102 protein-coding genes, 1 tRNA gene and 4 pseudogenes (1 of these 107 running past the window's edge) are annotated in these 113,348 nt (G+C 71.7%); 63 read left to right on the top strand and 44 right to left on the bottom strand.

Annotated elements, in window-relative coordinates; genetic code table 11:
• Window positions 1-903: pseudogene (locus tag ACH5AO_RS18740) on the bottom strand (Toxic cation resistance protein); the annotation flags it as partial.
• A 253-nt stretch (window positions 904-1,156) separates the two neighbouring features.
• Here ACH5AO_RS18740 and ACH5AO_RS18745 point away from each other — a divergent pair.
• Complete coding sequence (locus tag ACH5AO_RS18745; RefSeq protein ID WP_398925924.1) at window positions 1,157-3,244, top strand: PhoX family protein; 2,088 nt, start codon at window positions 1,157-1,159, stop codon at window positions 3,242-3,244.
• Window positions 3,245-3,267: 23 nt separating this feature from the next.
• On the opposite strand, the gene ACH5AO_RS18750 is transcribed toward ACH5AO_RS18745, so the two are convergent.
• The gene (locus ACH5AO_RS18750; protein ID WP_398925926.1) at window positions 3,268-4,194 is read right to left on the bottom strand and encodes a LysR substrate-binding domain-containing protein; all 927 of its coding nucleotides are present in this window, start codon (window positions 4,192-4,194) and stop codon (window positions 3,268-3,270) included.
• 217 nt (window positions 4,195-4,411) lie between these two features.
• Here ACH5AO_RS18750 and snpA point away from each other — a divergent pair, with 217 nt between their 5' ends.
• Window positions 4,412-5,089 (top strand): snapalysin, encoded by a 678-nt coding sequence (snpA, locus tag ACH5AO_RS18755; protein WP_398926325.1) that lies wholly within the window; start codon window positions 4,412-4,414, stop codon window positions 5,087-5,089.
• A gap of 131 nt (window positions 5,090-5,220) precedes the next feature.
• On the opposite strand, the gene ACH5AO_RS18760 is transcribed toward snpA, so the two are convergent.
• Together ACH5AO_RS18760 and ACH5AO_RS18765 are read right to left on the bottom strand one after the other, a co-directional pair.
• Window positions 5,221-6,207 carry an endonuclease/exonuclease/phosphatase family protein gene (locus ACH5AO_RS18760; RefSeq protein WP_398925927.1) on the bottom strand — a complete coding sequence of 329 codons (987 nt, stop codon included), beginning with the start codon at window positions 6,205-6,207 and terminating at the stop codon, window positions 5,221-5,223.
• A gap of 155 nt (window positions 6,208-6,362) precedes the next feature.
• Window positions 6,363-6,809, bottom strand: a complete 447-nt coding sequence (locus ACH5AO_RS18765) for a hypothetical protein (RefSeq protein WP_398925929.1) — start codon at window positions 6,807-6,809, stop codon at window positions 6,363-6,365.
• Between the two features lie 109 nt (window positions 6,810-6,918).
• Here ACH5AO_RS18765 and ACH5AO_RS18770 point away from each other — a divergent pair, with 109 nt between their 5' ends.
• Both ACH5AO_RS18770 and ACH5AO_RS18775 read left to right on the top strand, forming a co-directional pair.
• Window positions 6,919-8,187: a PP2C family protein-serine/threonine phosphatase gene (locus ACH5AO_RS18770; RefSeq protein ID WP_398925932.1), complete on the top strand. Its 1,269-nt coding sequence runs from the start codon at window positions 6,919-6,921 to the stop codon at window positions 8,185-8,187.
• 63 nt (window positions 8,188-8,250) lie between these two features.
• A complete protein-coding gene (locus ACH5AO_RS18775; RefSeq protein WP_398925934.1) occupies window positions 8,251-9,333 on the top strand; it encodes a hypothetical protein in 1,083 nt (360 codons plus the stop codon).
• Window positions 9,334-9,366: 33 nt separating this feature from the next.
• Here the strand turns inward: ACH5AO_RS18775 and ACH5AO_RS18780 are convergent, their stop codons facing one another.
• Window positions 9,367-9,531, bottom strand: a complete 165-nt coding sequence (locus tag ACH5AO_RS18780; RefSeq protein WP_398925936.1) for a hypothetical protein — start codon at window positions 9,529-9,531, stop codon at window positions 9,367-9,369.
• Window positions 9,532-9,628: 97 nt separating this feature from the next.
• Between ACH5AO_RS18780 and ACH5AO_RS18785 the strand changes: the two genes are divergently transcribed.
• The 3 genes from ACH5AO_RS18785 to ACH5AO_RS18795 all read left to right on the top strand — a co-directional run bounded on the left by ACH5AO_RS18785 (window position 9,629) and on the right by ACH5AO_RS18795 (window position 12,163).
• On the top strand, window positions 9,629-10,972 hold the full coding sequence (locus ACH5AO_RS18785; protein WP_398925938.1) for a helix-turn-helix domain-containing protein: 1,344 nt from the start codon (window positions 9,629-9,631) through the stop codon (window positions 10,970-10,972).
• A 66-nt stretch (window positions 10,973-11,038) separates the two neighbouring features.
• Window positions 11,039-11,788: a GAF and ANTAR domain-containing protein gene (locus ACH5AO_RS18790; RefSeq protein WP_398925940.1), complete on the top strand. Its 750-nt coding sequence runs from the start codon at window positions 11,039-11,041 to the stop codon at window positions 11,786-11,788.
• Between the two features lie 99 nt (window positions 11,789-11,887).
• A complete protein-coding gene (locus ACH5AO_RS18795) occupies window positions 11,888-12,163 on the top strand; it encodes a hypothetical protein (RefSeq protein WP_398925942.1) in 276 nt (91 codons plus the stop codon).
• A 58-nt stretch (window positions 12,164-12,221) separates the two neighbouring features.
• Here ACH5AO_RS18795 and ACH5AO_RS18800 read toward each other — a convergent pair whose 3' ends face one another.
• Window positions 12,222-13,028 carry a hypothetical protein gene (locus tag ACH5AO_RS18800; protein WP_398925944.1) on the bottom strand — a complete coding sequence of 269 codons (807 nt, stop codon included), beginning with the start codon at window positions 13,026-13,028 and terminating at the stop codon, window positions 12,222-12,224.
• Window positions 13,029-13,551: 523 nt separating this feature from the next.
• Here ACH5AO_RS18800 and ACH5AO_RS18805 point away from each other — a divergent pair.
• Complete coding sequence (locus ACH5AO_RS18805; RefSeq protein WP_398925946.1) at window positions 13,552-15,255, top strand: glycoside hydrolase family 13 protein; 1,704 nt, start codon at window positions 13,552-13,554, stop codon at window positions 15,253-15,255.
• Window positions 15,256-15,419: 164 nt separating this feature from the next.
• On the opposite strand, the gene ACH5AO_RS18810 is transcribed toward ACH5AO_RS18805, so the two are convergent.
• On the bottom strand, window positions 15,420-15,791 hold the full coding sequence (locus ACH5AO_RS18810; RefSeq protein WP_398925948.1) for a DUF6479 family protein: 372 nt from the start codon (window positions 15,789-15,791) through the stop codon (window positions 15,420-15,422).
• Window positions 15,792-16,293: 502 nt separating this feature from the next.
• Between ACH5AO_RS18810 and ACH5AO_RS18815 the strand changes: the two genes are divergently transcribed.
• On the top strand, window positions 16,294-16,674 hold the full coding sequence (locus ACH5AO_RS18815; RefSeq protein WP_398925950.1) for a MerR family transcriptional regulator: 381 nt from the start codon (window positions 16,294-16,296) through the stop codon (window positions 16,672-16,674).
• Between the two features lie 241 nt (window positions 16,675-16,915).
• The gene (locus ACH5AO_RS18820) at window positions 16,916-17,119 is read left to right on the top strand and encodes a cold-shock protein (RefSeq protein ID WP_003969786.1); all 204 of its coding nucleotides are present in this window, start codon (window positions 16,916-16,918) and stop codon (window positions 17,117-17,119) included.
• 128 nt (window positions 17,120-17,247) lie between these two features.
• On the opposite strand, the gene ACH5AO_RS18825 is transcribed toward ACH5AO_RS18820, so the two are convergent.
• Both ACH5AO_RS18825 and ACH5AO_RS18830 read right to left on the bottom strand, forming a co-directional pair.
• Window positions 17,248-18,135: a serine hydrolase gene (locus ACH5AO_RS18825; protein ID WP_398925952.1), complete on the bottom strand. Its 888-nt coding sequence runs from the start codon at window positions 18,133-18,135 to the stop codon at window positions 17,248-17,250.
• Window positions 18,132-19,100, bottom strand: coding sequence for a LysR family transcriptional regulator (locus ACH5AO_RS18830; RefSeq protein WP_398926327.1), 969 nt, complete (start codon window positions 19,098-19,100; stop codon window positions 18,132-18,134). The genes ACH5AO_RS18825 and ACH5AO_RS18830 overlap by 4 nt, the downstream gene beginning before the upstream one ends.
• A 253-nt stretch (window positions 19,101-19,353) precedes the next feature.
• Between ACH5AO_RS18830 and bla the strand changes: the two genes are divergently transcribed.
• Entirely contained in the window at window positions 19,354-20,247 is an 894-nt protein-coding gene (bla, locus tag ACH5AO_RS18835) for a class A beta-lactamase (protein WP_398926329.1), read from the top strand.
• Window positions 20,248-20,269: 22 nt separating this feature from the next.
• Here the strand turns inward: bla and ACH5AO_RS18840 are convergent, their stop codons facing one another.
• Together ACH5AO_RS18840 and ACH5AO_RS18845 are read right to left on the bottom strand one after the other, a co-directional pair.
• Window positions 20,270-20,590: an antibiotic biosynthesis monooxygenase family protein gene (locus ACH5AO_RS18840; RefSeq protein ID WP_398925954.1), complete on the bottom strand. Its 321-nt coding sequence runs from the start codon at window positions 20,588-20,590 to the stop codon at window positions 20,270-20,272.
• Window positions 20,591-20,685: 95 nt separating this feature from the next.
• Window positions 20,686-21,513 carry a hypothetical protein gene (locus tag ACH5AO_RS18845; RefSeq protein ID WP_398925956.1) on the bottom strand — a complete coding sequence of 276 codons (828 nt, stop codon included), beginning with the start codon at window positions 21,511-21,513 and terminating at the stop codon, window positions 20,686-20,688.
• Window positions 21,514-21,746: 233 nt separating this feature from the next.
• Here ACH5AO_RS18845 and ACH5AO_RS18850 point away from each other — a divergent pair, with 233 nt between their 5' ends.
• Complete coding sequence (locus ACH5AO_RS18850) at window positions 21,747-22,892, top strand: sugar ABC transporter substrate-binding protein (RefSeq protein ID WP_398925958.1); 1,146 nt, start codon at window positions 21,747-21,749, stop codon at window positions 22,890-22,892.
• A gap of 142 nt (window positions 22,893-23,034) precedes the next feature.
• Here the strand turns inward: ACH5AO_RS18850 and ACH5AO_RS18855 are convergent, their stop codons facing one another.
• Window positions 23,035-25,356: an esterase-like activity of phytase family protein gene (locus ACH5AO_RS18855; RefSeq protein ID WP_398925960.1), complete on the bottom strand. Its 2,322-nt coding sequence runs from the start codon at window positions 25,354-25,356 to the stop codon at window positions 23,035-23,037.
• A gap of 284 nt (window positions 25,357-25,640) precedes the next feature.
• Here ACH5AO_RS18855 and ACH5AO_RS18860 point away from each other — a divergent pair, with 284 nt between their 5' ends.
• Window positions 25,641-26,309: a DUF998 domain-containing protein gene (locus ACH5AO_RS18860; protein WP_398925962.1), complete on the top strand. Its 669-nt coding sequence runs from the start codon at window positions 25,641-25,643 to the stop codon at window positions 26,307-26,309.
• 93 nt (window positions 26,310-26,402) lie between these two features.
• A complete protein-coding gene (locus tag ACH5AO_RS18865) occupies window positions 26,403-26,615 on the top strand; it encodes a DUF4287 domain-containing protein (protein ID WP_366813000.1) in 213 nt (70 codons plus the stop codon).
• Window positions 26,616-26,637: 22 nt separating this feature from the next.
• Here ACH5AO_RS18865 and ACH5AO_RS18870 read toward each other — a convergent pair whose 3' ends face one another.
• A complete protein-coding gene (locus ACH5AO_RS18870) occupies window positions 26,638-27,600 on the bottom strand; it encodes a sigma-70 family RNA polymerase sigma factor (protein WP_398925964.1) in 963 nt (320 codons plus the stop codon).
• A 231-nt stretch (window positions 27,601-27,831) separates the two neighbouring features.
• Here ACH5AO_RS18870 and ACH5AO_RS18875 point away from each other — a divergent pair, with 231 nt between their 5' ends.
• Window positions 27,832-28,779: an RNA polymerase sigma-70 factor gene (locus ACH5AO_RS18875; protein WP_398925966.1), complete on the top strand. Its 948-nt coding sequence runs from the start codon at window positions 27,832-27,834 to the stop codon at window positions 28,777-28,779.
• A gap of 100 nt (window positions 28,780-28,879) precedes the next feature.
• Window positions 28,880-30,079, top strand: coding sequence for an NAD(P)/FAD-dependent oxidoreductase (locus tag ACH5AO_RS18880; RefSeq protein WP_398925968.1), 1,200 nt, complete (start codon window positions 28,880-28,882; stop codon window positions 30,077-30,079).
• 47 nt (window positions 30,080-30,126) lie between these two features.
• Here the strand turns inward: ACH5AO_RS18880 and ACH5AO_RS18885 are convergent, their stop codons facing one another.
• The 4 genes from ACH5AO_RS18885 to ACH5AO_RS18900 all read right to left on the bottom strand — a co-directional run bounded on the left by ACH5AO_RS18885 (window position 30,127) and on the right by ACH5AO_RS18900 (window position 33,393).
• On the bottom strand, window positions 30,127-30,477 hold the full coding sequence (locus tag ACH5AO_RS18885) for a helix-turn-helix domain-containing protein (RefSeq protein ID WP_398925970.1): 351 nt from the start codon (window positions 30,475-30,477) through the stop codon (window positions 30,127-30,129).
• Between the two features lie 553 nt (window positions 30,478-31,030).
• On the bottom strand, window positions 31,031-31,378 hold the full coding sequence (locus ACH5AO_RS18890; protein WP_398925972.1) for a CBS domain-containing protein: 348 nt from the start codon (window positions 31,376-31,378) through the stop codon (window positions 31,031-31,033).
• 43 nt (window positions 31,379-31,421) lie between these two features.
• Window positions 31,422-32,957: a DEAD/DEAH box helicase gene (locus tag ACH5AO_RS18895; protein WP_398925974.1), complete on the bottom strand. Its 1,536-nt coding sequence runs from the start codon at window positions 32,955-32,957 to the stop codon at window positions 31,422-31,424.
• Window positions 32,958-33,189: 232 nt separating this feature from the next.
• Window positions 33,190-33,393 carry a cold-shock protein gene (locus ACH5AO_RS18900; protein ID WP_123453305.1) on the bottom strand — a complete coding sequence of 68 codons (204 nt, stop codon included), beginning with the start codon at window positions 33,391-33,393 and terminating at the stop codon, window positions 33,190-33,192.
• Window positions 33,394-34,109: 716 nt separating this feature from the next.
• Between ACH5AO_RS18900 and ACH5AO_RS18905 the strand changes: the two genes are divergently transcribed.
• The 4 genes from ACH5AO_RS18905 (at window position 34,110) to ACH5AO_RS18920 (ending at window position 40,039) form a co-directional block, all read left to right on the top strand.
• Window positions 34,110-35,402, top strand: coding sequence for a glycosyltransferase family 2 protein (locus ACH5AO_RS18905; protein WP_398925976.1), 1,293 nt, complete (start codon window positions 34,110-34,112; stop codon window positions 35,400-35,402).
• On the top strand, window positions 35,399-37,333 hold the full coding sequence (locus ACH5AO_RS18910) for a right-handed parallel beta-helix repeat-containing protein (protein WP_398925978.1): 1,935 nt from the start codon (window positions 35,399-35,401) through the stop codon (window positions 37,331-37,333). The genes ACH5AO_RS18905 and ACH5AO_RS18910 overlap by 4 nt, the downstream gene beginning before the upstream one ends.
• Window positions 37,330-38,505, top strand: a complete 1,176-nt coding sequence (locus ACH5AO_RS18915; protein ID WP_398925980.1) for a nitrous oxide reductase family maturation protein NosD — start codon at window positions 37,330-37,332, stop codon at window positions 38,503-38,505. Before ACH5AO_RS18910 ends, ACH5AO_RS18915 begins: the two co-directional genes overlap by 4 nt.
• A 154-nt stretch (window positions 38,506-38,659) precedes the next feature.
• Window positions 38,660-40,039, top strand: a complete 1,380-nt coding sequence (locus ACH5AO_RS18920) for a UDP-glucose dehydrogenase family protein (protein WP_398925982.1) — start codon at window positions 38,660-38,662, stop codon at window positions 40,037-40,039.
• Window positions 40,040-40,090: 51 nt separating this feature from the next.
• On the opposite strand, the gene ACH5AO_RS18925 is transcribed toward ACH5AO_RS18920, so the two are convergent.
• Window positions 40,091-40,864 (bottom strand): polysaccharide deacetylase family protein, encoded by a 774-nt coding sequence (locus tag ACH5AO_RS18925; protein WP_398925984.1) that lies wholly within the window; start codon window positions 40,862-40,864, stop codon window positions 40,091-40,093.
• 929 nt (window positions 40,865-41,793) lie between these two features.
• On the opposite strand from ACH5AO_RS18925, the gene ACH5AO_RS18930 reads away from it, so the two are divergent.
• The 3 genes from ACH5AO_RS18930 to ACH5AO_RS18940 are packed head-to-tail and all read left to right on the top strand — an operon-like array spanning window position 41,794 to window position 46,261.
• The gene (locus ACH5AO_RS18930; RefSeq protein ID WP_398925986.1) at window positions 41,794-43,833 is read left to right on the top strand and encodes a flavin monoamine oxidase family protein; all 2,040 of its coding nucleotides are present in this window, start codon (window positions 41,794-41,796) and stop codon (window positions 43,831-43,833) included.
• Complete coding sequence (locus tag ACH5AO_RS18935; protein ID WP_398925988.1) at window positions 43,830-45,692, top strand: thiamine pyrophosphate-binding protein; 1,863 nt, start codon at window positions 43,830-43,832, stop codon at window positions 45,690-45,692. Before ACH5AO_RS18930 ends, ACH5AO_RS18935 begins: the two co-directional genes overlap by 4 nt.
• A gap of 59 nt (window positions 45,693-45,751) precedes the next feature.
• Window positions 45,752-46,261 (top strand): inclusion body family protein, encoded by a 510-nt coding sequence (locus tag ACH5AO_RS18940; RefSeq protein WP_398925990.1) that lies wholly within the window; start codon window positions 45,752-45,754, stop codon window positions 46,259-46,261.
• Between the two features lie 124 nt (window positions 46,262-46,385).
• On the opposite strand, the gene ACH5AO_RS18945 is transcribed toward ACH5AO_RS18940, so the two are convergent.
• The 6 genes from ACH5AO_RS18945 to ACH5AO_RS18970 all read right to left on the bottom strand — a co-directional run bounded on the left by ACH5AO_RS18945 (window position 46,386) and on the right by ACH5AO_RS18970 (window position 52,379).
• On the bottom strand, window positions 46,386-47,579 hold the full coding sequence (locus ACH5AO_RS18945) for an ABC transporter permease (protein WP_398925992.1): 1,194 nt from the start codon (window positions 47,577-47,579) through the stop codon (window positions 46,386-46,388).
• A gap of 131 nt (window positions 47,580-47,710) precedes the next feature.
• Entirely contained in the window at window positions 47,711-48,418 is a 708-nt protein-coding gene (locus ACH5AO_RS18950; RefSeq protein WP_398925994.1) for an ABC transporter ATP-binding protein, read from the bottom strand.
• An 11-nt stretch (window positions 48,419-48,429) separates the two neighbouring features.
• Window positions 48,430-49,962: a peptidoglycan-binding protein gene (locus ACH5AO_RS18955; protein WP_398925996.1), complete on the bottom strand. Its 1,533-nt coding sequence runs from the start codon at window positions 49,960-49,962 to the stop codon at window positions 48,430-48,432.
• Window positions 49,959-50,921: a hypothetical protein gene (locus ACH5AO_RS18960; protein WP_398925998.1), complete on the bottom strand. Its 963-nt coding sequence runs from the start codon at window positions 50,919-50,921 to the stop codon at window positions 49,959-49,961. Before ACH5AO_RS18960 ends, ACH5AO_RS18955 begins: the two co-directional genes overlap by 4 nt.
• An 89-nt stretch (window positions 50,922-51,010) precedes the next feature.
• Entirely contained in the window at window positions 51,011-51,277 is a 267-nt protein-coding gene (locus tag ACH5AO_RS18965; RefSeq protein ID WP_398926331.1) for a DUF3152 domain-containing protein, read from the bottom strand.
• 100 nt (window positions 51,278-51,377) lie between these two features.
• Entirely contained in the window at window positions 51,378-52,379 is a 1,002-nt protein-coding gene (locus ACH5AO_RS18970) for a TerC family protein (protein WP_398926000.1), read from the bottom strand.
• 226 nt (window positions 52,380-52,605) lie between these two features.
• On the opposite strand from ACH5AO_RS18970, the pseudogene ACH5AO_RS18975 reads away from it, so the two are divergent.
• Window positions 52,606-53,295: pseudogene (locus ACH5AO_RS18975) on the top strand (AMP-binding protein); the annotation flags it as partial.
• 86 nt (window positions 53,296-53,381) lie between these two features.
• Here the strand turns inward: ACH5AO_RS18975 and ACH5AO_RS18980 are convergent.
• The gene (locus tag ACH5AO_RS18980; protein ID WP_398926333.1) at window positions 53,382-53,552 is read right to left on the bottom strand and encodes a hydrophobic protein; all 171 of its coding nucleotides are present in this window, start codon (window positions 53,550-53,552) and stop codon (window positions 53,382-53,384) included.
• Window positions 53,553-53,689: 137 nt separating this feature from the next.
• Here ACH5AO_RS18980 and ACH5AO_RS18985 point away from each other — a divergent pair, with 137 nt between their 5' ends.
• Window positions 53,690-53,863, top strand: coding sequence for a CsbD family protein (locus tag ACH5AO_RS18985; RefSeq protein WP_398926002.1), 174 nt, complete (start codon window positions 53,690-53,692; stop codon window positions 53,861-53,863).
• A 108-nt stretch (window positions 53,864-53,971) separates the two neighbouring features.
• Here the strand turns inward: ACH5AO_RS18985 and ACH5AO_RS18990 are convergent, their stop codons facing one another.
• Window positions 53,972-54,889, bottom strand: a complete 918-nt coding sequence (locus tag ACH5AO_RS18990; RefSeq protein ID WP_398926004.1) for a DUF3152 domain-containing protein — start codon at window positions 54,887-54,889, stop codon at window positions 53,972-53,974.
• Window positions 54,890-55,052: 163 nt separating this feature from the next.
• Here ACH5AO_RS18990 and ACH5AO_RS18995 point away from each other — a divergent pair, with 163 nt between their 5' ends.
• The 8 genes from ACH5AO_RS18995 (at window position 55,053) to ACH5AO_RS19030 (ending at window position 65,278) form a co-directional block, all read left to right on the top strand.
• Window positions 55,053-55,751: a response regulator gene (locus tag ACH5AO_RS18995; protein WP_398926006.1), complete on the top strand. Its 699-nt coding sequence runs from the start codon at window positions 55,053-55,055 to the stop codon at window positions 55,749-55,751.
• Entirely contained in the window at window positions 55,748-57,373 is a 1,626-nt protein-coding gene (locus tag ACH5AO_RS19000; protein ID WP_398926008.1) for an ATP-binding protein, read from the top strand. The genes ACH5AO_RS18995 and ACH5AO_RS19000 overlap by 4 nt, the downstream gene beginning before the upstream one ends.
• Window positions 57,370-58,077: a hypothetical protein gene (locus ACH5AO_RS19005; RefSeq protein WP_398926011.1), complete on the top strand. Its 708-nt coding sequence runs from the start codon at window positions 57,370-57,372 to the stop codon at window positions 58,075-58,077. The genes ACH5AO_RS19000 and ACH5AO_RS19005 overlap by 4 nt, the downstream gene beginning before the upstream one ends.
• Window positions 58,078-58,203: 126 nt before the next feature.
• Window positions 58,204-59,853, top strand: coding sequence for a PucR family transcriptional regulator (locus tag ACH5AO_RS19010; RefSeq protein ID WP_398926013.1), 1,650 nt, complete (start codon window positions 58,204-58,206; stop codon window positions 59,851-59,853).
• Window positions 59,854-60,066: 213 nt separating this feature from the next.
• Window positions 60,067-61,368 carry a diaminopimelate decarboxylase gene (locus tag ACH5AO_RS19015; protein ID WP_398926015.1) on the top strand — a complete coding sequence of 434 codons (1,302 nt, stop codon included), beginning with the start codon at window positions 60,067-60,069 and terminating at the stop codon, window positions 61,366-61,368.
• Between the two features lie 126 nt (window positions 61,369-61,494).
• Complete coding sequence (locus ACH5AO_RS19020) at window positions 61,495-61,704, top strand: hypothetical protein (RefSeq protein ID WP_398926017.1); 210 nt, start codon at window positions 61,495-61,497, stop codon at window positions 61,702-61,704.
• Between the two features lie 396 nt (window positions 61,705-62,100).
• Window positions 62,101-64,071, top strand: a complete 1,971-nt coding sequence (locus ACH5AO_RS19025; protein WP_398926019.1) for a YncE family protein — start codon at window positions 62,101-62,103, stop codon at window positions 64,069-64,071.
• A gap of 544 nt (window positions 64,072-64,615) precedes the next feature.
• Window positions 64,616-65,278 (top strand): fascin domain-containing protein, encoded by a 663-nt coding sequence (locus tag ACH5AO_RS19030; RefSeq protein ID WP_398926021.1) that lies wholly within the window; start codon window positions 64,616-64,618, stop codon window positions 65,276-65,278.
• A gap of 137 nt (window positions 65,279-65,415) precedes the next feature.
• Here the strand turns inward: ACH5AO_RS19030 and ACH5AO_RS19035 are convergent, their stop codons facing one another.
• On the bottom strand, window positions 65,416-65,895 hold the full coding sequence (locus tag ACH5AO_RS19035; protein ID WP_398926023.1) for a MarR family winged helix-turn-helix transcriptional regulator: 480 nt from the start codon (window positions 65,893-65,895) through the stop codon (window positions 65,416-65,418).
• 39 nt (window positions 65,896-65,934) lie between these two features.
• Window positions 65,935-66,849, bottom strand: a complete 915-nt coding sequence (locus tag ACH5AO_RS19040) for an NADP-dependent oxidoreductase (protein WP_398926025.1) — start codon at window positions 66,847-66,849, stop codon at window positions 65,935-65,937.
• 321 nt (window positions 66,850-67,170) lie between these two features.
• Between ACH5AO_RS19040 and ACH5AO_RS19045 the strand changes: the two genes are divergently transcribed.
• A complete protein-coding gene (locus ACH5AO_RS19045) occupies window positions 67,171-69,750 on the top strand; it encodes a hypothetical protein (protein ID WP_398926027.1) in 2,580 nt (859 codons plus the stop codon).
• 228 nt (window positions 69,751-69,978) lie between these two features.
• Here ACH5AO_RS19045 and ACH5AO_RS19050 read toward each other — a convergent pair whose 3' ends face one another.
• Window positions 69,979-70,812, bottom strand: coding sequence for a PIG-L family deacetylase (locus tag ACH5AO_RS19050; protein ID WP_398926029.1), 834 nt, complete (start codon window positions 70,810-70,812; stop codon window positions 69,979-69,981).
• Between the two features lie 545 nt (window positions 70,813-71,357).
• Here ACH5AO_RS19050 and ACH5AO_RS19055 point away from each other — a divergent pair.
• Both ACH5AO_RS19055 and ACH5AO_RS19060 read left to right on the top strand, forming a co-directional pair.
• On the top strand, window positions 71,358-72,587 hold the full coding sequence (locus tag ACH5AO_RS19055; protein WP_398926031.1) for a Shedu anti-phage system protein SduA domain-containing protein: 1,230 nt from the start codon (window positions 71,358-71,360) through the stop codon (window positions 72,585-72,587).
• Window positions 72,584-72,904 (top strand): hypothetical protein, encoded by a 321-nt coding sequence (locus tag ACH5AO_RS19060; RefSeq protein ID WP_398926034.1) that lies wholly within the window; start codon window positions 72,584-72,586, stop codon window positions 72,902-72,904. Before ACH5AO_RS19055 ends, ACH5AO_RS19060 begins: the two co-directional genes overlap by 4 nt.
• 283 nt (window positions 72,905-73,187) lie before the next feature.
• Here ACH5AO_RS19060 and ACH5AO_RS19065 read toward each other — a convergent pair.
• A pseudogene (locus ACH5AO_RS19065) lies at window positions 73,188-73,280 on the bottom strand (DNA-binding protein); the annotation flags it as partial.
• 130 nt (window positions 73,281-73,410) lie between these two features.
• Between ACH5AO_RS19065 and ACH5AO_RS19070 the strand changes: the two are divergent.
• Window positions 73,411-74,166: a formylglycine-generating enzyme family protein gene (locus ACH5AO_RS19070; protein ID WP_398926036.1), complete on the top strand. Its 756-nt coding sequence runs from the start codon at window positions 73,411-73,413 to the stop codon at window positions 74,164-74,166.
• 196 nt (window positions 74,167-74,362) lie between these two features.
• Here ACH5AO_RS19070 and ACH5AO_RS19075 read toward each other — a convergent pair whose 3' ends face one another.
• From ACH5AO_RS19075 to ACH5AO_RS19085, 3 genes are all read right to left on the bottom strand, one after another.
• Window positions 74,363-75,604, bottom strand: coding sequence for an IS701 family transposase (locus ACH5AO_RS19075; protein ID WP_398926038.1), 1,242 nt, complete (start codon window positions 75,602-75,604; stop codon window positions 74,363-74,365).
• Window positions 75,605-75,766: 162 nt separating this feature from the next.
• Entirely contained in the window at window positions 75,767-76,255 is a 489-nt protein-coding gene (locus ACH5AO_RS19080; RefSeq protein ID WP_398926040.1) for a DUF6650 family protein, read from the bottom strand.
• 245 nt (window positions 76,256-76,500) lie between these two features.
• On the bottom strand, window positions 76,501-76,902 hold the full coding sequence (locus tag ACH5AO_RS19085; RefSeq protein ID WP_398926042.1) for a hypothetical protein: 402 nt from the start codon (window positions 76,900-76,902) through the stop codon (window positions 76,501-76,503).
• Between the two features lie 540 nt (window positions 76,903-77,442).
• On the opposite strand from ACH5AO_RS19085, the gene ACH5AO_RS19090 reads away from it, so the two are divergent.
• Window positions 77,443-77,829: a type II toxin-antitoxin system RelE/ParE family toxin gene (locus tag ACH5AO_RS19090; RefSeq protein ID WP_398926335.1), complete on the top strand. Its 387-nt coding sequence runs from the start codon at window positions 77,443-77,445 to the stop codon at window positions 77,827-77,829.
• Entirely contained in the window at window positions 77,826-78,164 is a 339-nt protein-coding gene (locus tag ACH5AO_RS19095) for an XRE family transcriptional regulator (RefSeq protein WP_225627202.1), read from the top strand. The genes ACH5AO_RS19090 and ACH5AO_RS19095 overlap by 4 nt, the downstream gene beginning before the upstream one ends.
• A gap of 269 nt (window positions 78,165-78,433) precedes the next feature.
• Here the strand turns inward: ACH5AO_RS19095 and ACH5AO_RS19100 are convergent.
• Window positions 78,434-78,507, bottom strand: a tRNA-Gly gene (locus ACH5AO_RS19100).
• Window positions 78,508-78,993: 486 nt separating this feature from the next.
• On the opposite strand from ACH5AO_RS19100, the gene dcd reads away from it, so the two are divergent.
• Together dcd and ACH5AO_RS19110 are read left to right on the top strand one after the other, a co-directional pair.
• Window positions 78,994-79,569 (top strand): dCTP deaminase, encoded by a 576-nt coding sequence (gene dcd, locus ACH5AO_RS19105; RefSeq protein WP_398926044.1) that lies wholly within the window; start codon window positions 78,994-78,996, stop codon window positions 79,567-79,569.
• Window positions 79,566-80,063, top strand: coding sequence for a phosphoribosyltransferase (locus tag ACH5AO_RS19110; RefSeq protein WP_381231614.1), 498 nt, complete (start codon window positions 79,566-79,568; stop codon window positions 80,061-80,063). The genes dcd and ACH5AO_RS19110 overlap by 4 nt, the downstream gene beginning before the upstream one ends.
• 81 nt (window positions 80,064-80,144) lie before the next feature.
• Here the strand turns inward: ACH5AO_RS19110 and ACH5AO_RS19115 are convergent, their stop codons facing one another.
• The 4 genes from ACH5AO_RS19115 to ACH5AO_RS19130 form a co-directional block, all read right to left on the bottom strand.
• On the bottom strand, window positions 80,145-81,191 hold the full coding sequence (locus tag ACH5AO_RS19115) for a Yip1 family protein (RefSeq protein WP_398926047.1): 1,047 nt from the start codon (window positions 81,189-81,191) through the stop codon (window positions 80,145-80,147).
• A 188-nt stretch (window positions 81,192-81,379) separates the two neighbouring features.
• Entirely contained in the window at window positions 81,380-82,855 is a 1,476-nt protein-coding gene (locus tag ACH5AO_RS19120) for a VCBS repeat-containing protein (protein WP_398926049.1), read from the bottom strand.
• A gap of 295 nt (window positions 82,856-83,150) precedes the next feature.
• Complete coding sequence (locus tag ACH5AO_RS19125) at window positions 83,151-84,554, bottom strand: FG-GAP and VCBS repeat-containing protein (protein WP_398926052.1); 1,404 nt, start codon at window positions 84,552-84,554, stop codon at window positions 83,151-83,153.
• 133 nt (window positions 84,555-84,687) lie between these two features.
• Window positions 84,688-86,994 carry a (Fe-S)-binding protein gene (locus tag ACH5AO_RS19130; RefSeq protein WP_398926054.1) on the bottom strand — a complete coding sequence of 769 codons (2,307 nt, stop codon included), beginning with the start codon at window positions 86,992-86,994 and terminating at the stop codon, window positions 84,688-84,690.
• A 270-nt stretch (window positions 86,995-87,264) separates the two neighbouring features.
• Between ACH5AO_RS19130 and ACH5AO_RS19135 the strand changes: the two genes are divergently transcribed.
• The 7 genes from ACH5AO_RS19135 to ACH5AO_RS19165 all read left to right on the top strand — a co-directional run bounded on the left by ACH5AO_RS19135 (window position 87,265) and on the right by ACH5AO_RS19165 (window position 95,129).
• Window positions 87,265-88,302, top strand: a complete 1,038-nt coding sequence (locus ACH5AO_RS19135; protein ID WP_398926056.1) for an MraY family glycosyltransferase — start codon at window positions 87,265-87,267, stop codon at window positions 88,300-88,302.
• A gap of 93 nt (window positions 88,303-88,395) precedes the next feature.
• The gene (dnaK, locus tag ACH5AO_RS19140; protein WP_398926059.1) at window positions 88,396-90,237 is read left to right on the top strand and encodes a molecular chaperone DnaK; all 1,842 of its coding nucleotides are present in this window, start codon (window positions 88,396-88,398) and stop codon (window positions 90,235-90,237) included.
• On the top strand, window positions 90,234-90,905 hold the full coding sequence (gene grpE, locus ACH5AO_RS19145; RefSeq protein WP_398926061.1) for a nucleotide exchange factor GrpE: 672 nt from the start codon (window positions 90,234-90,236) through the stop codon (window positions 90,903-90,905). Before dnaK ends, grpE begins: the two co-directional genes overlap by 4 nt.
• Before the next feature lie 36 nt (window positions 90,906-90,941).
• Window positions 90,942-92,120 (top strand): molecular chaperone DnaJ, encoded by a 1,179-nt coding sequence (gene dnaJ / locus ACH5AO_RS19150; RefSeq protein ID WP_398926063.1) that lies wholly within the window; start codon window positions 90,942-90,944, stop codon window positions 92,118-92,120.
• A gap of 5 nt (window positions 92,121-92,125) precedes the next feature.
• Window positions 92,126-92,575: a heat shock protein transcriptional repressor HspR gene (locus ACH5AO_RS19155; protein ID WP_398926065.1), complete on the top strand. Its 450-nt coding sequence runs from the start codon at window positions 92,126-92,128 to the stop codon at window positions 92,573-92,575.
• 277 nt (window positions 92,576-92,852) lie between these two features.
• Window positions 92,853-93,956 (top strand): sugar ABC transporter substrate-binding protein, encoded by a 1,104-nt coding sequence (locus ACH5AO_RS19160; RefSeq protein ID WP_398926067.1) that lies wholly within the window; start codon window positions 92,853-92,855, stop codon window positions 93,954-93,956.
• Window positions 93,957-94,097: 141 nt separating this feature from the next.
• Window positions 94,098-95,129: a LuxR C-terminal-related transcriptional regulator gene (locus ACH5AO_RS19165; protein WP_398926069.1), complete on the top strand. Its 1,032-nt coding sequence runs from the start codon at window positions 94,098-94,100 to the stop codon at window positions 95,127-95,129.
• Here ACH5AO_RS19165 and ACH5AO_RS19170 read toward each other — a convergent pair.
• Together ACH5AO_RS19170 and ACH5AO_RS19175 are read right to left on the bottom strand one after the other, a co-directional pair.
• Complete coding sequence (locus ACH5AO_RS19170; protein WP_398926071.1) at window positions 95,092-96,084, bottom strand: LuxR C-terminal-related transcriptional regulator; 993 nt, start codon at window positions 96,082-96,084, stop codon at window positions 95,092-95,094. The genes ACH5AO_RS19165 and ACH5AO_RS19170 overlap by 38 nt on opposite strands.
• Window positions 96,085-96,107: 23 nt before the next feature.
• Window positions 96,108-97,118 (bottom strand): helix-turn-helix transcriptional regulator, encoded by a 1,011-nt coding sequence (locus tag ACH5AO_RS19175; RefSeq protein WP_398926073.1) that lies wholly within the window; start codon window positions 97,116-97,118, stop codon window positions 96,108-96,110.
• Between the two features lie 154 nt (window positions 97,119-97,272).
• On the opposite strand from ACH5AO_RS19175, the gene ACH5AO_RS19180 reads away from it, so the two are divergent.
• The 5 genes from ACH5AO_RS19180 (at window position 97,273) to ACH5AO_RS19200 (ending at window position 101,859) form a co-directional block, all read left to right on the top strand.
• On the top strand, window positions 97,273-97,428 hold the full coding sequence (locus ACH5AO_RS19180; protein WP_398926075.1) for a hypothetical protein: 156 nt from the start codon (window positions 97,273-97,275) through the stop codon (window positions 97,426-97,428).
• Window positions 97,429-97,431: 3 nt separating this feature from the next.
• Window positions 97,432-97,767 (top strand): hypothetical protein, encoded by a 336-nt coding sequence (locus ACH5AO_RS19185; RefSeq protein ID WP_361741419.1) that lies wholly within the window; start codon window positions 97,432-97,434, stop codon window positions 97,765-97,767.
• Window positions 97,768-98,121: 354 nt separating this feature from the next.
• A complete protein-coding gene (locus tag ACH5AO_RS19190) occupies window positions 98,122-98,262 on the top strand; it encodes a hypothetical protein (RefSeq protein WP_398926078.1) in 141 nt (46 codons plus the stop codon).
• Window positions 98,263-98,546: 284 nt separating this feature from the next.
• Entirely contained in the window at window positions 98,547-101,144 is a 2,598-nt protein-coding gene (gene clpB / locus ACH5AO_RS19195) for an ATP-dependent chaperone ClpB (protein WP_398926080.1), read from the top strand.
• Window positions 101,145-101,328: 184 nt separating this feature from the next.
• Complete coding sequence (locus ACH5AO_RS19200; RefSeq protein ID WP_398926082.1) at window positions 101,329-101,859, top strand: YbjN domain-containing protein; 531 nt, start codon at window positions 101,329-101,331, stop codon at window positions 101,857-101,859.
• 158 nt (window positions 101,860-102,017) lie between these two features.
• On the opposite strand, the gene ACH5AO_RS19205 is transcribed toward ACH5AO_RS19200, so the two are convergent.
• The 3 genes from ACH5AO_RS19205 to ACH5AO_RS19215 all read right to left on the bottom strand — a co-directional run bounded on the left by ACH5AO_RS19205 (window position 102,018) and on the right by ACH5AO_RS19215 (window position 103,063).
• Window positions 102,018-102,278 carry a Txe/YoeB family addiction module toxin gene (locus tag ACH5AO_RS19205; RefSeq protein WP_398926084.1) on the bottom strand — a complete coding sequence of 87 codons (261 nt, stop codon included), beginning with the start codon at window positions 102,276-102,278 and terminating at the stop codon, window positions 102,018-102,020.
• Window positions 102,279-102,287: 9 nt separating this feature from the next.
• The gene (locus tag ACH5AO_RS19210) at window positions 102,288-102,545 is read right to left on the bottom strand and encodes a type II toxin-antitoxin system Phd/YefM family antitoxin (protein ID WP_030862985.1); all 258 of its coding nucleotides are present in this window, start codon (window positions 102,543-102,545) and stop codon (window positions 102,288-102,290) included.
• A gap of 80 nt (window positions 102,546-102,625) precedes the next feature.
• The gene (locus ACH5AO_RS19215; RefSeq protein WP_398926086.1) at window positions 102,626-103,063 is read right to left on the bottom strand and encodes an ATP-binding protein; all 438 of its coding nucleotides are present in this window, start codon (window positions 103,061-103,063) and stop codon (window positions 102,626-102,628) included.
• A 178-nt stretch (window positions 103,064-103,241) separates the two neighbouring features.
• Between ACH5AO_RS19215 and ACH5AO_RS19220 the strand changes: the two are divergent.
• From ACH5AO_RS19220 to ACH5AO_RS19245, 6 genes and pseudogenes are all read left to right on the top strand, one after another.
• Window positions 103,242-104,156 (top strand): annotated as a pseudogene (locus tag ACH5AO_RS19220) (helix-turn-helix domain-containing protein).
• A complete protein-coding gene (locus ACH5AO_RS19225; protein ID WP_398926337.1) occupies window positions 104,119-104,250 on the top strand; it encodes a DUF397 domain-containing protein in 132 nt (43 codons plus the stop codon). The pseudogene ACH5AO_RS19220 and the gene ACH5AO_RS19225 overlap by 38 nt, the downstream one beginning before the upstream one ends.
• 13 nt (window positions 104,251-104,263) lie before the next feature.
• Entirely contained in the window at window positions 104,264-104,482 is a 219-nt protein-coding gene (locus ACH5AO_RS19230; RefSeq protein ID WP_398926088.1) for a DUF397 domain-containing protein, read from the top strand.
• Between the two features lie 280 nt (window positions 104,483-104,762).
• Entirely contained in the window at window positions 104,763-105,635 is an 873-nt protein-coding gene (locus tag ACH5AO_RS19235) for a hypothetical protein (RefSeq protein ID WP_398926090.1), read from the top strand.
• A 96-nt stretch (window positions 105,636-105,731) separates the two neighbouring features.
• A complete protein-coding gene (locus ACH5AO_RS19240) occupies window positions 105,732-106,388 on the top strand; it encodes a DUF433 domain-containing protein (RefSeq protein ID WP_398926092.1) in 657 nt (218 codons plus the stop codon).
• Between the two features lie 221 nt (window positions 106,389-106,609).
• Window positions 106,610-107,164, top strand: coding sequence for a Uma2 family endonuclease (locus tag ACH5AO_RS19245; RefSeq protein WP_398926094.1), 555 nt, complete (start codon window positions 106,610-106,612; stop codon window positions 107,162-107,164).
• A gap of 23 nt (window positions 107,165-107,187) precedes the next feature.
• Here ACH5AO_RS19245 and ACH5AO_RS19250 read toward each other — a convergent pair whose 3' ends face one another.
• On the bottom strand, window positions 107,188-108,378 hold the full coding sequence (locus ACH5AO_RS19250; protein WP_398926096.1) for a pyridoxal phosphate-dependent aminotransferase: 1,191 nt from the start codon (window positions 108,376-108,378) through the stop codon (window positions 107,188-107,190).
• A gap of 760 nt (window positions 108,379-109,138) precedes the next feature.
• Here ACH5AO_RS19250 and ACH5AO_RS19255 point away from each other — a divergent pair.
• The 4 genes from ACH5AO_RS19255 to ACH5AO_RS19270 form a co-directional block, all read left to right on the top strand.
• Window positions 109,139-109,657, top strand: coding sequence for a DUF2617 family protein (locus ACH5AO_RS19255; RefSeq protein ID WP_398926098.1), 519 nt, complete (start codon window positions 109,139-109,141; stop codon window positions 109,655-109,657).
• Window positions 109,658-109,794: 137 nt separating this feature from the next.
• Window positions 109,795-111,468 (top strand): polyamine aminopropyltransferase, encoded by a 1,674-nt coding sequence (locus tag ACH5AO_RS19260; protein WP_398926100.1) that lies wholly within the window; start codon window positions 109,795-109,797, stop codon window positions 111,466-111,468.
• An 86-nt stretch (window positions 111,469-111,554) separates the two neighbouring features.
• A complete protein-coding gene (locus ACH5AO_RS19265) occupies window positions 111,555-112,409 on the top strand; it encodes an SRPBCC domain-containing protein (protein ID WP_398926102.1) in 855 nt (284 codons plus the stop codon).
• Window positions 112,410-112,696: 287 nt separating this feature from the next.
• Window positions 112,697-113,348: the 5' portion of an aldose 1-epimerase gene (locus ACH5AO_RS19270; RefSeq protein ID WP_398926104.1), read on the top strand. 137 nt of this gene lie beyond the right edge of the window; only the first 652 of its 789 coding nucleotides appear in the window; the start codon lies at window positions 112,697-112,699; its stop codon lies beyond the right edge, outside the window.

Consider the following 113,348-nt stretch of genomic DNA (forward strand, 5'->3'; position numbering starts at 1 on the left):
GTCGTCGGGTGCGGGTGGCCCCTGTGGGGTGTCCTCGCCGTCGGCGGCCGCGGGCTCGGTGACGGCCTCGGGCTTCTCTTCCGCCGTGGCCTCGGTCTCGGGCTCTGCCTTGGCTGTCGGCTCCGGCGCGGCTTCGGTGGTGGGCTCAGGCTCCGGCTCGGGGGTGGTTTCGGGCTCTGCCTCGGCCTTGGGCTCCGGTTCCGGCTCCGGTTCGGCCTCGGCTTCGCCTTCGGCCGGGGTTTCGTTCCCACCCGCACCGCCCGTGCTGCTTTCGTCGTCGGGTGCGGGTGGCCCCTGTGGGGTGTCCTCGCCGTCGGCGGCCGCGGGCTCGGTGACGGCCTCGGGCTTCTCTTCCGCCGTGGCCTCGGCCTCGGGCTCTGCCTTGACTGCCGGCTCCGGCTCAGCCTCAGTGGTGGCCTCCGGCTCGGGCTCCGCTTCTGGCTTGGGCTCGGCGGCGGCGTCGGGCTTCGCTTCGGTCTCGGGCTTCGGTTCGGGCTTCGGGTCGGTCTCTGCCTTCGGCGCGGCTTCCGGCTCGGGCTCAGGCTCGGTCTCGGCTGCCGGTTCCGGCTCGGGCTCCGCCTTGGCCGTCGGCTCCGGTTCGGGTTCCTGGGCGGGGGTCGGGGGGGCGTCCGAACGGGTGGGCTTGGGGACCGTGATGTTGTCGAAGGCCGCGGAGACCAGGTCGTGTTCCTCACGGGGTTCCGGGACGGAGGCCGTGCGGGGTTCGGGGGACGGGGACGGGATCTTCGGGGCCGCCGCGGGCTCCGGGGCCGACTCCGTCGGGGCGTGCGACGCCGGAGGCGTGCTCGCCGTCCCGGCGGTGTCCGACGCACCCCCCGCTTCGGCGGACCTCGCTTTGCGTGACCGGCCGAACGCGTTCCGCAGGAGAGTGAGAATGCCCATGTGCGCAACCCTTCGCGTGAGTTGATGCCCGTCAATCCCTGGCCAGGACGGACACGTAAGGTTAACGGCCCGCAAGGGCGATCTTGGGCAGGGTTGGGTTTGCGGAATCGTATATGTCAAGGGTGCGATTCGGCCCGGTGCGACGTCCCAGATGCTGCCGCAGGTTCACTCACCGTTCACCCGGCCGCCCGGCTACCGCACATATGTACTCCTACGGTCACGCTGACACCACGGGTACCCAAGGAGAGAAAACGTGCGAAAGCTGCTGCCGCTGATCGGAACGCCGTCCGATTCCCACCCCGGCGGCCGGTCCGCCATGACCTGCCGTTTCCGGTGTGGTGACGCCTGCTTCCACGAGGTGCCCAACACCAGCTCCAACGAGTACGTCGGTGACGTCATCGCCGGTGCCCTCAGCCGCCGCTCCATGATGCGCGCCGCCGCCGTCGTGACCGTCGCCGCCGCCGGCGCCGGGGCGGTCGGCGTCGCCGCCGCGCCCGAGGCGCAGGCGGCCCCCGCCGCCGGCAAGGGCCACGGCCACGGGCACCACCACGACAAGCCCAAGGGCGCCCGCGGTCTGCGGTTCACGCCCGTCGCGCCGAACACGAACGACGCCGTGACCGTGCCCGAGGGCTACCGGCAGAACGTCGTCATCCGCTGGGGCGAACCCATCCTGCGCGGCGCGCCCGCCTTCGACGGCGACAGGCAGAGCGCCAAGGCGCAGGCCGGGCAGTTCGGGTACAACTGTGACTTCCTCTCCCTGCTGCCCCTCAAGGGCGAGCACGGCCGGCAGCTCCTCGTCGCCAACCACGAGTACACCGACGAGATCCTCATGTTCCGGGACTACGACCCGGAGAACCCCACCCGTGAGCAGGTGGAGATCGCCTGGGCCGCGCACGGCCTCGCCGTCGTCGCCGTCGAGGAGGACCGGCGCAGCGGCAAGCTGACCGCCGTCAACCGGCACCGGCTCAACCGGCGGCTCACCGCCACCTCCGAGTTCCGGCTCACCGGCCCCGTCGCCGGGTCCGACCTGGTGAAGACCTCCGCCGACCCGCGCGGCACCAAGGTGCTCGGCACCCTCAACAACTGCTCCGGCGGTACCACCCCGTGGGGCACCACCCTGCACGGCGAGGAGAACTTCAACCAGTACTTCGCCAACGGCAGCAGCGCCACCGACAAGCGGTACGGCATCGGCACCGGCGCCACCGAGCGCAAGTGGGAGCGGTTCGACAAGCGGTTCGACCTCGCCCAGGAGCCCAACGAGGCGCACCGCTTCGGCTACGTCGTCGAGCTCGACCCGTACGACCCCGACTCCACCCCGCGCAAGCACACCGCGCTCGGCCGCTTCAAGCACGAGGCCGCGACCGTGCGGCTGACGCACGACGGGCGCCCGGTCGTCTACACCGGCGACGACGAGCGGTTCGACTACTTCTACAAGTTCGTCGGCAGCAAGAAGATGCGGCACGGCAACAGCCGTTCCGCCCGCGAGCACAACCTCTCCCTGCTCGACGAGGGCACGCTGTACGTCGCCAAGCTCACCGGCGACTCGCCCGCGATCGAGATCGACGGCACGGGCAAGCTGCCGAAGGACGGCGAGTTCGACGGCAGCGGTCAGTGGATCCCGCTGGCCACCGCCACCGCCGACGGCGCCGTCTCGCACGTCGAGGGCATGACCGCCGAGGAGGTCTTCGTCTTCACGCGCCTCGCCGGCGACAAGGTCGGCGCCACCAAGATGGACCGGCCCGAGGACATCGAGCCCAACCCGGTCACCGGCAAGGTGTACGTCGCGCTCACCAACAACTCCAACCGCGGCAAGACCGGTTACGCCGCCGCCGACGAGGCCAACCCGCGCAACTCCAACAAGCACGGCCACGTGCTCGAACTGACCGAGCGCTGGAACCGGCCGGAGAGCACCCGCTTCGCCTGGTCGCTGTTCCTGGTCGCGGGCGACCCGGAGGACCCGGCGACGTACTTCGCCGGGTTCCCGAAGGACTCCGTCAGCCCGATCTCCTGCCCGGACAACGTCGCCTTCGACGACCACGGCAACCTGTGGATCTCCACCGACGGCAGCGCCCTCGGCTCCCACGACGGCCTCTTCGGCGTCGCCACGCGCGGCGACCGGCGAGGTGAGCTGAAGCAGTTCCTCACCGTGCCCAACGGCGCCGAGACCTGCGGCCCGGTCATCCAGGACCGGCGGGTGCTGGTCGCCGTACAGCACCCGGGTGAGGTGGACGGGGCGACCGTCGACCAGCCGGCCAGTGCCTGGCCCGACGGGCCCGGCACGTACGTCCGCCCGGCCGTCGTCGCGGTGTGGCGCGCGGACGGCCGCGACATCGGCGTCTGACGCACCCCTCGGGAGTGGCTTGATCAGGGGCCCGGGACCAGGTCCTGATCCAGCCACTCCCGGTACGCCGGTGCCTGCCGCGCCACCTCCCGGTACGCCTCGGCCAGGTCGGGATAGACGCCCTCCAGCTCCGACTCCGTACGCGCCGCCAGCAGCAGCCGTACGCCCAGCGGGTCGCCGTGCAGCCGGCGGACCGCCGTCTCGGGGCGGGAGAGCGAGGTCGGCTGGCACACGGTGACGACCTCGCCGATGGCGACCAGGGACGCGGCCGTGTGATAGTCCCCGTGCAGCACGCGCGGGCTGATCCCGGCGGCGTGCAGGACCCGGCGTACGGCGTCCCACTCGCCGTCGACCGCCGGGTCGATCATCCAGCGGTCGCCGGCCAGGTCGGACAGGTGGACCACCGGGTGCGCGGCGGCCGGATGGTCGGCCGGGAGCGACACGCACTGCGGTTCGCGCTCGACGAGGACCCGGATGCGCAGGCCCTCGGGGATGCGCAGGGGCGAGCCCTCGACCTCGTGCACGAACGCCACGTCGAGCTGCCCCTCGGCGACCATGCGCAGCAGGGCGTTGGCGGAGACGTCCATGTGCAGGGTGGGCTCCTGCCAGTGCCGGCGCAGCCGTCGCAGCCAGCCGGCCAGGGCCCGGCTGGCGGTGGAGCCGATGCGCAGCTGCCGGCCGCCGACGGCGGCGGCACGGGCCTCGGTGACCAGGGACCGCAGCTCGGTGACGAGCGGGCGGGCGCGGCTGAGCACCAGCCGGCCCAGGGGGGTGGGACGGCATCCGGTACGCGCGCGCACGAACAGGGCACCGCCCAGCTCCTGTTCGATGCGCCGCAACTGCGTGCTCAACGAGGGCTGGGCCACGCCGAGTTGGCGTGCGGCGCGGTGCAGACTGCCGGTGTCGGCGATCGCGCACAGCGCCCTGAGGTGCCTGACCTCAAGCTCCATGCCCTGGGAGGGTAAGGCGGAAGTTCAGGTTTCACCAGACATACAAACCCCGTCCGTTCAGGCGGAGTCGGGCGTACGCGGCGGGGTGGCTGGGCGGCCGGAGTCGGTTGATAGGGCCGTCCTATCACCGGTTGCCATCATCACAGCCGCCGCACAGGCGCACACACTCCTCGGTGACATGTGACTCGACCCCCACCGCAAGGAGTCATCGATGCGTATGCGCATGCGTGTGCCCATGTCCGTGCTCACCGCCGCCGGCCTGAGCCTCACGGCTCTCGGCCTCGGCACGGCCCCGGCGACGGCGGCCTCCGCGCCCCTCGACGCCGGTTCGGCCGCCTCGTACGCCGCCTATGACGGGTCGTCGGAGGAAGCGGCCGCCAACCGGGCCTTCTTCGAGGCCGTGCTGAAGTCGGCGGCCGAGAAGCGGGCCGCGAACCCGACGAGAGCGGCGGCCGTCACCGTCGTCTACAACGCCTCCCGGGCACCGTCGTTCGCCTCGCAGATATCCCGCAGCGCGCAGATCTGGAACAGCTCGGTCTCGAACGTGAGACTCCAGGCCGGCACGTCGGGCGCGGACTTCTCGTACTACGAGGGGAACGACTCGCGCGGCTCGTACGCGTCCACCGACGGGCACGGGCGGGGGTACATCTTCCTCGACTACCGGCAGAACCAGACGTACGACTCGACGCGGGTGACCGCGCACGAGACGGGGCACGTGCTGGGGCTTCCGGACCACTACTCGGGGCCGTGCAGTGAGCTGATGTCCGGGGGCGGGCCGGGGCCGTCCTGCACCAACGCGTACCCCAACTCCGCGGAGCGGTCGCGGGTGAACCAGTTGTGGGCGAACGGGTTCGCCGCGGCGCTGGACAAGGCGTTGCAGAAGTCCTCGCGGTGACTGGTGACCGGTGACCGGTAGCCGCACGGTGTGAGGGCGGCCGGGGGGTGTTGCGCAGCCCGGCGTTTGCGGGGTGCCGTCGCGCCCACCCGTGCCGCCCTGCGGCACGACTGCCCGCGGCTACGCGGTGGCTACGCGTGCAGGGTCAGGTCGACCATCAAGGCTCGGTGGTCGGTGTTCGGGAGGGTGAGGAAGCGGGATCGGAGCGTGGCGAAGTCTTCCGAGACCAGGACGTGGTCGATCTGGGTGCCGAAGGCCGGGGCCGTGCGGGACGGCCAGGTCGGGGTCCGGTCGGCACCGTCCAGGCGGGCCGCGTCGCGCAGGCCGGTGTCGAGGATGCGGCGGAAGGCCGCGTGGTCCTGGGAGGCGTTGAAGTCCCCGGCGAGCACGGTCGGGGTGTCCCGGTCGGCGGCGGCCGCGTCCCGCAGCCGGCCGAGCTCCCGCTGCCACAGGTCCACCTGGCCGGGCAGCGGCGGCATGGGGTGCGCGAGCTGGAGCCGTACGGGGTGCCCGTCGACGTCGGCGACGGCGCCGGGCATGCCCATGGTGCCGGGGACCCCGTCGGTGGCGCGCAGCGGGAAACGGCTGAGGACGACCGAGCCCTCGGAGCCGCCGCCCTCCACCGCCTCCCGGTGCGGGTAGGCGTCGGTCAGCTCCCGCTTCAGCGCCGCGTCGCAGGTGTACTCGCACTCCTGGACGAACACGACGTCCGGTTCCTCACGGCGTACGGCGTCGATCAGCGCGTCGGTGGCCCGCCCGAACTCCACGTTCGAGGTCAGCACCCGCAGCTCGGCGACGGGCGGCCCGGCGGGATCGCCGGTCTTCCCGTACGGCTCGATGAACCAGGCCAGCAGCCCCAGCAGGGCCACGCCCCACACCGCGCCGGTCCACCAGCGGGCGACCAGGGTGAACAGCAGCCCGGCGGCCGTGGGCACCAGCAGCCAGGGCAGGAAGGCGAGGAGCTGGGGCACGGGGGTGACGCCGTCGGTGTCGGCGGTCCGGCAGCCGACGACCACGCTCACCCCGGCGAACAGCAGCCCCGCGCACCAGGCGCCGAACCGCCGCCGTCCCCCCGTCCCGTCCCGGACGGCTGTCGGATCGGCAGTCGCAGTGTCCAACGTTCCGGCCCTCCGCTCACGGGTGCGATGCCCGGATTCTCCCTCAAGAGGACGAGGGGGGCGTGGCGGGTGGTTGCCGGGGACGGGGGTGCGCACGGGTGCACGAGGCTGTCCGGACGGGGGCTCCCGTGCGGGTGGCGGCCGGGGAGGGTGTCTCACCTCACCCGGTGGCCCTGCGCGTCCTCGTGGGTGTAGAAGCGGTAGAACATCGTCAGGAACACTCCCGCCGCGACCGCCAGGCCCAGGATCGCGGAGCGCAGGACGCCGGGGCTGGGTGCCTGGATGATCAGGAAGCCGATCGCGCTGCCGATGAGGGCGGCCCAGAGCGCCGCGTGCAGTTCGCGCCGCATCCTCGGGGCCAGGGCGAGGAGCGCCATGAACAGCAGGGAGAACACGACGCCGGCGAAGAAGCCGTACAGGAAGTTCTCCACGGTGATCGGCCCGCCGTAGCGCCGGTTGGCCGCCACCCAGTAGCCGTACACGACGCCGAGCAGGACGGGTACGACGACCTTCGCCGCCTTGTGGGTCCGTGCGCTGAAGACGTCGGTCGTGCCGGCCCGCTGCTCGATCGCCGCCCGGGGCCGGGATGCCGTGTGCGCCATGGGAGCACTCCTCTCTCCTCGCCCCCGTCCCACCAATGCACACCTCACCGGGCCCGTCGGCAAGTGGAGACCGGATGCGGGCCGCCCGGCGTCGTGTTTCGCTGGGGCGGTGAGTCCGGGCAGTGGGGGACACGACCTGCGCGACCGGTCCCCCGCGACCGGCCGGCGCGACGCCGGGCACCGGCACGAGATGCTGCGGCTGAGGGGCCGCAGCGTCGCCTGGGTGCCGCCGTTGCTGCTGCTCGTCGCCATCCTGGTGGCCGACCGCGGGACCGGCGGAGAGTTCCGGACCGTCTCCTGGATCGTGCTGGTGCCGGGCATCGCCGCCGCGATCTGCGGGGTGTGGGGGACGGCCCTGTTCGCCGTGGTCTCGGTGGTCACGTACACCGCCGTGGACAACGCCTGGCCGCACCAGTTCCAGGCGGGGCTGCCCGACTTCATCCTGGTCGCCGCCGGTGGCGTCCTCGCCACGCTGGCCTGTGTGGTGCGGGTGCGCGGTGAGCGCCGCGCGCTGCACCTGCGGGACGTCACCGAGACCGTACGGCGCACCGTGCTGCGCCCCCTGCCGCCCGGCTGGGGCGGCCTGGAGCACGCCGGGGTCTACCTCACCGCCGACGCCCAGGCCCGCGTCGGCGGGGACTTCTACGACATCCAGCCGGGCCCGTACGGCACCCGCGTGTTCGTCGGTGACGTCCAGGGCAAGGGGCTGGGCGCGGTGGAGACGGCGGCGGTGCTGCTCGGGGCGTTCCGCGAGGCCGGCTACCACGAGGCGGAGCTGGCGGCCGTCGTCGACCGGCTGGAGAACCGGATGCTGCGGCACCGCGCGTACACCACGGCGCTCGGCCGGGACGACGGCGACCGGTTCGCCACCGCCGTACTGCTCGGCTTCCCGGCGGACCGCACCGACGTGGTGGACGCCGTCGTCCTCGGGCACGAACCCCCGCTGGCCGTCGGCCCCGGCGGGGTGCGGTCCCTGCCGGCCGGCGGGGGCCTCCCGCTCGGCTGCCGCGACCTCGCCCCGGACCCGCCCGCGGTGTGCCGGGTGCCGGTCGCCGCCGAGGAGACGCTGCTGCTGGTCACCGACGGGGTGACCGAGGCCCGGAACGGCGCCGGCGACTTCTACCGGCTCGCCGACGACCTGACGCGGGCGGTGTCGGCGGACCCGCGGGTCGTCGCACCGGGCCGGCTGGTCGCCGCCGTACGGGACGGGACGCTGAGGCACAGCCGGGGACACCTGGTCGACGACACCACCGCCTTCGCGGTACGGCGGATCCACGCGCCCGGCGCGGCCCGCGCGGGGCCGCCGTACCGCGTGTCCCCCGCGGTGTCCCCCACGACGGGGGGCGAAGGCCCCGAAGGGGGACGTTCATCCCACTGACACCGCCCTTCGCGGCCGCAGCGGTTACCGTGCTGCCGTAGGTGATCGAGAGGGGAGGGGACCATGCCCGGAACCGTGCTGCTGCTGGCGGCCTCGCCGCTGGGCCGCGGGCGGCTGGTGGACGCGGCGTCCGTGCTCCCGGTCCTCGCGGCGGTACCGCCCGCCGTGCTGTCCGGCGCGGACACCGCGAACGTCGTCGAACTCGCCGACCCGCTGGACCCGCAGGCCGTACTGACCCGGCTGCGCGCCGCCGCCGCGGCGCCCGGACCGCTGACCGTGTACGTCACCGGGCAGCTCCAGCTCGACCGCCGCCAGCGGCTGCCGCACCTGGCGCTGGCCCGCACGACCGCGCCCACCGTGCGGTACACCGGACTGCCGTGGCACTGGTTCCGGGAGGAACTGCGGCTGCGTCCGGCGGGCGCGACGACGCTCTTCCTCGATCTGCACGCCGACCCGGAGACCTGGCAGGCGCTGGTCACGGCGGCGCGCACGCCGGGCCCGCCCCCGCTCGACTGCGGCCCCGACAACGCCGTCTACGGCCGTGTCGCGCCCCCGCCGTCCCGTCGCGGGGTCGCGGCACCGGCGTACATGAAGGCGATCGCGACGATCCTGCGCAGCGGATGGCGTCCGCCGGACGAGGAACTGCACCAGCAGGCGCTGACGCGGATCGCGCCGGAGAGCGCGGGCACCGATCTGCCGCTGGCGCGGCGCGGGCCGGTGCCGGGCGATCCGCACGCGGCCGTCACCGCCGCCGTGCGCTCCGGCCGGCACGCGGACGCCGACGCGCTCGCCGCGCGGCTGGAGCAGGCGGCGCGCCTGGCGCACGGGCCCGCCGCCGAGGAGGCGCTGCACTGGACGGAGGTCCGGGCGGACCTGGCGATGCTGGCCGGGGACGCGGCGCGCAGCTGCCGCACCTGGCTGGCCGTCGCGAGCACCCGGCTGACCGCCGGACAGTCGGCGGACGCGCCCGCCGTCGAGGCGGCCGTGGACCGGGCGCACCACCAGTGGGGCCGGATCGGCGACCCGGCCCGGGCCCGTGAACTCGGCGCGGTGCTCGCGGAGTTGCGCGGCCGAGTGCCGGGGCGGCGCGAGGGGGCCCTGGATCACGTACGACGGCAGCTGCGGCAGCTGCAGACACAGGCCTGAGCACCGGGCCGGCCCGGCGGGCGAGGCCCGGTCCTACCGGACCGCCGCCTCCACCGGTTCCGTGGTCTGCCGGTGCGGCTCGGGGTCGGTGTTCTTGGCCGGGCCCGCGTTGGCCGCCAGGACCAGCGCCGCGACCGCGGCGACGGCCGCGGCGAAGCCACGGGCGTGACGCCCGGTGATGCGTGTGCGTTCCAGCACGGCGACCTCGCAACAGCGACGGGTTAAGCGCGTTTAATTCACGGTTTAACCTAGGGGCTGTGGGTCACGAACGGCAAGGGGCACTGGGGGAGTTGGCGTGGGGGAGCGGGACGAGCCGGCGGCCATCGGGCGACGGGTGCAGCAGTTGCGGACGGAGCGCGGGCTGACCCAGAGGCAGCTGGCGGAGCCGGTGTACACACCCGCCTACATCTCCACGCTGGAGGCGGGCCGGGTGCGCCCCTCCGACGACGCGCTGCGGCATCTCGCCGACCGTCTCGGAGTCGCGTTCGACGAACTGGCCACCGGACGTTCCGCCCGGCTCGTGACCGAGCTGCACCTGCGGCTGACCGAGGCGCAGCGCACGCTCGCCGTCGGCGAGACGGAGGCCGCGGTGGAGCAGTACGCCGGGCTGCTCGCCGAGGCGGAGGCACAGGGGCTGGCCGAGGAGCAGGCCGCCGCGCTGCTCGGGCTCGGGGAGTGCGCGCTGGAGACCGGCGAACTGACCGAGGGACGCGACTACTTCGAGCGGGCCGAGGCCCGACTCGCCGAGGCACCGCTGCCCGCCCGGGTGCCGGCGCTGCGCGGACGGGCCGTCGCCCACTACCTCGCGGGGGAACTCCGTTACGCGGTCTACCTCCTCGAGACCACGATCGACGAACTGAACCGGAGCGGCCTGCACGACCCGGACGCGCTGCTGCTGCTCTACGCCAGCGCGATCGGCCCGTACATGGACATGGGCGCGCACGCGCGGGCCGCGCAGGCGGCGGAGTTCGCGCTGGCGCTCGCGCCGCAGTCCGGCGACCCGGCGCTGGTGGCGCGCATGCACCGGTCGGTGGCCCGCACCCTGCTCGCCGAGGGCCGTCTCGCCGAGGCGGACGCCTCGCTGGCCAAGGCGGCGGAGCTCTACCGCGGACTGCAGCTCCGCACCGAGCTGGCCAACTGCCACTGGATGCGCGGCTACGTGTACGCGCAGAACGGGGACCTGGAACGCGCCGAGGAGGAGATGCGCGAGGCGCTGGCGATGCTGTCGGCCAAGCGGGCGTCCCTCTACAGCAGCCAGGTGACCGTCGAACTGGCCGACGTCCTGCACCGGCGCGGCAGCTCCGAGGAGGCGGCGGCCCTGCTGGAGGACGTGCTCGGCGGGCTCTCCCCCGAGCGGGGCGCGGTGCACGCGGCGGCGGCGCACCGGCTGCTCGGCATCATCGCCGAGGACTCCCGTGACGCCGAGCGGGCCGAGGAGCACTACGTCCGCGCGATGAGCCTGCTGGAACGCGCGGGCGCGGCCGGTGACCTGGCCGACCTGTGCCGCCTCCTCGGTGACCTGCTGCGCCGCACCGGCCGCGTCGAGGCGGCCCTGGACGCCTACCGCACCGGCCTGGGCCACCGCACGGCCCCGGGCACCACGACCCTGGGGCCGGCCCCGGCACAGCCCCCGGTCTGACCGTTTCGGGCCGGGCGGGCCGGGTAGTCGGGGCTCGTTTCCGGGGGTGAACGGCCGAAGGAGGCGGTGGGCGTGCGGCCCAGGGACGGTCCCGGGGGCGAGCCGGGCCGGGAGGACGAACGGGTGATCGGTGCGGTCGCCGCGATCTCCGCGGAGCTGCGTGACGCCGGGCCGGCCGCCGTGCCGGGGCGGCTGTGCGCGGTGGCCCTCGAACTGCTGCCGGTGGACGGCGCGAGCGTGTCGCTGCGCGGTGACGGAATGCCCGTACAACTCGCCGCCTCCGGACCGCGGGCCGCGCGTCTGGCCCAGCTCCAGGCCACCCTGGGCGACGGCCCCTGCCGCCACGTCCTGGAGGTCGGCGCGCCGGTCCTCGTCCGCGACCTCGCCGCCGTCGGCTGCGCCGACCGCTGGCCCGTCTTCGCCCAGCAGGCGATCGGCGCCGGCGTGCGCGCCGTGTACGCGCTCCCCCTCGGCAGCGACTCCGTCTGCGTCGGCACCCTCGACCTCTACCGCGGCACCCCCGGCGGACTCACCGAGGGTCAGCTGCGGGTGGCCCGGCTCGTCGCCGGTGTCATGACGGTGGCGCTGATGGATCTGCCGTACGACCTCCCGGGTGATGACGAACCCTGGCTCAGCGGACTGGCCGCCGACCACGACCGCGTCCACCAGGCCGTCGGCATGATCATGGCCCAGCTGGGCATCGGCGCCGACGAGGCCCTGGCCCGCCTGCGCGCCGACGCCTTCGCCCACGACCGCACGGCCCTGGAGGTCGCCCTGGACGTGGTCTCCCACCGCCGCCGCTTCGAGACGCCCTGAACAGCGGGTGCCGAGATGCCCTGGGCAGCGAGTGCCGAGGCGTTCTGGGCAAGCGTGTCGTCCCCGCCGGTCCGTCCCCGCTTCCTACGCTTGGCGGTCATGGACATAGCCATCCTCTTCCTGACCTGCGTCGTGATCCTCGGTGTCACGACGATCCGGAGCCACCTCTCCCGAGTCGACCGCCGCGCCGCCCGTGTCGAGCGCAAACTCGACACGGTGATGCGGCACTTGGGACTCCAGGAGGAGATCCCGGGGAGGGAGGAGATCCTCGACCTCGTACGCCGGGGGAAGAAGATCCAGGCGATCAAGCTGTACCGCGAGACCACGGGCGCGGACCTGGTCGAGGCCAAGCAGGCCGTGGACCGGCTGGGCTGATCACCCGCTGGCCCTAAGCCCTCAGCCCTCAGCTTTCGGCTTTCGGTGGGGCCCCGCCTCAGACCCGTACCCGCACCTGCCGGCCGACGTCCGCCAGGCGGTCCGCGCCGAGCCGGGTCATCGCCCGGGTGACCTCGGGGAGGACCGTGCCGAGGCCGCCGTTGGTGAGGATGAGCGTGTCCTCGCCGACGCGGACCGTCGCGAGGTTCACGGTGAGGCGCGTCGGCACCCCGTCGGCCGTCTCCCCGGTCATCGTCAGCAGCAGTCCCGCCCGCGCGTCGCCGACCTCCGGGAGCGGGAGTTCCGCCACCTCGACGAGCTGGACACCGGCTGCGGTGGTCGTCGCCTCGAACCGCCCGCACGTCTCCGGCAGCGTCTTCAGCCAGGTCAGGACGCGGTCCACGTCGGCGGGCGGGTGCGTGGCGACCTGGTGGCGCAGCTGGGAGTCGTTGGCGGTGTCGTCGAGCGTGACGGTGGCGCCGGGTTCGGCCGGCGGGCCGAACAGCTCCTCCGTGTAGAGGACGTCGAGCAGCCGGTGGCAGTCGGCGTTCTCCGCCTTCGCCTTGAGCAGCCCGTCCCGCCAGGTCGCCGTGGACCGGCTCGCCGTCCACGGCTCCCCCAGGTCGGTCTCCGTGATCAACGCCGCCCGCAGCTGTTCCTCGCTCAGCGCGGGCGGGCCGGGCGGGGGCTGCTCGGCGGCGGGTGAGGCGGAGGACGCCGAGGCGGCCGGGGGCTCGGCCACGCCCGCGGGCAGCGCGCGCGGCACCTCCCGGTCGCCGGCCACGCACGCCGCCACGGTCAGCAGGGACGTCACCGACAGCGCGGAGGCGAGGAGGGCGCGGGCGGCGGCCGGGGCATGGGTCATCGGGGTGCCTCCTGGGGGACCGGGCCGTCCACGGGCGGCCGTGTTCCTACGGCACCACCCCGCCGGACGCCCCACCAGCGCGGCGGGCCGTCCGGGTGAGCCGCCCGCACGGAAACCGGCCCGCACCCCGCGCGGGGCCGGCCGTCACGCACCGGGCGGAAGGGGGCCCGCCGCGACCGGCGGACGGCCCGTCCCGGTGATCGTCGACCGCGACACCGGTGTCGACGACGCCCCGGCCCTGCTGGACGTGGACGTGGAAGTGGCCCGCCGCGTGAAGCCGTACCCGGCGCGTATCCGGCGACGGCCGGGCGCGCCTCGAGGCAGCCGTTCACGAGGGCGCGACCGCTCCTCCCGCCGGCCGCCGTCCTCCACTCCGGGGCAGCCCGGAAAGGTTCCGTCAAATCATGGCAAAAGAGGTCATTCCCCATCTGTAGGGAATGGCTCCACGCTGCCGGTGTGTTCGCTTTTACGGTGAAGCGGACAGATTCTCTGCCGGTACCCGCACGCACCCAGAGGAGACCGCGTGACCGACCGCACCATCACGCCCGACCCCCGGCCGCCGCACCCCGCCCCCGACGCCACGCCCGACCTCTCCTCCAAGGACCCCGACTGGTGGCGGCAGGCCGTCGTCTACCAGGTCTACCCCCGCAGCTTCGCCGACGCCGACGGCGACGGACTCGGTGACCTGCGCGGCATCACCCGGCGCCTCACCCACCTCGCCGCCCTCGGCGTCGATGCCCTGTGGATGAGCCCCTTCTACCCCTCCGAGCTCGCCGACGGCGGCTACGACGTCGCCGACCCGCGCGGCGTCGACCCGCGCCTGGGCACCCTCGACGACTTCGACGCGCTCGTCGCCGAGGCCCACCGGCTCGGCCTGAAGGTGATCGTCGACATCGTCCCCAACCACACCTCCCACCAGCACGTCTGGTTCCAGGAGGCGCTGCGCGCCGGACCCGGCTCCCCGGCCCGCGACCGCTACGTCTTCCGCGACGGCAAGGGCGAGCGGGGCGAGCTGCCGCCCACCGACTGGCAGTCCGTGTTCGGCGGCAGCGCCTGGCAGCGGGTCCCGGACGGACAGTGGTACCTGCACCTGTTCGCCGCCGAGCAGCCCGACCTCAACTGGGGCCACCCGGACGTCCGCGCCGATGTCCGCACCACCCTGCGGTTCTGGTCCGACCGGGGCGTGGACGGCTTCCGCGTGGACGTCGCGCACGCCCTCGCCAAGGACCTCGACGAGCCGCTGCGCGACCTCGGCGCCCCCGAACTGAGCCGCGAGGGCGCCCTCGCCGGCTTCCCGCCCGGCACCCACCCCTTCTACGACCGGGACGAGGTGCACGAGATCTACCGCGACTGGCGCAAGATCCTCGACGCCTACTCCCCGCCCCGCATGGCCGTCGCCGAGGCCTGGGTCCCCGGCGCCCGGCGCGCCCTGTACGCCCGCCGGGACGAACTGGGCCAGGCCTTCAACTTCGAGTACCTGCAGGCCGCGTGGGACGCGGAGGAGCTGCGCCAGGTCATCACCGACTCGCTGCGGACCGCGCACGCCGCCGGCGCCTCGGCGACCTGGGTGCTCTCCAACCACGACGTCGTCCGGCACGCCTCCCGCCTGATGCTGCCGCCGGGCACGGACGAGAACGCCTGGCTGCTGTCCGGCGGCCACGCCCCCGCCGTCGACCCGGCCGCCGGTCTGCGCCGGGCCCGCGCCGCCACCCTGCTGATGCTGGCGCTCCCCGGCTCGGCCTACCTCTACCAGGGCGAGGAGCTGGGCCTGCCCGAGGTCGCCGACCTGCCCACCGAGGTCCTCCAGGACCCGATCTGGGAACAGACGGGGCACGTCCGCAAGGGCCGCGACGGGTGCCGGGTGCCGCTGCCGTGGACGACGACCGGTCCGTCGTACGGCTTCGGGGCGGCCGGTGCCTGGCTGCCGCAGCCGCCGTCCTTCGCCGCGTACGCCGTCGAGGCGCAGGACGGGGCCGAGGGCTCGACGCTGGAGCTGTACCGGGCGGCCCTGCGGACCCGCCGCAAGCTGCTCGACGGCGAGACGCTGAACTGGGCGGAGGAGACCCCGGCGGGGGTCCTGCAGTTCGACCGCGGCGACGGCTGGCGCTGTGTGGCCAACCTGTCCCCCGACCCGGTCTCCCTCCCGGCGGGCGAGGTCCTGCTGACCAGCGCCCCCCTGGAGGACGGCCGCCTCGGCCCGGACACCACCGCCTGGCTCGGCCGCTGACGCGCCCACCTCCCCGGCCCGGCCCGCCGGGGCCGGGGAGGCTCGGCCGGTCCACCCGTACGGCCGTCCAGCGCGGGCGGCCCGCGCGGGCGCACCGGCGGAATCGGCTCCGGGGGTGCCCGTGACCGCAGTACGGGGAGCCCGCCGCTGAACCGGCGGCCGGGTCACACGTGCCCGGGGCCTCCGCTGCCGAAGCCGCCGCTGGAGCCGGGCAGCCAGCGCTTGCGCTGCTGGTCCTTGCCCGTCCTGGTCGCGGAGTGGTGGAGCTCGTACGGCATGAGCCGTGAGCCGGTCCTCGACATGTCCGGCATCTCGTCCGGCTCCCGTATCTCCCGCATCTCGCGGACCGCGCCGCCGTCCGGCAGTCTCGGCTGGTCCTCCGGGGTGGGGCGGGGCTCCTCCCGGTCCATGTACCGCATGCCGACCCGTACGGCCCAGACCAGCGCGCCGGCCACGATCAACCCGCCGATGAAGGCCGCGAAGACGGCCCACCGGTGCGTGGTGGAGGCCAGAAGTACATACGTCGCCGTGTTCATGCTTTCGAGTATGGCCGAAGAAATGAGATAAATCGCCTGGAATGTCCGACCTCGTCACGCCCGTGGCCCGTCCCGGCGGGCGGCCTCCCCCGTGCCGTGACAGATTGCGGCCAGAGGAAGGCCGGGACGGGCCGTCGCGTCCCCACGTGTGCAGCTCGGGGCCCGGCCCCGGCCTTCCCGCCCCCGGGGTCCCGTCCGACGGTGACGGCGTCCCGTCGGGGGCGCGCCCCGTCCCGTACGCAGGGGGGCGAGGGGAGCGGACACCCGCCGGCGAACGGCCCGCCGCCCGGCCGTTCCCGGTGACGCCCCCAACGACAAGAACCCGTATCGCACCGCCCCCACCCGTTCGGGCGCGGTGGTCGCGTGGAATCCCGCCGAGGGGCGTCCGCAGGACATCTGTCGTCGCCACAGCAGTTTTTCCACCGGGCCCCGACTAGAGTTCCCCGTGGGGAATCCGTCCCCGTGGCGGACCGTGCCCACCGTGGTCCGCGGAAAGGTGCGTATGCCTTCGGGAAGTCAGCCGTACGCCGACGGCCGGCAGCCGGACCAGGACCGGCTCCCCGTCGCCGACCGGCTCGACGACGACCATTTCCCGGCCTACACCATGGGCAGGGCCGCCGAACTGGTCGGAGCCACACCCGCTTTCCTCCGCGCCCTCGGCGAGGCGCGGCTGATCACCCCGACGCGCTCGGGAGGCGGCCACCGCCGCTACTCGCGCCACCAGCTGAGGCTGGCCGTCCGGGCCCGCGAACTGGTCGACCAGGGCACACCGGTCGACGCCGCGTGCCGCATCATCACCCTCGAGGACCAGCTGGAACAGGCCGAACGCGCCAACGAGGAGCTGCGCCGGAGCGACGCGGGGGCGGTCCGCGGACGCCGTTGAAAATCTGTCCCCGCCGAAACAGTATTTCCGCTCCCGCCGGAGAAAATCTCTTTCCCTAAACATGTCGCCGGTGTTTTATTCCAGTGATTTTCCTCGCTTGCCGTCGACTTCTTCCGTGCTAGGCTGACGTCAGTTGCAGTTGTGGTTGCCAGTTTGCTACCGGGTCTCCGGGCAGGTGATCATCGCGACGATGAAGGGATTCGTAAAGTGCGAGTCCCAGCACTGTCTCAGGAGAATTGATATGGCCACCGGTACGGTGAAGTGGTTCAACTCGGAAAAGGGCTTCGGCTTCATCGAGCAGGACGGCGGCGGCGCTGACGTGTTCGCCCACTACTCGAACATCGCCACCTCGGGCTTCCGTGAGCTCCAGGAAGGCCAGAAGGTGAGCTTCGACGTCACGCAGGGCCAGAAGGGCCCGCAGGCGGAGAACATCGTCCCCGCCTGATCACCGGCGCAGGGATCGTAAGGGCAGGGGCCCGCACTTCGGTGCGGGCCCCTGCCCTTTGTTTTTCCGCCGTTCCCCGCCGTTCCCCGCCGCTTTCCCGCCGCTCTCCCCTCGTATTCCACGCGGGATCAACGCGACCGCAGCCCTTTCGCCCGCAGCGCGTCCACCGCGATCCGCGCGGCCGTGCCGATCACCGCGTCGGCCGCCGGAAGGGTGGCCGCGGTGTGCGCGGTCCGGGTGAACACGGCGACGGCGTAACGGCCCCCGTCCGGATACTCGACGACACCGACCTCGTTGCGCAGGGTCGGCAGACTGCCGGTCTTCCCGGCGACGTGCACGTCGTCGAACGGGAAGCCCGACGCCAGACGGTGCGGCCACACCTGCAGCCCCAGGATCCGCCGGACGGCCGCCCCGTGCTCCGGCGTACACGCCTCGTCCCGCCACACGGCGGCCAGCAGCCGGGTCATGTCGCGCGGTGTGCTGCGGTTGGTGCGGGCCGGGTCGAGCGCCCGCAACCGGGTGATGACCCGCGGGTCGGCGAGCGCCCGCGCCCCGTCGGGACCGGCGTCCTCCCTGACGGTGGCGAGCATCTCGCCGAAGGAGTGGACGGCGAGCGTCCGCGTGAGGCCGAGCCGGGCCGTCGTCGCGTTGACGGCGTCGAGACCCACCCGGCGCAGCAGCAGGTCGGCGGCGGCGTTGTCGCTGACCGCCATCATCAGGAACGCCAGGTCGCGCAGGGACATCCGGACCGCGTCCAGCATGGCGGCCACCCCGGTGGGACCCGTGGTGCGCCCGGCGGGCGGGCACTCCACCTGCTCGGTGAGGTCCAGCAGGCCCGCCGCCGCCTGTTCGTGCAGCGTGACCAGGACACACAGCTTGTGGACACTGGCCGTGGGGACCGGCTGGTCCGCCCCGGCGTCGAGCTGCGCCCCGGAGTCGATGTCGAGCGCGTGCAGCCGGCCGGTGACCCCGGCGTCGGCGAAGGCCGCGTGGATGCGGGCGAGGGCGTCGGTCACAGCCACCACTCCGATGCCGGGCGCAGGTGCAGCGGACGGGTCGGTACGTCGGGGGTCGCGCCGGCGGTGGTGCGCAGCGCGTGCGTGGCCGCCTCGGCGAAGGCGTGCACGGCGGCGTCCCCGCGCCCCCTGGACCAGGCGGCGGAGTGCCGCAGCGCCGGCGCCCCACCGGTCAGCGGACGCCACACGACGTCCGGTTCCCCGCCCTCCGGGGGCGGCGGCAGGGCGTCGCGCGGGCACAGGGCGACGGCCCCGGTGGAGAGCACCAGACCGCGTACGAAGCTGGCGCCCTGGCCGTGACGTACGGCCGCCGGGGTGAAACCGCCCCGGGCGCAGGTGGTCAGCAGGTCGTCGTAGAGGGCGGGGGCCGCGGCGCGCGGGAACAGGATCAGGTCGTGGCCGGCCAGCGCGACCAGCGGTACCGCGTCGAACCCGGCCGCCCCGGCCGAGCGCGGCAGCAGCACCCCGAGCTCGCGCCGCAGCACCGGGCCCAGCTCCAGACCGGAGACGTCACACGGGTGGTGGACGACACCGACGTCCAGTTCGTGGGCCGCGAGCCGGGCGAGCTGCTGCGCCGTGGACAGCTCGTGCAACTCCAGCTCCAGGCCGTCGTGACGGCGCCCGAAGTCGGCGAGCAGGGCGGCGACGGTCTCGCCGGAGAGGTCCGGGGGCAGCGCCGCCCGCAGCAGCCCCGTCTCGCCGTCGCGCACCCGGCGCGCGGTCGCCAGGAACGACTCGGAACGGGCGAGGAGCTCCCGGGCCTCGGCCAGCAGCAGCCGCCCCGCCTCGGTGATCGTCACCTGACGGCTGGTCCGCTCGAACAGCCGCACGCCCAGCTCCCGTTCCAGCCGCTGGATGCGCTGCGACAGCGGCGGCTGGGCCATTCCCAGACGGGTCGCGGCACGCCCGAAGTGTGACTCTTCTGCAACAGCCACGAAGCACTCCAGGTGCCGCACCAGGTCCACGATCAGCAACGATATCGAGTACTGATCGATCCGTGATCGATAGCGGTCTTGGACGTACGGCCTTTGTCGCTGCTGTTGTCGGCGCATGAGTCCTTACGCCGACTTCCCCTTACCGCCCCGGCACTCGCACCCGCCCCCGTCCCTGCTGTCCGCCGTACCCGCGTCCTGACCACACCGTCCTGACCTGATCCGACAGTCCTGACCGAACCGTCCGAAAGGGACCTCCGTGACCGCACACCTCTCCCGCCGCGCGATGCTCCTGGCCGCGGCCCTCACCCCCGTGGCGGGACACGCCACCGGCACCCCGGCGTACGGCCGCGACCTGGCGGGCCCGCCGGCACCGAGCCGCACCTCCACGCCCTCACCGGTGGACCCCCGGAGCCTCACCGACCTGGAGCGCGAGTACGGCACCCGGCTCGGGGTGTACGCCCTCGCGACCGGGACCGGCGCCACCGTGGTCCACCGCGCCGACGAGCGCTTCGCGCTCTGCTCCACCTTCAAGACGCTCGCGGCGGCCGCGGTCCTGGACCGGCACCCGGTCGCCCGTCTGGACCGGCGCGTCACCTACACCCGGGCCGACCTCGTCACCTACTCACCGGTGACCGAGAAGCACGTCGACACCGGCATGTCCCTCCGCGACCTCTGCGACGCGGCCGTACGGTACAGCGACAACACGGCCGCCAACCTGCTGCTGCGCGAGATCGGCGGCCCGTGCGCACTCACCGCCCACCTGCGCGGACTCGGCGACCGCGTGAGCCGCCTCGACCACTACGAACCCGAGCTGAACAGCAACCCGCCGGGAGACCCGCGCGACACCACCAGCCCCCGGGCCGTCGCCGCCGACTACCGTGCCCTCGTCCTCGGCCACGCCCTGCCGGCCCCGAAGCGGGAACTGCTGACGGACTGGCTGGTCCGCAACACCACCGGCGACCTGCGCATCCGGGCCGGTGTTCCCCGGGACTGGAAGGTCGGCGACAAGACCGGCACCGGCGACTGGGGCCGGGCCAACGACGTCGCCGTGCTCTGGCCGCCGCACGGCGCCCCGCTGGTGATCGCCGTCCTGACCGAACGGCCCGACCGCGAGGCCGCCGCCAGCGACGCCCTGGTCGCCGAGGCCACCCGCCGCGTGCTCGACGTCCTCGTCTGAGCCGCGGGAGCGGCCCGCGGCGTCAGTCCTGCCTGGGCGCGGCCTGCTGGACCACCTCGAACGACCACAGCGTGGCGTCCGTGGCCGCCGGCCGGGGCTTCTCGCCCTGCGCCCCGCCGTGGGCGGCCTGGGCGCGGCCGGCCATCCAGCGCTGGAAGTCCTCCTCGCTCCGCCAGCGGGTGTAGACGAGGTAGGTGTCGGTGCCTTCCACCGGACGCAGCAGCTCGAACCACTCGAACCCGTCCGAACCCTCCACCGCCCCCGCCCGCGCGGCGAACCGCTGCTCCAGCGTCTCGCGCTGCTCCGCCGGGACCGTGAGTACGTTGATCTTGACGACGCTCATGTCCCGATTGTTCCGCAGGGCCGGTCCGGGACACACGGAGGGGTCGTGAGCCGGTGCCGGGTGACAGCACACGGGTGCTGCGCCCCGGCGGGAGGTCAGCCGAGGCAGATCACCAGGAGGCAGAGCCGCTCGGAGTCCGGCTCGGCCGCCGGGGGCGTGGACGGGGCGGACGGGGTGGGCTGGGAGCCGTCCCCCTGGCCGGTGCCGCCGTCTCCGTCGCCGCTGCCGGTGGCCGGGGACGGCGTGACCGTACCGGAGCCGGAGCCGGAACCGGAACCCGAGACGGACTCCCGTTCCGGTTCCGTGTCCGAGCGCGAGCCGGAGCGGGAGACGGGGTCCGGGGAGGTCGTACGCGGCTGCGACGGCGCCGCCGTCTCCGGGGCGGCGGTGTCCGTGCGGGCGTCGGAGGGGGCGGCGGGTTCCGGTGCGGCCTCGGCGTCCGTCCGCCCGCGCCCGTCGTCGGCCGAGGGCGACCGCACCGTACGGTCCGGGGAGGCGGCCGGGGTGCCCGGGTCGTCGTACTGGTCCGCGGGGGCCTTCGCGCCGCCCATGCCCCTGAGGTCGGGTGCCGTGGCGGCCTGGGTGCGGTCCGTGCCGCTCCGGTCCAGGGAGGCGAGGGTCAGCCCGCCGCCGACGAGAGCCACGGCCGTCGCGACCAGGGCCCGCCGCTGGGTCTTCTTCCAGCGGACCAGCTGCCGCCGCCGCGCCGCCCGGCCCGTACCCGTGGACCCGGAGGCCCGCGGCGCGTCGCCGGGAGGCGGGGCCGGAGGAGTGGCGACGGCACCGGGCGCGGCGGCCGTCGCCGGTCCGGGGACGGTGCGGCCGCCGATGACGGCGGGCGCGATGTCGGGGGCGTAGGCACCGCAGCCCGGGCAGACCAGGGCGCCGTTCAGATGCCGGCGACACGTGGAGCAGTAGTCCATCCGCTGTCTTCCTGAGTTGGCGTACCGACTCCGACGCCCGCCGGGGCGAGGGGTCCGGAGCAGGGGACAGCCACGCTAACGACGCCCCCGGCCCACTGTGTGCAGCCTGTGTGCCGCTCCTGCGCACATTCTCCGTACGGCCCGCGAGGGTGCCGTGAGCACGCATGCCGCACCACCGCACAACGGACACAGTCACTGGGTCACCATGCTGCACCCGCCCGGAAGGCCCCCACGTGAACCCCCGCACCACCCCCCGCACCCGCGCCGCTTCCCCACGCCGTTCCGCCCTGCTCCTGACCGCCGGCCTGTCGGCCCTGTCGCTCACCGCGTGCGGTGTAGTCGACGCGGTGGGCGGCGACGGGGCCGCGTCGCCGGACCGGGACTACGACATCACCGTGGGCCTGCTGCTGCCCGACAAGGACACGGCGCGCTTCGAGAAGTTCGACCACCCCCTCATCGAGAGCCGCGTCGCGTCCCTGACCAACGAGCAGGGCAGGGTCGTCTACGCCAACGCCGAGGGCAGCGAGGACAAGCAGAGCGAACAGTTCCAGAGGATGATCGCCGACGAGGTCGACGTGATCGTGGTGGACGCGGTGGACTCCAAGGCCGTCGCGCCGGACGTGGAGAAGGCGAAGGAGGCGGACATACCCGTCATCGCCTACGACCGTCTCGCCGAGGGCCCGGTCGACGCGTACGTCTCCCACGACAACGAGCTCGTCGGCCAGGTGCAGGGCCGCGCCCTGGTGAACGCGCTCGGCGAGGGCGCCGAGAACAGCAAGGTCGTCATGTTGAACGGCGAGCCCGCCGACCCGAACACGGCGCTGTTCCGCAAGGGCGCGCTCGGCGAACTGGACGGCAAGGTGGACATCGTCAAGTCGTACGACACCGGCAAGTGGCTGCCCGAGGCCGCCGCGGAGCACATGCGCGAGGCGGTGAAGGAGGTCGGCGCCGGGAACATCGCCGCCGTCTACTCGGCGAACGACGGCATGGCGGGCGCCGTCATCGAGGTGCTCCAGGACGCGGGCGTCACCGACCTTCCGCCGGTGACCGGGCAGGACGCCGACCTGGCGGCGGTGCGGCGGATCGTGTCGGGCACGCAGTACATGACGGTGTACAAGTCGTTCCTGCTGGAGGCGACGGGGGCCGCGGACATGGCGGTGGCCAAGGTGCAGGAGAGGTCGATCCAGTTCGACGCCCTGGCGCGCGACGTGGTCGACAGCCCGACGCACAAGGACATCCCGGCGATGCTGGTCCCGGTGGTCGCCCTCACGAAGGAGAACATCGAGGCCACGGTGGTCCAGGACGGCGTCTACACCGTCGAGGACATCTGCACCGGGAAGTACGCGGCGGACTGCGCGGAGATCGGCCTGACGTCGTAGGAAGCGGTCGGCCACGCTGCTCATGACGTCACGACGTCGCCGTCGGAGGTGACGACCGGGCGGCCCCCGCACGCCGAGCGGCCACCGGCGTACGGGGGCCGGCGGCCGCTCGGGCGGTGTGACGGTGCGGGGGACGGGCCGGTCAGTCGTGGTCGAAGATCCGGCGGCTGCTGCCGAGGTCCAGGAAGACCGTCTCGCCGCTGGAGTCGCTCAGGCCGTCGTTGTCGGTGACGGCGTAGACGCGGCCGTTGCCGGCCACGGTGAGGCCCTCCAGCTTCTCCTGGGTCCAGCCCTTCGTGGCCCGCAGGTCGGGCAGTACGTCGTGGGCGAGCCGCTTCCTCAGGACGGGGAGCGTGTTCGCCGGGGCGGCGGATTTCGGCAGGTCGACCGTGTAGATCCGCTTGACCTTCGCGGCCGGGCCGTTCAGCTTGTCCCGCTCGACGACGGCGAGCCGGTCACCGACCACCGTGATCTCGGACAGGCCGATCCAGTCACCGGCCGTGGTGGTGGTGCCGAGCCGGTAGCCGTACCAGCTCCAGGTGCCGGCCCGGACGTCGTAGCGGCCGAGCCGGACGACACCCGCCGGGTCCGTCTTCGCCTCGCGCTGGAGCGCGGCCCAGACGATCTCGTGGCCGCGGGCGTCGGTGGTGGCGGTGACGCCCTCGAAGCCCTGCGAGCCGAGGTTCGCGGCGACGTCCGACGGCAGCGGGACGATCTGCCGGGTGACGCCGGAACGGTCCAGGCGGACCAGCTGGTTGCCGGCGCCCGTCTTCCCCTCCACGGCCAGCCAGAAGCCGCCCTGCGGACGGGCGAAGATCCCTTCGGCGTCGTAGCCGGCCGGCTTGCCGTCGGCGTCCTTGACGGTCAGCTCCCGCTCGATGACGGCCGGCTCGTGGCCGGCGTCGACGGTGAGGACACGGGTGGTGTCGTAGGCGGCGTCGGTGACCGTGTACAGCGCGTCGGGGCGGCCCGGCACCGCCGACAGGGCGCCGAGCGCGCCCCAGCCGATCGGCGTGCCCGCGGAGTCCGTGGCCGAGACGATCGACGGCTGGGCGGGGGTGCCCTTGCCCAGCCGGAACAGGCTCACCGTGGCCCGCACGCCCGCCTCGGCGTCGTCCACCTCGCTGGAGACCGCGAGCAGGCCGCGCGACGGGACCGGCAGCAGCCCCTCGGGGCCGTTGGTCGTCGGCAGCAGCTGCTTGAACACCGGCCGGGTGGGCCTGCTGATGTCGTAGACGGCGACGAAGTTGCCGCGCTCGGAGCCGACGAAGGCGTACCGCACGCCGTCGTAGGTGGCGATCGCCAGGCCCTCCGGCTCGGTGCCCTTGTTCTCGGCGCGGCCCTCGTCGAGCAGCCCGTGGCGGGCGGCGAGGTGCTCGAAGGTGTTGCCCGCGTCCCAGACGACCTTCCCGGTGCGGCTGTCGAAGACGCTCCAGCCGCGCGTGCCGCCCTTCCAGTCGCCCTCGTTGGCGGTGGCCAGGTAGCGGTCGTCGATCCAGCCGATCGCGTCCGGCTCGCGCGGCACGTCGGTGATCGAGCCGGTCTGGTCGATCACGCCGTCCTCGACGGTGTCGATCCCGTCGACGGAGGCGGTGCCCGCGGTGAACGCCTTGGTGATCCGCCCGGTGGGCAGGTCGACGAGGACGACGCCGTTGTTCTCCTGGAGGGTCACGGCGAGCTGTCCGCGGCCGTTGACGGAGACGTACTCCGGCTCCGGGTCGGTGGGTTCGGCGATCCCGGCGGCGGTCAGTACGGGCAGCGCGGACCCGTCGGCCTTCGTCAGCGCGACCTTGCGGATGGCCCACTTCGCGGGCGAGGACCCCTTCAGGTCGACGATCCGTACGAATCCGGCGGGCGCCTGCGGCAGGTCGCCCTCCTCGCCGCCCTCCGGGGCGGCTTCCTCGTCGCGTTCGTTCTCGATGGCGATGGCGGCGTACCGCTTGTCCTTGCTCAGCGCGATCGAGTCGGGCTGACCGCCGAGGTCATGGCTGGTCACCCGGGTGCGGGTGCGCAGCGAGATGACGTCGAGGCGGCCGGAGGGCTCGGTGTAGGAGGCGCTGGTGTTCACCACGACCAGCACGTACTCCCCGACGACCGTCACGGACGTCGGCTCGTCCTCGGCGTCGCCCAGCGAGGCCAGGGACAGCGTGCCCAGGCCCTCGGGCCGGCCGGGGTCGCTGATGTCGAGGAAGCCGATCCGCTTGGCGGCGGCGTCCGTGTACACGAGCGTGCGGCCGTCCTCGCTGGTCGCCGAGATCTCGGCGACGGTCTCGGCGGCGGCGTCCGCACCGGCCGGACGGTTCCGGAAGACCGGGTAGGTCGCGGTGCGTTCGAACGCCACCGGCCGGTGCCGGCCGTGGTCCGCGCCCTTCCCGTGACCCGCGTGCGCCACGCCCGCGCCCGCCAGGGCGCCCGCGGTCACGGCCAGGGCCGCGAGCGCGGCGTGGGTTCTCTTCGGGAGCATCGTTCCTCCGGTGTGGTCCACTGCGGAGCCGGATCGTCGCACCCGTCGGCCAGGGCCGTCGGACGCGCCGGTGAACAACGGGCGAAGATCGCGTACTCCGTCGGCGATCCGGCGGGTCTGCTGGTACTGCCTCGGTGCTTCCTCGGTACCTCTTCGGTGCCGCCTCGGTACCTCCTCGGCATCGTCCGAAGCATTGTGACGCAGCACACATGGTCCGGGGCGATGACTCCGTCCCTCGTCGTTGGTCGTACACACGACAACACCGACGTGAGGAAGGCCCGGCCATGACCCACACGCTCCGCGCACCCCACTCCGTCGTCCCCGCCTCACCCATGTCGCGTCCGGCGGCACGGTGGGCCGTGGCCGGCGGGGTGCTGGCGGGCCCGCTGTTCCTCACGGCCGGTCTCGCCCAGGGCTTCACGCGGGAGGGCTTCGACTTCACCCGGCACGCGATCAGCCAGCTCGCCCTCGGCGGGGCCGGCTGGATCCAGACCGTGAACTTCCTGCTCACTGGTGCCTTACTCGTCGCCGGGGCGGTCGGTCTGCGCCGGCTGCTGGACGGTGGCGCGGGCGCGACCTGGGCCCCCGTGCTGGTCGGCGTGTGCGGTGTCTCGTTCTGGGCCGCCGCGGCCTTCCCCGCCGACGCGGGCGCGGGCTTCCCCGCGGGCTCCCCCGACACGGCCACGCTGAGCGGACACGGAGCCGCCCACATGGCCGCCGGGATGGCCGGTTACCTCGCCCTGTGCGCCGCGTTCGTCGTCCTGGCCCGTCCGCTCGCCGGCCGCGGCCACCGCGGCTGGGCCGTCGCCTCCCGCGTCGTGCCCGTCGCCGTCCTCGCCGGATTCGCCGGTTCCGCCTCCTCCGTCCTGGTGTTCACCGCGGGCGCGGGCCTCGGTCTGCTCTGGCTGGCGGCCCTGACGGCCCGGCTGGCCACCACCCCGGCGGACCGCTAGCCGGCCGGCCGCCGCGACCGGTCCACCGCCGCACCACCGACCGGCCTCACCAAGACCTCTTCGACTCGAAAACCACAAGACAGGGAGCTCCCCATGACCGACGCCGTGAAGGGTCCTGCCAGCTACTTCCCCTCCATCGAGAAGAAGTACGGCCGGCCCGTCGCCGAGTGGAAGGAGCTCATCCGCTCCTCCCCGCTCACCAAGCACATGGAACTCGTCACCTGGCTCAAGACCGAGCACGGGCTGGGCCACGGTCACGCCAACGCCCTGGTCGCCCACACGCTGGCCGAGGACAGCGGCAGGTGACCACCGGGCGCGGGCGGGAGGGTCAGGCGCCGGCGTCCAGGCGGTCCGGCAGGCCGAAGAGCGGGAAGAGCCGCCCGGTGTCACGGAAGGCCGTGATGCCCGTGACGCGGTCGCCGGAGAACTCGACGACCTGCAGGGCCCAGGGCTCGTAGCCGCTCCGGTCCGCGCGGGGACGGTACTGGCCGAACGCGGGGGAGCCGTTGGCCACCACCGGGACCAGACGGGACCCGCGGCATCCGACCGCCGGCCCGGTCAGCCAGGCCTGGATGTCGGGAACGCCGCGCATCCAGTGGGTGTACGGCGGCAGGCACAGGGTGGCGTCGACGTGGAGGAGCATGCTCAGCTCCTCCATGTCGTAGCGGGAGAAGGCCGTGGCGTACCGCTCGGCCAGCAGCCGCACGGCGTCGGACGGCCGGGGGAGCGGCCCGTCGGCGCCCTCGCGGCGGGCGGCCAGCGTGGCGCGGGCCCGCTGCAGGGCGCTGTTGACCGAGGTGACGCTGGAGCCGTGCAGTTCGGCGACCTCGCGGGCGGAGAACCCCAGTACGTCCCGCAGGATGAGCGTGGCCCGCTGCTTGGGCGGCAGGTGCTGGAGCGAGGCGACGAACGCCAGCCGCACCGACTCGCCGACCGCCACCTCCGTGCCGGGGTCACCGCCCGGGCAGGGCTCGATCCACAGGACGGAGTCCGCCGGGGCGCCGGGCGGCACGGAGCCGTCGGCCGGACCGGAGAGGTCCATCGGCAGCGCCCGGCGCCTGCCCGAGGCGAGGGCGTTCAGGCACACGTTGGTGGCGATGCGGTACACCCACGACCGCAGGGCCGACCGCCCCTCGAAGCGCTCGTAGCCCCGCCAGGCCCGGACCAGCGTCTCCTGCACGGCGTCCTCGGCCTCGGTGAACGAGCCCAGCATCCGGTAGCAGTAGCCGGTCAGTTCGCCCCGGAACTCCTCGAGCTGCTCCACCGCCGTCTCCGGCCCGGCGACTCCCATGCGTGCCCCTCCCCCTGAAGAACCCCCGGTACGGCTCGACACCGCACGCCCCGGCCACCGGTCACCTTAAGCCGCGGGCCGCCGGGCCCGCTCCCCGTGCCGTGGACGGGGTCGTTTCCCGTCCGCCGACCGTACGGGACGGCCTGGTGCGCCTGTCCCGGCACCACGGACGGATGTCTCCGCGCGCCCGCCCGGAGGGCCCGGTCACCCCGCGGGGGCTACGATCCGGGCATGGCGCTGAGCGTTCGGGACGTGGACCGGTTCGAGGCCTTCCGGCCGCGGCTGGAGGCCATCGGCTACCGCCTCCTCGGCTCCGCGAGCGAGGCCGAGGACGCCGTGCAGGAGACGTTCCTGCGCTGGCAGGCCGCCGACACCGGCCGCATCGAGGTTCCCGAGGCCTGGCTGACGAAGGTGCTCACCAACCTGTGCCTCAACCAGCTCACCTCGGCCCGCGCCCGGCGCGAGACCTACGTGGGCGAGTGGCTCCCCGAGCCGCTGCTGGCCGGTGACCGGATGCTCGGCCCCGCCGACACCGCCGAACAGCGCGAGTCGGTCTCGTACGCCGTCCTCACCCTGCTGGAACGCCTCACCCCCAACGAGCGGGCGGTGTACGTGCTGCGGGAGGCCTTCGACTACCCGCACCGGGAGATCGCCGAGATCCTCGACCTCACCGAGGCCGCCAGCCAGCAGATCCTCCACCGGGCCAGGAGGCACGTCGCCGAGGGCAAGGCGCGCACCGAGATCGACGAGGCCGCCGCCCGGCGGGTCGTCGACGAGTTCCTCGCCGCCGCCACCAGCGGCCGGACCGAGCCGCTCGTCCGGCTGCTCACCCAGGACGCCGTCGCGGTCGGCGACGGCGGCGGGAAGGTCCCGGCCCGTGCCAAGGCGTTCGAGGGCGCGCTCGCGGTCGCCACGTTCATGCGGGGCCTGTTCAAGCCGGGCAAGGCCAAGCGCGCCCTCGTGGGCGGCTCGCCCGACGTCTACGCCACGACCGCCAACGGCGACCCCGCCCTGGTGGTGGTCCTCGACGGCCGGGTCGTCGGCATCATGTGCTTCGCGGTCACCGCCGAGGGCATCACCGCGATCCGCAACCAGGTGAACCCCGACAAGCTGGAGCGCGCGACCCGGCTCTGGGCGGCCGCCGGCGACCACGGAGAACCTCTGCTCACCGTCTTCTGACCGACATGTGACTCACGTCACATCCTGCTCCCGTCAGGAAACGGCGGGCCGCCCGGTTCAAGGGGCGACCCGCCGCAGATCCGACGACAGGAGCAGGGAAATGCAGCACCGCATCATCGTCCTCGGAGCCGGATACGCCGGAGCCGTCGCCGCCGGCCGCCTGGCCAGGCGGCTGCGCCGCGAGGACGTCGCCATCACCCTCGTCGACGCCGATCCCGACTTCGTCGAGCGCGTCCGGATGCACCAGCTCGCCGTGGGCCAGGAGCTCAGGCCCCGTCCCTTCAGCGAGATGTTCGCGGGCACCGGCGTGGAACCGGTGCGGGCGACGGTGACGGCTGTGGACGCCGACCGCGGGACGGTCACCGTCACCGACGGCACCGAGGGAACCCGGCGCCTGACCTACGACACCCTCGTGTACGCCCTCGGCAGCGGCTGGGACCCCCAGGGCGTCCCCGGCACCGCCGAACACGCCCATGAGATCGCCGGTCGTCCCGGCGCCCTCCGCCTGCGCGAGCGCCTGGCCGGTCTGGGCGCGGGGGAGTCCGTGGTGGTGGTCGGCGGCGGACTCACCGGTGTGGAGGCCGCGACCGAGATCGCCGAGTCCCGCCCGGACCTCGACGTCTCCCTCGCCGCCCGCGGCGAGCTCGGCGACTGGCTCTCCGCCAAGGGCCGCCTGCACCTGCGCAAGGTCTTCGGCGGGCTCGGCATCACGGTGCACGAGCGGACGTCCGTCACCGCCGTCGGGGCCGACCACGTCACCACCGCCGACGGCCGTTCCCTCCCGGCCGCGGTCACCCTGTGGACCACCGGATTCGCCGTCCACCCGATCGCGGGGGCCACCACCCTGAAGACCTCGGGCACGGGCCGGATCGTGGTCGACGGCACCATGCGCTCGGTCTCGCACCCGGACGTGTACGCCGTCGGCGACGCGGCCATGGCGGCGGGCCCCGGCGGCAAGCCGCTGCGGATGTCGTGCGCCTCGGGCGTCCCCACCGCCTGGCAGGCCGCCGACTCCATCGCGGCCCGCCTGACCGGCGGCAAGCTGCCGAACGTGCCGCTGCGCTACTTCAACCAGTGCGTCTCGCTGGGCCGCGGGGAGGGCCTGATCCAGTACGTCACCGCCGACGACCGCGCCGTCGGCGCGGCCCTGACCGGACGCCTCGCCGCCCGCTACAAGGAGCTGGTCTGCAGGGCCGCGGTCTGGGGCGTGGCCAACCCGACCCTCGGCATCCCGACCCGCGCCCGCGGCGTGCTCCACGAGCCGACCGCCCCGGACCCGACGGCCGAGGCCGCGGCCTGACGCACGCGTGGTGGGGCACCGTGCCCGGGCCGCCCGCGCCCGCGTGGTCAGCTCGGGCCGGCGTCGGCGCCGTGGGACGCCTGGTTCGCGGCACGGCGGTACTCGGCGTTGATGCGCTGGGCTTCCTCGAGCTGGTCCTCGAGGATGACGATGCGGCACGCCGCCTCGATCGGGGTCCCCCTGTCGACGAGCTCGCGGGCGCGGGCGGCGATCCGCAGCTGGTAGCGGGAGTACCGGCGGTGTCCGCCCTCCGAGCGCAGCGGAGTGATCAGACGGGCCTCACCGATGGCCCGGAGGAAACCGGGGGTGGTGCCGAGCATCTCGGCGGCCCGGCCCATGGTGTAGGCGGGGTAATCGTCGTCGTCCAGACGATCGCTGAGCGGAGTGTCTGCTGCCATGTCACCTCGTTGTACAACGCGTCGAGGGGCCCTGGTGCCGCACGGCACCAGGGCCCCGAAGGAAATTGAACACCATCGGTCGGCCCTCATGCTGTGCCGACCTTCTGTTTCCGCTATCCAGCCCGGTGGGGGCGGGAGTGCGGGGATCGCGGTTGCGTGACCAAAGACCACCATCCGTTCCGGGGTCCTGCGGTACCCGGACCGAAGGTTTCTCGGTGCCGGGCGATCCTGATGGCGTCTGCTCCTCCGTCCTTTCCTCTGGACCAATCACTGAGTGAAGGGGTACTGCGGTACTGCCACCCGCCAGTTCGTGTCTGCGGGTCTTGCTCGACCTTGTCAACGAGAAGAAGCCTAACCGCAGTGCGTCGTAATGTCTACTCTGGCAAAAGTAGAATTTGGTTTGTGGGTGCCGCAGATACCCTGTGGTCCACGACGGTGGGGAGCCCGCCGTCACGGACGGCGGGGCGGCGGGGCGGCGACACGACGACGAGGGCCCTGCCGACGCGCGTCGGCAGGGCCCTCGTGTCTCGTGGCGGCGGTCTTCCGCCGGTCCTCACACCGTCCGGAAGACGGTGTTCCCGGTGTTCCCGGCAGTGCCGGCGCGTCCGGGGCGGAGCGCGGACGGGGCGAACGACCCGTCGAGGACGTCCCGCAGGCGGATCCGGTCCGTGTAGGCGGGGTTCCCGCGGAGGACGGCGAGCCGGGCCAGGGTCATCAGGCCCGTGCTCCGGTCGTCCTCGTCGCAGAGGACGAGGTGATCGACCCGGGCGCCGGCCATGAGGGACAGGGCCACCTCGATCGTCATGTCGTCACGGACCCGGGGGCCGGACGCGCCCCCGTCGCCGGGCACGGCCTCGGGGAAGGGAACGCCTTCGAGGTGCTGCGTCCGAGCGGGTGTCATGGGTGCCTCCTGCCGACGGGGTGGACCTGCGATGACCGTGGTTCTAGGCGGCCGGGCCGAAGTCGGGCCGGCGCTGTGTCCTGCGGCTCCCTTCGCCGGCGGGACGGCCCTGTCCGGCGCGGCCCCGGCGGCCCCGGCGGCTCCGGGAGGGGGAGGACGCGCCGCGGGGACGTTCCGCCGCCGGAGCGGGGATGACGACCGGGACGCCGGAGGGGGCCTGGGCACCCGTGATGCGGCTCAGCTCCGCCTCGCCCGACCGGACCTGGGTGACCCGGGGGGTGATGCCCGCCGCCACCATCAGCCGGTCCATGTCGCGACGCTGACCGGGCGTCACCAGGGTGACGACGCTGCCGGACTCCCCGGCGCGGGCCGTACGGCCGCCGCGGTGCAGGTAGTCCTTGTGGTCGGTGGGCGGATCCACGTTGACGACCAGGTCGAGGTTGTCGACGTGGATGCCGCGCGCCGCGACGTTGGTCGCCACCAGCACCGTCACCTCCCCGCTCTTGAACTGGGCCAGGGTCCGCGTGCGCTGCGGCTGGGACTTGCCGCCGTGCAGGGCCGCGGCGCGGACACCGCTGCTCAGGAGGTGCTTGGTCAGCCGGTTCACCGCGTGCTTGGTGTCGAGGAACATGATCACGCGTCCGTCCCGGGCCGCGATCTCGGTGGTCGTCCGGTGCTTGTCCGCGTCGTGCACGTGGAGTATGTGGTGCTCCATCGTGGTGACCGCGCCGGCGGAGGGGTCGACCGAGTGGACGACGGGGTCGTGCAGGTAGTTCCGCACCAGCCGGTCGACGTTGCGGTCCAGGGTGGCCGAGAAGAGCATCCGCTGCCCGTCGGGACGCACCTGGTCGAGCAGGGCGGTGACCTGGGGCATGAAGCCCATGTCGGCCATCTGGTCGGCCTCGTCGAGGACCGTGACGCCGACGTCGTCCAGCAGGCAGTCGCCCCGCTCGATCAGGTCCTTCAGCCGTCCGGGCGTCGCGACGACCACCTCGGCCCCGGCGCGCAGCGCCCCGGCCTGCCTGCCGATGGACATCCCGCCGACGACGGTGGCCGGCCGCAGGCCCACGGAGCGGGCGTACGGGGTGAGCGCGTCGGTGACCTGCTGGGCGAGTTCGCGGGTGGGCACGAGGACGAGGGCGAGCGGCCGCCGCGGCTCGGCACGCCGTCCCGCGGTACGGGCCAGTACGGCGAGGCCGAAGGCGAGGGTCTTGCCCGAGCCCGTGCGGCCGCGGCCGAGCACGTCACGGCCGGCCAGGGAGTTCGGCAGCGTCGCCGCCTGGATCGGGAACGGCACGGTCACGCCTTCGTGGCCGAGCGTGGCCAGCAGCCGTGCGGGCATGTCGAGGTCGGCGAACGACTCGACGGCGGGCAGCGCGGGCGTGATCGTCTTCGGCGGCGCGAACTCGCCCTGTACGGGCCGTCCGGCCGACTGGTTTCCCCGGCCCTTGGAACGGCGCGGACCACCGGAACGGGAGGCGCCGGAGCGGGAGGCGCCGGAGCGGGAGGCGCCGGAGCGGGGCGCGCCGGAACCTCCTGCGGAACGGTCATGGGAGCGGGACGTGCGGGCACGATTCATGCGGAACCTTCCTTGATGAGGCGCGTACCAAGGAATTCCCGCAGCACAGGAGCGGCGCAGAGAATCTCGAGACGAGCCGAATTCGATGGGTGCGGCATCGGGGCGGCGGGGAAAACGTCACCGGCCGGTGAAGTGGCGGATCCTTTCCGCCGTGCGCCCCGAAATGCAGCGAGCCGGGGCCCGCACCCCAGAGGTGCGGGCCCCAGCTGCGAAGTACGCGTCGCCGCCGGTGTCAGGCGGAAACGATGTTCTCGGCCGTCGGGCCCTTCTGGCCCTGCGCGATGTCGAACGACACCTTCTGGCCTTCCTGCAGCTCACGGAAGCCCTGGGCGGCGATGTTCGAGTAGTGGGCGAAGACGTCGGGGCCGCCGCCGTCCTGCTCGATGAAGCCGAAGCCCTTTTCCGCGTTGAACCACTTCACGGTGCCGGTAGCCATGTCATTTCTCCTTCGGAGGCGGTATCAGGAATTCACCTTGTGTGAATTCCGTGTCGCCGTGATGATTAACCCGTCGGAAATGAACCTTCTGGCAACCACACCTGCAACTGGTAACGACAGTAGCACGGGGCGATCGGCCCTGCGTGGTCGATAATTTCGATCCGGTCGGCGTCCGGGGAATACGTGTCGCGCCCCGCGTCTGTTTCTCATGTCGCGGACACAGATATTGCCCTCCGCGGAGCGCGGGCTTCCCGCCGTGTGCCTCCGTCCGTACCTCTGTGACCTCCGCCGACGGTGGGGCCGGCGCCGCCGTCGCCGGAGGCCCCGCCGCCGGCGGCGAACGCGTCGAACCCCCACCGGTGCGACGAAGGTCACATTCACCGAGACGGAGGTCGTCTCCGCCGAGGCGTGGACGGCGCGCAGGTCTCGAAAGGGCAACGGGGGTTCCCCTGGGTGGCCGAATCTTGTTGAATCCTAAAGATCCTCATATGAGGAGAGGGCGTGAAGATCGGTGCGCGCGCCGTGGCGTGTGACCTTCGCGCCCGCGGTTCCGGCCTTCGAGGGTCTCCCGCCCCCGAAGACGTGTAGTACACCAAGTGAAGTTTTTGCATCGAATGTGAAGGAGTCGCGTTCGATGCCTTAGATTCTTTCCAGCCAAGTGCCGCTTCCGGCGCGTGTGGCTGGATCTGATTGCTTATCGGGTGGGGGGCCTCCTGATGTCGAACTTCTTCGACACCGTCTGGTCATGGCTGGTGCAAGCCGTCGGCGAGTCGTCCTGGCGGGACGTCATGCCACTGGGCATAGCCGGTCTCTTCGTGTGGGGGCTGTGGCTGTACCGGGCGGTGCTGTCCCGGTTCGCCAGACCCGTGGTGAACGACTACCGCACCACCACCTCGGTCGTGGTGCCCGCCTACCGGGAGGACCCGGACATCCTCCTGGACTGCCTGGACACCTGGCTGGCGCAGAACCCCACGGAGGTGATCATCGTCCCGGACGTGGAGGACCACGAGGTCATCCGCCGGCTGTCGCTGGTGACCGACCCGCGGGTCCGGGTGCTGGCCTTCGAGCACCGCGGCAAGCGCTCGGCGCTGGGCGTGGGCATCCGGGCGGCGAGCGGTGAGGTGGTCGTCCTGGTCGACTCCGACACCCGCTGGGAGCCGGGACTGCTCGACGCGGTGCAGATGCCCTTCGCCGACCCCGAGGTCGGCGGCGTCGGCACCCAGCAGAACGTCTACCAGCGCCGCTCCAGCGTCTGGCGGCGCATCGCCGACTGGCTGGTCAACCTCCGCTACTACGACTACGTCCCGGCCATGGGCCGCGCCGGCGCCGTCGCCTGCCTCTCCGGCCGCACGGCGGCCTACCGGCGGGCGGCGATCACCCCCGTACTGACCAACCTCGAGGACGAGTTCTTCCTCGGCCGCCGGTGCGTCGCGGGTGACGACGGCCGGCTGACCTGGCTGGTGCTGGCCTCCGGATACAAGACGGTCCACCAGTCCTCCGCCCGCGCGGTGTCGATGTTCCCCTCCTCCTTCCGGGCCTTCGTCAAGCAGCGCGTGCGCTGGAGCCGCAACTCCTACCGCTGCTACCTGACCGCCCTGTACAAGGGCTGGCTGTGGCGCGTGCCGCTGGTCACCAAGATCACCGTGCTGCAGATCCTGCTCACCCCCGTCACGATGGGCATGGCCCTCGGCTACCTCCTGCTCAGCCGCCTGGAACTGACGGGACGGGGGGTCGCGCTGGTGCTGATCTGGCTGCTCGTCGGACGCGGCATCCGCGGTTACTCGCACCTGCGCAGGCACCCGCAGGAGGTGCTCCTGCTGCCGCTGCTCGCGCTCGTGGTCGTCATGATCTCGCTCCCGATCAAGCTGTACGCCTTCGTCACCATGAACAAGCAGGGCTGGCTCACCCGCAGCAGCAGCACCATCGGCGGCGAGGGCCAGGACTCCGCGTCGCTCGACGGCGCCACGCCGGCCGCGGCCACGTCCGGTCTGGAGGCCGTCTCCTCATGAACCACCTGAACCACCCGAACCGCCTGGACCACCCGCACCGTTCGAGCCACCCGCACGGCCCGGTACGCGCCCGGTACCTCGGCCCGGTCCTGCGTGCCGCCGCCGCCCTGCCCGTGGCGGCCGCGCTCCTGCTCACCCCGGCCGCCCCCGCCTCGGCCGCCGGCGAGGAGGATCCGACCGGACAGCAGTTCACCGCCGAGGAGTCCGAGACCCAGGCGGCACTGGTCACCGCCGAGGACCACCGGCTCGACCAGGTCCGCGCGGTGTCCGCGGTCGCCCCGCTGAAGGACCCGCGGTACACGAAGCCGTACCGGACCGAGACCGCCGGCGGCTACACCCTCGTCCTGACCCGGCGCAGCAAGCCGTACACCATCGCCGACCTCCTGGAACTCGCCCCGCAGACCTTCGTACGGAAGTCGGACGGGTCGTACCTGCTGACGGAGAACATCTACCTGAACTCCGGGGCCAAGCTGCGGCTGGCCAACCCCGGCGGACTGGACCTGCGCCTGGCCAGCAACCGCCAGGGCTTCGTCTCCATCGTCTCCTTCGGCGGCCGGATCACGATCGACGGTGACGCGCAGGCGCACGTCAGGATCAGCAGCTGGGACCCGCAGAAGGACAAGCCGGACACCGACGTCCGGGACGGGCGCGCCTACATACGCGCCATCGGCGGCCAGTTCTCCATGGAGTACGCCGACGTCTCCGACCTGGGCTTCTGGAGCGGACGCACCGGAGGGCTCAGCCTCACCGGGACCGACCGGCCCAACACCGGCAGCCTCAGCGGCCCGGACGCCGTCACCGACGAGGACGACGGCCGGCTCAGCAGCAGCGGCGTGCTGACCGGTCCGTCGGGCGAACTGACCACCCCGGACAGCCGCTTCTCCACCCCCCAACTGTCGTACGTGTCGGCGGACATCAGCCACTCCACCGTCTCCGGCAACGTGTACGGGCTGTTCGCCTCCGGAGCCACCGGGGTCACCGTCGAGTCCACCACCATCGAGAAGAGCCGGCAGGACGGCCTCGTCCTGCACCGCTTCGTCGTCAACGCGATCGTGGAGAAGACCACGTCGCGGCAGAACGGCGGTGACGGCTTCGTCATGGCGCGTGCCACCCAGCAGGTCCGGGTGACCGGTTCCAAGTCGGTGGGCAACGGCGGCAACGGCTTCACCGTCAGCGGCCAGCCGCTGGCCCACGGCCCCTCCGCCTCCGGCCAGTCCGTCAGCAGCTACGGCTCCAACTCCGTCTCCAGCAGCACCGCCGAGGACAACGGCCACTACGGCATCGAGGTCGTCGGCGGCACGGACGTCGGCGTGCAGGACAACACCGTGGACGGCGGCGACATGGGCATCGTGGTCCGCAAGGACGCCGACAAGGTCGCCGTCACCGGCAACCGGCTGATCGGCCAGTCCCGGCAGGGCATCTCGGTGCGCGACGGCGTGACGGGCGCCAAGATCACCGGCAACATCGTCGAGAAGGCCGACACCGCCGTCTACGTCCGCGACTCGGTCGCCGAGGTGCGGGGCAACACCGTCGAGGACGCCGGCAACCACGGCATCTCCCTGGTCGGCGGCATCGACGGCTCCACGGTCTCGTACAACGTGATCGCCGGTGTCGGCCCCAGCGCCCTCGACACCACCCGCGCCCACGGCGACCTCACCGTCAAGGAGAACCAGACCTTCGCCTGGTACGACACCAGCTCGTTCTGGGTGAAATTCCGCCACTACGCCAGTCCGATGACCCTCTTGTGGACGGGCATCCTGCTGCTCATCCTGTTCTCCGCGGCCCTGGGCCGGCGCGGACGCCGCAGGCGCGGCACGCTCGGCACCCACCCCTACCTGGACAAGGAGCCGCTGCCCAAGCACAACGTGCGCGAGATCGTCCCCGCGGAAGCGGAAGCGGAACAGGAGCGGGTACCGGTGATGTCCAAGTGAACGCGGGAAACCGTGCGGTGTGGCTCGCCGGCGCGGCCCTCGCGGTCGCGGTCGTGGCCCTGATCGTGGCCCTGACCGCCGCCGCGGGCGAGGACCCCCCGCCCGCGGCGGCCGGCGCCTCGGCCGGCGCGGCCCCGGACCCGGCCCCGACCGCCGGGAACGACGACCCCGAGGAGCCGCCCGCGCCCGCCACCGGGCCGATCGCCACCGAGGGCCCGGCCACACCGCGGACCACGCCGCGGGCCACCGGCTCGGCCACGGCCTCCGCCGACGCGGTCACCTGCCCCGCGGCCACCGTCGAGGTCGCCGACGCCGCATCGCTGGAGGACGCCCTCGACAACGCCATGCCCGGTGACGTCATCCACCTCGCCGACGGCCGCTACGAGGACAAGTTCACCGCCGAGACCGCGGGCACCGCCGACCGGCCGATCTGGGTCTGCGGCGGCCCCGGCGCGGTGATCGACGCCGGTGACGTCGAGGGGGGTTACGCCTTCCACCTCGACGGCGCCGACCACTGGCGGCTGGTCGGCTTCACCGTGCGCAACGGCCAGAAGGGCGTGATGGCGGACGAGGTCGAGCACGCCGTCATCCAGGGCCTGACGGTGGAACACATCGGTGACGAGGCCATCCACCTGCGCAACTTCAGCTCGGACAACGTCGTACGCGACAACACCATCCGCGACACCGGGCTGCGCAAGCCGAAGTTCGGCGAAGGCGTGTACATCGGCACCGCCGAGTCCAACTGGTGCACGGTCACCCGCTGCAAGCCCGACCACAGCGACCGCAACGTCGTGAGCGGCAACCACATCAGCGCCGTCACGGGGGAGGCGGTCGACATCAAGGAAGGCACCACCGGCGGCGTCGTCACCCGCAACACCTTCGACGGCTCCGGCCAGTCCGGGTCGCACAACGACTCGTGGGTCGACGTGAAGGGCAACGGCTGGACGATCTCCTTCAACACCGGCCGCCACAGCAGCGAGGACGGGTTCCAGACGCACGAGATCCTCGACGGCTGGGGCAAGGACAACACCTTCAAGGGCAACACCGCCCACGTGAACGGCCCCGGCTACGGCTTCCACTTCACGCCCGACGTCAACGGCAACAAGGTGACCTGCGACAACAAGGTCACGGGCGCGGGGGAAGGCCTCGCGAACACCGACTGCGCCGCCTGACGCCCCGCCCCTTCCTTCCCTCTTCTCTCTTCTCCCTCCGGCCCGTCACGCAGGGCCCGCCGTAAGGCGGGCCGCTGCGGCGGCCCGCCCTGCCCGGAAACAGCCGGGAGCACCGAAAACCCCCGTCCCCACTCGGACACGCCTGGAGATGATCATGGACGCCACCACCCTTCCGGAGGACACCGCCGGTCCGAGCGCCGACGCCGCCACCGGGGCCGCTCCCCGGCTCACCGTCATCGGCACCGGCTACCTCGGGGCCACCCACGCCATCTGCATGGCCGCCCTCGGATTCGACGTCCTGGGCGTGGACGTGGACCCGGTCAAGATCGAGCGGCTCGGCGCGGGCGAGGTCCCCTTCTTCGAGCCCGGCCTGCCCGAACTGCTGGCCAAGACGATGGACTCGGGACGCCTGCGGTTCACCACCTCCTTCGAGGAGGCCGCGGAGTTCGGCGACGTCCACTTCATCTGCGTGGGCACCCCCCAGCAGCAGGGCTCCGACGCCGCCGACCTGAGCTACGTCGACGCGGCGGTCACCGAGCTCGCCCGGCACCTGCGCCGGCGCGCCCTGGTGGTCGGCAAGTCCACCGTGCCGGTGGGCACCGCGGCCCGGCTGACCGAGCTGGTGCGGCGCCTGGCCCCGGCGGGCGAGGAGGTGGAACTCGCCTGGAACCCGGAGTTCCTGCGCGAGGGTTACGCCGTGGACGACACCCTGCGCCCGGACCGGCTGGTCTTCGGCACCGCCTCCGCCTGGGCCGAGGAGCGGCTGCGCGCCGCCTTCGCCCCGGTCATCGACCGGGGCACCCCGGTGGTCGTCACCGACCTGACCACGGCCGAACTGGTCAAGGTCGCCGCCAACTCCTTCCTGGCCACGAAGATCTCGTACATCAACGCCATGGCCGAGGTCTGCGAGGCCACCGGCGGTGACGTCACCGGCCTCGCCGAGGCCCTGGCGTACGACGACCGGATCGGCGGCCGCTTCCTCAAGCCCGGTCTCGGCTTCGGCGGCGGCTGCCTGCCCAAGGACATCCGGGCCTTCGCGCACCGCGCCGAGGAGCTGGGGGTCGGTCAGGCCGTCGGCTTCCTGCGCGAGGTGGACGACATCAACAAGCGCCGCCGCGCCCGTACCGTCGACCTCGTCCGCGAACTCGCCGGCGGCGACCTTACTGGGGTCCGGGTGACCGCCCTCGGCGCCGCCTTCAAGCCCAACTCCGACGACATCCGCGACGCCCCGGCCCTCGACGTGGCGAGCACCCTGCACCGGCTCGGCGCCCGCGTCACCGTCGTCGACCCGGCCGCCACCGAGAACGCCCGGCGCAGCCATCCGCAGCTCGACTACGGCACCGACGCGATCTCGGCCGCCGCCGACGCCGACGTCGTCGTGCTGCTCACCGAGTGGAACGAGTTCCGCCAGATCGCCCCGGAGGCCATGGGCGCCGTGGTGAACCACCGCCGCATCGTCGACGGGCGCCACGCCCTCGACCCCGCCCGGTGGCGTGCCGCCGGCTGGGAGTACCGGGCCCTCGGCCGCCCGTGACGAGGCGGTGCGGGAGGACGGGACCGGTCGCCCGGGCGGCCGGCCCCGGGCTCAGCGCACCGGGAAGCCGAAGGAGTAGCCCTGCTCCTCGAGCCAGGGCAGGACGCGGCCCAGGGCTTCGACGGTCTGGGCGCGGTCGCCTCCCGCGTCGTGGAAGAGGACCGTCGGCCCGTTGGAGATCTCCCGCTGGACGGTGGCGACGATGGCGTCGGCGCCCGGCTGCTCGAAGTCCTTGGTGTCCACGTTCCAGCCCAGCGGGCGCATGCCCCGGGAGGCGGCCAGCTCACGGCTGTAGGGGGTGAAGGCTCCGCCGGGCGCCCGGTAGTACATCGACCGTACGCCCCCCGACGCCTCGATGATCATGCGTTCGGCGTCGAGGATCTCCTTCTTCTGGTAGGTCTCGGGCTTCTTGTCCATCGTGACGTCGTGCGACACCGTGTGGTTGCACAGCCGGTGCCCGGCCGCGACGATTTCCTTCACGAGGTCGGGGTGGGCCTGCGCCTGGATCCCCGTCACGCAGAAGGTGGCCTTCACCCCGTACTCCTCCAGCAGGTCGAGCACTTGGGGGGTCCACGCCGGGTCGGGACCGTCGTCGATGGTGATGTTGACGCCGCGCGCCCCCTGGTCCGAGGCGTGCACGATGCTCACGTCGACCGGCTTGACGTCACCGCCCGGCTTGGCGGACGCGCTCGCCTTCGGCGACGGGGCGCCCACCACGCCGGCCTGCGCGGTCCACACCGAGGCGCCGACGGCCAGCACCGTCACCCCGAGCGCCGCCCCGACCAGCTTGCCGTACCAGCCGCGCCCGCCACCGTGCCGTGCCATGTCCGCCCCGCCCTCACGTAGTCGCCGTCGTTCCCCGGTCACCCCGGCCGCCTGACAAGACGGGCGACGGTGTCCAGGGGATGCGTCCGTTACCGATCACGGACAAAGCCGCAGGAGTTCGCGGACAACTCGACGGCCGGTGGGCCCGGGAGGCGCCCGGACCGGGCCGGTCCGGATCCGCCACGCGTGCGCGGCCACGGCCCCGGTGCCGTCGGCGAGGACGCCGGGCGTGCGGTGGTGGGCGACGAGGCCGGGTGGTTGGGCGGACCGGTGCAGGGGTGTCGGCGGGTTTCGGTGGGCGACCGGGCGGGGGGTCGGCGCAGGACCGCCGGCGGGCGCGACGGTGCCCGGCGGGCCGTGGCTCCGTGCCGGGCGGTGTCCCGCGTCGTGGTGCAAGGGATCGAGCGTTACGCATTCCGGTACGAGGCCCCTGACGATCTCGGAGAGGCCGCGGTCCACGAGGTGCCCCGCTGAGGCGAGTCGAGCACCCGGTCCGACGGAGCCACCGTCCCCGGCCCGCGGATTCCGGCGTCCTGATCCGCCGCACCACCCGGCGGGGCGCCATCCCGTGTCGCGGGGGTCCAGCGGTTCACCTGGTACGGGTGGGTGGCGGTGCCGGTCGTGCGGTGGTCGCGCGGCTGTGTGGGGGAGGCGGGCGGCTCGGCGGAAAAAGCGCCGTTCCGGTGCCCTCCTCGTCCCGGCCGGCCGACCGGGACACCACCATCGAGACACCGGGATTTCCGTACCCCCTCAGTGAATTATCGATTCGGCTCCGTTTCCCTTTCCCCATCCGTCCCGGCCGGATCTGCCGCCCGGAAAGAAATGTTCGAGCAAGTCGAATTCACGTCAGACGGTGCGACCGGTGCTTTTTGGACTTTGTCTTCCGGGGAAATCGGGAAACCGTTTCTCCATCTCTACGATCGCAAGCTATGACCGACATTCCACGGGAAAACTCCGCCACCCGTGCGCGCTGGCAGACCTGTCTCCGACTTGCCCGCGAACTCCTCCTCGTCGGCCCGGACGGCGAGGACCTCAAGCTCGACTACCTCCACACCCTGATCGACACGGGCGACCTCGGCCCCACCCGTCACCCGCGCAAGCGGATCCTGATCGTCGGCGCCGGCGTCACCGGCCTGGTCGCCGCCCGCCTGCTCAAGGGCGCCGGCCACGACGTCACCGTCCTCGAGGCCAACACCGGCCGCGTCGGCGGACGCGTCAAGACCTTCCGCACCACCGGGCACGACCAGCCCTTCACCGACCCCGCCCAGTACGCCGAGGCGGGCGCCATGCGGCTGCCCGACTTCCACCCGCTCGTCCTCGCCCTCGTCGACACACTCGGTCTCGGCCGCCGCCAGTTCTACAACGTGGACGTGGACCCCTCCACCGGCAGCGGCCCCGACGTCCCCGTCCCCCCGGTCACGTACACCTCCTTCACCGGCCGGACCTGGACCCACGGCGACGACAGCCCCGACTTCCGCGAACCCGACAAGCTCGGCAACTCCTGGATCCGCGCCAACCGCGTCCAGGTGCGGCGGTCCGACTACGCCACCGCCCCCGAACGGATCAACGAGGAATTCCACCTCACCGACGACGAGGTCCGCGCCCCCGTCGTGAAAATGGTCGACGACGCGCTGGAGAGCGTCCGCGACTATTACTCCGACGTCGTCGACGGAAAACGCGTCAACAAACCCTTCGACGAGTGGATAGAGGGCTGGGCCCGCGTCATCCGCGACTTCGACGGCTACTCGATGGGCGGCTTCCTGCGCGACCACGCCGGACTCAGCGACGAGGCGGTCGAGGCCGTCGGAACGCTGGAGAACATGTCCTCCCGGCTGCACCTCTCCTTCTTCCACAGCTTCCTCAGCCGCAGCGACATCAACCCGGGCGTCCGCTACTGGGAGATCCCGGGCGGCAGTTGGCGCCTGCCGGACGCCCTCCACCAGGGCCTGCTCGACGAGGTGCGGCTCGGCCACCGCATGATCCGCCTCGAATACCACGACCCCGGCCGCGACGCCGACCCCGAGGGCACCGGCGCCGTCGGCCCCGACGGCTGGGGCGTGGCCGTGCAGACCGTCGCCGAGGACGACCCCCAGGCACCGCCGCGGCTGTGGACCGCGGACCTGGCGATCGTCACCGTCCCGTTCTCCGCGCTGCGCTTCGTGGAGATCGTCCCCTCGATGTCGTACAAGAAGCGCCGCGCGATCATCGAGACGCACTACGACCAGGCCACCAAGGTGCTGCTGGAGTTCAGCCACCGGTGGTGGGAGTTCACCGAGGACGACTGGCGCGACGAACTGGAGGACATCGCGCCGGGCCTGTACGCGTACTACCGGCACGGCGCCGACGCGGACACCGCGCCCCGCGTCACCCTCCCCGATCCGGCCGCCGGCCTGCTCGGCGCCGCGGTCAAGGACAACGGCGTCACCGAGGAGATGCGGCGGATCGACAGCGGCCTGCCGCTGCGCGGCCCCGCCGTCCGCCCCGCCACCCACTGCTTCGGCGGGGGCTCCGCCGCCGACAACCCCAACCGGTTCATGTACTACCCGTCGCACCGGGTCGAGGGCAGCAACGGCGGTGTCGTCCTCGCCTCGTACTGCTGGTCCGACGACGCCGCCCGCTGGGACTCCATGCCCGACACCGAGCGCTACGTCTACGCCCTGCGCAACCTCCAGGCCCTGCACGGCCGTCGCATCGAGGTGTTCTTCACCGGCCGGGGCGCCACCCAGTCCTGGGCCCGCGACCCGTACGCCTTCGGCGAGGCCGCCATCTACACCGCCCACCAGATGACCAGCTTCCACCTGGACGTCTCCCGGCCCGAGGGCCCCGTGCACTTCGCCGGGGAGCACACCTCCCTCAAGCACGCCTGGATCGAGGGCGCCCTGGAGAGCGCCGTCCGCGCCGCCGTCGCCGTCCACCGGGCCGCGCCGGTCACCGTCCCGGGCCCGGACCGGGAGGAGCACGCCTCATGACCTCGGTCGACCCCGGGTGCACCGTCGCCCGCTACCTCGCCCTGCGCCTGGCCGAACTGGGCGTCACCCACCTCTTCGGCGTCCCCGGCAACCACCTCGGTCCGTTCCTGACCGCCCTGCGCGCCGAGGGCGACATCGAGTGGGTCGGCACCCCCACCGAGGGCGGCGCCGGACAGGCCGCCGACGCCTACGCCCGCATCCACGGCATCGGCGCCGCCGCCGTCACCTACAGCGTCGGCGCGTTCAACCTGCTGGGCGCCTGCGGCGGCGCCTACGTCGAGCAGGTCCCGCTCGTCGCCGTCAACGCCTCCCCGCCCCACGAGCAGTGGCAGAACCAGCGCGCCCTCGGCCTGCTCACCTCCCACATGAGCCCGCGCACGGAGAGCAACCTGGACGTCTACCGGCAGGTCACCGTGGACGCGCGGGCCCTCTCCCACCCGGGCCTCGCCCCCGGCCAGATCGACGCGGCGCTCACCGCCTGCCTGACCGAACGCCGGCCGGTCTACCTGGAGGTCATGGAGAACCTGTGGGACGAGCCCTGCGCCGCGCCCGAGGCGCCGATCGTCCCCCGCGAACGGCCGCTCGGCACTCACGGCCGCACGATGCTGGACGACGCCGTCCACGCGATCCTCACCCTGATCGAGGAGCACCCAGGGCCGGACGGCAGGCCCCGCCCGATCGTGTGGGCCGGCGAGGAGACCGACCGGTTCCGCCTCGGCGGGCAGCTCACCGACCTGGTGGAGGCCACCGGGGTGCCGTACTGCACCACCGTCGGCGCCAAGGCCGTCCTCGACGAGGACCAGCCGCAGTTCCACGGCGTCTACAACGGCCACGCCAGCCACCCGGACGTGCACCGGGTCTTCAAGGAGTGGGCCACCTGCCGGATCGGGCTCGGCGCCTGGTCCACGTCGAAGAACCTCGGCGGCGAGCAGTGCGTCGGCACCGACTGGGTGATGGCCGCGCACGGCGGCGTCAGCGTCGGCACCTCCTACTTCCCCGACGTCCGGCTCGCCCACCTGCTGCCCGCCCTCCAGGACGCGCTGGTCAAGGCCTACGGCTCCGGCGGACTGACCGCCGACTACTACGCCGAGGCCCACGCCCACGCGGATGCCCACGCCCGCGCCCGCCACGGAACGCCCGGGCACCACCCCGCCACCCTGGAGCACCACCGGGCCGCGCTCAGCGTCCCCGGCTCGCCGTCCCGTCCACCCGAACGCCTCACCTACGACGGCGTGTTCGACCGGATCAACCACTTCCTGGGCGAGGAGACCCGGGAGGACTGGACGGTCGTCTCCGACGCCGCGTTCTCCCTCATCGGCTCGATGAACCTGTCACTGCCCGCGGGCGGGTTCCTGTCCCAGGTCAGCTGGCTGTCCATCGGCTGGTCGGTCGGCGCGGCCACCGGCGCCGCGCTCGCCCCCGAGCGCGCGCCCGCCCGTCCGATGGTGTTCGTCGGCGACGGCGCCTTCCAGGAGACCTGCCAGGAGATCTCCACCCACACCCGGCTCGGGCTGCGGTCGGTGGTGTTCGTCATGGACAACGGGCACTTCTACGGCATCGAGCAGATGCTGGTCCACCCGTCCTACTACGCCGGAGGCGACCACCCGGAGCCGGACTTCTACAACGTCCTCCACCCGTGGCACCACGACCGCCTCGCCGCCGTCTTCGCCGGCGAGGACACCCCGGCGCACGGGGTCCAGGTCGCGGACACCTCCGAACTGGACGCCCTGCTGACCCGCCTCACCGACCCCGCCGACCCGGTCAACGCCGGACCGCTGCTGGTCCGCGTCCGCCTGCACCGCCACGACTACCCGCGGGCGATGGCGTACAAGGTGCCGAAGCCCGGCACGACCGCCTGACGGGCCGCCCGGCCCGCCAGGGAGCAGAGGACACGACCCGTATCCGAAAGGGACAGGACATGGCTGAACTCAACGTGCTGATCGCGTTCGACGCGGCCACGATCGTCGAACGCAACCCCGGTGCGTCGCGGAACCCCGACGCACCGACCTACGTCGACCAGAGCCTGATCTACATGACGACGCGCCAGGACCACATCATCGGCACGTCGGGCGCCGAGCTGAACCTCCGGGCCGAGCCCGGGGACAGCGTCAAGTGGCGGGAGACGACGCTGTCGCTCGGCAGCGACTACAAGGCACTCCTGTACCGGTACGTGAGCAGCGACAACGACCACGTGCTCATCAGGACCCCGGAGATCGAGGTCGTCGACGGCGTCTACCCGATGCCGCAGGAGGGGAGCGAGGGCACGCCGGCGTTCACGACCCAGGAGTACGAGGACCACTACTGGCGGACGACGGTCAAGCGGACCGGCAAGGTCGTCTACCACTTCTACTTCCAGATCCTCGACCGCCACCGCAACCTGCGGGGGTACTTCCAGTGGGACCCCTTCATCACCATCGAGCGCCCTTGAGGACCTGACGTCCCCCGGACGCCGGGGCGGTGGCCGACGTCGAGCGGAAGCCGTCCCGCCCCGGCGGTCACCGGTCACCGGGCGGGCCGTTGCCCGGCCCGCCCGGCCTCCCCGCGGGGCGCGGTCACGAGCGCAGGGCGTCGACCGGTTCCATGCGGGAGGCCCGCAGTGACGGGTAGAGGCCGGCGAGGAGTCCCACCAGGGCTCCGGCGACCGGGGCCCCGAGGGCGAGGCGGACGTCCAGGACCGGTGTCCACTCCTTGACGGCGGAGACGGTCACCACGACGACCATGCCCAGGGCGGCGCCCACGACACCGCCGAGGAGCCCGATCGTCGTCGACTCCACCAGGAACTGGCCGGCGACCTGACGCCGTGAGGCCCCGAGCGCGCGGCGCAGTCCTATCTCCCCGATCCGCTCGATGACCGTCACCAGCGTCACGTTGGCGATGCCGATGGCTCCGACCACCAGCGAGACCAGTCCGAGGACCAGGAACAGGCCGTTGACGTCCCCCTGCACCCCCTTGCGGGCCTTGGCCGGATCGGCCGGTGCCGTCACGGTCAGGGAGGCCTCGGCTCCGGGGGCCAGCGCGATCGGCGCCTGGCGGGCGACCTGGCCGGCCGCGCCGAGCGCGGTGTTGACCAGTACCCGGGTCACGGTCCCCAGCCCCATCCGGTCCGCGGCCGTCGTGGGCGGCAGGATCACCGCGGTGGCGAGCTGCTGCTCCCGCTCCACTCCGCCGAGTATCCCGATCACCGTGTACGCCTGGCCCTTCAGGAAGACCGCGGGGGAGTCCTCGACCGAGTCGATGCCGAGGAGCCGCGCCGCCTGGTCGCCGAGTACCGCCACCCGGTCGTGCCGGGCGATGTCCCCGTCGTCGAGGAAGCGGCCGGCGGTCATCCCGCCCCGGACCGCGGCCGGCAGCGCGGGGGACGCGGCGACGACGGCCATGGTCTGCCCGCCGGTCTCGCCGGGAGCGGTCACGTGGTGGGCGCGCACCTCGACGCCCGCGGTCTCCCGGGAGTCGGCGATCGCCGCCACCGACTCGACCCCGGCCAGCCGGCGCACCGCGTCGACCCCCGACCAGTCCACGAGCGGACCGGAGCCGGCCGGGGCCACGGAGGGCACCCGCACCGTGACCGAGGTGGCGGTCAGGGCGTCGAACCGGCCCACGATCTGGTTGCCGGCCGTGGACGAGACCCCGATGGTGATGACCAGGGTGGTGATGCCCAGGACGGTGCCCAGCGTGGTCAGGGCGGAGCGCATCGGGCGGGCGAGCACCCCCGCCAGCGCTTCGGACCACAGGTCCCTGAAGTCCATCCAGGGACGCTCGACGCTCCTCCCGGCCCGCGCGGTGCCCGCGGTCCGTGCTCTTCCCCAGGTCCGCGCTCCTCTCCAGGCCCGTGCCGTGCTCGCGGGAGCCGCGGTGCGCGGGACGCGTGTCCGGGACCTCATCGGTGCTCCTCGGTGAGCCGTCCGTCGCTGATCCTCACCCGCCTGTGGGCCCGCCCGCTGACCGCCTCCTCGTGCGTGATCACCACCAGGGTCATGCCCTGCTCGCCGAGCCGGCCGAAGAGGTCCAGCACCGACTCGGTGTTCTCGCTGTCGAGGTTGCCGGTGGGTTCGTCGCAGAGCAGCAGGGCGGGGTCGCTCATCAGCGCCCGGGCGATCGCCACCCGCTGCCTCTCACCGCCGGAGAGCCGGTCCGGCCGGAAGCCGGCCCGGTGCGCCAGGCCCACCCGTCGCAGTGCCTGCCCGGCCCTGGTACGGCGGTCGGCCCGGCCGCGCCCCGGGCGCGGCCTGCGGTAGGCCTCGGCCAGCATGACGTTCTCCTCCACGGTCCGGTACGGCAGCAGGTGGAAGGACTGGAAGACGAACCCGATCCGGCTGCCGCGCAACGCGGTGCGCTCCAGGTCGCCGAGTGCGTTGGTCTCCACCCCGTCGAGCCGGTAGGTGCCCGAGGTGGGGCGGTCCAGCAGCCCCAGGGTGTTGAGCAGCGTCGACTTGCCGGAACCGGACGGGCCGACGACCGACAGGTGCTCGCCGCACCGAACCGTCAGGTTCACCTCGCGCAGGGCGTGCACCGGTGGTACGGAGTCGAAGGTCCGGCCCACGTCGGTCAGTTGGATGACCGTGTCCGCGAGCGGCGCACTTGTCATCGGTGGGCCGCTCATCGTCCGACCACCACCTGGTCGCCGGGGGCCAGGGCGGCACCGGACGCCGGGGTGACCTCCACCCGGCCGTCCGCGGAGAGCCCGGTCTCGACGGCGACGTCCACCGTTTCGCCGCCGCGCACGACCTCCACCCGGGCCTTCCCGCCGGCGGACGTGTGCAGCGCGGCGAGGGGCACCGTCAGCACCTCGCCCTCCGACGAGCCCACCTCGATGGTGACCTTCGCGGATTCGGCGGCGTTCTCGGCGAGCGTCCCCGCCGGCACGGAGATCTGCACCGGTACGGGAGCCGAGGCGCCGCCGCTCCCGCCGTCCGAGGTCCCCTGTTCCCCGTCGGCGTCGGCCGGATCGTCCTTCGGCACGTCGTCGCCGAGTGCCACCACTTCACCGTCCACCTTCGTGCCGTCGGTGGTCTCCACCCGGGCCCGCATGCCCTTGTGGAGCAACTCGGCGTCGTCGGCCGGGACCACGGCCCGCACCACGACCTTGGAGCTGGTCACCGTGGCGACCGGTCCGGAGGGGGTGTCCCCCGTCTTCACGGACACCTTGTCGAGCCGGGCCGGCAGTTCCGGCAGGAAGACCATCTCACCGGCGGGGACCTTGGTCCCGTAACCGGCCCGGAAGGCGGAGAGCGCGGCGTTGGCCGCGTCCAGCTGCTGCCGCGCCGACTTGAGTTCCAGCTCGGCGGCGTCCCCGCCGGTGCCCGACCCGTCCCCGGCGCCCGACCCGCCTCCGGAGCCGCCGCCGGACTGTCCGGAGCCGCTGCCGGATTCCCCGGACCCGCCGCCGGGCTCCCCGGAGCCACCGGTTCCCCCCGACCCGCCGCCCGGATCCTGCGCCGCGAGGAGGGCCTGCTGCGCGGTGGTCACCGCCGCTTCGAGCGTCCCCAGCCGCTGCTTGTCGGCGACGGTGGGCTCCATGGCGCGGTAGCCCTTGCTCTCGTACCAGCGGCTCACCGCCGCGGCGTCCGACTGCCCGTACGTCCCGTCCGCCGCACCGGGGCCGAAGCCCAGCCGGGCCAGCGCCCGCTGGAGCTGCTCGACGTCGTCCCCCGAGGCGCCGGGCCCCAGCGTCCGGTACATCGGCACGGTGCCCCGCAGCACCAGCACCGGCCGCCCGCTCACCTGCATCAGCACATCGCCCTCCTTCACCTCCGCCCCGGCCACCGGCGCCCTGGTGACCCGCTGGGCGACGCCCTCGCCGTCCCCCGCGCCGCCGGACCCGGAGTCCGGGGAGCCGACGGGCCCGGCCAGGGTCACGCCCCGCGGCGAGGCGAACTCCACCGAGCCCTGGGCCACCACGCTCGCGGTGAGCGAGCGCCGCTCGACCGCGACGGTGACGGGACCGGCCTGGGGCGGCCGGTGCGAGGCGGCGGCGTCCGCGGGCGACTGCATCCGCGATCCGGCGAACCAGCCGCCCGCCCCGACCAGCGCCACCGCGGCGACGACGATCGTCAGCTGTCCGGAACGGGTGCCGGTCAGCCTGCGGAGCCGTCCGGGACGGTCGCCGGCCGGCTCGGGGCGCCACCTCACCCGGCACCGCCACCGCTGGTCGGGGCCTTCAGGAACTTCGGGAAGTAGGCGGCCCGGAACTCCTTGCCGCACTCCAGGTCCCGCATCGCCAGCTCGATGTCCTTGGTGAGCAGCGGGAGGGCCTCCTCCTTGCTCAGGGACTCCTGGGTGTTCCCGTCCTCGTCGACGCCGGGGACGACACCGGCGCCGGCCGAGGCGGAGCCGAGCGCCTGGAGCTTGACCATCTCCCCGATGCCGGTCGGCTGCGTGGTCGTGACGGGGATGCCCTCCTTCTTCAGGCACGAGGCGTACGACTGCGCCAGCGCGACCAGCTTCGGATCACCGTTGAGGACCTGTGCGTTGGCCTGGTTCCGGTTCTCGGTGGAGGTGCTCCGCTCCTGGGCCGACGCGGAGCCGTAGACCTCCTTGTCGGCCTCGCCCTGACAGCCGGTCCAGTTCTTCCCGCCGGACTTCGGGTCGGGGGGAGCGCCCAACGCCTTGTCGTACGCGGTCTTCTGCGCGGGAGTGAGCGTGGCCACGTAGTCCGCGTTGGGCGCCGAACCCTCCTCGGCGGCCGAGCCGCCCGACGCCGCGGCGTCACCGGGGTGGACGATGCCCGCGTAGACGCCGAAACCGTACTTCTGCCGGTACTTCTTCGTCAGCGCGTAGTCCGCCCCGTCGGTGGCCCAGGAGGCGGTGGGATCCTCGGGGGCCACGGGGGTGTAGGTGAACCCCTGCTTCCTCATGCAGGCCGCGATCGCGTTCTCCAGGAGGTACCGCTTCTTGAGGTCGGCGTTCGCGTCGGCGGGGATGTCGAGCTGTCCCGACGATCCGGCCGTGGTCTTCTCACCGTCCGACGCGTGGGACGCCGAGCCGGTGCCGGCGTCAGTGCCGGTACCGGTGCCACAGGCCGCCAGCAGCGGCAGCAGACCGACCGCCGTCGGGGCGGCCAGTCTCCGGACAGTGCGGGATCGAGTCATCTGCTTTCATCCGATCGGGAGGGGGGAGAGAGGGGGGAGTTCCGCCTGCGGACGCAGGAGGACGCGGAGTTCACAGTGGCGCCGGCAGTTCATGGCGCCGGGGCCGGTACATGACCGGGTTGTAACGGCCGTCCGCCGTGCCGGTCGGCTCGGGGACCGGCGCCCCCGCAGGTCACGTGCCCGTGGCCGGGGAAGTGCCCCCTCTCGTGGTCGATGATCAGTGCCCGGTGGTCGTGGATCGGCCCGTCGAAGGCGGGTGAGCCCTTGACCCGGCGCTCGAGGTTCACCACCACCCCGCCGGGGACCTCGCGGTTGTCCTCGCCGCCGGTGTCCTGCTGGATGCCCGCCCGGCACAGGGCGTCCGCCGTCCCGGCGTCGCGGTCCTTACGCCCCCGGACGCCGGGGCGACGCCGGGGCGGTGGCCGACGCCGAGCGGAAGCCGTCCCGCCCCGGCGGTCACCGGTCCCCGGTGCGGTCCCCGGGCGGGCCGGTGTCGGCCGCCGACGGCGCGTCCTCGTGACCGGCGGGCGGGGGACGCAGCAGGCTGAGCGCGACGGAGACGCTCAGGACGACGGCGATGACGGCGAGGCTGAGCGGGGAGGGGATCTCGGGCACGGCGGGGCTGATGATCTCGTGGGACGCCTGGAGGACGAGCTTGACGCCGATGAAGGCGAGGATGAGCGCCAGGCCCTTGCTCAGGTACCGGAACCGGTCCAGCAGGCCGGCGAGCAGGAAGTAGAGGGCGCGCAGGCCCAGGATGGCGAAGGCGTTGCTGGTGTAGACGACGAAGGTGTCACTGCTGACGGCCAGGACGGCGGGCACGCTGTCGACGGCGAAGACGAGGTCGGCGGCCTCGATCGCGACGACGACGGCGAGCAGCGGGGTGGCGACGCGTCGGCCGGCCTCCTTGACGAAGAAGCGGGCACCGGCGTAGTCGTCCCGTACGGGGACGACCTTGCGGAGCAGGCGTACGGCGATGCTCCTGCCGGGGTCGAAGGTGTCCTCCTCCTCTTTGAGGATCTTGTAGGTGCTGTAGAAGAGGACGGCGGCGAAGGCGAACAGGACGGCGGTGAAGCGGCTGACCACGGCGACGCCTGCGGCGAGGAAGACGCCCCGGAAGACCAGGGCGCCGAGGACGCCGAGGAACAGGACGTGGTGCTGGTAGGCGCGCGGGACGCGGAAGTAGCCGAAGATCAGCGCGAAGACGAAGAGGTTGTCGACCGAGAGGCTCTTCTCCAGCAGCCACGCGGTGGTGTACTCCACTCCGGCGGTCGTCCCGACCACCAGGAAGACCAGGGCGCCGAAGGTGACCGCCAGTCCCACCCAGACCCCGCTCCAGGCGGCGGCCTCCCGGAACCCGATGACGTGGGCCTGCCGGTGCGCGAGCAGATCGACCGCCAGGGACGCCAGTACGGTGACGGCGAAGACCATCCACAGCCACAGCGGAACGTCGTGCACGGGCCCGGCCCTTCAGGCGTGGTCGACCGGCGGTCTCCCTTCGAGTCTGGTGCATGCGGCGGCGGGTGTCTCCTCGGCGTACCCCGGCCGGGCTCCGGCCCGGCCAGGGCGGCCGGCCCCGCCCTGCCTGCACCTCCTCGTCGGGCCGGGCGCCCGACGGCCGAGCACCACGGTCACCGTGTCCGTGCCGCCCGGTGGGCAAGGCCCCTGGGGGAGGACGGACGCGATGTCGTGGTTCGTACGGCTGCTCGCCGCCGGGGCACTGGGTGTCGCCGAGTCGGGCACCCGCTGGGCCGTCCACTCGCCGCGCCAGGACGCGCTCGCCGGGCCGGCCGGCCGCTGGGCGGACCTCGCGTCCTGGCTGCCGCCGGAGGTGGAGCCGCTCCCCGTGCCCCACGAGGATCCGGGACACCCGGTGCCCGATCCGGGGAGCGAAGGGGACGACCCCGCGTACGTGTCCTTCACCTCCGGCTCGACGGGGCGCCCCAAGGGCGTCGTGGTCCCGCACCGCGCGGTGCTGCGGCTGGTCCTGCGGTCCAGGTTCTGCACCGTCGAGCCCGGCGACCAGGTGGCCGCCGCGGCCAATCCGGCCTTCGACGCCACCACCTTCGAACTGTGGAACACCCTCACCGCCGGCGGCACGGTGGTCGTCTTCCCCACGGTCACCGATCTGCCCCTGGACGACTGGACGGCGCTGATCCGCGGTGAGCGGATCGACACCATGTTCCTGACCACCTCGCTGTTCCACACCGTGGCCAGGGAACGCCCGGACGCCTTCGGCACGCTGCGCAACCTCGTGGTCGGGGGCGAGCGACTGGAGATGGCGGCCGTGCGCAAAGTGCTGGCGACCGCTCCGCCGGGCCGGCTGGTCAACGGGTACGGGCCGACGGAGACCACGACGTTCGCCGCCTACTTCGACTGCACCGAGGACAGCCTCGCCGAGCTGCCGCGCGTCCCGTGCTGGGCCTCACCCCGCGGGGTGAGGCGTGACATCGGTACGCGTCACCATCGGTACCGGCGGCCGCGTCCACCGCAGGCCGAGGTGGAGCGCATGACGAAGCCGAGCAGCCGGAGCACCGGAACGGCGATGGCGGTGTACCGGAGGACCCTCACGGCGAATCCCGCACCGAGGAGGATCAGGGCGAGAAGCGGAACCGGCAACAGGGGGACCATGGTTGTCGGCCTTCTGGCCACCGTTTCTCCTGTGGCGGCGCGGTCGTTCACCGGTCGCGCCTTGTTTGTGAAGGAAGGGCGGGGGCACACGGGCTTCGCCGAGACAGCGGCGAGAACGCTACGAGGAGGCGTGTTCCATGAGTGCCGGTGAGAAGGCCAAGGCGAAGACCGAGCAGGCCCGGGGCAAGGCCGAGGAAGCCGTGGGGAGCGCCGTCGGGAACGACCGCATGGCCGCCGAGGGGCAGGCCAGGAAGAGCAAGGGCGACGCCCGCGAAGCCAAGGAGAAGGCCAAGGACGCCTTCAAGCACTGAGGCCACCCCGGCGCAGGGGGAGCGGGCCGGGCCGGTTCATTCCGGCACGGCCCGCTTTCCGCGCGTCCGCGCGTCCGCCGTGCCGGCCGGCTCGGGGACCGGCGCCGGTCATACGGGTGGCCCGGTGACGAAGTCACCGTTCTCGTCGTAGGGCCAGGCGTTGGCGACGCAGCCGTGCAGGCCCTTGATCTGCTGCATCATCACGGGAGCCAGCCGTCCGGCGCCCCCGCAGGTCACGTGCCCGTGGCCGAGGAAGTGCCCCATCTCGTGGTTGATGATCAGCGCCCGGTAGTCGTGGATCGGCCCGTCGAAGGTGGGGGAGCCCTTGACCCAGCGCTTGAGGTTCACCACCACCCCTCCCGGCACCTCGCAGTTGTACTCGCCGCCGGTGTCCTGCTGGATGCCAGCCCAGCACAGGGCGTCCGCCGTCCCCGGTGTCGCGATCCTTATCTTGATGTCGTGCGGTGATCCCGCGCCCACCAGCTGGAACGCGTGGTCCGGGTCGTGGGTCCAGCCCCGCGGGGCGGCGAGTATGTCGGCGATCTCGTCCGCCGCCTGGGACGGCGAGACGTCGAGGCCGGTCTCGACCTCCACGACGTAGCGCACCGGGCGGGAACCGCTGCCCACCGTCTCCCCACCGGCCCGCGCGGTGACAAACGTCCCGCTGCCCGTCGGGGGGACGTCGATCCCGGTCCGGCTCGCGGAGGGGGAGGGAGAGACGGAGGGGGAGGAGGAAGGGGAGGAGGACGGTGTGGGAGTGGGAGTGGGAGTGGGGGAGACGTGCGTGCTCCGCCGGTGCGGCGCACCGCTCGACGCGTCGCTCCGCCCGCCGTCCAGGAGGTACGCCGCCGAACCCAGCAGGCCGACGGTGACCAGCAGGCCGATCAGCAGGCCCCGGCCCCGGCCCCGGCCCCGGCGGCGCGGCCGCCCCCGGCGATGGGTGGACCGGCGCCGGCGGCCGGCGCGGTGACCGGCCGCGGTGCTGTCGGTGGGAGGTGAGGACCGCCGCTGTCGTGCCGCATGCATGGCAGGTCAATCTGGTGATCCCAGATGATCCCCATGAGCCGGCACCGTCACGGAAAGGTAACGGCGTCCGCGTTCCCCGACCCGTGTGATCGTTGTGTAACGGCGGCCGGAGGGGGACCTTCCGCGGGACGGTCGTCTCGTGCGGTCTGCTTACACTGCCGAAATGCCACGGGTTCTGATCGTCGAGGACGACCTGGATGTCCGCAGGGCCGTCCAACTGGGTCTGCGGCACCAGGGACATGAGGTCCTCGCCGTGGAGACGGGCGAGGAGGGGCTGGAACGGCTCCGGCCCTTCCGGCCGGACGTCGTCGTGCTCGATCTCATGCTGCCCGGCATCTCCGGCCTGGACGTGTGCCGCCGGATCAGGGACCGCGACCAGGTGCCGATCATCATGGTGACGGCCCGGGGAGACGACGTCGACGTGGTCGTGGGACTGGAGACCGGTGCGGACGACTACGTGGTGAAGCCCGTGCAGGCCCGGGTCCTCGACGCGCGGATACGGGCCGTACTGCGCCGGCAGGACGCGTCGCTGCCGGACGGCACCCGCCCCCGGGCGGAGACGCACGGCGAGCTGGTCGTCGACCGCGCCGGGCTCGTGGTGACGCACCGCGGCGAACCCGTCCCCCTCGCCCCCTCCGAACTGCGCCTGCTGCTCACCCTGTCGGCCTCGCCCGGCCAGGTGTTCAGCCGCCAGCAGCTGCTGGAAGCGGTCTGGGAACACAGCTACCACGGTGACATACGGCTCGTGGACGCCTGCGTGAAGCGACTGCGCAACAAGCTCGGCGAGGGCAGGAACCCCCGCTACGTGCAGACCGTACGCGGATTCGGCTACCGCTTCGGCACCTCGTCCGGCACCTCATGAGCGACCGGACGTCCGCGCGGACACGGAGGACCGCACGAACACGGAAGACCGCCGGGGCGCGGAGGACCGTACCCGAGTCCCCCACGGCCGACGGCCCCCGGCGGTTCCTCCGGGCGGCCCTGGCGCGCGTCCCGCTCCCCCTGCGCGGTCTGCGCCCCCGCCTGCTGACGTCCTTCGTCCTGGTGGCCATGGCCAGCTCCCTGGGCACCGGGGCCCTCGCCTTCCGGGAGGCGCGCACGGGGGTGCTCCAGCAGAGCCAGGACACCGTCATCAACCGGTTCCGCACGAGCGTCGACGCCGTCGCGCCCTACGTCCCCTTCGCCCCGGACCAGGCGGACCTCCAGTCCGCGGCGGACCAGGTGCTGTACGCGAACCGTTCGTCGGGCTGGAAGGTCATGGCCACGTACGACGGCCACCGCGCCTACGCGCCGAGCGCCGGTTTCGTCGAACTGAGCCCCGAACTGCTCCGGTCCGTCCGGGACAGGCGCGCCGCGGTGTTCCAGCGGGTGAACGTCGACGGGCGTCCCCGTCTCGTCGTCGGCATGCCCGTCACGTACACCTCGGGCGAGGGCACGGAGCCCCGGCTCTCCGGGTTCGTGATGTACCTGGAGGTCCCGCAGACCGCCGAGGAGGGGTACGTCGAGGCCATGGTCCGCGGCATCGAGCGGGCCACCCTGGTGGCCCTGTGCCTCGCCGTCGTCCTGGCGCTGCTCGCCGCGAGCGGCGTACTGCGTCCCGTACGGGCGCTGCGCCGGGCGACGCGCCGGATGGCCGCGGGACACCTCGACGTCCGGCTGGACGTCACCGGCTCCGACGAACTGGCCGACCTCTCCCAGTCCTTCAACGAGACGGCGGCCGAACTGGAGCGGACCGTGAAGGAGTTGCGCCGCCTGGAGGCGCAGGGGCGCCGCTTCGTGGCGGACGTCTCCCACGAGCTGCGCACACCGCTGGCGGCGATGTCGGCGGTCACCGACGTACTGGACCTGGAGGGGGAGGGGGAGACCGGTGAGGCGCTGCGGCTCATCAGCGAGGGAACGAACCGGCTGAGCGGACTGGTGAACGACCTGATGGAGATCTCCCGCTTCGACGCGGGGGCGGCCGAACTCAACCGGGACGAGATCGACCTGGCCGAGTCCGTACGGCGCACCATCGCCTCCCGGTGGTGGCAGGAGCAGGTGGAGACCCGGCTGCCCGGACCGGGGGTGCTCCGCGCACACGTCGATCCGCGCAGGCTCGACGTGGTGACGGCCAACCTGATCGGCAACGCGCTGCGGCACGGAGCGCCGCCCGTACGCCTGACCATGGAGGTGCGCGAGGACGAGGAGGGCAGGGCGTGGGCGGTCATGGAGGTGACGGACAACGGGCCGGGGATCGCCGAGGAGGCCATGCCGCACGTCTTCGAGCGGTTCTACAAGGCGAGCACCTCACGGGCCAGGAGCGAGAGCAGCGGGCTGGGCCTGGCCATCACGGCGGAGAACGTGCGCCTGCACGGAGGGCGCATCCGGGCGGCGAACCTGCCCGGGGGCGGCGCGGCGTTCACGGTCGAACTCCCGCTGCACCACCACCACGACGACGACACGGATGCCGACCCCGCCACCGGCGACGGCGGGAGCACCCGGTGAGGGGCTCGTGGACGGCGGCGCTGCTGTCCGGGCTCACGGCCGTGGCCGCGGTCGCGCTCACGGCGTGCGGAGTGCCCCCGTCCGGTGTCATCGAGGCCGGTGCGCCGGCGAGCGGCATGTTCTCCCCCGGCGCGGCACCGCCCTCGACGCCCGCCACCGTCTCCCTCTTCTTCCTGCGCGACGGGGACCTGACGCCCTATCCCCGCCGGACCGACGACGCCGGGGACGTCGAGGCCGTCGTACGCCTGCTGTTCGAGGGGCCGGCCGCGAACGGGGCCGCGTCGGCCACCACGGAGCTGCCCCGCCTGACGGACGCGCCACGGGTGGTGATCGCCGGCGACGGCACCCTCTCCGTACGGCTCCCCGGTGAGACGGCACCGCTGAGCCGTCGGGCCGTGCTCCAGCTGGCGTGCACGGTGGGCCACGCGTACCCGTCGGTCCCCACCGCCGTCTCCCGCACCGATCCGGAAGCCGAGGCGAAAGCAGAAGCCGAGGCGAAAGCCGAAGCCGAGGCGGAAGCCGAAGCGAGAGCCGAAGCCAATGCGGAAGCCGACGGTGACACCGCGCGCCGTTCCGCCGAGCCCGGCAGCCTCCAGGTGCTCGGGGACGGATGGACGATGACGCAGTCGGACCACGCGTGCCCCGTCGTGTCCTCCCCGCCGGAGCGACCGGAAGAGCCGGCCCCGCAGGAGCCCTCCGGCTGACCACCCGGCGGACGGAGTCTCCCACGCCACCCGTGCGGCGGGTCGACTTTCGGGCATATGCCTTACTCGTTCCCGTAACGCCTTCTACACTCACCGTCACGTGACGCACCGAGATGGGGGGACCGGATGGCGCTGAACGAGAGGGACGGGCAGGGGGACGGCACCGCGGCGGGACCGACGCTGGAAGGCCTGCTGTCGGTCATGGGGGCCGGTGCGCTGGAGCCGTACCTGGCTCCCCGCGGCCTGGAGGTCGTGGTCGAGGGCGTGACCGTGCTGGACCCGCTGGACGCGGGACCGGCCCGGGGGCAGGTGGTGCTGGCCGTGGGCGTCGACCCGCACTCGGCCGCCGCCGTCGACGTCGTGCGCGAGGCCGCCGGACGGGGCGCGGCCGCGGTGGTCTTCGGGCCGGGAAGGACGGGGCGGCCCCCGGAGACGCTGCGGGCGGCCGTCGAGGACGCCGGTACGGCGGTGCTCTTCCGGACGGCGTGGTGCGGCTGGACCGAGCTGGTGGGCGCGCTGCGGGCCGGTCTGGTCCTGTCCGGGGTCCCCGCCGACCCGGCGGTGGCGGCCGTGCTGCCGGGCGACCTGAACGGGCTGGCCGACGCGGTGGCGGTCCTGGTGGGCGGCGCGGTCACGATCGAGGACGTGGAGTCCCGGGTCCTGGCGTACTCGTCCACGAAGGAGGACGTCGACGAGTTGCGCCGGCTGACGATCCTCGGCCGCCGGGTGCCGGAGTGGCGCGTGGCCGCCATGCGGGAGGCCGGGTTCTTCCAGGCGCTGTGGGGGTCGGGGGACGTCATCCACCGGCCGGCGCACGGGGACAACCCCGAGCGTCTGGTGGTGGCGGTCCGGGCGGGCGGGGAGATCCTGGGATCGATCTGGGTGGCGGCCGCGGGCGGTGACCTCCCGCCGCACGCCGCCGACACCCTGCGGTCGGCGGCGCGGGCGGCCGCCGTGCACCTGCTGCACCACCGGTCGCACCGCACGCACGCCCGGCTGGTCGAGGACACGGCCCGCGCGCTGCTCGACGGACGGGGATCCGCAGAGGTGCTGACCGAACGCACCGGGATACCGGCGCACGGGAACTGCGCGGTCCTGGCGGTACGTCCCGGAGCCTCCCGCAAGGGGGAGGAGACCGGGAGGCTGTGCGCCCTGCTGTCCGTGTGCTGCGGCGCGAACGACCTCACGTCGGTGGTGGTGCCGGTCGAGCAGGGGGCCCTGGTCCTGGTGGGCGGGCTGCACCAGGACGGGCGGCGGGCCGTCGAACAGGTCAGGCGGCTGGGGAAGTCACTGGTGCGGCAGGTGGCCGACGTGTTCGGGCCGGAGACGAGGATCGGCCTGGGCACGGTGGCCGACGCCCTGGCGGCCCTGCCCGAGTCCCGCCGGTCGGCGGACCTGGCGCTGAGGGCCCTGCTCTCGGCGGGGGAGCACCGCACCGTCGCCTCCGCGGACGAGGTGGCCGAGTCGATCGCCCTGCACCAGATGCTGGACACGCTGACGGGACCGGACCCGGCGCCGGGGACACCGGTGGCACGCCTGGTGGCGTTCGACGCCGGGCACGGCGGGGACACCCTGGTGCGGACCCTGCGGGTGTACCTGGACCACTTCGGCCACGTACCGGACACCGCCAGGGCGCTGGGGGTGCACGCGAACAGCCTGCGGCACCGGATCAACCGGATCACCGAGGTGTCCGGGCTCGACCTGCGCAGTCCGGACGCCCGGCTCCTCGCCCAGCTGCAACTGCGCCTCCTGGAGCGCGGGGGCCGGGAGGCGTGAGCTTCCGGGCGCCGCCACGAGGAAGGGGCGGTTCCTTCGTACCGGGGCACGACGGCGGCCGCGCCACGTCCGTGGTTTCGCCCCACGGTGAGAACCGGGCGGCGGAACACCGGGGCTTGTGACGAAGACATCCGCACCGCCGCGGCGGAACCCTGGAGGTCCGCCCCACGGCAGTCGTGGGGCGGTGAGACCCCGGCCCAGGGAGGGTGCACGATGAGTGGTTCCGACAAGGCGGACCGGCGCGAGCGGATTCTGCGGGAGGCCGTACGGCAGGGACTCCTGGAGCCCGAGACGGCCGTGCTGGCCGGGTTCGTCGACCTCGACGGCGTCAACGAGACCGTCGCGTCCCTGCGGAGCGCGTTCCCCGACTCCCCGCGGGTCCTGCACGCGTTCGCGGCCAAGGCGAACTGCCTGGTCCCCGTGCTCGAGGAACTGCGCCTGAGCGGCATGGGCTGCGAGGTCGCCAGCGCGGGCGAACTCGCCCAGGCGCTGGAGGCGGGCTTCGACCCCGCGCACATCGTGTTCGACTCCCCCGCCAAGACGCGGGCCGAACTGGTTTGGGCCCTGAGCCTGGGGGTCGCGGTCAACGCGGACAGCTTCCAGGAGCTGGAGCGGCTGGACGAGATCCTGGCGGACCGCCGTTCCGGCTCGCGGATCGGCGTGCGCGTCAACCCCCAGGTCGGCGCCGGCTCGATCACCGCCATGAGCACCGCCACCGCGACCTCGAAGTTCGGCATCCCCCTGGAGGACGAGGGCAACCGGCGACGACTGCTGCGAACGTACCGGGAACGCCCCTGGCTGACCTGGGTGCACACGCACGTCGGCTCGCAGGGCTGCCCCCTGGACCTGATCGCCCGGGGCATCGCGAAGGCGGTGGAGTTCGCCGAGGAGGTCAACGCCCACCTCGGCCGCCGGCAGGTCACCGGCATCGACATCGGGGGCGGACTGCCGGTCAACTTCGCCGACGACGAGACGACGCCCGGCTTCGACACCTACGTGGACCACCTGCGCGAACACGCGCCGGCCCTGTTCTCGGGCGGGTACGAGATCGTCACCGAGTTCGGCCGCTCCGTGCTGGCCAAGAACGGCTTCATGGCCGCGTACGTCGAGTACACCAAGACCGTCGGCGGGCGCCCCGTCGCGATCACCCACGCCGGCGCACAGGTCGCCACGCGCACGGTGTTCGCCCCCGACGCCTGGCCCCTGCGGATCGAGGCCCACGACCCCCACGGCCGGGCCAAGCACGGCCGGCCCGTGCGGCAGGACGTCGCGGGACCGTGCTGCTTCGCCGGTGACCTGCTGGCACGCGACCGCGCGCTGCCCCTCCTCGACGTCGGCGACCTCGTCGTCGTCCCGGACACCGGCGCCTACTACTTCTCCACGCCCTTCCACTACAACAGCCTGCCCGAGCCCGCCGTGCACGGCGCCCGCATCGACGCCGACGGCCGGGTCACGTTCCGGCCGCTGCGCCCCGCACAGGCCGCCCACCCGATCCCGACCCTCGCCGGGCGGTGATCCCGGCCCTCCCGTACATCCCGCCGCGGCCGTGCCCGGCTGCCCGGTCACCCGGGGAGAACCACCACACCGAGGAAGGCAGGTGCCACCACCATGAAAGTACGGCGCGCCCGGTCAGGGTGCTCCATGGAGAAAGCGGCACCCCCGGGCCGACGGGGGGCCACCGGACGACGGCTGTCCGCCGCGGGGGCGCGCTGCGGCCGGGCGACGTGTGACGCCGCGCGGTGGATCGCACGCCGCCGCGGCATCGCGGCCGACCAGTTCCTCCGGGGCGCGTGCTACGGAGCGGGCACGGCCGTGGTGGGTCTGCTGGCGGTGTGGGCGCAGACCCGCTGACGGCGAGGAGGTCCCGGAATCCGCAGTCATTCCGGGACCTCCTCCACCACCTCCACCACCTCCACCGGACGACACGGACCGAACTCGCCCTCCCCGACCGTCACTTGAGGGAACCCGGGCCCGCCCCACCGCCCTGAAGCCCCCACCGCTCCTGCCGCGAACGCCTCCGGCCGCACACGGACCGGGTGGGCGCGGCCCCCACGGCCTCCCCGTCGGCACCTCGGCCCGTGAGTCCGCCCGGCCAAGTCGCTCAATGCGTTCCTCAGTTGTCACTCGCATGTCATACGCTGCGTCTCCGGCAGCGTTCGAACACCCGTCGTCGGGTGAGGGGGAACGCGCGGCCGTTCGTTCCCGTCCGGTGGACACCGGACTTCTTCTGTGGGGGTTCACATCACTGTGCGCAGGCGCAGCATCGCGACCGCGACGGCACTCGCGGTCGCCCTCGGTTCCGCGGTCCTGGTAGGGGGCGTGGCGAGTCCGGCATCGGCCGACTCCGCGAAGGTCCTTCCGGTGAAGTCGGTCGGTGACATCGTCGTCGACGGCGCCCACCAGCGGGTCTACGTCTCCGACCCGACCGGCGGCACGATCGTCGTCACCGACTACAGCGGCACCGTGAAGGCGAAGCTGACCGGCCTCGCCGGCGTGACCGGCCTGGCGCTGTCCGCCGACTCCGGGCAGGTGTACGCGGCCGTGAAGGACGGCAACCGGATCGTCTCGGTGGAGACGAGCACGTACACCCGGACCGCGAGCTACCCGGTCGGCGTGACCCCCGGCGACCTGGAGGTGGTGGACGGACGGATCTGGTTCGCCCACGGCACGGACTTCGGCTCGCTGGACACCTCCGGCCCCGAACCCGTCGTCCGCCTCGCCCAGCGGGGCGACATCGGCTTCTCCGGCGCCTTCGGGATGTTCCTGGCGTCCGACCCGGCCGTCCCGGGCGTCCTGGTGGCCGGCAACGGCGGCGACCTCGCCGTCTACGACGTCTCGGCCGACGGGGCCGCACTGCGGGTCAAGGGCTCCATGGACACCGCCGTGAAGCAGCTGGACCTGACGCCCGACGGCAAGCAGGTCCTCACCTCGTGGGGCGACCCGGAGTACGGCTACGGCATCGGCTCCTACTCGACCGCCGACCTCACCGAACAGTCGGGCTACCCCATCGACGCCTACCCGAACGCCGTGCGGGTCGCGCCCGACGGCAGCGTCGCGGGCGGCAGCTTCTCCTGGTACGACCCCGACGTCCACGTCCACCGGCCCGGTGACCCGGTGCCGGTGCGGGAGTACGACTTCCCCAACACCGGCGACAGCAGCGGCGCCGACACCCTCGTGGACGGAGCGCTCGCCTGGGCGCCGGACTCGAGCCGGGTCTTCGCCGTCTCCGTGAACACCCACGGCACCCACACCCTGCGTGCCCTGACCGACCCCACCAAGGAACTGCCCGCCCTCAAGGTCTCGGCCCCCACCAAGTCGGAACGGGCCAAGAAGCTCACCGTCACCGGCAAGCTGACCTCCAGGACGCCCCTCCCCGCCGGCACCACCCTCAAGGTGACCCGTACGGACGTCGACGCACCGAAGGGCAAGGCGCTGGCCGGCGTCCGGACGAAGGCGGACGGCGGCTTCTCCTTCACGGACACCCCGCCCGCCGGCGGCAAGGTCACCTACAAGGTCTCCTACGCGGGCGACGCCACGCACGCCCCGGCCTCCGGCTCGGACACGGTGGACGTCTCGCGCAAGTCGACCACGCTGAGCCTGAACAACAACGGCAAGCTGTACTCGTACGGCAAGAAGGTCACCTTCACCGCGCACCTCGGCACGACGTACAAGAACCGCACCGTCTCGATCTACGCGGACCCCTTCGGCTCCGACAAGTCGAAGAAGCTGCTGAAGACGGCCAAGGTCAACTCCAAGGGCGACCTGTCGGCGACCGTCACCATGACCCGCGACACCACCGTCTCCGCGGTCTTCACCGGCGATGCCCGCTACGCCTCGAAGACCGTGAAGTCCACGGGGTACGCCCGGGCGAAGGTCTCCACCTCCGTCTCCAAGCACTACAAGACGGGCAAGATCGGCTCCACGACGTACTACTACTTCCGCAAGAACACCGACCCGGTGTTCACCACCACCATGAACTACTACGAGGGCCGCAAGCAGCGCTTCCAGCTCCAGGTCTACCACGGGGGCACCTGGTACGACTCCCCCTCCGAGTACTTCGCCCTGGGCGCCGACGGGAAGTCGGCCGTGCGCCTGGAGGCACCGGGCGAGTCCGGCATCCGCGCCCGCATGCGCTCGTCGTACGTCAAAGGCTCCTCCGGCGACACCGTCAACTCCACGACGCACGGCGCCTGGAAGTACTTCACCTTCACCAAGTAGCCGGCCCCGTCCGCCGGTACGGCCCCGGACCCTTCCGAGCCGTACCGGCGCGACGGCGGAACGGTCCCCGCACGCGCCCCGGCCGAAACCGGAACGGTTCCTTTGACGGTTCTTTTCAAGAAGCGACCGGGCCTTTCGCGCAGCGCCGAATTCCAGGACCGGACCGCTGTCTCCTCACTTCCGTCTCCTCTCCGCGCTTCCGCGCGGGCGAAAAGGATGCGCGAGCAGGTCGGTGAACTCTCGCCCAATTCGAAGTGAAATAACTTCCGTCACTCGCGCACCGTCCTTTACATCGGCGCGGTTGCGTCAAGCGGCGCAGTCGCTGCCGAAGTGCCCGGGGAGGGGCGCCGACCGCAGTCGTCGAGGGGGCGGGAGATACGGGAGGGGACCGCTGTGCGCCGGGAAATCACCCGGCGCGCGGGAAACGGCTTGTGTTCTTCGTGCCGTTGATCTTCCGGGAAACGGCTGGAAACCCATTGCGGGCCCACCGTCTCACCGTGCCCAGAATCCGTTCCCCGAAGGGTGAGGAAAAGCCGTGAGACGCATGACCCCCGTCCTTTTGTCCCTCAGTGCCCTGCTGGCGGCCTCCGCCTGGGCCGCACCCGTGGCCGGAGCGGCCCCGCGGGCCGACCGGCCGGCGTCCGTCCCCGGCGGGTGGGAGAAGGTCGACGCCACCGAACTGACGGACATCACCCGCGACGCGGAGGCCCGGAAGACGCCGCTCGCCGCCGGCGACGACGTCTCCGTACAGGCCGAGGAGCCCGAGCTGCTGGCCCTGCAGTCGCTCCGCAACGACAGGTTCGTCGCCACGGAGAAGTCGTACGCCGCCCCCCACACCGGTGTGCTCCGGGCCCGTTCCGACGCGTACAACGGCTCCTGGGAGGGCTTCGCTTTCGAATGGGACGAGGCCACCGAGACGTACGCGCTGAAGTCCCTGGCCAACGACCGCTACGTGGCGGTCGAGAAGAACTTCACCGGCGACGCGCAGAACGAGCTGCGCGCCCGTTCCACCAGTGTGGGCGGCTGGGAGCGGTTCGTCCTCTACCACAACGAGGACCTGGACCGCTGGGCGCTCCAGTCCACGCTGAACGGCCTCTTCGTCACCATGGAGAACAACTACACCGGCTCGCTCCAGTACGTCCTGCGCGCCCGCTCCGGTGAGATCTCCGGCTGGGAGGAGTTCAACCTCTACACCCTCGAGGCCTGACGCCCGCACCCGTCCGGCACGAGCGGTGGCGGGACCGCCGGGGGATCACCCCCCCGGCGGTCGCCGCGGGCCCGGCAGCCCGCGGGCCCGGCAGTCCGTGGGCTCAGCGTGCGAACGGTCCGCCCGGCCGCGCGGGCTCACTCGGCGGGCGTCCCCCGCCCGTGGTCCCTGATCGACGTCTCGATCAGACGGGCCCACGTGGTGAACAGGTCGGCCTGCTCGGGGGTCAGATCGCGTACGGAGATCCGTTCCAGGGTGCGCCACATGTCGGTGATCGGCTCCCGCAGGGCGCGCCCGGCATCGGTGAGGTGGACCACCATGACCCGCCGGTCGTGAGGGGCGGGCTCCCGGGTGAGCAGCCCCGCCTCCTGCATGCGGCGCAGCGACTTGGAGACGGTGGAGTGGTCGAGGCCCACCTGCTCCAGCAACTCGGCCTGGGTCTGGCCGTCACGGTCGAAGAGCTGCATCAGCAGCAGTTCCTGCCCCGGGTGCAGGTTCATGGCACGCAGCATGGCGGCGGCGTGGCCGCGGTGGGCGCGGGCGAGCTGGAAGACGGCGTAGCTCAAACGACCCTCGCTCGCCGCGGTCGGCGGCTGGGATGACGTGGAACCGGACATTGCTGCTCCCTCGGCCACAGGAGTGGCGGTGATCGTTCTTCAGTCGACGGTGAGGACGATCTTGCCCCGGTTGTGGCCGGCGTCGCTGGCCTGCTGCGCCCGGGCGGCCTGGGCCAGCGGGTAGGTGGCGCCGACCGTGGTCACCAGCGTGCCGTCGGCCGCCTGCCGGGCCAGTTCGGCGAGGCGGGCGGCGGAGCGGCGCTGGGGCCCCTCGGCGAAGACGACGCCGAGTTCGCGGGCGCGGAAGTCGGCGGTGGTGACGATCCGGTCGGTGCCGCCGCGCAGGGTGATGGAGTCCTCCAGCGCGCCCTTGCCGGCCGCGTCGAAGACCGCGTCCACCCCTTCGGGGGCGAGCGCGCGGACCCGCTCGACGAGGCCGTCCCCGTAGACCAGCGCGGTGGCGCCGAGCGAGGTGACGTACTCCTGGTTGGCCGCTCCGGCGGTGCCGATGACCCGCGCGCCGCGGGCGACGGCGAGCTGGACGGCGATGGTGCCGAGGGCGCCCGAGGCGCCGTGGATCAGCAGCGTCTCACCCGCGCCGACGTCGAGCAGGTCCAGCACCCGTTCGGCGCCGTCGCTCGCCACGGGCAGGGCGGCGGCGTGGGTCCAGTCCAGACCGGCCGGCTTGGGGGCGAGGACCGCGGCCGGGGCCAGGGCGTACTGGGCGTAGGAACCGGTGTCGGACCAGCCCAGCACCTCGTCGCCCACCTTCAGGTTCTCGACGCCCGCGCCGACCGCGTCGACCACGCCGGCGATCTCCCCGCCGGGCACGGCGGGCAGGGTGGTGGGGAAGACGGCCTCCATGACACCGGAGCGGATCTTGCCGTCCACCGGGTTCACACCGACGGCGTGAACCCGCACGCGCACCTGGCCGGGACCGGGCTCGGGGGTCGCGATCTCCGCCTCGTGCAGGACCTCGGTGCCGCCGAACGTATCGAAGACGATGGCCTTCATGACTGCTCTCCCCTGACGTGGATCCGTTGCGCCGCCCACTTCTGTGGCCAGCCACATAAAAGTAGCACCGATTGTGTGGCTAGCCAAGTAAATGCTCGGGGGAGGGCCTCCCGGGTGATCCGTCCGTCGTCGCGACGGCGGACAAGGCCCGGTCCCGGCTTGCCGGGCCGCCGGGTTCGGAAACTCGGGGCGGCCGGTGGCGCCCTGGTGCGCGGGAAACCCCTCGGCGGTGTCGGTACCGCCCTCTAAAGTGAGCCGATCGTCTCCTGTGGCGGATGAGCCGGGGGGCGTTCTCAGGGGAAACCGCCAGAGGGGTGACGGATGTTCATTTTCCGTGTGGGCCGGATACGAAGACGCGCGGCGGCGGCGGGACTGTGCGGGGCGGTGCTGACCGCCTCGTCGCTGCTCACGTCCGCGGCGACGGCGTCGCCGTCCCCGCCGGGCGGCGGACCGGCCACCACGGGGACGGTCTCGCCCGCGGAGGACGTGGGGGTCCGTGCCGGGCAGAGCGCCGAGTTGGGGGACCGCGGACGCGTCGAGCTCATCGGCGGACGTGACATCCGGGTGACGGCGGACGAGGCGGGCACCGCCCCGCCCCGCTACTCCGTCGCGTCGGTGGACGGCACGGTGTCCGTGCGGCCGGCCGGTGAGTCCGCCGCGGACCGCCCGACCGCGGAGCTTCAGCCGACCGCGCGCACCGAAGACGCTCGGGGCGTTCTCCAGACGACGTACGCCGCCGCGGCGACGTACTCGGTCAAGCTGAGCATCACGAACGCCGATGTCCGGTCCAAGTCGTTCTACGTCTGGGACCGCAAGACCTGGACGTCGTACGCCGTCGACAGCGACACCGCGGGCGCCTCGGCGACCGTGAAGCTGCCACCGGGTGACTACTTCTCGGTCGCGCTGCACAACGACTGGCTGGAGCCGAGCTACCTGCTCACCCGTACCTTCTCGGTCGGTTCGGCCGCCAAGACGGTCACCTTCGACCAGCGGGCGGCGAAGGAGACCGCCATCCGCACCGACGACACCACCGCCACACGGGACGCGTCCGCCGTGTGGATCAGTGTCCCGGGCGGCGACCTGGCGGGCTTCGCCGGTTCGGGGGCCGACAAGGTGTACGTCACTCCCTTCTCGGTCAGCGGCGTCTCTCTGCGCCTGCACGAGGTGCTCGTCAAGAAGGGCGCCTCGGCGAGTGTGCCGAGTCCTTACCGCTACGACCTCACGCACAGCTTCACGAAGACCGTGCCCGCTTCACCCGTGGTGACGGTCCGTGCCTCGACACTGGCCAAGACCGTGACGAAGATGAGCGCCCCGGGCACCCGGACCACGGCCGCTCTGCAGAGTGTCCCGTCCTTCGGCGAATGGACGGGCGTCTTCATCGGCTCCGCGGTGCCTGTCACCGGTTCGGTCACCGAGTACGCCACCCCGGGCGTCACCTACAGCCGACTGCTGTCCTACGGGAGCGGCGAGCTGAGCCTGAACCTCCCGGACCGTACCTTGCCCGCGGGGACCAGCGCGGGCGAAAACCTGGGCGCGGCCCCGTTGCAGCCGAGTCGACCGGAGTGGGGCGGTTCGCAGCGGAACTTCGGGAAGATCCGGCTGTCCGAGCTGAACGCCTTCGGTGACGCGGCCGGCCACACGGCGACCGACGGCCGTGCGACGTACTCGTACAAGCTCACCTCCTCCGACGGCATCACCTACGCCCAGGCCGACGGCCTCGACGCGTACCACTCGCTGACGTCGTCCAGCCTGCCTTCGCTGCAGAGGACGTACACCCTCGACCAGACCGTCCACCGTCGTGTCCCGTACTCCCGGCTGTCCACGGAGGTACGCAACAAGTGGACGTTCCGCTCGGAGTACGAGGAGGGCAGCGAACTCCCGCTCATCGACGCGCAGCTGAGCGTTCCCGGGCTCGACGCCTACGGCCGGGCGGCCGCCGGACCGGTCCGGGTGCGGGCGAGCGCGACCACCCGCAACACGGACGCGGCGACGGCCAACACCCGGATCACCGGGCTCGCCCACTCCACGGACGACGGCGCCACCTGGACGGACCTCGACGTCGCGGCGGACGGCTCGGCGACGCTCGACCTCCCCGCCACCGCCTCCTTCGTCTCGCTGCGCGTCACCGCCGCCGACGACCGGGGCGGCAGCCTGGACCGCGTCATCACCAGGGCGTTCGCGGGTCCGGCGTCCCACGGTGACGAGACGGCGGGGGCGACCCGTATCTCGAACGTCGTGGTCAACGAGGGCAAGCGGGTCGAGCTGACCGACGTGCCGCTGCAGGAGTTCAAGGCGAGGTTCACCGCGACCGACCCGTCGGGGATCGCGAGCGGGGACATGTACCTGTACAAGGGCTCGTACGACACCCCCGACGCCGTCCTCTACGGCACCTGGCCGGCGACCTGCACCGAGGCCAGCGCGACCACCTCCACCTGTGAGGCACACTTCGCCTACATCCAGCCGCGCTGGTCCCTCGGCCGCAACTCCTTCGCCGGCACCTGGAAGCTGGCCGCCTGGGCCGAGTCCGCGGACCGCACGGGCCATGTCGATCTGCACGCCGCCAAGTCGGTCCCCGTCGTGCGGGACGCGACGCTGACGGTCAACGCGGCTCCCGAACCGGTTGCCAAGGGCAAGACCCTCACCGTCACCGGCAAGCTCGCCCGCGCGGACTGGGAGACGCGCGGCGGTTACCACGGCTACACCGGTCAGAAGGTGAAGCTGCAGTTCCGTAAGAAGGGGACGTCCACCTACACGACGGTCAAGACGATCACCACCGACAGCTCCGGTGCGTTGAAGACCACGGTGAAGGCGTCGACGGACGGTTACTGGCGCTACACCTTCGCCGGCACGTCCACCACCGCACCCGCCACCGCCTCGGGCGATTACGTCGACGTCCGCTGATCCCGCGGACCCCGCCGGGTTCCCGCTCGACGAGCCGGAACCCGGCGACAGCCCTCACGCGAGTGGCGGCGCCCACCGACAGGTCGTACGGGCAGGGCACGCCATGGGCACGCTGCCGACCCGAAGGCGCGGAAAGTCCTTCCGGGGAGCACCGCCGAAGCGCTGTGAGCGACCCGCTCGATCGCACCGTGCGGCCGATGCGCTTTCCCGGCCGGTCCTACGGGCGGATCAGCGCAGTCCGGCGAAGAGATCGTCCTCGGGCAGGGCCGCGCCGGTGGCGTCCTGGACCCGTACGAAGGTCTCCACACCCATCAACTCGCCGAACCTCTCCTTTCCCATCTTGAGGAAGAAGATGTTCTCGCCCTGGCTGGCATGCGCGGCCAACGCGTCGAACTTCTGACCGCTGAACGCGGTGGTGTCCACCCACGTGGTGATCTCATCGTCGGGGAGGCCGATCTCGGCCATCGCGGCGGCCTCGGCAGGATCCGGCTCCGGCATGTCCGGATGAAACTCGCGCATGATCTCGCCGAACCGCTGCATCCCCGAGCGGGGCATCGTGGTCCAGTACACCTTCGGGGTCAGCGCGGTCATCTCCAGCGCCGCCATCGTGATGCGGTGGGCCTGGATGTGGTCGGGGTGGCCGTAGAAGCCGTTCTCGTCGTAGGTGACGACCACATCAGGCCGGTAGTGCCGCATGAGTTCCGCGAGTCGGGCCGCGCCTTCCTCCACGGGGGTCCGCCAGAAGGATCCGGGGGCGTCGTTGCTCGGCCAGCCCATCATCCCGGAGTCGGCGTAGTCCAGCATCTCCAGATCGCTGACCTTCAGGACGTCACAGCTCGCTTCGAGCTCTTGACGACGCATCGAGACGACCGCCGCCGGGTCGTGCCCGGGCTCGCCCGGTTTGACACCCCCCGGCCCGTCACCGCAACCGCCGTCGGTACACGTCACGAGAACCGTGCGGATGCCTTCCGCCGCGTACCGCGCGAGGACACCTCCGGTTCCGGTGGCCTCGTCGTCGGGGTGGGCGTGTACTGCCATGAGCGTCAAGGGCCGGTCGGTCATGAAACAGTCCTCCTGCGGAGATGAGTTCCGGCCCGAGTACGCGGCGGACGTGCCGCGATCCTGGAGCTCGGATCCTGATGGGGCGGACGACCTCGCGGCCTCGGTGCTCCCGCCGTCCGGCGCCGGCCCCTCGACCGGTGCAACCGCGCCGGCCACACCGGCTGTTCCCGGCACGACCACTCGGCCTTCGAGCGTCGGCGTTGGATCGCCGTACTGCGACGTGAGCGGCCTGACACCCGCTCTTCTCGAAGCCCCAGGCCGGTGATCTGGGACTTCGAGAAGAGCGGGCGACGGGAATCGAACTGATGCTCTCAGCTCGTGAGATGACGGCACTCGACTGGTCCCCATGCACGGCCTGCGCAGATGGCATGTGCTCAGCCGGTCGTGCGGGTCGGATCACGCTGCCGTCGACCGAGGCCGTCTGCTCTTACGGGCAGGCACGGTGTCGAGCCGGATTCGGTCGGATGCCCAGACGGGGAACACCTTCGCGCGTGCACGGAGACTGCTGGCGCGTGATTGTCAGTGGCCGACTCTATTGTGCCCGCGTGACGACATTTCGATCCAGCTTCACGCTCTGGCGACTGGTCCAGACGGCACGGGAGCTGACTGAGGACGCGCGCGTCCGAGGGCGCGTCGACGCGGTTCTGCACATCATGGGCGGTCCCGGTGGGGCGTACGGCAAGGGCAGGCCGCTGGTGAACGCCTTGGAGGACGTGGCTCAAGAAGCCCTCCTTCAGGGCGACTTCGCTTTCGCCCAGCGCTTTCAGCGCTTCGCCGCCTATGCCGGAGGCGAACTGTTCCTCGACATCCTTGTGAACTACTACGACGACGAAGCCCGCCAACGCAGCGAGAAACACATGCGCCGGATGGCCGCACTGGGTGCGGACAGGGCGGTCGCCGCCCTTGACGTCCTGTGCCGCGACCAGCCCGGCGCAAGCGCCGCCGACGCCCGTGACCTCTTTCGTGGCATAGCCCGGTCCGTCGACTACCTGGGCCTCGGGGACGGGGAGGGCGGGATCCGGCTCTCCGGCAAGGAGGCGAGGCAACTCCAGGAGTACGGACACATGGAGATGGTTCTCCGTAACCTGCCCCGGCCCGCTTCCGCCGAGGCCGCCCGGATGATGAGCGACGTCCTGGCCGATGCCGACGCCGGCATGCTGGCCCAGCTGCTCGAACTGCGGGCCAGGCAGGCCGGCCTGGCGGCCCTGCGTACCGCGGTGGAGGATCCGGACAGCTCCGAGAGTGCCCTCCACGAGTGTCTGAAGAACCAGGAATGGATCTTCGGCGGGGCCTACGTGGCCGAGCTGGCACGTCGGCAGTACACCCCGGACACCATCCTCGACATCCCGCTCCTGCGCGGCGACGGCTCCCTGCACGTGGTGGAGCTCAAGCGCGCCAACATCAAGGACCTGGTCATACGGCGCTCCGGCCACCTCATGCTGGGTGCCCCGGCGCACCGCGCGGTCTCCCAGGCCCAGAACTACCTCCGGGCCATGGACGAGAACCGCCCGAGCATCCTGGCCGAGCACGGAGTCGACACTCGCCGGGCGTCGGCGACGGTCGTGATCGGGCACCCGCGGTACGTGACCGGGGGCGTCACCTCCCAGGAGATCGCGGAGACGCTGCGAACCTACAACACACACCAGGCACGCATAGAAGTGATCACATACGAGGCCTTGCTGGATTCAGCCTCCCGCATGCTGGCTCTGTCATCGGCACGGCAGGATCCGGCCCCGGCCCCGGCCCCGACCTCGGCCGAGGAGTCCGCCGCATGACTGAACCACCGCAGATCGAACCGCTCCTGGCCCGCTTGTGCGGCGGTGAGATCACCGACAAGGACTACGTCGGATACTTCATGAACGAGCACGGAGAGGAACTCGTGTTCGCCCAGCGTCGGGGTGAGAGGAACGCCCGGCTCTGGCACAGCGACATGGACTGGGAGATGTACCTCGTCGGCGACCACTCCATACGGCTCGACGGTCCGATGGACGGAATGATCACCGTCGCCGACCTGATCATCGACCGCGAGGAGGCGACGTGGCTGTCCTCCTGTCTCGCCGCTTCCCGCCACCTGCGGCAGGGACGGACCTGACCGCCTTCCCTATCGGGTGAGTGCGCAGCGGGTCACGTAACGATGTGTACTCCACCCTTGCCCGTACTGGCAGCATGGCGAAGCCCTCGACTCTCCTGGGCGAGGGGCGGGGGCACGAGGGCGGTTGGTCAGGTCAGGTCGACCAGGGTGGGTGTCACTTCGCTCTCGAGGTTGTATTCGGAAAACTCCCATGTCGTGACCACCGCGTCCGCGGGGATGCGACAGACGAATCGCATCTCGTCGTCGAAGCCGGGCTGCAGCTGCGCGTGGTCTGTCCGGGGCGTCAGACGTCTCGGGTGATGACGCGGTCCCCGCAGAGCCTGGTCCAGTCGTCCCTGTCCGAAGTGAGGACGAGGGCCGGGGCCGGGGAACTCAGGACACTCCGCGGACTCTACGAAACTCGGGGCAGCTCAGAGCTGCGGCGTCCGGGAGGTGATCCGTTGACCACGCTCCCTTCCCGGATCCCCTCCGCCGTCCGGGATGCCCGGCTGCTAGCGTCCGGCACCATGTGGGCTCAAGAGATCGTGGCCGGCCGACCGGCTTGGCGGCACGTCCCCTCCGGTGTGGTCTTCCGGGCCGTTCCCGGTGGGACGTTCCGGATGGGCTTGTCCGACGAGGAACTGGACGCGGTTCGTGCCATCGAGCGGGCCGACGACGCCGATGACAACCTCGAAGCGTTCTTCGCCGGTGCCGTCCGGGCCCGTCCGGTGCGAGAAGTGCGGGTCGAGCCGTTCCTGATCGCCCGCCATCCGCTCACGGTGGCGCAAGTACGGCACTGGCTGCCCGAGTACGAGGACAGCTTCACCGACTCGGATGCGAGCACGGCCCGGCTCGAGGAGGACCTGGACGACCTGCTCGAGGCGTTGCCGTTCCGGTTGCCCAGCGAGGCGGAGTGGGAGTACGCGGCCCGGGCGGGCACGACCACCCTGACCTTCCGCGGGGACGACAGGCCGGACGAGGACCAGGTGCTCGACGACTTCTCCGACGAGGAACGCACGGCCGCGGCCGAGAACGACTTCGGGCTGGCCGCGATGGGGTCGGCGAACGAGATCTGCGCCGACGTGTGGGTCCCGCATTTCACGGACGCGCCGGCGGACGCACGCCCCCGCACCGGGGACGGACCGCGGGTGGTGCGCGGAGGCGGCGGCGACCTCTCTCCGTGGCAGGGCTGCGACGAATGGCTGCTGCTGCTCTCCGCCACCCGCGACGAGCTCCAGGACTTCACCGCGGTCCGCCCGGTCGCACCTGTGCCAACCAGCTAGGGGCAAGATCTGGATGTCAGAAGGGGGCCGCCCCCGAAATTTCGGGGGCGGCCCCCTTCTGACTGGTACCCCCGGCAGGATTCGAACCTGCGACACCCGCTTTAGTACTCCAGCAGCGGATCGTGTTCTGAGCTGCGTTTTCGGTAGTGGCAGCGGCGGGCGACGGCCTGACGGCGTCTTCTCCAGGCCGACCACTTCAGTGCGTGGGTGACGGGGTCGCGGTCGGTTCGTGGGTGGGGCAGGAGAGCGTCCAGGAGCCGCCGGATCTCTGCCACGGTGAGCGGGACGAGGGCTGATCCGTTTCTGCAGCCCCCCTTGCGGCCTCGCCGGCCTGGGCTGCGAGTGCGGTCAGGACGGCATGGGCGAGCATGGCCAGGGTGATGTGCCGGTACCAGCCGGGATAGCGGCGGACCTCGTACTGGTCGAGGCCGCACTCGTTCTTCGCGGCCTGGAAGCACTCCTCGATCGCCCAGCGGGAGCCGGCCACCTTGGCCAGCTCGGCGATCTCGACGCCGACGGGGGCGTAGGCCAGGTAGTAGGCCACCTCTTCGGGGTCGGACAGGCTGCGTCGGGCCATGACCCAGCGGTGATGGGTGGGCGGGTCAGGGTCGAAGATGAGGTTGGCGGGCAGCTTGGCCGCGGCCCAGTCGTAGACGCGTGGGCCCTTGGCGCCGTCGCCGCAGGAGAGCCGCTGCCAGGCATCGGCAGGGGCGTCCTCGATGAGCTGGTCGATGCGCCAGATGCCGGCCAGCGACTTGATCTGCTGCGACTTGGGCACTGCCACCACATAGCCGATGTCGAGTTGCTCGAGCAGGTGGCGGAAGTGCCAGTCCTGCCCGTAGGCCTCGTCCGCGGTCACCCAGGCGGCGGGCAGGCCGGCGGCCAGGCAGCGGCGGACGATGTCCCGGGCCAGCTCTCCCTTGGTCGCGAAGCCGCGTTCGTCGGGGATTTTCGCCGCCCGGCAGCGGTCGCGGTCGGACGTCCAGGCCTTGGGCAGGTAGAGCTCGCGGTCCACCAGGGCCCGGCCCGAGCGGGTGGCGTAGGCGGCGAACACGCCGATCTGGCAGTTGTCGATCTTCCCTGAGGTGCCGATGTACTGTCGGCCGACCCCGGCCGAGGTGGTGCCCTTCTTGATGAACCCGGTGTCGTCGATGATCAACACGCCATTGGGGCCAAGGGACTCACCGACGTAGGCACGGACGTCGTCGCACAGGGCGTCCGCGTCCCAGACGCTGCTGTTCAACAGCCGCTGAAAGCCGTCCGGCGTGCGGTGACCTGCCCATTCCGCGAGCTGCCAGCCGTTCTTCCGTACCGCTTGGCCCAGCAGACCGCGGACGTAGTCCCGCATCCGCCACCGCAGATCCGCCCGTCCGAACCGGCCCGCCACCCGAGCGAACACCGACTCCAACTCCGCAGCCCAGCAATCGACTTCAGTCATGCCCTCCATACCAGGACAACGACAATCACCAGCTCAGGACACGAACCGCTGCTGGAGTACTAAGGTGCGGCCACTCCGGACTGGGTCTCCTTCACCGTGGTTCCCCGCTGCTTCCCGTCGTGTCTGGTGCGGTAGTGGTGCACGTCGCGATGTCACTTGCACCTACTCGTCATCGGTGTCAGAGGCGGGAAGGATGGCCGCCAGCTCCTCCGAAAGCTCAAGCTTGTAGCGGGCAGCGATGACACCGAGCTGAATACCGAAAACCGCGCGTAGCTCACCAAGCGCCGCACCGAACGTGGCGCTCTGGAAGCGTCCGCGAACATGCCCCGAGTGGTTGGGGCCTACGGCGTCCAGGAACCGCCGGCAAGCGGCTCGCATCGCCTTGAGGTTCTCTGCGAGGTCGTCTCCGGTGTCGGGCTCCATCAGGATCTGGGTCAACGTCTCCCTGATCTGCAGCACCGATGCGACGCAGTGGTCTGGCTCCTCGACTGCGTGCATAACAGCACGCGACATCGTGAGGACTCTACGGTCCTCCAGGTAGACGACGACCTTCTCGGCGACGGCCCGCTGAGGGAGCGGCAGGTCCCAGTCCACACCGCCGAGCGGCGTGCTGAAGCCCTTGATTCGTCGCATGATCTCCAGAACCTTCACGCTCGGCATCCTAGGTAGGCCCGTGAACGGCTGGGCTCCAAACAGGTGGCATGGCTTGAATCAGTACGCGCGCTCTTTTCAACTGTGTTGGTGCCCTCCGGGGCCGCGTGCAGGGCCGTTCACGTGCGTGCGCGGACAGTCGGTGGGTCCTACCGAGCCAGCTGCCGAACATGCCTGAACGCCCATGAACGAGACGGAAACTGAGACGGGCCACAGCGGTCTGACCTCTCACGACGGTGGGTCGTTCACCAGTCCCGCCATTGATCGGTGAGTTCGTGCCGACCGAGTCCGTGCCTGGCGGTCAGGGCCGCGACGTCGACTTCTTGTTCAGTGAGAGCCTCGTCGATGTAAAGGCAAAGCTGCTCGCGCTCATCAGTCTCGAAGGCGCATTCGTCGTGGGCTTCGTTCACCGCGTTCAAGGCCAGGACGACGTGCTCAACTGCGGCGAAGACCTCCGCGTTGTCTCCTGCGTCGAGTGTGGCCAGCTCGGCCTCGAAGGCGTCCAGGACAGCATCGGTTGCCGACAGAAGCTCATCGGGATACAGGTCGACCATGCATGCGCAGCCGGGATCCAGAGAGCCGACGGCAAGCTCCGCGGCTTCCGCAGCTATGCGCCTGCGCCAGTTTGTCGTCGGTCTCTCAGCCATGAGTCGGACCGTACAGCGCGGGTCCGACAGGGAGGCCGCTCTCCCTGGCTCGCCGACAGCTCATGAGGGGACATGAGCTTGGGAAGCCATGGCGCTTGTCAGGTCATCTGGTCTCTGACCTGGTCATACGCGGCTGGTGCGGAACCGTCGGCGTATCGGATTTGCACCGCTTTTCACCGTGCTCGTCCGCTCTTACGGGCACGCTGTGGGCACGCGTCAGGGGCATCGAGCTGCAAGTGGTGCTTGGCGGATCGAGGCGAGTCCGGTGCTCCGTTGTTGGGAGTGACTCGGGGAAGGGCATGGCAACCGCGCAGGGGGTGCTCGGCTGCCATGCGATTCGGGGCGGTCTCCGGGCACGAGTCCGTCAGCAGGTACCGGCGGCGCGGCCGGCTCGGAGCCGTCCCAAGAAGTTGCTGCCGGGCCGAGGCTGGATCACCGTTCGCGGGGGTGTGGCGGATGCGGTGAGACGATCTGTCCTCGTGCCGCGCCGCTTGGGGCACCGGCCTCTTCAGCACAGCTCATGTTAATGCTTGCATTAACATAGAGGTCGTGGCTCAATGGGAAGTGGTCCTTGTCGCCGAGGTCGCGGCATGGTTCGAAGCGCTGTCGGAGGAGGACTGGGACAGCGCCGAGCAGGTGGAAGACGCCATCGACATGCTGGCGGTCACAGGTCCGACGCTGGGTCGTCCGCTGGTCGACCGGATCAAGGGTGCCGACAGTCATCACTTGAAGGAGCTGAGGCCGGGTTCGTCCGGGAACAGCGAGATCCGGATCCTCTTCGCTTTCGATCCAGTGCGACGGGCCGTGCTGCTGGTGGCTGGCGACAAGGCCGGGAACTGGCAGCGTTGGTACGACGTCAACATCCCGATCGCCGAGAAGCGCTACCAGGCGCATGTGACCGATCTTGAGACCAGGGAGTACGAATGAGCACAGTCAGCTGGGAGGAGACCAAGCGCAAGGCGCGTGAGCGGCGCGAGGCCGCTGGACTGCCGGTGCGTTCGGCTCAGGAAAAGCAGGCGTCCATGGACAGGCTGACCGCTGAGGTGCGCGCCCACAGGCTGGCAGAGGTCCGGCGTGAACAGGCGTTGACCCAGCGCCAGGTCGCCGCGTCCATGGGAGTCTCTGCTCCCCGCGTCTCCGCGATCGAGCACGGAGAGCTGGACCGGGCCGAGGTGGCGACGCTCCGGGCTTATGTGGAAGCACTCGGTGGCCGGCTGCGCGTGATCGCAGATTTCGGGGATGCGGAGTACACCGTCGCTTGAGGCGACTGCCATTTACGACGCTCACGTACCCGTTGAGGACCTGGCCGACAACCCTCCGGGTCGACTGTCTCTTGGACGATCTGACGTCCGGCCTCCGGACGGTGAAGAGCGAAAGGAGAGCACCGTCGGCCTTGACGTCACCATCCGGAAGGCTCAGGAACAGGTGGCCCGGATGACCGCCAAGAAGCGTTCTAACGCGAATCTGGCATGCGGCGAATGATCACCATGAACAGCAGAAAGGCCCGGGTCTCTGACCTGGGCCTTCTTCATGGAGCGGGTGACGAGAATCGAACTCGCGCTCTCAGCTTGGGAAGCTGATGTTCTACCATTAAACTACACCCGCGTGATCCGGAGGTCCCGCCCTCGGCGGTGTCCGGATGCACGGTCACTCTACCCCATGTCAGGCCCCCGGTGTTCGAGCCCGGGGGTCTGACGTCGTTTCAGGGGGTGGATGCGGCTGCGGGGGGCAGAAGTTGGGGCGTACGGTGAAGGAGCGGGGTGCCGCCTGGAGGGCTGTTCCTTTGATCCCGTAATGTGGCTTTTGGCGTCAGGGCAGTTGGCCGGACGCGGCCTCTTGGGGAAGGGACTTTTGGACTTGATGGAGCGCACCGTCGTCCGCTGTGCCGATGGGCACGTGTTCACCGCCGCCTCGTTTCCGATGCAGCAGGCCGAGCGACTCGGCCCCGGCCGGCTCCTGCGGTGCCCGCGCTGTGCGCGGCTCCGCAGCGTCGTGCCGGTGAGTCTTCAGAAGCGTTAGCGGCGGTCACAGCGGGGGCGCGCGGGTCGGCCGATTGTGGCCGTTCCGCGCGCCTTGCGTATCCTCGGGCCCGTGCTTCTCTCTGACAAGGACATCCGGGCCGAGATCGACGCCGGACGGGTGCGTATCGATCCCTACGACGACGCCATGGTGCAGCCGTCCAGCATCGACGTACGCCTCGACCGCTACTTCCGGGTGTTCGAGAATCACCGGTACCCCCACATCGACCCCTCCGTCGAGCAGGCGGACCTGACCCGGCTCGTGGAGCCGGAGGGGGACGAACCGTTCATCCTGCACCCCGGTGAGTTCGTGCTGGCCAGTACGTACGAGGTCATCACGCTGCCGGACGACCTCGCCTCGCGGCTGGAGGGGAAGAGCTCGCTGGGGCGGCTCGGGCTGGTGACGCACTCCACCGCCGGGTTCATCGACCCCGGGTTCTCCGGGCACGTGACCCTCGAACTCAGCAACCTCGCGACGCTCCCGATCAAGCTGTGGCCGGGTATGAAGATCGGGCAGTTGTGCATGTTCCGGCTCAGCTCGCCGGCCGAGCACCCGTACGGCAGCGAGCGGTACGGGTCGCGGTATCAGGGGCAGCGGGGGCCGACGGCCTCGCGGTCCTACCTCAACTTCCACCGGACGCGGGTGTGAGCGGCATGCGGGAGAACCTGAGCTACGAGCAGTTCGGGGTGGCCGTGCGCGAGCTCGCGCAGACGATCGCCGACGACGGGTACGAGCCCGATGTGGTGCTGAGCATCGCGCGCGGCGGGGTCTTCGTCGCGGGAGGGCTCGCGTACGCGCTGGACTGCAAGAACATCCACCTGGTGAACGTCGAGTTCTACACCGGGGTGGGGACGACCCTCGAGATGCCGGTCATGCTCGCGCCGGTGCCCAACGCCATCGACTTCACCGACAAGAAGGTGCTGATCGCGGACGACGTCGCCGACACCGGCAAGACGCTCAAGCTCGTGCGCGACTTCTGCCTCGACGCCGTCGCCGAGGTGCGCAGCGCCGTGATCTACGAGAAGACGCAGTCGCTGGTGAAGTGCGAGTACGTCTGGAAGCGCACCGACGAGTGGATCAACTTCCCGTGGTCCGTCCAGGAGCCCGTGGTCAAGCGGGACGGGCAGGTGCTCGACGCCTGAGGGCGGGGAGAAGGAGAAGAAGGGGGCTCCCGGCCGGGAGCCCCCTTCTTCCTTTCTGCGACCGAGGTCCTGAGACCGAGGTCAGAACGTGCCCAGCTTCACGATCGACAGCAGGGCGGCCAGCTGGATCGCCGAGGCGCCCAGGGCCTTCGGCCAGGGGAGCTCGTGGGAGCGGCTGACCATGATCGTGAGGAGGGCGCCGGCCGCCACCCAGGTGGCCCAGCCGAGGATCTGGACGAAGGAGGCGTCGCCGCCGGCGAACATGGCGAAGACCAGGCGGGGCGCGTCCGTGAGGGACATGATCAGCATGGAGAGGCCGACGGTGGGCTGCCAGGCGCCGTTGCCGCCGAGCTGGCGGGCCAGGGTGTGGGTGACCACGCCGAGGATGAAGGCGCTGAGCACCATCGCGACGGCCGTCGTCAGGACGATCGGGATCGCGTTCGAGAGGGTCGCGTTGATCGCGTCCTCGCGGGCGGTGTCGAAGCCGAAGACGGCGAGCAGGCCGTAGAGGAAGCTGACGATGAGGGCGGGGCCCCACATCGTGTAGTCGCGCATCTGGTGGAACGTCTGGGCGGGGGACAGGACGATGCCCTTGAGCAGGTCCTTCCAGCGCAGGCGGGGGCCGACCGGGCCGGGGGGCGGGGCCGTGTCCGGGGGGTAGGCGTCGCCCTGGTGGTAGGGGTCCTCGTTGATCGAGAAGGCCTGGGTGTGGCCGGGGTTGTTGGCCGCGTACGGGTCGTGCGGGGCGCCCTGGGCGCCGTGCGGGTACGCGCCGTCGCCGAAGTACTCCGGCTCGCCGTGGCCGCCATGACCGCCGTGACCGCCGTGACCGCCGTGGCCACCGGGTCCGCCCGGGCCGCGGTTCGCCTGCGGCCAGGGGCCGGCGCCGCCACCGCCGTACGACGGCTGCTGCGGGTACGGCTGCGGCGCCTGCGGGTAGCCGTACGACGGCCCCTGCGGCGTCTGCTGCCCGTGCGGGGGGTGTTGCGGTCGCGCGTGAGGAGCGCCGTTGTTGTTCCGGCCGCGTCCGATCCTGAATCCAGCCACGTCATCGAACGTACCTGGTCCCGGACGGTGACGTACCGGCCCCCGGCGTTCGGGGACGGGTTTGCGGCCGAGCTGTGACATCCCCTAAGGGGGCGTCAGCCGGGTCGTCCGTCCTCCGGAGGGGGCCGGGGCGGTCCGGTCCTACGGAGGACGGAGGCGCGTCGGTGGAGGAAGCCGCCGCCGGACCCGCCCGGGCCGCCGTGGAAGAGCCGAACCGGGCCCGCGGTGGTACGCGGGCCCGGCGGGGAGGGAGAGGTGGCGTCCGTCGTTCAGTCGGCGAAGTTGGAGCCGAAGTACGGTGTGCCCGTCGTGGAGACGCCTGAGGTGCTCGGGGAGACGGAGCGGGCGCCGCTCGCGGTGATCTTCGAGCCGGTGGACGGCAGGTAGGTGATCGCGCCGTTGCCTGCGTTCTCGGCGGAGCCGACGATCAGGTCGGCCCTGCCGTCGCCGGTGACGTCGTCGAGCTTGACGTCCAGGCCGAAGCCGTCGTCGTCCTCGTTGGAGCCCGGGACGCCCGCGGTGTTCTGGGAGAAGGACTGGGCGCCGGAGGCGGTGTTCAGGCCGTTCGCGGTGCCGTAGAGGATCGTGACGGTGCCGGTGTCGACCTCGGTGCCGATGTTCTCGCCGGCGACGCCGACGGCGAGGTCGAGGAAGCCGTCGGCGTTGATGTCGCCGAGGTCGAGCTCGTAGCCGAAGTAGTCGTTGCCCTCGGAGGTGCCGGGGACGTTGCCGGTGTTCTGGGTGATGCCGACGGCGGAGCCGGTGAGCGGGCCGGCGTCCGAGCCGTAGGTGACCCAGACCTTGCCGCCCTTGGCGGAGTCGGGGATCTGGGTGCCGTCCTCGACGGTGGAGTTCCAGTAGGCGCCGCTGACGATGTCGCCGAAGCCGTCGTTGTCGATGTCGCCGATGGCGGTGATCACGCCGGGCTTCAGGGCCGTGGCCGCGGAGACGTCCAGGCCGCTCGCGGTGCCGGGGACGAAGTAGTTCCGGTTCCAGCCGTACGCGGAGGAGGTCTCGTAGCCGTCGACGATCAGGTCGGTCGCGCCGCCGTCGACGTCGCCGGCGGTCAGGTTCACCGGGCCGTCCGCCTCGCTGCCCATGATCGGCGGCTTGATGGTGTAGCGGCCGCCGGACTTGCCCGCGGTGGTGAAGCCGCCCTTGTAGACGTAGAGGGTGGCGTTGTCGCTGCCGACGGCCAGGTCGGCCCTGCCGTCGCCGTCGAAGTCGCCGGCGGCGAGGTTCTTGCCCCACAGGTCGTGGGAGGAGCGGGACGGGTCGGTGACGGTGATGCCCTTGCCGGTGATGCCGGAGGAGGAGCCCCACAGGATGGCGAGGGTGCCGCCGTCCTTGTCGCCTTCGACGTCCTCGTACGGGGAGGAGACGGCGACGTCGTCGTAGCCGTCGCCGTTGAAGTCGGCGTAGGCGTGGTCGTAGCCGAAGTTGTCCCCGGCCTCGGCGGTGCCGGGGACTCCGGTGGAGTTCTGGCTGAGGGTGTGGCGCTTGGCGGAGGACACACCGGTGGACGTGCCGTAGAGGACGACGAACTGGCCGGCGTGGGCCTTGCCGGAGACGTGGGCGCCGTTGGCCGAGGTGGCCACGTCTCCCCGGCCGTCGCCGTTGAAGTCGGCCAGGGCGACGTCGGTGGAGTCGGCGGCCGTCGCGGGTGAGGCGACGAGGGTGAGCAGACCGCCCGTCAGCGCGACGGCGGTGGCCGAGGCGAGGGCGAGTCCCGTGTGTCGGTGCATGCGGGTTCTCCTGCGGCATGCGAGGGATGCCTGGCGGGCATCCGGAGTCGGTGAGGTGCCGGACCGTACGGGTTCGCCGGGAGTTGTCCCGGCGTTCACCGGACGGTCGGCGATCATGAGACCGGTGGCGGCACGTGAAGGTTGTACGTGAGTTCGATGGTTCCCGGGGCGGGGGTTCGGTGGTTCCCGAGGCGGGAGTCCGGTGACCTCTGAGACGGGAGTTCAGTGGTTCCCGGGGCGGGGCCCGGGGGCCTCCGAGACGGGGCCCGGTGACCCCCGAGACGGATGCGGCGTCTCAGTCGGCCAGCGCGCCCCCGAAGAACGGCCGTGCGCCCAGGCCCAGTTCGCCGGGCGTGAGCAGGACCGAGCCCTTGCCGGTCGGGCCGGAGGAGGTGCCGGGCAGCAGGTGGAGGCGTCCGGCCTCGTTGGCGGTGGCGGCCAGTTCGGCGCGGCCGTCGTGGTCGAAGTCCCTCAGCAGCACGGAGGTGCCGAGCCAGGCGTCGTTCTCCTCGGCGGGGTCGCCCTCGATGCCGGTGGTGCCGTAGTCGTACAGGCGGGCGCCCTTCCCGGTGATCCCGCCGGAGCCGCCGCGCAGCACGGTGAGCGCGCCCGTGCGGAACACGTTCGACCCGATCACCTCGCCGGGGACGCCCACCGCCAGGTCGGGGTAGCCGTCGCCGTCGGTGTCGGCGGCCGACACGTCGTAGCCGAAGGAGTCGTCGGACTCGCGCACGCCGGGGACCCCGGAGGTGCTCTGGCTGTACGACTTCGCCGTGCCGAACCCGGTGGAGCCGCCCTTGAGGACGTGGACCGCGCCGCCCTTGCCGGAGCGGGAGACGCCGACGGCGAGGTCGCCGTAGCCGTTCTTGTCGAAGTCGGCGATCACGGCGGCGGAGCCGACCATCTCGGAGGAGGCGGGCAGGCCGGTCTTCTTGGACCGGGCCGGGGTGCCGGAGCCGCCCTTGTAGAACCAGACCCGGTGGCCGCGGGTGTCCACGTCGTAGCCGATCACCGCGAAGTCGGCGGTGCCGTCCTTGGTGACCTTGCCGGAGACGACCAGCAGCGGGTTGATGTCCTCGCCGTCGATGGGGTCCAGGTTGGTGGCCTTGCCGCGGGAGCCGGACTTGGTGAAGGGGCCGCGCAGGAACCAGACGTACTCGTCGTCGACGGCGGTCACGTCCGGGCGGCCGTCGGCGTTGAAGTCGCCGACCGCGACGTCCAGGGCGAAGCTCACCTTCTTGCCCGAGGGGGCGGCGTACGAGCTGCCGCCGGAGATGCCGGTCCTGGAGCCCCAGAGGATGGTGAACATGCCCCGGTTGGAGCCGGCCGCCTCACCCGGGGAGGTGGTGACGATGTCGGCGTACCCGTCCTTGTTCATGTCCGCGGTGGTGATCTTCGCGCCGAAGTGGTCACCGGTCTCCGCCGCGCCCTCGACGCCCGGGCTGTTCTGCGTGATCACGGTTCTCTTCGCCGGGTTCAGCCCTTTCGTGGTACCCCAGACGACGACGACCGCGCCCGCCTGCTTCTTGCCGCCGGCGGTGGCGAGCCGGTCGCCCAGGGCGAGGTCGCGGTGGCCGTCGCCGTTGAAGTCCTCCGCGTACTTGGCGGTCGCCGCGCCGGCCGGGGCGGCGAGGGCGAGCGGGGTCAGGCCCGAGGTGAGGAGGGTGGTGGCGACGAGGAGGGAGGTGCGGGTACGCAAGGGGGAGCTCCATGGGTCCGCGGTGCCGGGTGTGGGTGACGCGTTCGTCAGACGCCCGGTGCGGGCCGAAGGTTGTACGTGGACATGTCGAAGGGGCCGCCCTGTCGGACGGCCCCTCCGGTGGTGTGTCGCGTTACTTCACGGGCTCCGGCTGCGGAGCGTTCTCGCTCTCCTCGTCGCCCGCCGGGTCGGCCGGGGTCTTGACGGACTCCAGCAGGAGCTGGGCGACGTCGACGACCTGGATCGACTCCTTGGCCTTGCCGTCGTTCTTCTTGCCGTTGACCGAGTCGGTCAGCATGACCAGGCAGAACGGGCAGGCGGTGGAGACGATGTCCGGGTTGAGGGAGAGGGCCTCGTCGACGCGCTCGTCGTTGATGCGCTTGCCGATCCGCTCCTCCATCCACATCCGGGCGCCGCCGGCGCCGCAGCAGAAGCCGCGCTCCTTGTGGCGGTGCATCTCCTCGTTGCGCAGGCCCGGGACCTTGCCGATGATCTCGCGCGGGGGCGTGTAGATCTTGTTGTGGCGGCCCAGGTAGCACGGGTCGTGGTAGGTGATGAGGCCCTCGACGGGGGTGACCGGGATCAGCCTGCCCTCGTCGACCAGGTGCTGGAGCAGCTGGGTGTGGTGGATGACCTCGTAGTCGCCGCCGAGCTGCGGGTACTCGTTGCCGAGGGTGTTGAGGCAGTGCGGGCAGGTGGCGACGATCTTCTTCGCCGACCTGGGCTTGCGGGACTCGTCGGTCACCTTGCCGTCGTCGTCCGTCTCCTCGCCGAAGGCGGCGTTGAGGGACATGACGTTCTCCATGCCGAGCTCCTGGAACAGGGGCTCGTTGCCGAGGCGGCGGGCGGAGTCGCCGGTGCACTTCTCGTCGCCGCCCATGATCGCGAACTTGACGCCCGCGATGTGGAGGAGTTCCGCGAAGGCCTTGGTGGTCTTCTTGGCGCGGTCCTCCAGGGCGCCGGCGCAGCCGACCCAGTACAGGTACTCGACCTCGGAGAGGTCCTCGATGTCCTTGCCGACGACCGGGACCTCGAAGTCGACCTCCTTGGTCCACTCCAGGCGCTGCTTCTTCGCCAGGCCCCAGGGGTTGCCCTTCTTCTCCAGGTTCTTGAGCATCGTGCCCGCCTCGGACGGGAACGCGGACTCGATCATGACCTGGTAGCGGCGCATGTCGACGATGTGGTCGACGTGCTCGATGTCGACGGGGCACTGCTCGACGCAGGCGCCGCAGGTGGTGCAGGACCACAGGACGTCGGGGTCGATGACGCCGCCCGTGGCGAAGCCGCTGTCGGATACAGGCTCGGCGGTGCCGATCAGCGGGCGCTCGGCCTCCGCCAGGGCCGCCGCGGGCACGCCCGCGAGCTGCTCCTCGGACGCCTTCTCCTCGCCCTCCATGGTCTTGCCGCCGCCGGCCAGCAGGTAGGGGGCCTTGGCGTGCGCGTGGTCGCGCAGGGACATGATCAGGAGCTTGGGGGAGAGGGGCTTGCCGGTGTTCCAGGCGGGGCACTGCGACTGGCAGCGGCCGCACTCGGTGCAGGTGGAGAAGTCCAGCAGGCCCTTCCAGGAGAACTGCTCGACCTGGGAGACGCCGAAGACGTCGTCGTCACCGGGGTCGGTGAAGTCGATCGGCTTGCCGCCGGACGTCATCGGCTGGAGGGCGCCCAGGGCGGTCCCGCCGGTGGCCTCGCGCTTGAACCAGATGTTCGGGAAGGCGAGGAAGCGGTGCCAGGCCACGCCCATGTTGGTGTTGAGCGAGACCACGATCATCCAGATGAACGAGGTCCCGATCTTGATCATGGCGACCAGGTAGACCAGGTTCTGCAGCGCGGCGACCGACAGGCCGTCGAAGGCGAGGACCAGCGGGTACGAGGCGAAGTACGACGCCTCGTAGCCGTCCACGTGGTGCAGCGCGCCCTCCAGGCCGCGCAGTACGTAGATGGCCAGGCCGATGGTGAGGATGACGTACTCGACGAAGTACGCCTGGCCCGCCTTGGAGCCCGCGAAGCGGGACTTGCGGCCGGGGCGGGAGGGCAGGCTCAGCAGGCGGATGACGATGAGCACGGCGATGCCCAGGACCGTCATCACGCCGATGAACTCGGTGTACATCTCGAACGGCAGGAAGCCGCCGATGACCGGCAGCACCCAGTCGGCCTGGAAGAGCTGGCCGAACGCCTGGGCGAGGGTCGGCGGCAGGGTCAGGAAGCCGACGGCGACGAACCAGTGGGCGATGCCGACGACGCCCCACCGGTTCATGCGGGTGTGGCCGAGGAACTCCCGCACCAGGGTCACACTGCGCTGGTAGGGGTTGTCGGTGCGGGCGCCGGCCGGTACCGGCTGGCCCAGTTTGAAGTACCGGACGAACTGGCCGATCGCGCGTGCGAGCAGCGCGACGCCGACCACGGTCAGGACCAGCGACACGATGATCGCGGCGAGTTGCATGGGGGCTCCTCGGGCCTGCGAGGGGTCTGGAGAGGGATCTTCGGGAGGTCGGTGGGGGCTCCACTACGGCTTCCCCGAAATTACTAAGCGGTAACTTATGTGGTTCGTTCGAGATTACCCCCATCTCCGGTCGCACTGTAGCCGGGTGCGGGGTGATCTGAATCGCTCAGGGTCGCCTGTGGCGGCACCCTCGCGGGCGTCCTGGATGGCGCCCGGGATCCGGTCGTGTTATTCGCGCTAAATCGGTCCATACGCACCTAACTTATATCCGTGCTCTACGGGATCGCCGCCGCCACCATCGCCCTGCTGCTCTCCGCCGTGTTCGCGGAACTGCTGCGGGTCCCCGCCCTGCGCCTGGGGATCCTGGACCGCAGGCGCCGTCTGCCGGTGCCGCTGTCCGGGGGAACGGCCGTCGTGCTCGCGACCGGGCTGGTGGCGGGGATCGGCGACCGGGCGGGGATCGCCCCGCTCGGCACCGGGATCGGGCGGCTGCTGGCCGCCGGGGCCTGGATCGGCGTCCTCGGCCTGGCCGTCGACGTGTGGCGGCTGCGGTGGTGGATCCCGCTCACCGGTACGACCGTGGCGGCGGCGCTCGTCGTGCCGTACGCGGAGACCGGGACGGTGCAGGGGGTGCTCGCCGTGGGGTGGATCGTGGCGGTCACCACCGCGTTCCGGGGGCTCGACCACGCGGACGGGCTGGCCGGCACCGTGGGGGCGGTGACCGCGTTCGGGGTGGCGGTCTGCGCGGCGGTCGAGCTGATGGAGGGGATCGCGGTGCTGCTGGGCGTGCTGGCCGCCGGGCTCGCCGGGTTCCTGCTGCACAACTGGCACCCCGCGCGGGCCGGCCTCGGGGCGGGGGGCTCGCTGTTCACGGGGTTCGTGGTGGCCTCGGCGGCGGTGTTCGTGCGGGCCGGGCAGGGAATTGGGACCGGCGTGGGGGTGTTGTTCGCCCTGACGTCCGTGGCGTGCGCCGACGCCGTCCTGGTGGTCCTCGCGCGGCGGATGTCGCGGTGGCCGCTGACCCGCGGCCGGCCGGACCACCTCGGGCACCGGCTGCGGCGGCTCGGACTCGCGCCCCGCGCGGTGACCGTCCTGCTCGGCTCGGGAGCGCTGGGCGGGGTGCTCGTGGGGGTGGCCGTCCACACCGGGCGGGTGTCCGGGGGCGCGGTGCTGTGGGTGGTGGCGGTGGCCGCGCTGGTCGTCCTCGCGCTCGTGCGCCTTCCCGTCACCCCTGTTTTCCACCCGCGTCAACGAACCGCCGAGGCATCGCCGCAGGTCATGGAGCGGTTGCGTGTAAGGAACGGATAAGAGTTGAGTCTGTTCGACTCAGCTCTGTTGACCCGGCGCCGGGTGTCATGCATGCTTGAGTCCGTTCCACTCAAGTCAGCTGGAGGAATCGAAATGGCACGTGCGGTCGGCATCGACCTGGGCACGACTAACTCCGTCGTCAGCGTTCTGGAGGGCGGCGAGCCCACCGTCATCACCAACGCCGAGGGCGCCAGGACCACGCCGTCCGTCGTCGCCTTCGCCAAGAACGGTGAGGTGCTGGTCGGCGAGGTGGCCAAGCGCCAGGCGGTCACCAACGTCGACAGGACCATCCGGTCGGTCAAGCGCCACATGGGCACCGACTGGAAGATCGAGCTCGACGGGAAGCCCTTCAACCCGCAGCAGATCAGCGCCTTCGTGCTGCAGAAGCTGAAGCGCGACGCCGAGGCGTACCTGGGCGAGAAGGTCACGGACGCGGTCATCACCGTCCCGGCGTACTTCAACGACGCCGAGCGCCAGGCGACCAAGGAGGCCGGCGAGATCGCCGGTCTGAACGTGCTGCGCATCGTCAACGAGCCGACGGCCGCCGCCCTGGCGTACGGCCTCGACAAGGACGACCAGACCATCCTCGTCTTCGACCTCGGTGGCGGTACCTTCGACGTCTCCCTGCTGGAGATCGGTGACGGTGTCGTCGAGGTGAAGGCCACCAACGGTGACAACAACCTCGGTGGTGACGACTGGGACCAGCGCGTCGTCGACTACCTGGTCAAGCAGTTCCAGTCGGGCCACGGCGTGGACCTCGGCAAGGACAAGATGGCGCTGCAGCGCCTGCGCGAGGCCGCCGAGAAGGCGAAGATCGAGCTGTCCTCGTCCACCGAGACCTCGATCAACCTCCCCTACATCACCGCGTCCGCCGAGGGCCCCCTGCACCTCGACGAGAAGCTGACCCGCGCCCAGTTCCAGCAGCTGACCGCGGACCTGCTCGAGCGCTGCAAGACGCCGTTCCACAACGTCATCAAGGACGCCGGCATCCAGCTGTCCGAGATCGACCACGTCGTCCTCGTCGGCGGCTCCACCCGCATGCCCGCCGTCGCCGAGCTCGTCAAGGAGATGACCGGCGGCAAGGAGGCCAACAAGGGCGTCAACCCGGACGAGGTCGTCTCGATCGGTGCCGCGCTCCAGGCCGGTGTCCTCAAGGGCGAGGTCAAGGACGTCCTGCTGCTCGACGTCACCCCGCTGTCCCTCGGCATCGAGACCAAGGGCGGCATCATGACCAAGCTGATCGAGCGCAACACCACGATCCCGACGAAGCGCTCCGAGATCTTCACCACGGCCGAGGACAACCAGCCGTCGGTGCAGATCCAGGTCTACCAGGGCGAGCGCGAGATCGCCGCGTACAACAAGAAGCTCGGCATGTTCGAGCTGACCGGTCTGCCCCCGGCGCCGCGCGGCGTCCCGCAGATCGAGGTCTCCTTCGACATCGACGCCAACGGCATCATGCACGTGACCGCGAAGGACCTGGGCACGGGCAAGGAGCAGAAGATGACCGTCACCGGCGGCTCCTCGCTGCCGAAGGACGAGGTCGACCGGATGCGCCAGGAGGCCGAGAAGTACGCGGAGGAGGACCACGCCCGCCGCGAGGCCGCCGAGTCCCGCAACCAGGGCGAGCAGCTCGTCTACCAGACCGAGAAGTTCCTCGCCGACAACGCGGACAAGGTTCCCGGTGACGTCAAGACCGAGGTCGAGACGGCCGTCGCCGAGCTGAAGGAGAAGCTCAAGGGCGACGACTCCGCCGAGATCCGCACCGCCACGGAGAAGGTCGCCGCCGTCTCCCAGAAGCTGGGCCAGGCCATGTACGCCGACGCCCAGGCCGGGCAGGCCGCCGGCGCCTCCGCCGGTGCCGGTGGGGCCAAGGCCGACGACGACGTCGTCGACGCCGAGATCGTCGACGAGGACCGCAAGGACGGTGCGGCGTGACCGAGGAGACCCCGGGCTTCGACGAGCAGTCGCAGCAGCCCGACGTCCCCTCCGACGAAGCCGAGCCGAAGGCCGCCGCCCAGCCCTCCGCGGAGGAGGCGGCGGCCCCGGCCGGGGACACGGGCCAGGAAGCGGCCCTGGTGGCCCAGCTGGACCAGGCGCGCACGGCGCTCAACGAGCGCACGGCCGACCTCCAGCGCCTCCAGGCCGAGTTCCAGAACTACCGGCGCCGGGTCGAGCGCGACCGGATCGCCGTGAAGGAGATCGCCGTGGCGAACCTCCTGAGCGAGCTGCTCCCCGTGCTCGACGACGTCGGCCGCGCGCGGGAACACGGCGAGCTGGTCGGCGGCTTCAAGTCCGTCGCGGAGTCGCTGGAGACCGTCATCGCCAAGATGGGCCTCCAGCAGTTCGGCAAGGAGGGCGAGCCCTTCGACCCGACGATCCACGAGGCGCTGATGCACAGCTACGCGCCGGACGTCACCGAGACGACGTGCGTGGCGATCCTGCAGCCGGGGTATCGCATCGGCGAGCGCACCATCCGCCCCGCGCGGGTGGCCGTCGCCGAGCCGCAGCCCGGCGCGCAGACGGTCAAGGCGGCCGAGGAGAGCGCCGAGGCGCAGGACGGACCGTCGGAGGACAAGGAGAGCGGTGGCCCGGACGAGGGCTGACGTAAGAACTGACGCAGGGAAGGAGGGACGTCGGGGATGAGCACCAAGGACTTCATCGAGAAGGACTTCTACAAGGTCCTCGGCGTCCCCAAGGACGCCACCGAGGCCGAGATCAAGAAGGCGTACCGGAAGCTCGCCCGCGAGTTCCACCCGGACGCCAACAAGGGCAATGCCAAGGCGGAGGAGCGGTTCAAGGAGATCTCCGAGGCGAACGACGTCCTCGGCGACCCCAAGAAGCGCAAGGAGTACGACGAGGCGCGCGCGCTCTTCGGCAACGGCGGCTTCCGTCCGGGGCCGGGCGCGGGCGGCGGCTCCTTCAACTTCGACCTGGGCGACCTCTTCGGGGGTCAGGCCGGCGGGCAGCAGGCGGGCGGCTTCGGCGGCGGCCTCGGTGACGTCTTCGGGGGCCTGTTCAACCGCGGCGGCGCGGGTGCCGGTACGCGCACCCAGCCGCGGCGCGGCCAGGACATCGAGTCCGAGGTGACGCTCAGCTTCACCGAGGCGATCGAGGGCGCGACCGTCCCGCTGCGGATGTCGTCGCAGGCGCCCTGCAAGGCCTGTTCGGGCACCGGCGACAAGAACGGCACGCCGCGCGTGTGCCCGACCTGCGTCGGCACCGGCCAGGTGGCGCGCGGCTCCGGCGGCGGCTTCTCGCTCACCGACCCCTGCCCCGACTGCAAGGGCCGCGGCCTGATCGCGGAGGAGGCCTGCGAGGTCTGCAAGGGCAGCGGCCGGGCCAAGTCCTCGCGGACCATGCAGGTGCGCATCCCCGCGGGCGTCAGCGACGGCCAGCGGATCCGGCTGCGCGGCAAGGGCGCGCCGGGCGAGCGCGGCGGCCCCGCCGGCGATCTGTACGTCGTCGTGCACGTCGGCACCCACCCGGTGTTCGGCCGCAAGGACGACAACCTGACCGTCACGGTGCCGGTGACGTACCCCGAGGCCGTCCTCGGCGGCGAGGTGCGGGTCCCGACGCTGGGCGGTCCGCCGGTCACGCTGAAGCTGCCGCCGGGCACGCCCAACGGGCTCACCATGCGGGCCCGGGGCAAGGGCGCGGTCCGCAAGGACGGCACCCGCGGTGATCTGCTGGTCACCGTGGAGGTGAGTGTTCCCAAGGACGTGTCGGGGAAGGCTCGTGACGCGCTGGAGGCGTATCGCGAGGCGACCGCGGACGACGATCCGCGGGCGGAGCTGTTCCAGGCCGCGAAGGGAGCTTGATCTGCATGGACGGCCGTCGACGCAATCCGTATGAACTGACCCAGGACACCCCGGTCTACGTCATCTCGGTGGCGGCCCAGCTCTCCGGTCTGCACCCGCAGACGCTGCGGCAGTACGACCGGCTGGGTCTCGTGTCGCCGGACCGCACGGCCGGCCGGGGCCGCCGTTACTCGGCCCGTGACATCGAACTGCTCCGCCAGGTGCAGCAGTTGTCGCAGGACGAGGGCATCAACCTGGCCGGAATCAAGCGCATCATCGAACTGGAGAACCAGGTCGCCGCCCTCCAGGCCCGCGTGGCCGAACTGGAGGGCGCCCTCGACGGGGCGGCCGCGGCGATGCGTCAGCGCGAGGCCGCGGTGCACGCCTCGTACCGCCGTGACCTGGTGCCCTACCAGGAGGTGCAGCAGACCAGCGCACTGGTGGTGTGGCGGCCCAAGCGGCAGCAGCAGGACTGAGGCGCGGATGTGAGGCGCCGCGGGAGGCCCGGAGATCGTCTCGATCTCCGGGCCTCCCCGCTTATGCACGCACACGTGTGTGATTATCGTGTAGCTGCGTGTCCAGATGATCCCCGCCGGACGTCCGCGGGTCTCTCACGAGTTCGGCACACCGTGCCGTGTCCATCTCGTTAAGCGGACGACCTTGACGCCGGTGGGGGCTGAAGCGTTGGCTTTTCAGTCACATGGGCCGCAAAGCTGTGCCCACGTCCAAAACGCACCTGAAGTGAGCCCTCGCATGCGTCGTATCGCCATATCCGTGGCCGCCACCTCCATGTCCGTCATGCTCGCCGGATGCGGCGTGCTCAACGCGACGGGAAGCAGCGACGACGCGAGCCCGGGCAAGGGCGACGACATCACCGTCGGGCTGCTGCTCCCGGAGAAGGCCAACACCCGGTACGAGCAGTTCGACTACCCCATTTTCAAGACGAAGGTGGAGTCGCTCACCGACAAGAAGGGCACCGTCGAGTACGCCAACGCCGAGGCGGACGCCGACAAGCAGGCGAGCCAGATGCAGGAGATGATCGACGACCGGGTCGACGTCATCGTGCTGGACGCGGTCGACGCGCACGCCATCGCGGGCAGCGTGCAGAAGGCCAAGGACGCGGGCATCCCCGTCATCGCCTACGACCGTCTCGCCGAGGGCCCGATCGACGCGTACATCTCCTTCGACAACGAGCTGGTCGGCGAGGTGCAGGCCCGTTCCCTGCTGGAGTCGCTCGGGGAACCCGGCATCACCGACAAGATCGTGATGATGAACGGCGCGTCGACCGACCCCAACGCCAAGCAGTTCAAGGCGGGCGCGCTCTCCGAGCTCAAGGGCAAGGTGACGATCGCCAAGTCCTACGACACCAAGGACTGGAAGCCGGAGAACGCCCAGGCCAACATGGCCGAGGCGATCAACGCGATCGGCGCGGGCGACATCAAGGCGGTCTACTCCGCCAACGACGGCATGGCGGGCGGCATCGTCAAGGCGCTGAAGGCCGCCGGCGTGACCGATCTGCCCCCGATCACCGGCCAGGACGCCGACCTCGCGGCGGTGCAGCGGATCCTCGTCGGCGAGCAGTACATGAGCGTGTACAAGTCCTACCCGGACGAGGCCGAGAACGCCGCGGAGATGGCCGTGGCGAAGGTCCAGGGCAAGGACATCCAGTTCGACGCGCTGACCCGCGAGCGGGTGGACAGCCCCACGACCAAGGACATCCCGGCGCAGCTCGTGCCCGTGGTCGCGCTGACCAAGGACAACATCGAGGACACCGTGGTCGCCGACTCGATCTACGACGTCTCGGACATCTGCACCGCTGAGTTCGCCGCGGCCTGCGAGGCGGTCAAGCTGAAGTAGCCGGTCCCCGGCAGCCTCCGTCGATATTCGGCCACCCGCCGGTCCCCTGACCGGCGGCGGGCCCTGCCCGTGTTGCACAGCCGGTTGTGGCCGCGCATAGTTGCGCTGCGGAAAGTGGCGGAACCGGGGGTGGGATGGGCGATGGCCGGGCGCGGGACGGACGGGCATCCACACGGTGCTGACCGACTGTGCGAGGCCGGGGATCGCGTGTATTCCCGGGCCGTACGGCGCGGACGGCTGCCGCGCCGGGACGCGGAGCCGGTGCCCTGCCTGCTGGAACTGGCCCTGCTGCACCCCGATCCCGACGACATGGACTGGCTCGTCCCCACCGCCCCGCAGGAGGTCATGACCCGGCTGCTGCGCGGGATGTACGACGAGGTGAGCGCGAGTCAGCGCCGGGTCGGGTCGGCCGTCGAGGCCTTCGAGCGGTACGCCGGCCTGGGCCGCCGGCTGCCCGCCTCGCCGTCGGCGGCGGAGGGCCCGGCGATCCGGGTGCTGGACGGGCTGGCCCGCATCCAGGCCGCGATGGACGAGGCGACCCAGGCGTGCGCCACCGAGGTGCTCACCGTCCAGCCCGGCGGCATCCGCCGCGAGGCGGAGCTGTCGGAGGGCCTGCACAGGGCGATGGCGCTGCGCGGCCGGGGCGTGCGCATGCGGGACCTGTACACGCACGTCGCCCGGCACGGGCACGGGCTGCTCAGCTATCTGGAGCTGATGGGCGACGCGGTGGAGGCGCGCACCCTGGACGAGGTGATCGAGCGACTGATCCTCTTCGACCGCACGGTCGCCTTCATCCCCGCCAACGCCGAGCGCACCATGGCGCTGGAGCTGCGCCACCCGGCGCTGGTGGAGTACCTGGGCACGGTCTTCGACCGGCTGTGGCGGCTCGCCATCCCGCTGACCGCCCCGCTGCCCGACACCGGCATCGAGGGCATCTCGCACCGCGAGCAGTCCATCGCGGCGCTGCTGGCGGAGGGCCACCAGGACGCGGTGATCGCGGAGCGGCTCGGCATCAGCGTGCGGACGTGCCGGGCGCACATCGCCCGCCTGTCGGAGACGCTGGGGGCGGCGAGCCGTACGCAGCTGGGGGTGCGGATCGCCCAGGCGGGCCTGGACGGGGCGCGGGGGCCGGCGGTCATTCGGCCCGGTCGAGGATCCCGGACCGTCCGATGAGGTAGCCCAGCTCCGCCCGGCTCCGACTGCCCAGCGTCGCGGCGAGTTTGGCGATGTGGACGCGTGCGGTGCGGATGTTCATGCCGAGGCGGTCCGCTATGACGGAGTCGGTGTGGCCCTCCACCAGGAAGCGGGCGACGGCCCGTTGGCGGGCGGTGAAGCCGTTGAGGGCCGCCGGTTCGACCGGCCGGGGGTGCATGGGGGTGGCCAGCCGCCAGAAGCTGTCGAACACACTGACCAGGTATTTGATGATGGGCGGGTGGCGGATCTCCAGCGCGACGCTCCGCTGTCCGTCCGGGTCGCCGGGAATGTAGGCGACGGTCTGGTCGATGACGATCAGACGGCCCGCGACCTCGTCCAGGGTGCGTGCCTCGGCGTCGCCGTTCAACCGCTCGTACCGGGCGACGACCAGGGGGATGTGGCGCTGCGTGTGCGGGTAGAGGACGCGGATCCGGCCGCCGCGGTCGAGGAACTCCTGGTCGCGGACGAGGGCGGCGGCCTGGGCCGCCCGCGCTGTCTCGGAGGTGTGGTAGTTGCTGGGGGGCTGCATGGCGAGGAGTTCCCCCGTGCCCTGCGCCAGTGCCTCGAGGATGGCGCCGTTGATCCGGTCCGAGCCGCTGATGACACGGAGCGACGAGGCGTGCGGCTCCACGGCCGGTTCGCCCGTCCGCAGGAGCGGCTGGAAGACCTCGGCCAGCCGTGCCTCGCGCCGCCGCTCCGCCGCGACGCGTTCGCCGGAGGACCGCAGCAGCCGGTGCAGGGCGACCGTCGGCGCGACGGGGACCAGCCGTCCCGGATCGTCGAGGGAGGGCTGGAGCAGCCCGGAGTCGAGCACGCAGGGGGTCTCCTCGGCCTCCTCGGCGGGCACGGAGCCCTCACGCAGTGCCCGGGCGTACAGCTCGGTACCCGCGTCGCACAGGTCCTCGGCTTCGTGGTGGTGCGCGGTCGCGGTCACGCGGGGTCCTTACCTCCTCGGCTTCACGGTTCCTGCTTGAGGATCCCCGACTGCGCGATCAGATAGCCGAGCTGGGCGCGGCTGCCGCTTCCGAGGGCGGAGGCGAGCTTGGCTATGTGGGCGCGGCAGGTGCGTACGTTCATGCCCAGACGCCGGGCGATGGCCTCGTCGACGTGGCCCTCGACGAGCAGTTTGGCGATGGAGTGCTGGATGTCGGTGAGGCCGTCGGGGGCCGGTTCGTACGGGGCGCCCGCGTTCAGGGAGACCGCGCGGGTCCACATGAACTCGAAGACCTTGATCAGGTAGCGGACGAGCCCCGGGTGGCGCAGCTCGAGGGCGACCTGCCGGTCGTCGCGGGTGGGGATGAAGGCGACGGTCTCGTCGCAGATGATGAGCCGCTCCACCAGTTCGTCGATGGTGCGGTACTCCACCTTGGCGGTGTCGAACCGGGCCACGTACGCCAGCGTCTCGGGACTGTGCCGGGCGGTGTGCTGGTAGAGGGTCCGGATGCGCACCCCCCGCTCGGTCATCTGCCGGTCGCGCTCCAGCGCCTGGGTGAGGGTGTGCTCCAGGCGGCGGCCGCCCGGCTGGACGGAGAGCATCTCGGAGCGGCACTGGGAGGTGGCCAGGTCGAGGGCGGCGTTGATCCGGTCGAACCCCTCCAGCACCGTCATCGAGTGGGTGCTCATCGTGGTCTGGGCGCTGAGGGTCATGAACGGCTCGAAGGCGTCGGCGAGCTCGATCGACGCCCGCCGGCGCTCGGTGATCTCCCGTTCCAGGGGGTTGAGCCGCTGGGCGAGCGCCACCGCCGGGGCGACCGGGCGCAGCCAGGTGGGGTCGTCCGGGTCGGGGTGCAGCAGGGCGAGTTCCATCAGGCAGGGGGAGGACTCCGCGTCCGCGCGGGGGACGCGGCCCGCCCGCAGCGCGTCGGCGTAGAGGCGGCTGCCGGCCTCACACAGTTCGGTCACCGTATGGGGATGTACCTCATTGGTCCGATTCGTAGTCAAATCTCCACCCCCCAGGGTCCTGAACATGCAGGAACATGATGCACCGATTGTGTGGCCATGACGTGCCCGAATGAGCCATCGTCGTACTTGACGGGGGAAGGGTGAATTTCGAGTGAGGACGAAGCCGACTATGCGCAAGAGAACGCTTCGCTCGGTACTTGTCGCCGCCTTCTCTGCCGTCATGGCCTTCGGAGTGCTGAGTGGCCTGGCCGGCACGAAGGGCGACGTCCGGGCTGACAGCAGCTGGGGGCCGGTGGTGGTGTCCAAGGCCACGCCCCCGGACAGCAGCTGGGGCTCCCCGGTGCCCCTGCTCGCAGACGACAGCAGTTGGGGCTGAGTGATGACCACACCACCCGACGACCGTTCCTTCCGCAGGGAGATGGCGACCGCCTACCGCTCCGGATGGCACTTCATCGACCTGGTCACCGCCATCCCCCACAGCGGTGACTCGTTGATGGTGACCGTGTTCGGTGAGCCGGTCGTCGTCACGCGGGACGAGGACGGAGACGTACGGGCGTACCGGTGCCTGCGGCGGCCCAGAGGGGCGCCGAAGCCCGTACGGTGTGCCATCCGGTACGGAATGATCTTTGTGAACCTGGACCAGCGGGACCACCGGCGGGTGGAGTCCGACTCCCCCGCCCCCCGGACCATCTCTGCCACCCCCCGCAGTGCCTGACGCGATTCCCCCGTCGTAAAAGATCGCGCAGGTGCTTCCCCCCGCAGCGGCGTCACCGTGACCTGAACACGGTGACGCCGCTGCAGTTTTCCGGGACATGTCGGGTATCGGCCCGGCCGTGCGATGGCCGGAAGGCATCGCTCGGCGTACGAACCGTACGGGCGGCCTCACCGGCGGCCCGGCGCGCGTGTGAGCGCGATCCCGACGGCCACCCGTGACGGCTTCGGCCACGGCGTCCGCCCGTGGTGTTCTGTGTGCCGCCGCTGCGTCTCGGCGGCCCGTTCCCGGTCCGCCCGTCCTTCCGGTGTCGCCTGCCGTCGGCCGTGGTGTTCCGTGTACCGCTGCTCCGCCTCCGTGCCCCGTTCCCGGTCCGCCCGCCCCTCCGGCGCCGCCCGCCGCCGGTCGTCGGTCCGGCGGACCGTGGCGGTCGCGTCCTCCGCCCCCGCCGCCCGTACGCGGCGCGCCTTCGCGCTCGGCCCGCTGGTGGTCACCTGAGCGATCCGCGTCCCGGGGGCGTACGTCACCCCGACGGGTACCAGGTGCGGGGCGTCGTCCGGGTGGAGGGCGGTCGGTGCGCACGGGTCTTCTCGCGTCGGAAACCGAGGTGCGAGGCGTCCGGATCGCCCGGATCCACCGCGTACGGGGTGGTCGTGGACCGGAACTCGGCCGCCGTGACCCTCCCGGACTCACCTTGAGTGGAATAGACTCAAGTTTGTGTACGTTGACCGAGTCAGCCGTGCAGGCGGCTGAAGGGTCACCGCAAGGAGGAGAACGGATACGTGGACGCCGAGCTGACCAACAGGAGCCGGGAAGCGCTGCAGGCCGCCGGCAACCGGGCCGTGACCGAGGGACACCCCGACCTCACCCCCGCCCACCTGCTGCTCTCCCTGCTCGCCGGGCAGGAGAACGAGAACATCACGGACCTGCTCGCCGCGGTCGACGCCGACCAGGCCGCCGTACGCTCCGGAGCCGAGCGCATCCTCGCCGGACTGCCGAGCGTCACCGGGTCCACCGTCGCACCGCCCCAGCCCAACCGTGAACTGCTCGCCGTCATCGCGGACGCCCAGTCCCGCGCCCGCGACCTCGGCGACGAGTACCTCTCCACCGAACACCTCGTCATCGGCATCGCCGCCAAGGGCGGAGCCGCCGGCGAGGTCCTCGCCCGGCAGGGCGCCACCGCCAAGAAGCTCCAGGACGCCTTCCAGAAGGCCCGCGGAGCCCGCCGGGTGACCACCGCCGACCCCGAGGGCCAGTACAAGGCCCTGGAGAAGTTCGGCACCGACCTCACCGCCTCCGCCCGCGAGGGCAGGCTCGACCCCGTCATCGGACGCGACCAGGAGATCCGGCGCGTCGTCCAGGTGCTGTCCCGCCGCACCAAGAACAACCCCGTCCTCATCGGCGAGCCCGGCGTCGGCAAGACCGCCGTCGTCGAGGGCCTCGCCCAGCGCATCGTCAAGGGCGACGTCCCCGAGTCGCTGAAGAACAAGCGGCTCGTCGCCCTCGACCTCGGCGCCATGGTCGCCGGCGCCAAGTACCGGGGCGAGTTCGAGGAACGCCTGAAGACCGTCCTGGCCGAGATCAAGGACTCCGACGGCCAGGTCATCACCTTCATCGACGAACTCCACACCGTCGTCGGCGCGGGCGCCGGAGGCGACTCCGCCATGGACGCCGGCAACATGCTCAAGCCGATGCTCGCCCGCGGCGAACTCCGCATGGTCGGCGCCACCACCCTCGACGAGTACCGCGAACGCATCGAGAAGGACCCGGCCCTCGAACGCCGCTTCCAGCAGGTGCTGGTCGCCGAGCCGACCGTCGAGGACTCCATCGCCATCCTCCGCGGCCTCAAGGGCCGCTACGAGGCCCACCACAAGGTCCAGATCGCCGACAGCGCCCTCGTCGCCGCCGCCACCCTCTCCGACCGCTACATCACCTCCCGCTTCCTCCCCGACAAGGCCATCGACCTCGTCGACGAGGCCGCCTCCCGCCTCCGCATGGAGATCGACTCCTCGCCCGTCGAGATCGACGAACTCCAGCGCGCCGTCGACCGGTTGAGGATGGAGGAGATGGCGATCGGCAAGGAGACCGACGCCGCCTCCCGGGAACGCCTGGACAAGCTGCGCCGCGACCTCGCCGACAAGGAGGAGGAACTGCGCGGCCTCAACGCCCGCTGGGAGAAGGAGAAGCAGTCCCTCAACCGGGTCGGCGAACTGAAGGAGAAGCTCGACGACCTGCGCGGCCAGGCCGAACGCGCCCAGCGCGACGGTGACTTCGACACCGCCTCCAAACTCCTCTACGGCGAGATCCCCGCCGTGGAACGCGACCTGGAGGCCGCCTCCGAGGCCGAGGAGGAGGCGGCCAGGGACACCATGGTCAAGGAGGAGGTCGGCGCCGACGACATCGCCGACGTCGTCGCCTCCTGGACCGGCATCCCGGCCGGCCGCCTCATGGAGGGCGAGACCCAGAAGCTGCTCCGCATGGAGGACGAGCTCGGCAAGCGCCTCATCGGCCAGACCGAGGCCGTGCGGGCGGTGAGCGACGCCGTACGGCGCTCCCGCGCCGGCATCGCCGACCCCGACCGCCCCACCGGCTCCTTCCTCTTCCTCGGCCCGACGGGCGTCGGCAAGACCGAGCTGGCGAAGGCCCTCGCCGACTTCCTCTTCGACGACGAGCGGGCCATGGTCCGCATCGACATGTCGGAGTACAGCGAGAAGCACAGCGTGGCCCGCCTCGTCGGCGCGCCCCCCGGCTACGTCGGCTACGAGGAGGGCGGCCAGCTCACCGAGGCGGTGCGGCGGCGGCCGTACAGCGTCGTCCTCCTCGACGAGGTGGAGAAGGCCCACCCCGAGGTCTTCGACATCCTGCTCCAGGTGCTCGACGACGGCCGCCTCACCGACGGCCAGGGCCGCACCGTCGACTTCCGCAACACCATCCTGGTGCTGACGTCCAACCTGGGCAGCCAGTACCTGGTGGATCCGCTCACCACCGAGGTGGAGAAGAAGGAGCAGGTCCTGGAGGTGGTCCGGGCCTCCTTCAAGCCCGAGTTCCTCAACCGCCTCGACGACCTGGTGGTCTTCTCGGCCCTCACCAAGCCCGAGCTGGAACGCATCGCGAAGCTCCAGCTGGAGTCCCTCTCCCGCCGCCTCGCCGACCGCCGCCTCGCCCTGGACATCACCCCCGAGGCCCTGGCCTGGCTCGCCGAGGAGGGCCTGGACCCCGCCTACGGCGCCCGCCCCCTGCGCCGCCTCGTCCAGACCGCCATCGGCGACCGCCTCGCCAAGGCGATCCTGGCCGGCGAGATCAAGGACGGCGACACGGTCCGCGTGGACCGCTTCGAGGACGGCCTGCTGGTGGGACCGGCCACCGGCAAGACACTCTGAGTTCTGAGTGACGGTTCCGTTTCCGGGCCCGATGTTCCCCCTGGGAACGTTGGGCCCGACCCGTACCGGGTACCCCGACAGTGACCGGATCGAGTCAGCCCAGGGCTGACAGGCCCGTCGGGGCTTGCCACCCCCCTCCCCGCATGGGGGAGGATGGCGGAATCCGTACGAAGGGAAATTCACGGTGACCATCGACCCGTCCTCGATTCCGAATTTCGGGGGCCAGCCCGAGCCGCAGCCCCAAGGACCGGCGGGCCCCGTCGTCCCGGATCAGGACCTCGTGAAGCAGCTCCTCGACCAGATGGAGCTCAAGTACGTCGTCGACGACGAGGGTGACCTCGCGGCGCCGTGGGAGCAGTTCCGCACCTACTTCATGTTCCGCGGTGAGGGCGACCAGCAGATCTTCTCCGTCCGGACGTTCTACGACCGGCCGCACCAGATCGACGAGAAGCCGCAGCTGCTCGAGTCCGTCGACGACTGGAACCGGCGCACGCTGTGGCCCAAGGTGTACACCCACACGCATGACGACGGCACGGTCCGTCTCATCGGTGAGGCCCAGATGCTGATCGGCATGGGCGTCAGCCTGGAGCACTTCGTCTCGTCGACGGTCAGCTGGGTGCGGGCCGCGATCGAGTTCGACAAGTGGCTCGTCGAGCAGCTCGGCCTCGAGCAGGAGGTCAACGAGGCGGACGACAAGCCCGAGGACGACGAGTAGTCCGTCCCTGAGCAGGGCGTTCCGGCGGGTACGGCGACGTACGCGGCGGGGCGCGGGGAGAGCCCGGCCCGGACACCGACCGTCACGGTCGGCCACCGGGGCCGGGCTCTTTCATGGCCGGCTCTGTCACCTGCGCGGTCGCGGCCTGGAATTCTCTGTCAGCTCTCGTAGTGGTAGCGGCACTGAGCGATCAGGACGCCGTCCTCGGCGACCTTGTAGACCAGACGGTGCTCGTCATTGATGCGGCGTGACCAGTAACCCCGGAACCCGTGCTTGAGCGGCTCCGGTTTGCCGATGCCCTCGTTGCCGTTCCGGACGATGTCCGCGATGAGAGTGTTGATCCTTTTCAGGGTCTTCCGGTCCTGAAGCTGCCACCACGTGTAGTCCTCCCAGGCGCGGGAGGAGAAGGTGATCTTCATGTGCGGCCTTTACTCGTCGGTCGTCAGCTCGCGTACGGTGCCGCCACCGTTTTCCAGCTCGTCGATGGACGCGAGCAGCCGCCGGGCGTTCGCCGGGCTTCGCAGCAGGTAGGCCGTCTCCTTCAAGGACTCGTAGTCCTCGAGGGAGACGATGACGACCGGCTCGTGTCCGGCCCGGGTGATGACGACCTCTTCGCGGTCGTCGGTGACGGAGTTGAGCACCTCGGCGTACCGTGCGCGCGACTCGGAATACGACATGGTCTTCACGATCGACCTCCTATACGTACAGAAAATTGTACGTCAGTTGTGTGATGAGGCAACCGTGAGACCGCGGGGACCGGGGCCGCTCACTCAAGGGCGAGCCCTTCCACGGGTACGTCTGCCCATACCGTCTTGCCCACGGGCCGGCGCGGCGCCCACCCCCAGCGCACGGCCAGGGCCTCCACCAGGAGCAGTCCCCGGCCGGACTCGCTCTCGGGGGATGACGAGGGCGCGGACGCGGGCGGCAGCTTCGTGGCGGCGGCGTCCGCCACCTCGACCCGCACCAGGCCCGCCGCCGCGTCGAGGGCGAGCCGCAGGCCGACGTCACGTCCGGGCACCCGGCCGTGCTGTACGGCGTTCGCCGCGAGTTCTCCGACGACGAGGGCGACCGCGCACGACACGTCCGACGCGGGCGGATGACCCCACGCCTCCATGCACCGGACGGCGAAACGCCGGGCGAGCTGTGCGCCGCGCGGTGAGGAGGTGAACTGTGCGGCAGCCGAGGTGGTCGTTCCTGTGAGCACGGCTTGGTCCGTCCTTCTCTGTCGAGCTCGGGTCATCTCGTGGCGTACACGAGTCATCACGTTCCGTACCCAAGGTTCGTCCGATCGCTTTACGCTCAACAGAGGGCGCAGCATTACCTTTCAGGCCATAAGGAACGGAAGTGACGCTTTGGCCAACGCAATTGACCCCAGTGTGTCGATGGCGGCGCTGTTCGGCGCACGGGTACGCAGGCTCCGTACGGCGGCCGGACTCACCCAGGCCGAACTCGGCGCCAGAACGCACGTGGTGAGCACCCGGATCACACAGATCGAGCGGGCGTACGGGGCGAAACCGACGCTGGAACTGGCGCGAGCGTTGGATGCCGCCCTCGGGGCGGACGATCTGCTCGTCGAGCTCTGACCGTACGTGTACCGGGAGGCGTTTCCGGACTGGTCACGGAAGTTCATGGAGTACTCGGAGTGGGCGGTGGACATCCGCGAGTACGCGGCTCATGTGGTCCCTGGCTTGTTGCAGACCGAGGCATACGCACGCGCTGTGCTGACAGTTGGTCGAACGCTCGGTAATAAAGAGCAGTTGGAAGAGCGGGTCAGCGCTCGCATGGAGCGGCAGAAGCGCCTTGGTGCGCCTGACCGACCCGAGTTGTGGGTGGTCCTCGACGAGGCGGTTATCAGGCGTCTGGTCGGCGGCCGGCCGGTGATGTGCGAGCAGTTGGAGTGGCTGCTCGGAGCTACGGAGGAGTGCCACATCGCCGTGCAAGTACTGCCGTTCGACCAAGGTGAGCACGAGGCCATGGGCGGATCGCTCACGATTCTCACCATGCCGGACGGATCAGAGGTCGCCTACAAGGAAGGCGCGCACTACGGCCAACTCATCGAGGATCCGGACGAGGTCGGGATTCTCGGGCTGACCTACGATCGGCTGCGGGCGGCAGCTCTGCCCCCGCTCATGTCGTTCGACATGATCCGATCCGTGATGGAGGGCTACAACCGTGGAGCGAAAGTCCCATCCCGATCTGAACGCCGCCGTGTGGCGCAAGAGCAGCTACAGCAATCAGGAAGGTGGCAACTGCGTGGAGGTGGCCGACGGGTTCCGAGCCGTCGTCCCCGTCCGTGACAGCAAGGCCCCGTACGGTCCGGCGCTGTGCTTCGGAGCCATCTCCTGGGCCGCCTTCATGGGCGAGTTGAAGGCCGATCGCCACCGCGTCTGAGAGGACGACCACTGTGGAGCAAAGGTCCCGTCCTGATCCGACCGGCGTCGTCTGGCGCAGGAGCAGTTACAGCAACCAGGCGGGCGGCGACTGCGTGGAGGTGGCCGACGGGTTCCGAGCCGTCGTCCCCGTCCGTGACAGCAAGGCCCCGCATGGTCCGGCGCTGTGCTTCGAAGCCGTCTCCTGGACGGCCTTCATAGGCGGACTGAAGGCCGGGCGCCACCGCGTCTGAGTCAACGGGGCACCGGTCGCAGGCCCTTGTACGGGTCCGCCGGTGCCTCGTCCGCGAGGTTCCGGTGGGCCACTGACCTCCCCAAAGAACCGGGGAAAGAACTACCCGCCCACCCACCCTCCCGGCCGGAAGGCGGGCGTCACTCGTGAGAGTGACCGGCTTGCAGGCGCGGAATGCGGGCGGTTACGTTCACCGCAACGAGCGTGAACAAATACAGCCCCCGCCCAGGATTGCCGTCCTGGAACGAGGGCCTGACCGACCAGGAAGCAGACCCTTCCCGATGGCTGACTCGCAGTCTAACGCGCGCCTGCGCGCCCGCGCCGGAGCTCCGACCTCCGGTGTGATCCACGTCCGCACCCGCCTCACCGCCGACTTCACCGTGATCTCCAACGCCCTTGCCCAGCGGCGCGGCAGCGCGGTCACCATCGGCGTCGCGGTATACATCCTCTCCCTCCCCGAGAGCACCCCCGTCAGCATCGCCGCCCTGTGCGCGCACTTCACCGAGGGCGAGATCCTCATCTCCCGGGCCCTGCGGGAGCTGGAAGCCGCCGGGTACCTGGAACGCCGCCGCGAGCGCCTGCCCACCGGGCAGATCCGCACCCGGACCTACTTCTACGACGTACCGGGCGGCGGCGACCCGGACCCGGCCCCGGAGGGGCCGCCTGAGCCACCTGCCCCGCGAGGCCCCCGGAAGCGGCCCGCCACCGCACCGGCCGCGGCCGTGCCGGAGATCCCGCGGCCCGTCGAAACGGAGCCGACGCCGTCCCTCGCCGACGCCGACCCCCAGGCGCTCGCCGTACTTGCCGCGCTGCAACGGGTCGACCCCCGCATCGTCCTGTCCGTGCGGGAGGCCGCACGGCTGGCGCCGGCCGTCTCCCGGTGGCTCGCGGCGGGACTGGGGAGGGTGCGGATCGTCAAGCTGCTGACCGAGGGCCTTCCCGATCACTTCTTGACCCGTCCGGCGGGCATCCTCGCCTACCGCCTGCGCGAGACACCGCTGCCCGTCCCACCGTCCTCGCCGGCCCACCGAGACGAACGCCCCACCGTCTTCCCCTTCCAGATCTGCGACGGCTGCGACAGGGCGTTCCGCGCACCGGAACCCGGACAGTGCCGGAGCTGCCGGTCGGGAGACCGTCTCCCTGCCGCCTGCTGAGCCGACGGGCGGGTGTGCGATCGGACCCGGACGGGAAACTCGATGTGCGACGATGCGAAATCGAGCAGCGGATTCGACAGACGGAGGAGGTGGGGCATGACCGACCGGTTCAAGGACGGACTCCTGACCCCCGCGGAAACGGCCTCCTACCTGGAGATCCCGCAGTCGACGCTCATCTCGTGGCTGAAGGGCAGGGCCGCCGGGGCGCCGCTGGTCCACCAAGTGGAGCCACTGCGCAAGGGACAGCCCTCGGTGCCGTTCATCGCGGTGGCCGAGGCGCACGTTCTCCGTTCCCTCCGCACCCTGGGGCTGCGGATGAGTGAGATCAGGGAAGCGGCCACCGCCGTACGGGACGCCTTCGACACCCCTTATGGTCTTGTCTCGAAGCGGATCGCGACGGACGGTGTGGACATCTTCGTCGAGCACGGGCTGGGGGATCTTCGCAGGGCCCGGGACGGTCAGGCGCCCATCCACGAGGTGGTCTCCGGCTACCTCCGCTACTTGAACTGGGAGCCCGACGACGACTTCCCCACCAGCCTGCGGCTCAGGCAGTACCCGGAGTCCGTCCCCGTCGTGATCGACCCGAGGTTCGGGCACGGGCGACCCGTCGTGGCCGCCAACCGCGTCGCGGTCAAGGCCATCACCGACCTCTGGGAGGCCGGGGAGAGCGTCGAGGACATCGCGTACGACTTCGACATGACCCCCGAGCAGGTGGACGCGCTGTGCAGGGCAGTGGTGCGCCTTGCCGCCTGAGTTCTTCCTCGACCGCGATCTCGGACGTCGTGTCGCGGAAGGGCTGAATCGGCCTCCCTTTTCCCATGCCGTGCGGACAGGCCCAGCCGCGGACCTCCGGTACCGGTACCGGAGGTGAGTGGGCCGCACAGCCTGTTCGGACCGGTGATGGGCCGCACCGCTGGGCCCGGTGACGCGGCACTGTCCGCCGTATCCTGAACGCACACGGTAAGGAGCCGTTCGTGAGCGTCGACGCGATCATGCGCACCGAGCTCCCCGAGGGATACACGGTCCTGTTCGGAGCCGACGGAAAGGTGATCATGGCTCCGCGGAGCTTCGAGCACTCCAGCACGATCAAGTCGATGCAGTACGACACGTTCGTGTCCCTCGGACGCCACGCGAAGACCGTCTCGGACGTCTACATCGACTTCCCCGCCGATGAGAACTCCGCCCCCGACCTGGCGATCCTGCGCGAGGACGCACGCAAGGAAGGCAAGCGCTACAGCTTCGAGGACGTCCTGCTGATCTCCGAGGTCGTCTCGACCTCGTCCGCGCGCAAGGACTACGACGACTGCACCGCGAAGTACGGCCGCTACGGCATCCCGATCTACCTGGTCGTGGATCCCTACGCCCAGGAGGTCGTCCTTCACACCCAGCCGACTGCCACCGGTTACATCGCCGCGCACACCCACAAGTACGGCACGGGCAAGCTCCCCATCCCCCTGGCCGACGGCCGCACCTTCACCCTCGACCTCGACGAACTCCCGCACCCGGAGCCAGAGGCGGGCGCCCGCTGACGGCGGACTCCGGCGACGCGGGATCAGGTCGAAAGGTGTCGCAGGCGGTCGGCTGCCTCGTGGAGGACGTCGGCCTTCTTGCAGAAGGCGAAGCGGACGAAGGGTGCGCCCTGCTCGCGGTGGTCGTAGAAGACCGCGTTGGGGACCGCGACCACCCCGCAGCGCTCCGGCAGCGCACGGCAGAAGGTGAGACCGTCGGTCTCGCCGAGGGGGCGGATGTCGGTGGTGATGAAGTACGTGCCGGCCGGGCGGAAGACCGTGAAGCCTGCCTGTTCCAGGCCGCCCGCGAGCAGGTCCCGTTTGGCCAGCATGTCCGCGCGGAAGTCCGCGAAGTACGGGTCGGGCAGGCACAGGGCCTCGGCCACGGCGTACTGGAAGGGCCCGGAGGCGACATACGTCAGGAACTGCTTGGCCGAGCGCACGGCGGCGACGAGGCCGGGGGCGCCGGTGACCCAGCCGACCTTCCAGCCGGTGAAGGAGAAGGTCTTGCCGGCGCTGGAGATGGTCACCGTGCGGTCGCGCATGCCGGGGAGGCCGGCCAGGGGGATGTGTTCGGCGTCGTCGAAGACCAGGTGTTCGTAGACCTCGTCCGTGACGACGAGCAGGTCGCGTTCGACCGCCAGTTCGGCGATCGCGGTCAGTTCCTCGCGGGTGAGGACGGTGCCGGTCGGGTTGTGCGGGGTGTTGATCAGGAGCAGGCGGGTGCGGTCGGTGACGGCGTCGCGCAGCTCGTCGAGGTCGAGGCGGAAGCGGCCCTCGTGGGGGCGGAGGGTGACGGGGACGCGCCGGCCGCCGGCCATGGCGATACAGGCCGCGTAGGAGTCGTAGTACGGCTCCAGGGCGATCACCTCGTCGCCGGGTTCCAGCAGCGCGAGCAGGGCGGCCGCGATGGCCTCCGTGGCGCCGGCGGTGACCAGGACCTCGGTGTCGGGGTCGTACGAGAGCCCGTAACGGTGCTTCTGGTGCGCGGCGACGGCGGTGCGCAGCTCGGGGACGCCGGGGCCCGGCGGGTACTGGTTGCCGCGGCCGTCCCGCAGGGCCCGTACGGCGGCCTCCCTGACCTCCTCGGGGCCGTCGGTGTCGGGGAAGCCCTGGCCCAGGTTGATGGATCCGGTCCGCAGGGCCAGGGCGGACATCTCGGCGAAGATCGTCGTCCCGAACTCGGCGAGCCGGCGGTTCAGGAGGGGGCGCGCGCTGGAGGTCATGGCGGTCATCCTGCGCCGAAGCTCTGGAGTTCCTCAACTCTGCTTTGGGCCGCGCGGGCGGAGGGCATCTCCCGGTCACACGCGTGAGCGAGGCGCCCACGGGGGCCGTTTCGGGGATCACGGGGGAACGAGAGGAGGGTGACGCCATGGTTGTCGGCATCATCCTGGTTGCGCTTTTCGTACTGCTGGTCGCGGTCGTGAGCGCCGCGCGCCGGCCCGCGCGGCGGGTGGGCGCCGACCGTCGCGGCAGCTGGTGGGTGGGCGGTGGAGGCAGCGGCGGGTCCCACTCGTCGTCGAGCTCCGGTGGGGGATGGTCCTGTGGGGGTGGCTCGTCCTGCGGAGGCGGGTCGTCCTGCGGGGGCGGCGGATGCGGCGGGGGAGGCGGCTGACACGGGGCAGCTCGCCTCCCCCCGCGGGGGACGACGCATCCGCGACAGCGGGGTCCGCGCCTGGGGCGGGCCCCGCTGTGCCGTTCCGGGACGCGGCGCACCGGCGTGCGTCATCACTTCGGGGCGTGCGCCGGGGGTGAACAGTTGAACTGGGGAGCCCCCCAGGGGAGGGAAAGCCCACGAAGTTAGGGAAAAACGCTGTGGTGGCACCACATTTCATGATTGCCTATAAATCACCGACTCAGCTCTCGGACTTCCCGCGGACCCGTCTTCCGGCCGGGTGACCGGGCTGACGGGCCCGACGGGCCGAGTTCTCCGGTGCGACCGGGGTGCGCGGACCCCTTCATCTCCCTCTCCTTGTGTGCTTGCGGAGCCGATCCATGCTCACGACCCTGAACACCGCCTACTCCGATACGCGCGCGACCGACCTCGCCTGGGCCCTGGGGCGCGAGCCGCTTCCCGCGCTGGCCGCGCTCGACCTCGAACTCGGCGGAAGAAAGGTTCAGTTGAGGCTGCTCGGGGCGTCCCACCAGGTGCTGCTCGAGGAGGAGCGGGGTCTCTGCTCGGAGACGGTGGCGTGCATTCCGGGCAGCAGTACGCCGCTTCCACTGGGCGTGGCCAAGCGGGTGGACGACTGGGAGTACGAGTTCGCCGCCCGGGTGGAGGTGCTCTCCCCGGGGTCCTTCGCGGGCCGTGCCCAGGAGCTGCTGGCCCTGGTGTCCGACCATCCGCAGGGTCTCGCCGGGGTCTTCCCCGGCAGTCCGCACGCGTTCACGGCGATGCTCGCCCAGTGCCACGAGGGCCAGGTGCACTGGCGGACCTGGCACGCCTACCCGCAGGACGGGCAGCTGGTGGCGACGCGGACGAGGGTGGGGGTGCGGGTGAGGGCGGCGGTGTGAGGCCGGCGGTGGTGCGGGGTCGGTGGTGTGGGGTCGGCTGGGCAGGTCGTTGCTCGTACCAATGTCAGGCAGACATAAACAAAGACCACACGTGTGGGTGACGTGGAGCGGTGAGAGAGTGACGTAACGTCACTGAGGTGATCGAACCGCAGGCCCCCGCACCGCCCGGCTCCACGCAGTCCCGGGACGGGCGGAGCGGCCCCGTCGGCGAGGCGGGGAGTGTGCTGCGGCTGCCGGTGCGCCAGAGCACCGGGCGGTTCCTGGTCCTCGCGGGCGTGTTCGTCTGCGCGGCCTGCGGACTGGTGTACGAGCTGGAACTGGTCGCGCTGGCCGCGTACTTGATGGGCGACTCGGTCACCCAGGCGTCGGTCGTGCTGTCCGTGATGGTCTTCGCGATGGGCATCGGGTCCCTCGCCGCGAAACGGCTGCGGCGGCACGCGGCGGCCGGGTTCGGCGCCGTCGAGGCGGCCCTCGCCCTCGTCGGCGGATGCAGCGCGATGGCGCTGTACGCCGTGTTCGCCTGGACGGGCGACTGGGGCGGGGTGTGGGCGAGCGGCCCGCGCGCGCTGCTGGTCGCCTTCTCCCTGGCCACCGGGCTGCTGATCGGGGCCGAGGTGCCGCTGCTGATGGAGCTGATCCAGCGGATCCGCCGGCAGGACGCGGGGGGCGCGGTGGCCGACCTGTCCGCCGCGGACTACGTCGGCGCGCTCGTCGGCGGGCTCGCCTTCCCCTTCCTCCTCCTGCCGCTGCTCGGCCAGTTGACCGGCGCGCTGATCACCGGCGCGGTCAACGCGGTCGTCGGCGGTGCGCTGGTGCTCGGGCTGTTCCGGCAGGACCTCACGCGGCGCGCCCGCCGGCTGCTGACGGCCGTCAACGCGTGCGTGCTCGTGGTCCTCGCCTCGGGCGCCGTCCTCGTCGACGACTTCGAGCGGGCCGCCCGGCACGCCATGTACGGCTCCGACGTACGCGTGGCCCTGCGGACCGACGTCCAGGAGGTGCTGCTCACCGGCGGGCGGGACGGGCGGCCCCTGAACCTGTTCCTCGACGGACGGCTGCGGGTCAGCGGCCGGGACGAACTCCGGTACCACGAGGCACTGGTGCACCCCGCGATGCGCGGGCCGCACACCCGCGTCCTGGTCCTCGGCGGCGGTGACGGGCTCGCCGTCCGCGAGGTGCTGCGCCACACCGGCGTGCGCCGGGTCGACGTCGTCGAGATCGACGCGGGCGTGGTGGAGCTGGCGCGCCGCGATCCGGCACTGTCCGCGCTGAACGCGCACGCCCTCGACGACCCGCGCGTACGGGTGACCACCGCGGACGCCTTCGACTGGCTGCGCGGGGTGCCCCCGGCGGCGTACGACGTCGTCGTCTCGGACCTGCCGCACCCCGGGATCACCGCGAGCACCAAGCTGTACGCGCAGGAGTTCTACGGGCTGGCCCGGCGGGTGCTGGCGCCCGGCGGGCGGCTCGTGGTGCACGGGGGCGCGGTGGAGTCCCGCCCCCGCGACTTCTGGACGGTGGACGCGACGCTCCGCGCGGCGGGACTGCGTACCGCCGCGTACCGGGTGAGCGGCCGACGGGCCGGTTTCGCCGCCGGGCCCGACCGGGGGGCCACGGCCACCGCCCACGCCCACCGCGACTGGGGGTTCGTGCTGGCCGCCCGGAACGCCCCGGTACCGCGCCTCGACCCCGCCGGGCCGCGTCCGCGCACGCTCACCGACACCTCCCTCGCGTCCGGCGTCCGGGCGGCGGAACGCACCCGGGTCACCGGTCTGCCGCCGTCCACACTGGTGCACCCCCGGTACACCGACTGAGCCCCTTACCGCGTTCCGCGTCGACGCACCGCGACTTCCCGCCGACCGAGGTGCGGTCCGGCGTCGCGTGGGTAGGCTCCGCACTCATGGAGCACGAGGCGTTCGTTCCGGTCGAGACGGAGCGGCTCAGGGAGGTGCTGGACGACCCCGCGCGGGTCGCCCGGGCGGTGCCCGGGCTCCAGCACGACGCGGGTGCGGATCCCGTCGCCGGGCGGCTGAAGGTCCGCGTCGGCGGCCACTCCGTCACCTACCGGGGTGCCGTACGGGTCTCCGCGCGGGACGACGGTTCCTACGCCGTCGAGGGCGAGGCGGCGGAGGCGCGCGGCAGCGGCTCGGTGCGGCTCGCGCTGCGGCTCGCGCTGCGGTCCGTGGAGGGCGGTACCGCCCTCACGGTCGGGGGGACGGCGACGGCCGACGGCCGGATCACGGACTTCCCGGCGGACGCGGTGGCCTCGGCGGTGTCCCGCCTGCTGGACCGCTTCGCGGAGAACCTGGGGGCCGACGCGGCGGAGCGGGGATCCGGCGAACCGGAGTCGCCCGAGTTGTTGTCGACGGGGGACTTCGAACCGCGGGCCACGACCGACTTCGAGACCACGCCGGATGCGGATGACGCTCCGCTGCCGGCTGCTTCGGAGGGGGAGGATGTTCCGTCGGATGCTCCGGAGGTGGAGGACGTGTCGCCGTCCGTCTTCGACGTGGAGATTCCGTCGTCCTCCCTCGACGAGGGTGACTCCGTGGCCGAGGCGGCGCATGCCCGGCGGACGATGATCGGCCGCAGTGCGGAGGAGGTGGACCACGCACCGCCGCGCGGGCGCTACGCGCCCGTTCCCGCGCCGCAGACCGTCGCCTCCGCGACACCTCTGCGCTGGGCCGCGCCTGCGGCGGCGTTGGCGGTGGCGTCGGTGGTCGTCGCGGTCAGGGCGCTGCGTAGGCGTCACTGAGCTGCCGTTGTGTCGGTGCCGTTGTGTCGGTGCCGGGCGGGGGGTGTTTGCGCGCCCCGGTGCTTACGGGGTGCCGTCGCGCCCACCCGTGCCGCCCTGCGGCACGACTGCCCGCGGAGGGCGGGGTGCCGTTGCGCTGGGGGCTGGGCGGGGGGTGTTTGCGCGGCCCGGTGCTTGCGGGGTGCCGTCGCGCCCACCCGTGCCGCCCTGCGGCACGACTGCCCGCGGAGGGCGGGGAGTGCTTGCGGAGGGCGGCGTGTTGTCGGTCGTCCCAGTAGGGTCGTCGCGTGAGTGACGGAGAGATCACGCTGACCGCGGGTGACGCGGAGGTGACCGTGCTGCCGGGGAACGGCGGGCGGGTCGGAGGGCTGCGGGTCGGGGGCGTCGAGCTGCTGCGGCAGGGGGAGCGGTTCGGGTGCTTCCCGATGGTGCCCTGGTGCGGACGGATCCGGGACGGACGGTTCCGGGACGGCGCGACCGTGCACCGGATGCCGCTCAACGCCCCGCCGAACGCCATCCACGGCACCGCCCGGGACGCCGCCTGGCGCACCGCCCGCACGAGCACCGACGAGGCCGTGCTCACGTACGACCTCGTCGAGCCCTGGCCGTACCCCGGGCGGGTCACCCAGCAGATCGCGCTGACCGGGGACTCCCTGACGCTGACGATGAGCGTGGAGACGTACGAGTCGTCCTTCCCGGCGCAGATCGGCTGGCACCCGTGGTTCAACCGCAACCTCGGCGGCGAGGACGTCACGATCGGCTTCGCGCCCGCCTGGCAGGAGGAGCGGGGCGACGACCACCTGCCGACGGGCCGCCGGATCGACCCGAAGCCCGGACCGTGGGACGACTGCTTCGGGATGCCCGGCGGCGTCGACGTCACCCTCACCTGGCCTGGGCGGCTGGAGCTGAAGGTGACCAGCCGGGAGGAGTGGGTCGTCG

Origin of the sequence: Streptomyces sp. NPDC018964, from assembly GCF_044390325.1 — a bacterium.
Classification (GTDB): Bacteria; Actinomycetota; Actinomycetes; order Streptomycetales; family Streptomycetaceae; genus Streptomyces.

Bases quoted from the DNA above. Each gene is read 5' to 3' on its own strand.
- ACH5AO_RS18920 (WP_398925982.1), top strand. From the start codon at position 38,660: ATGGACGCCACCACCCTTCCGGAGGACACCGCCGGTCCGAGCGCCGAC.
- ACH5AO_RS18840 (WP_398925954.1), bottom strand. From the start codon at position 20,590: ATGAGCGTCGTCAAGATCAACGTACTCACGGTCCCGGCGGAGCAGCGC.
- ACH5AO_RS19160 (WP_398926067.1), top strand. From the start codon at position 92,853: ATGCGTCGTATCGCCATATCCGTGGCCGCCACCTCCATGTCCGTCATG.
- ACH5AO_RS18860 (WP_398925962.1), top strand. From the start codon at position 25,641: ATGACCCACACGCTCCGCGCACCCCACTCCGTCGTCCCCGCCTCACCC.
- ACH5AO_RS18980 (WP_398926333.1), bottom strand. From the start codon at position 53,552: ATGGTCCCCCTGTTGCCGGTTCCGCTTCTCGCCCTGATCCTCCTCGGT.
- ACH5AO_RS18945 (WP_398925992.1), bottom strand. From the start codon at position 47,579: ATGGACTTCAGGGACCTGTGGTCCGAAGCGCTGGCGGGGGTGCTCGCC.
- ACH5AO_RS19035 (WP_398926023.1), bottom strand. From the start codon at position 65,895: ATGTCCGGTTCCACGTCATCCCAGCCGCCGACCGCGGCGAGCGAGGGT.
- ACH5AO_RS18930 (WP_398925986.1), top strand. From the start codon at position 41,794: ATGACCGACATTCCACGGGAAAACTCCGCCACCCGTGCGCGCTGGCAG.
- ACH5AO_RS18875 (WP_398925966.1), top strand. From the start codon at position 27,832: ATGGCGCTGAGCGTTCGGGACGTGGACCGGTTCGAGGCCTTCCGGCCG.
- ACH5AO_RS18935 (WP_398925988.1), top strand. From the start codon at position 43,830: ATGACCTCGGTCGACCCCGGGTGCACCGTCGCCCGCTACCTCGCCCTG.
- ACH5AO_RS19075 (WP_398926038.1), bottom strand. From the start codon at position 75,604: ATGACTGAAGTCGATTGCTGGGCTGCGGAGTTGGAGTCGGTGTTCGCT.
- dnaJ (WP_398926063.1), top strand. From the start codon at position 90,942: ATGAGCACCAAGGACTTCATCGAGAAGGACTTCTACAAGGTCCTCGGC.
- ACH5AO_RS18820 (WP_003969786.1), top strand. From the start codon at position 16,916: ATGGCCACCGGTACGGTGAAGTGGTTCAACTCGGAAAAGGGCTTCGGC.
- ACH5AO_RS19115 (WP_398926047.1), bottom strand. From the start codon at position 81,191: ATGTCACAGCTCGGCCGCAAACCCGTCCCCGAACGCCGGGGGCCGGTA.
- ACH5AO_RS18900 (WP_123453305.1), bottom strand. From the start codon at position 33,393: ATGGCTACCGGCACCGTGAAGTGGTTCAACGCGGAAAAGGGCTTCGGC.
- ACH5AO_RS18950 (WP_398925994.1), bottom strand. From the start codon at position 48,418: ATGACAAGTGCGCCGCTCGCGGACACGGTCATCCAACTGACCGACGTG.
- ACH5AO_RS19265 (WP_398926102.1), top strand. From the start codon at position 111,555: ATGGAGCACGAGGCGTTCGTTCCGGTCGAGACGGAGCGGCTCAGGGAG.
- ACH5AO_RS18905 (WP_398925976.1), top strand. From the start codon at position 34,110: ATGTCGAACTTCTTCGACACCGTCTGGTCATGGCTGGTGCAAGCCGTC.
- ACH5AO_RS19095 (WP_225627202.1), top strand. From the start codon at position 77,826: ATGAGCACAGTCAGCTGGGAGGAGACCAAGCGCAAGGCGCGTGAGCGG.
- ACH5AO_RS18870 (WP_398925964.1), bottom strand. From the start codon at position 27,600: ATGGGAGTCGCCGGGCCGGAGACGGCGGTGGAGCAGCTCGAGGAGTTC.
- ACH5AO_RS18750 (WP_398925926.1), bottom strand. From the start codon at position 4,194: ATGGAGCTTGAGGTCAGGCACCTCAGGGCGCTGTGCGCGATCGCCGAC.
- ACH5AO_RS19165 (WP_398926069.1), top strand. From the start codon at position 94,098: ATGGCCGGGCGCGGGACGGACGGGCATCCACACGGTGCTGACCGACTG.
- ACH5AO_RS19000 (WP_398926008.1), top strand. From the start codon at position 55,748: ATGAGCGACCGGACGTCCGCGCGGACACGGAGGACCGCACGAACACGG.
- ACH5AO_RS18795 (WP_398925942.1), top strand. From the start codon at position 11,888: ATGGACATAGCCATCCTCTTCCTGACCTGCGTCGTGATCCTCGGTGTC.
- ACH5AO_RS19180 (WP_398926075.1), top strand. From the start codon at position 97,273: ATGGCCTTCGGAGTGCTGAGTGGCCTGGCCGGCACGAAGGGCGACGTC.
- snpA (WP_398926325.1), top strand. From the start codon at position 4,412: ATGCGCATGCGTGTGCCCATGTCCGTGCTCACCGCCGCCGGCCTGAGC.
- ACH5AO_RS18960 (WP_398925998.1), bottom strand. From the start codon at position 50,921: ATGACTCGATCCCGCACTGTCCGGAGACTGGCCGCCCCGACGGCGGTC.
- ACH5AO_RS18995 (WP_398926006.1), top strand. From the start codon at position 55,053: ATGCCACGGGTTCTGATCGTCGAGGACGACCTGGATGTCCGCAGGGCC.
- ACH5AO_RS18845 (WP_398925956.1), bottom strand. From the start codon at position 21,513: ATGGACTACTGCTCCACGTGTCGCCGGCATCTGAACGGCGCCCTGGTC.
- ACH5AO_RS19010 (WP_398926013.1), top strand. From the start codon at position 58,204: ATGGCGCTGAACGAGAGGGACGGGCAGGGGGACGGCACCGCGGCGGGA.
- ACH5AO_RS19020 (WP_398926017.1), top strand. From the start codon at position 61,495: ATGGAGAAAGCGGCACCCCCGGGCCGACGGGGGGCCACCGGACGACGG.
- ACH5AO_RS19070 (WP_398926036.1), top strand. From the start codon at position 73,411: ATGTGGGCTCAAGAGATCGTGGCCGGCCGACCGGCTTGGCGGCACGTC.
- ACH5AO_RS19235 (WP_398926090.1), top strand. From the start codon at position 104,763: ATGGCTGACTCGCAGTCTAACGCGCGCCTGCGCGCCCGCGCCGGAGCT.
- ACH5AO_RS18865 (WP_366813000.1), top strand. From the start codon at position 26,403: ATGACCGACGCCGTGAAGGGTCCTGCCAGCTACTTCCCCTCCATCGAG.
- ACH5AO_RS19120 (WP_398926049.1), bottom strand. From the start codon at position 82,855: ATGCACCGACACACGGGACTCGCCCTCGCCTCGGCCACCGCCGTCGCG.
- ACH5AO_RS18855 (WP_398925960.1), bottom strand. From the start codon at position 25,356: ATGCTCCCGAAGAGAACCCACGCCGCGCTCGCGGCCCTGGCCGTGACC.
- ACH5AO_RS19250 (WP_398926096.1), bottom strand. From the start codon at position 108,378: ATGACCGCCATGACCTCCAGCGCGCGCCCCCTCCTGAACCGCCGGCTC.
- ACH5AO_RS18895 (WP_398925974.1), bottom strand. From the start codon at position 32,957: ATGAATCGTGCCCGCACGTCCCGCTCCCATGACCGTTCCGCAGGAGGT.
- ACH5AO_RS19155 (WP_398926065.1), top strand. From the start codon at position 92,126: ATGGACGGCCGTCGACGCAATCCGTATGAACTGACCCAGGACACCCCG.
- bla (WP_398926329.1), top strand. From the start codon at position 19,354: ATGCTCCTGGCCGCGGCCCTCACCCCCGTGGCGGGACACGCCACCGGC.
- ACH5AO_RS18775 (WP_398925934.1), top strand. From the start codon at position 8,251: ATGCCCGGAACCGTGCTGCTGCTGGCGGCCTCGCCGCTGGGCCGCGGG.
- ACH5AO_RS19045 (WP_398926027.1), top strand. From the start codon at position 67,171: ATGTTCATTTTCCGTGTGGGCCGGATACGAAGACGCGCGGCGGCGGCG.
- ACH5AO_RS18800 (WP_398925944.1), bottom strand. From the start codon at position 13,028: ATGACCCATGCCCCGGCCGCCGCCCGCGCCCTCCTCGCCTCCGCGCTG.
- ACH5AO_RS18810 (WP_398925948.1), bottom strand. From the start codon at position 15,791: ATGAACACGGCGACGTATGTACTTCTGGCCTCCACCACGCACCGGTGG.
- ACH5AO_RS19040 (WP_398926025.1), bottom strand. From the start codon at position 66,849: ATGAAGGCCATCGTCTTCGATACGTTCGGCGGCACCGAGGTCCTGCAC.
- ACH5AO_RS18990 (WP_398926004.1), bottom strand. From the start codon at position 54,889: ATGCATGCGGCACGACAGCGGCGGTCCTCACCTCCCACCGACAGCACC.
- ACH5AO_RS19205 (WP_398926084.1), bottom strand. From the start codon at position 102,278: ATGAAGATCACCTTCTCCTCCCGCGCCTGGGAGGACTACACGTGGTGG.
- ACH5AO_RS18880 (WP_398925968.1), top strand. From the start codon at position 28,880: ATGCAGCACCGCATCATCGTCCTCGGAGCCGGATACGCCGGAGCCGTC.
- ACH5AO_RS18815 (WP_398925950.1), top strand. From the start codon at position 16,294: ATGCCTTCGGGAAGTCAGCCGTACGCCGACGGCCGGCAGCCGGACCAG.
- ACH5AO_RS19175 (WP_398926073.1), bottom strand. From the start codon at position 97,118: ATGTTCAGGACCCTGGGGGGTGGAGATTTGACTACGAATCGGACCAAT.
- ACH5AO_RS18925 (WP_398925984.1), bottom strand. From the start codon at position 40,864: ATGGCACGGCACGGTGGCGGGCGCGGCTGGTACGGCAAGCTGGTCGGG.
- ACH5AO_RS18890 (WP_398925972.1), bottom strand. From the start codon at position 31,378: ATGACACCCGCTCGGACGCAGCACCTCGAAGGCGTTCCCTTCCCCGAG.
- ACH5AO_RS19015 (WP_398926015.1), top strand. From the start codon at position 60,067: ATGAGTGGTTCCGACAAGGCGGACCGGCGCGAGCGGATTCTGCGGGAG.
- ACH5AO_RS19050 (WP_398926029.1), bottom strand. From the start codon at position 70,812: ATGACCGACCGGCCCTTGACGCTCATGGCAGTACACGCCCACCCCGAC.
- ACH5AO_RS19255 (WP_398926098.1), top strand. From the start codon at position 109,139: ATGCTCACGACCCTGAACACCGCCTACTCCGATACGCGCGCGACCGAC.
- ACH5AO_RS18765 (WP_398925929.1), bottom strand. From the start codon at position 6,809: ATGGCGCACACGGCATCCCGGCCCCGGGCGGCGATCGAGCAGCGGGCC.
- ACH5AO_RS18910 (WP_398925978.1), top strand. From the start codon at position 35,399: ATGAACCACCTGAACCACCCGAACCGCCTGGACCACCCGCACCGTTCG.
- ACH5AO_RS19060 (WP_398926034.1), top strand. From the start codon at position 72,584: ATGACTGAACCACCGCAGATCGAACCGCTCCTGGCCCGCTTGTGCGGC.
- ACH5AO_RS19085 (WP_398926042.1), bottom strand. From the start codon at position 76,902: ATGGCTGAGAGACCGACGACAAACTGGCGCAGGCGCATAGCTGCGGAA.
- ACH5AO_RS19130 (WP_398926054.1), bottom strand. From the start codon at position 86,994: ATGCAACTCGCCGCGATCATCGTGTCGCTGGTCCTGACCGTGGTCGGC.
- ACH5AO_RS19185 (WP_361741419.1), top strand. From the start codon at position 97,432: ATGACCACACCACCCGACGACCGTTCCTTCCGCAGGGAGATGGCGACC.
- ACH5AO_RS19030 (WP_398926021.1), top strand. From the start codon at position 64,616: ATGACCCCCGTCCTTTTGTCCCTCAGTGCCCTGCTGGCGGCCTCCGCC.
- ACH5AO_RS18885 (WP_398925970.1), bottom strand. From the start codon at position 30,477: ATGGCAGCAGACACTCCGCTCAGCGATCGTCTGGACGACGACGATTAC.
- dnaK (WP_398926059.1), top strand. From the start codon at position 88,396: ATGGCACGTGCGGTCGGCATCGACCTGGGCACGACTAACTCCGTCGTC.
- ACH5AO_RS18940 (WP_398925990.1), top strand. From the start codon at position 45,752: ATGGCTGAACTCAACGTGCTGATCGCGTTCGACGCGGCCACGATCGTC.
- ACH5AO_RS18985 (WP_398926002.1), top strand. From the start codon at position 53,690: ATGAGTGCCGGTGAGAAGGCCAAGGCGAAGACCGAGCAGGCCCGGGGC.
- ACH5AO_RS19240 (WP_398926092.1), top strand. From the start codon at position 105,732: ATGACCGACCGGTTCAAGGACGGACTCCTGACCCCCGCGGAAACGGCC.